The sequence below is a fragment of the Acidihalobacter yilgarnensis genome, assembly GCF_001753245.1.
Taxonomy (GTDB): Bacteria; Pseudomonadota; Gammaproteobacteria; order DSM-5130; family Acidihalobacteraceae; genus Acidihalobacter; species Acidihalobacter yilgarnensis.
In genome coordinates, this window is sequence record NZ_CP017415.1 from 56,078 (window position 1) to 170,201 (window position 114,124).

Annotated in this window: 111 protein-coding genes, 1 tRNA gene and 6 pseudogenes (2 of these 118 cut by a window edge); 66 read left to right on the plus strand and 52 right to left on the minus strand. The window is 62.1% G+C overall.

Translation table 11 applies throughout. The features are described 5' to 3' along the window. The 4 genes from BI364_RS00270 to rph form a co-directional block, all read right to left on the minus strand. A protein-coding gene (locus BI364_RS00270) for a DsrE family protein (protein WP_197495779.1) crosses the window boundary here: on the minus strand, positions 1–75 show its 5' portion. 450 nt of this gene lie to the left of the window's left edge; 75 of the gene's 525 nt are visible here — the first part of the coding sequence; the start codon lies at positions 73–75; the stop codon falls past the left edge of the window. A gap of 340 nt (positions 76–415) precedes the next feature. After that, complete coding sequence (hemW, locus tag BI364_RS00280; RefSeq protein ID WP_070077057.1) at positions 416–1,573, minus strand: radical SAM family heme chaperone HemW; 1,158 nt, start codon at positions 1,571–1,573, stop codon at positions 416–418. An 11-nt stretch (positions 1,574–1,584) separates the two neighbouring features. After that, positions 1,585–2,187, minus strand: a complete 603-nt coding sequence (rdgB, locus tag BI364_RS00285) for an RdgB/HAM1 family non-canonical purine NTP pyrophosphatase (RefSeq protein WP_070079780.1) — start codon at positions 2,185–2,187, stop codon at positions 1,585–1,587. Between the two features lie 20 nt (positions 2,188–2,207). Next, positions 2,208–2,924, minus strand: coding sequence for a ribonuclease PH (gene rph, locus BI364_RS00290; RefSeq protein ID WP_070077058.1), 717 nt, complete (start codon positions 2,922–2,924; stop codon positions 2,208–2,210). Positions 2,925–3,028: 104 nt separating this feature from the next. On the opposite strand from rph, the gene BI364_RS00295 reads away from it, so the two are divergent. From BI364_RS00295 to BI364_RS00315, 5 genes are all read left to right on the plus strand, one after another. Beyond that, positions 3,029–3,895: a YicC/YloC family endoribonuclease gene (locus BI364_RS00295; protein ID WP_233279551.1), complete on the plus strand. Its 867-nt coding sequence runs from the start codon at positions 3,029–3,031 to the stop codon at positions 3,893–3,895. 26 nt (positions 3,896–3,921) lie between these two features. Beyond that, positions 3,922–4,251 carry a putative signal transducing protein gene (locus BI364_RS00300; RefSeq protein ID WP_070077060.1) on the plus strand — a complete coding sequence of 110 codons (330 nt, stop codon included), beginning with the start codon at positions 3,922–3,924 and terminating at the stop codon, positions 4,249–4,251. Positions 4,252–4,334: 83 nt separating this feature from the next. After that, positions 4,335–4,775: an Hsp20/alpha crystallin family protein gene (locus tag BI364_RS00305; protein ID WP_070077061.1), complete on the plus strand. Its 441-nt coding sequence runs from the start codon at positions 4,335–4,337 to the stop codon at positions 4,773–4,775. 81 nt (positions 4,776–4,856) lie between these two features. Beyond that, entirely contained in the window at positions 4,857–5,771 is a 915-nt protein-coding gene (locus BI364_RS00310; RefSeq protein WP_070077062.1) for a DnaJ C-terminal domain-containing protein, read from the plus strand. Between the two features lie 149 nt (positions 5,772–5,920). Next, a complete protein-coding gene (locus tag BI364_RS00315) occupies positions 5,921–7,246 on the plus strand; it encodes a DegQ family serine endoprotease (RefSeq protein ID WP_233279645.1) in 1,326 nt (441 codons plus the stop codon). Positions 7,247–7,267: 21 nt separating this feature from the next. Here BI364_RS00315 and BI364_RS00320 read toward each other — a convergent pair whose 3' ends face one another. Beyond that, positions 7,268–7,711 (minus strand): molybdenum cofactor biosynthesis protein MoaE, encoded by a 444-nt coding sequence (locus tag BI364_RS00320; protein WP_070077064.1) that lies wholly within the window; start codon positions 7,709–7,711, stop codon positions 7,268–7,270. After that, positions 7,712–7,945 carry a molybdopterin converting factor subunit 1 gene (gene moaD / locus BI364_RS00325; RefSeq protein WP_070077065.1) on the minus strand — a complete coding sequence of 78 codons (234 nt, stop codon included), beginning with the start codon at positions 7,943–7,945 and terminating at the stop codon, positions 7,712–7,714. A gap of 48 nt (positions 7,946–7,993) precedes the next feature. Here moaD and moaC point away from each other — a divergent pair, with 48 nt between their 5' ends. Then, positions 7,994–8,488 carry a cyclic pyranopterin monophosphate synthase MoaC gene (moaC, locus tag BI364_RS00330; RefSeq protein ID WP_070077066.1) on the plus strand — a complete coding sequence of 165 codons (495 nt, stop codon included), beginning with the start codon at positions 7,994–7,996 and terminating at the stop codon, positions 8,486–8,488. A gap of 2 nt (positions 8,489–8,490) precedes the next feature. Here moaC and BI364_RS00335 read toward each other — a convergent pair whose 3' ends face one another. After that, positions 8,491–8,967, minus strand: a complete 477-nt coding sequence (locus tag BI364_RS00335) for an arsenate-mycothiol transferase ArsC (RefSeq protein WP_070077067.1) — start codon at positions 8,965–8,967, stop codon at positions 8,491–8,493. A gap of 220 nt (positions 8,968–9,187) precedes the next feature. Between BI364_RS00335 and BI364_RS00340 the strand changes: the two genes are divergently transcribed. The 5 genes from BI364_RS00340 (at position 9,188) to BI364_RS00360 (ending at position 13,199) form a co-directional block, all read left to right on the plus strand. Continuing rightward, positions 9,188–11,065, plus strand: coding sequence for an AsmA family protein (locus BI364_RS00340; protein WP_070077068.1), 1,878 nt, complete (start codon positions 9,188–9,190; stop codon positions 11,063–11,065). 120 nt (positions 11,066–11,185) lie between these two features. Continuing rightward, a complete protein-coding gene (locus tag BI364_RS00345; RefSeq protein ID WP_156782572.1) occupies positions 11,186–11,692 on the plus strand; it encodes an SRPBCC family protein in 507 nt (168 codons plus the stop codon). Positions 11,693–11,696: 4 nt separating this feature from the next. After that, positions 11,697–12,773: an A/G-specific adenine glycosylase gene (mutY, locus tag BI364_RS00350; protein ID WP_070077070.1), complete on the plus strand. Its 1,077-nt coding sequence runs from the start codon at positions 11,697–11,699 to the stop codon at positions 12,771–12,773. Next, positions 12,770–13,039, plus strand: coding sequence for an oxidative damage protection protein (locus BI364_RS00355; protein ID WP_070077071.1), 270 nt, complete (start codon positions 12,770–12,772; stop codon positions 13,037–13,039). Before mutY ends, BI364_RS00355 begins: the two co-directional genes overlap by 4 nt. Before the next feature lie 84 nt (positions 13,040–13,123). Next, positions 13,124–13,199, plus strand: a tRNA-Phe gene (locus BI364_RS00360). Positions 13,200–14,015: 816 nt separating this feature from the next. Here BI364_RS00360 and BI364_RS00365 read toward each other — a convergent pair. The 8 genes from BI364_RS00365 to nhaA form a co-directional block, all read right to left on the minus strand. After that, positions 14,016–14,501, minus strand: a complete 486-nt coding sequence (locus BI364_RS00365; protein ID WP_070077072.1) for a ComEC/Rec2 family competence protein — start codon at positions 14,499–14,501, stop codon at positions 14,016–14,018. Positions 14,502–14,791: 290 nt separating this feature from the next. Beyond that, complete coding sequence (locus tag BI364_RS00370) at positions 14,792–15,805, minus strand: ComEC/Rec2 family competence protein (protein WP_070077073.1); 1,014 nt, start codon at positions 15,803–15,805, stop codon at positions 14,792–14,794. A 3-nt stretch (positions 15,806–15,808) separates the two neighbouring features. Further along, complete coding sequence (locus BI364_RS00375) at positions 15,809–16,522, minus strand: hypothetical protein (RefSeq protein WP_070077074.1); 714 nt, start codon at positions 16,520–16,522, stop codon at positions 15,809–15,811. A gap of 262 nt (positions 16,523–16,784) precedes the next feature. Then, on the minus strand, positions 16,785–18,125 hold the full coding sequence (locus BI364_RS00380; protein WP_070077075.1) for an ISL3 family transposase: 1,341 nt from the start codon (positions 18,123–18,125) through the stop codon (positions 16,785–16,787). Between the two features lie 100 nt (positions 18,126–18,225). Then, entirely contained in the window at positions 18,226–18,615 is a 390-nt protein-coding gene (locus BI364_RS00385; protein WP_070077076.1) for a HepT-like ribonuclease domain-containing protein, read from the minus strand. Continuing rightward, entirely contained in the window at positions 18,612–18,902 is a 291-nt protein-coding gene (locus BI364_RS00390) for a nucleotidyltransferase family protein (protein ID WP_070079781.1), read from the minus strand. The genes BI364_RS00385 and BI364_RS00390 overlap by 4 nt, the downstream gene beginning before the upstream one ends. 251 nt (positions 18,903–19,153) lie before the next feature. Continuing rightward, on the minus strand, positions 19,154–19,735 hold the full coding sequence (locus BI364_RS00395) for a thioredoxin family protein (RefSeq protein ID WP_070077077.1): 582 nt from the start codon (positions 19,733–19,735) through the stop codon (positions 19,154–19,156). A 29-nt stretch (positions 19,736–19,764) separates the two neighbouring features. Next, entirely contained in the window at positions 19,765–21,141 is a 1,377-nt protein-coding gene (gene nhaA / locus BI364_RS00400) for a Na+/H+ antiporter NhaA (RefSeq protein ID WP_070077078.1), read from the minus strand. 137 nt (positions 21,142–21,278) lie between these two features. Between nhaA and BI364_RS00405 the strand changes: the two genes are divergently transcribed. From BI364_RS00405 to soxA, 17 genes and pseudogenes are all read left to right on the plus strand, one after another. After that, positions 21,279–21,719 carry a response regulator gene (locus BI364_RS00405; RefSeq protein WP_083251065.1) on the plus strand — a complete coding sequence of 147 codons (441 nt, stop codon included), beginning with the start codon at positions 21,279–21,281 and terminating at the stop codon, positions 21,717–21,719. Then, the gene (locus BI364_RS00410; RefSeq protein ID WP_197495780.1) at positions 21,698–22,261 is read left to right on the plus strand and encodes a mismatch-specific DNA-glycosylase; all 564 of its coding nucleotides are present in this window, start codon (positions 21,698–21,700) and stop codon (positions 22,259–22,261) included. The genes BI364_RS00405 and BI364_RS00410 overlap by 22 nt, the downstream gene beginning before the upstream one ends. 83 nt (positions 22,262–22,344) lie before the next feature. Beyond that, the gene (locus BI364_RS00415) at positions 22,345–22,842 is read left to right on the plus strand and encodes a GbsR/MarR family transcriptional regulator (protein WP_070077080.1); all 498 of its coding nucleotides are present in this window, start codon (positions 22,345–22,347) and stop codon (positions 22,840–22,842) included. Positions 22,843–22,944: 102 nt separating this feature from the next. Then, complete coding sequence (locus BI364_RS00420) at positions 22,945–23,853, plus strand: efflux RND transporter periplasmic adaptor subunit (RefSeq protein WP_197495781.1); 909 nt, start codon at positions 22,945–22,947, stop codon at positions 23,851–23,853. 36 nt (positions 23,854–23,889) lie between these two features. After that, positions 23,890–24,060: a hypothetical protein gene (locus tag BI364_RS17735; protein WP_156782573.1), complete on the plus strand. Its 171-nt coding sequence runs from the start codon at positions 23,890–23,892 to the stop codon at positions 24,058–24,060. Continuing rightward, a pseudogene (locus BI364_RS00425) lies at positions 24,057–27,124 on the plus strand (efflux RND transporter permease subunit). The gene BI364_RS17735 and the pseudogene BI364_RS00425 overlap by 4 nt, the downstream one beginning before the upstream one ends. A 35-nt stretch (positions 27,125–27,159) precedes the next feature. Beyond that, complete coding sequence (locus BI364_RS00430; protein ID WP_197495782.1) at positions 27,160–27,927, plus strand: MlaA family lipoprotein; 768 nt, start codon at positions 27,160–27,162, stop codon at positions 27,925–27,927. A gap of 51 nt (positions 27,928–27,978) precedes the next feature. Next, entirely contained in the window at positions 27,979–29,340 is a 1,362-nt protein-coding gene (locus BI364_RS00435) for a TolC family outer membrane protein (protein WP_070077082.1), read from the plus strand. 151 nt (positions 29,341–29,491) lie between these two features. After that, entirely contained in the window at positions 29,492–30,679 is a 1,188-nt protein-coding gene (locus tag BI364_RS00440; protein ID WP_070077083.1) for an efflux RND transporter periplasmic adaptor subunit, read from the plus strand. Next, the gene (locus BI364_RS00445; RefSeq protein WP_070077084.1) at positions 30,672–32,219 is read left to right on the plus strand and encodes a DHA2 family efflux MFS transporter permease subunit; all 1,548 of its coding nucleotides are present in this window, start codon (positions 30,672–30,674) and stop codon (positions 32,217–32,219) included. The genes BI364_RS00440 and BI364_RS00445 overlap by 8 nt, the downstream gene beginning before the upstream one ends. Beyond that, positions 32,220–33,455, plus strand: coding sequence for an MFS transporter (locus tag BI364_RS00450; RefSeq protein ID WP_070077085.1), 1,236 nt, complete (start codon positions 32,220–32,222; stop codon positions 33,453–33,455). Positions 33,456–33,502: 47 nt separating this feature from the next. Continuing rightward, on the plus strand, positions 33,503–34,117 hold the full coding sequence (gmk, locus tag BI364_RS00455) for a guanylate kinase (protein ID WP_070077086.1): 615 nt from the start codon (positions 33,503–33,505) through the stop codon (positions 34,115–34,117). A gap of 96 nt (positions 34,118–34,213) precedes the next feature. Beyond that, entirely contained in the window at positions 34,214–34,474 is a 261-nt protein-coding gene (gene rpoZ, locus BI364_RS00460; RefSeq protein ID WP_070077087.1) for a DNA-directed RNA polymerase subunit omega, read from the plus strand. Positions 34,475–34,529: 55 nt separating this feature from the next. Continuing rightward, the gene (gene spoT, locus BI364_RS00465; protein ID WP_070077088.1) at positions 34,530–36,716 is read left to right on the plus strand and encodes a bifunctional GTP diphosphokinase/guanosine-3',5'-bis pyrophosphate 3'-pyrophosphohydrolase; all 2,187 of its coding nucleotides are present in this window, start codon (positions 34,530–34,532) and stop codon (positions 36,714–36,716) included. 69 nt (positions 36,717–36,785) lie between these two features. Next, a complete protein-coding gene (locus BI364_RS00470; protein ID WP_070079783.1) occupies positions 36,786–37,169 on the plus strand; it encodes a RidA family protein in 384 nt (127 codons plus the stop codon). 57 nt (positions 37,170–37,226) lie between these two features. Continuing rightward, positions 37,227–39,308, plus strand: a complete 2,082-nt coding sequence (gene recG, locus BI364_RS00475; protein WP_267887987.1) for an ATP-dependent DNA helicase RecG — start codon at positions 37,227–37,229, stop codon at positions 39,306–39,308. A gap of 105 nt (positions 39,309–39,413) precedes the next feature. Further along, the gene (gene soxA / locus BI364_RS00480; RefSeq protein WP_197495783.1) at positions 39,414–40,277 is read left to right on the plus strand and encodes a sulfur oxidation c-type cytochrome SoxA; all 864 of its coding nucleotides are present in this window, start codon (positions 39,414–39,416) and stop codon (positions 40,275–40,277) included. Positions 40,278–40,784: 507 nt separating this feature from the next. Here soxA and BI364_RS00485 read toward each other — a convergent pair. Further along, positions 40,785–41,231 (minus strand): DsrE family protein, encoded by a 447-nt coding sequence (locus BI364_RS00485; RefSeq protein WP_156782574.1) that lies wholly within the window; start codon positions 41,229–41,231, stop codon positions 40,785–40,787. 160 nt (positions 41,232–41,391) lie between these two features. Between BI364_RS00485 and nfi the strand changes: the two genes are divergently transcribed. Both nfi and BI364_RS00495 read left to right on the plus strand, forming a co-directional pair. Next, complete coding sequence (nfi, locus tag BI364_RS00490; RefSeq protein WP_083251069.1) at positions 41,392–42,099, plus strand: deoxyribonuclease V; 708 nt, start codon at positions 41,392–41,394, stop codon at positions 42,097–42,099. 90 nt (positions 42,100–42,189) lie between these two features. After that, the gene (locus BI364_RS00495; RefSeq protein WP_083251070.1) at positions 42,190–43,209 is read left to right on the plus strand and encodes a CHAD domain-containing protein; all 1,020 of its coding nucleotides are present in this window, start codon (positions 42,190–42,192) and stop codon (positions 43,207–43,209) included. Here the strand turns inward: BI364_RS00495 and BI364_RS00500 are convergent. Both BI364_RS00500 and BI364_RS00505 read right to left on the minus strand, forming a co-directional pair. Continuing rightward, positions 43,170–43,532 carry a Rieske (2Fe-2S) protein gene (locus BI364_RS00500; RefSeq protein ID WP_070077093.1) on the minus strand — a complete coding sequence of 121 codons (363 nt, stop codon included), beginning with the start codon at positions 43,530–43,532 and terminating at the stop codon, positions 43,170–43,172. The two genes, BI364_RS00495 and BI364_RS00500, sit on opposite strands and share 40 nt — an antisense overlap. Then, entirely contained in the window at positions 43,529–44,419 is an 891-nt protein-coding gene (locus tag BI364_RS00505; protein ID WP_070077094.1) for a PfkB family carbohydrate kinase, read from the minus strand. The genes BI364_RS00500 and BI364_RS00505 overlap by 4 nt, the downstream gene beginning before the upstream one ends. A 77-nt stretch (positions 44,420–44,496) precedes the next feature. Here BI364_RS00505 and BI364_RS00510 point away from each other — a divergent pair, with 77 nt between their 5' ends. Continuing rightward, complete coding sequence (locus BI364_RS00510; protein ID WP_083251071.1) at positions 44,497–44,898, plus strand: YybH family protein; 402 nt, start codon at positions 44,497–44,499, stop codon at positions 44,896–44,898. Then, the gene (locus BI364_RS00515; protein WP_070077096.1) at positions 44,895–45,323 is read left to right on the plus strand and encodes a nuclear transport factor 2 family protein; all 429 of its coding nucleotides are present in this window, start codon (positions 44,895–44,897) and stop codon (positions 45,321–45,323) included. The genes BI364_RS00510 and BI364_RS00515 overlap by 4 nt, the downstream gene beginning before the upstream one ends. Here BI364_RS00515 and BI364_RS00520 read toward each other — a convergent pair. The 9 genes from BI364_RS00520 to BI364_RS00560 all read right to left on the minus strand — a co-directional run bounded on the left by BI364_RS00520 (position 45,292) and on the right by BI364_RS00560 (position 57,777). Further along, positions 45,292–47,337, minus strand: coding sequence for a putative bifunctional diguanylate cyclase/phosphodiesterase (locus tag BI364_RS00520; RefSeq protein ID WP_197495784.1), 2,046 nt, complete (start codon positions 47,335–47,337; stop codon positions 45,292–45,294). The genes BI364_RS00515 and BI364_RS00520 overlap by 32 nt on opposite strands. After that, the gene (locus BI364_RS00525; RefSeq protein WP_070077097.1) at positions 47,295–48,056 is read right to left on the minus strand and encodes a CHASE domain-containing protein; all 762 of its coding nucleotides are present in this window, start codon (positions 48,054–48,056) and stop codon (positions 47,295–47,297) included. Before BI364_RS00525 ends, BI364_RS00520 begins: the two co-directional genes overlap by 43 nt. Further along, the gene (locus tag BI364_RS00530; protein ID WP_070077098.1) at positions 48,053–49,045 is read right to left on the minus strand and encodes an ABC transporter substrate-binding protein; all 993 of its coding nucleotides are present in this window, start codon (positions 49,043–49,045) and stop codon (positions 48,053–48,055) included. The genes BI364_RS00525 and BI364_RS00530 overlap by 4 nt, the downstream gene beginning before the upstream one ends. A 135-nt stretch (positions 49,046–49,180) precedes the next feature. Beyond that, entirely contained in the window at positions 49,181–50,458 is a 1,278-nt protein-coding gene (locus BI364_RS00535; protein ID WP_070077099.1) for a mechanosensitive ion channel family protein, read from the minus strand. Then, the gene (locus tag BI364_RS00540; protein ID WP_233279552.1) at positions 50,455–51,729 is read right to left on the minus strand and encodes an AmpG family muropeptide MFS transporter; all 1,275 of its coding nucleotides are present in this window, start codon (positions 51,727–51,729) and stop codon (positions 50,455–50,457) included. Before BI364_RS00540 ends, BI364_RS00535 begins: the two co-directional genes overlap by 4 nt. 74 nt (positions 51,730–51,803) lie before the next feature. Beyond that, complete coding sequence (locus BI364_RS00545; protein ID WP_070077100.1) at positions 51,804–53,354, minus strand: HD domain-containing phosphohydrolase; 1,551 nt, start codon at positions 53,352–53,354, stop codon at positions 51,804–51,806. Between the two features lie 39 nt (positions 53,355–53,393). Next, positions 53,394–54,941, minus strand: a complete 1,548-nt coding sequence (locus BI364_RS00550; protein WP_070077101.1) for a PAS domain-containing sensor histidine kinase — start codon at positions 54,939–54,941, stop codon at positions 53,394–53,396. 169 nt (positions 54,942–55,110) lie between these two features. Continuing rightward, entirely contained in the window at positions 55,111–55,896 is a 786-nt protein-coding gene (locus tag BI364_RS00555) for an exodeoxyribonuclease III (RefSeq protein ID WP_070077102.1), read from the minus strand. A 42-nt stretch (positions 55,897–55,938) separates the two neighbouring features. After that, positions 55,939–57,777 (minus strand): cation:proton antiporter, encoded by a 1,839-nt coding sequence (locus tag BI364_RS00560; RefSeq protein ID WP_070077103.1) that lies wholly within the window; start codon positions 57,775–57,777, stop codon positions 55,939–55,941. A gap of 72 nt (positions 57,778–57,849) precedes the next feature. On the opposite strand from BI364_RS00560, the gene pyrE reads away from it, so the two are divergent. Further along, positions 57,850–58,494, plus strand: a complete 645-nt coding sequence (gene pyrE, locus BI364_RS00565; RefSeq protein WP_070077104.1) for an orotate phosphoribosyltransferase — start codon at positions 57,850–57,852, stop codon at positions 58,492–58,494. A 4-nt stretch (positions 58,495–58,498) separates the two neighbouring features. Beyond that, positions 58,499–59,095, plus strand: coding sequence for a DUF4124 domain-containing protein (locus BI364_RS00570; protein ID WP_070077105.1), 597 nt, complete (start codon positions 58,499–58,501; stop codon positions 59,093–59,095). Here BI364_RS00570 and argB read toward each other — a convergent pair. The 4 genes from argB to coaBC are packed head-to-tail and all read right to left on the minus strand — an operon-like array spanning position 59,092 to position 63,120. Next, positions 59,092–59,976, minus strand: coding sequence for an acetylglutamate kinase (gene argB / locus BI364_RS00575; protein WP_070077106.1), 885 nt, complete (start codon positions 59,974–59,976; stop codon positions 59,092–59,094). The genes BI364_RS00570 and argB overlap by 4 nt on opposite strands. A 36-nt stretch (positions 59,977–60,012) precedes the next feature. Beyond that, positions 60,013–61,392, minus strand: coding sequence for a phosphomannomutase/phosphoglucomutase (locus BI364_RS00580; protein WP_070077107.1), 1,380 nt, complete (start codon positions 61,390–61,392; stop codon positions 60,013–60,015). Positions 61,393–61,426: 34 nt separating this feature from the next. After that, positions 61,427–61,882 (minus strand): dUTP diphosphatase, encoded by a 456-nt coding sequence (gene dut, locus BI364_RS00585; RefSeq protein WP_070079787.1) that lies wholly within the window; start codon positions 61,880–61,882, stop codon positions 61,427–61,429. An 8-nt stretch (positions 61,883–61,890) separates the two neighbouring features. Beyond that, the gene (gene coaBC, locus BI364_RS00590) at positions 61,891–63,120 is read right to left on the minus strand and encodes a bifunctional phosphopantothenoylcysteine decarboxylase/phosphopantothenate--cysteine ligase CoaBC (protein ID WP_070079788.1); all 1,230 of its coding nucleotides are present in this window, start codon (positions 63,118–63,120) and stop codon (positions 61,891–61,893) included. 450 nt (positions 63,121–63,570) lie between these two features. Between coaBC and BI364_RS00595 the strand changes: the two genes are divergently transcribed. Both BI364_RS00595 and radC read left to right on the plus strand, forming a co-directional pair. Further along, positions 63,571–64,062: a cyclic nucleotide-binding domain-containing protein gene (locus tag BI364_RS00595; RefSeq protein WP_197495785.1), complete on the plus strand. Its 492-nt coding sequence runs from the start codon at positions 63,571–63,573 to the stop codon at positions 64,060–64,062. A gap of 129 nt (positions 64,063–64,191) precedes the next feature. Further along, positions 64,192–64,863 (plus strand): RadC family protein, encoded by a 672-nt coding sequence (radC, locus tag BI364_RS00600; protein WP_070077108.1) that lies wholly within the window; start codon positions 64,192–64,194, stop codon positions 64,861–64,863. Between the two features lie 12 nt (positions 64,864–64,875). Here radC and bioF read toward each other — a convergent pair whose 3' ends face one another. Genes bioF through BI364_RS00615 form a run of 3 tightly spaced genes read right to left on the minus strand, consistent with a single transcriptional unit; the run spans position 64,876 to position 67,424 of the window. Continuing rightward, positions 64,876–66,090, minus strand: coding sequence for an 8-amino-7-oxononanoate synthase (gene bioF / locus BI364_RS00605; protein WP_156782575.1), 1,215 nt, complete (start codon positions 66,088–66,090; stop codon positions 64,876–64,878). Next, the gene (gene bioB / locus BI364_RS00610) at positions 66,035–67,024 is read right to left on the minus strand and encodes a biotin synthase BioB (RefSeq protein ID WP_070077110.1); all 990 of its coding nucleotides are present in this window, start codon (positions 67,022–67,024) and stop codon (positions 66,035–66,037) included. The genes bioF and bioB overlap by 56 nt, the downstream gene beginning before the upstream one ends. Position 67,025: 1 nt before the next feature. After that, on the minus strand, positions 67,026–67,424 hold the full coding sequence (locus BI364_RS00615; RefSeq protein ID WP_070079790.1) for a hypothetical protein: 399 nt from the start codon (positions 67,422–67,424) through the stop codon (positions 67,026–67,028). Between the two features lie 78 nt (positions 67,425–67,502). Here BI364_RS00615 and BI364_RS00620 point away from each other — a divergent pair, with 78 nt between their 5' ends. Continuing rightward, a complete protein-coding gene (locus BI364_RS00620; protein ID WP_156782576.1) occupies positions 67,503–68,234 on the plus strand; it encodes a ComF family protein in 732 nt (243 codons plus the stop codon). Here the strand turns inward: BI364_RS00620 and ubiA are convergent. Next, positions 68,216–69,126 (minus strand): annotated as a pseudogene (gene ubiA / locus BI364_RS00625) (4-hydroxybenzoate octaprenyltransferase). The gene BI364_RS00620 and the pseudogene ubiA sit on opposite strands and share 19 nt — an antisense overlap. 105 nt (positions 69,127–69,231) lie before the next feature. Here ubiA and gorA point away from each other — a divergent pair. Then, positions 69,232–70,590, plus strand: a complete 1,359-nt coding sequence (gene gorA, locus BI364_RS00630; protein WP_233279553.1) for a glutathione-disulfide reductase — start codon at positions 69,232–69,234, stop codon at positions 70,588–70,590. 55 nt (positions 70,591–70,645) lie between these two features. On the opposite strand, the gene BI364_RS18965 is transcribed toward gorA, so the two are convergent. Genes BI364_RS18965 through BI364_RS00675 form a run of 9 tightly spaced genes read right to left on the minus strand, consistent with a single transcriptional unit; the run spans position 70,646 to position 79,906 of the window. Further along, on the minus strand, positions 70,646–71,311 hold the full coding sequence (locus tag BI364_RS18965; RefSeq protein ID WP_070079792.1) for an OmpA family protein: 666 nt from the start codon (positions 71,309–71,311) through the stop codon (positions 70,646–70,648). Positions 71,312–71,369: 58 nt separating this feature from the next. Next, the gene (aroE, locus tag BI364_RS00640; protein ID WP_070077112.1) at positions 71,370–72,218 is read right to left on the minus strand and encodes a shikimate dehydrogenase; all 849 of its coding nucleotides are present in this window, start codon (positions 72,216–72,218) and stop codon (positions 71,370–71,372) included. Between the two features lie 22 nt (positions 72,219–72,240). Beyond that, a complete protein-coding gene (gene hemB, locus BI364_RS00645) occupies positions 72,241–73,248 on the minus strand; it encodes a porphobilinogen synthase (RefSeq protein ID WP_070077113.1) in 1,008 nt (335 codons plus the stop codon). Further along, entirely contained in the window at positions 73,245–74,195 is a 951-nt protein-coding gene (gene hemF, locus BI364_RS00650; RefSeq protein WP_070077114.1) for an oxygen-dependent coproporphyrinogen oxidase, read from the minus strand. Before hemF ends, hemB begins: the two co-directional genes overlap by 4 nt. 11 nt (positions 74,196–74,206) lie before the next feature. Then, entirely contained in the window at positions 74,207–74,779 is a 573-nt protein-coding gene (locus tag BI364_RS00655) for an L-threonylcarbamoyladenylate synthase (protein ID WP_070077115.1), read from the minus strand. Positions 74,780–74,782: 3 nt separating this feature from the next. Then, complete coding sequence (locus BI364_RS00660; RefSeq protein WP_070077116.1) at positions 74,783–77,293, minus strand: DNA topoisomerase I; 2,511 nt, start codon at positions 77,291–77,293, stop codon at positions 74,783–74,785. Positions 77,294–77,316: 23 nt separating this feature from the next. Next, positions 77,317–77,793 carry a DUF494 family protein gene (locus BI364_RS00665; protein WP_070077117.1) on the minus strand — a complete coding sequence of 159 codons (477 nt, stop codon included), beginning with the start codon at positions 77,791–77,793 and terminating at the stop codon, positions 77,317–77,319. After that, entirely contained in the window at positions 77,790–78,905 is a 1,116-nt protein-coding gene (gene dprA / locus BI364_RS00670; protein WP_070077118.1) for a DNA-processing protein DprA, read from the minus strand. Before dprA ends, BI364_RS00665 begins: the two co-directional genes overlap by 4 nt. A 5-nt stretch (positions 78,906–78,910) precedes the next feature. Then, complete coding sequence (locus tag BI364_RS00675; protein WP_070079793.1) at positions 78,911–79,906, minus strand: LysM peptidoglycan-binding domain-containing protein; 996 nt, start codon at positions 79,904–79,906, stop codon at positions 78,911–78,913. Positions 79,907–80,233: 327 nt separating this feature from the next. Between BI364_RS00675 and def the strand changes: the two genes are divergently transcribed. From def to BI364_RS00730, 11 genes and pseudogenes are all read left to right on the plus strand, one after another. After that, positions 80,234–80,767, plus strand: a complete 534-nt coding sequence (gene def, locus BI364_RS00680) for a peptide deformylase (RefSeq protein ID WP_070077119.1) — start codon at positions 80,234–80,236, stop codon at positions 80,765–80,767. Between the two features lie 157 nt (positions 80,768–80,924). Continuing rightward, a pseudogene (gene fmt, locus BI364_RS00685) lies at positions 80,925–81,862 on the plus strand (methionyl-tRNA formyltransferase). Further along, positions 81,840–83,171: a 16S rRNA (cytosine(967)-C(5))-methyltransferase RsmB gene (gene rsmB, locus BI364_RS00690; protein ID WP_083251075.1), complete on the plus strand. Its 1,332-nt coding sequence runs from the start codon at positions 81,840–81,842 to the stop codon at positions 83,169–83,171. The pseudogene fmt and the gene rsmB overlap by 23 nt, the downstream one beginning before the upstream one ends. Next, positions 83,168–83,752, plus strand: a complete 585-nt coding sequence (locus BI364_RS00695; RefSeq protein WP_156782577.1) for a DUF4390 domain-containing protein — start codon at positions 83,168–83,170, stop codon at positions 83,750–83,752. The genes rsmB and BI364_RS00695 overlap by 4 nt, the downstream gene beginning before the upstream one ends. Further along, on the plus strand, positions 83,737–85,941 hold the full coding sequence (locus BI364_RS00700; protein WP_070079795.1) for a sensor histidine kinase NtrY-like: 2,205 nt from the start codon (positions 83,737–83,739) through the stop codon (positions 85,939–85,941). The genes BI364_RS00695 and BI364_RS00700 overlap by 16 nt, the downstream gene beginning before the upstream one ends. After that, entirely contained in the window at positions 85,938–87,305 is a 1,368-nt protein-coding gene (locus BI364_RS00705; protein WP_070077121.1) for a sigma-54-dependent transcriptional regulator, read from the plus strand. Before BI364_RS00700 ends, BI364_RS00705 begins: the two co-directional genes overlap by 4 nt. 16 nt (positions 87,306–87,321) lie before the next feature. Beyond that, positions 87,322–88,695 carry a Trk system potassium transporter TrkA gene (gene trkA / locus BI364_RS00710; protein ID WP_070077122.1) on the plus strand — a complete coding sequence of 458 codons (1,374 nt, stop codon included), beginning with the start codon at positions 87,322–87,324 and terminating at the stop codon, positions 88,693–88,695. Positions 88,696–88,743: 48 nt separating this feature from the next. Next, positions 88,744–90,195 (plus strand): TrkH family potassium uptake protein, encoded by a 1,452-nt coding sequence (locus BI364_RS00715; protein ID WP_070077123.1) that lies wholly within the window; start codon positions 88,744–88,746, stop codon positions 90,193–90,195. 6 nt (positions 90,196–90,201) lie between these two features. Beyond that, positions 90,202–91,646: pseudogene (locus tag BI364_RS00720) on the plus strand (TrkH family potassium uptake protein). Between the two features lies 1 nt (position 91,647). Continuing rightward, a complete protein-coding gene (locus tag BI364_RS00725; RefSeq protein ID WP_233279554.1) occupies positions 91,648–92,220 on the plus strand; it encodes a methyltransferase domain-containing protein in 573 nt (190 codons plus the stop codon). 48 nt (positions 92,221–92,268) lie between these two features. Further along, the gene (locus BI364_RS00730; RefSeq protein ID WP_070077125.1) at positions 92,269–92,607 is read left to right on the plus strand and encodes a tetratricopeptide repeat protein; all 339 of its coding nucleotides are present in this window, start codon (positions 92,269–92,271) and stop codon (positions 92,605–92,607) included. Between the two features lie 48 nt (positions 92,608–92,655). On the opposite strand, the gene BI364_RS00735 is transcribed toward BI364_RS00730, so the two are convergent. The 3 genes from BI364_RS00735 to BI364_RS00745 all read right to left on the minus strand — a co-directional run bounded on the left by BI364_RS00735 (position 92,656) and on the right by BI364_RS00745 (position 95,385). Further along, the gene (locus BI364_RS00735; protein ID WP_083251076.1) at positions 92,656–93,630 is read right to left on the minus strand and encodes a molybdate ABC transporter substrate-binding protein; all 975 of its coding nucleotides are present in this window, start codon (positions 93,628–93,630) and stop codon (positions 92,656–92,658) included. A 115-nt stretch (positions 93,631–93,745) separates the two neighbouring features. Further along, positions 93,746–94,624 carry an LpxL/LpxP family acyltransferase gene (locus BI364_RS00740; RefSeq protein ID WP_156782578.1) on the minus strand — a complete coding sequence of 293 codons (879 nt, stop codon included), beginning with the start codon at positions 94,622–94,624 and terminating at the stop codon, positions 93,746–93,748. A 5-nt stretch (positions 94,625–94,629) separates the two neighbouring features. Further along, positions 94,630–95,385 carry a tRNA 2-thiocytidine biosynthesis TtcA family protein gene (locus BI364_RS00745; protein WP_070077127.1) on the minus strand — a complete coding sequence of 252 codons (756 nt, stop codon included), beginning with the start codon at positions 95,383–95,385 and terminating at the stop codon, positions 94,630–94,632. A 128-nt stretch (positions 95,386–95,513) separates the two neighbouring features. On the opposite strand from BI364_RS00745, the gene pip reads away from it, so the two are divergent. Together pip and dtd are read left to right on the plus strand one after the other, a co-directional pair. Then, positions 95,514–96,470, plus strand: coding sequence for a prolyl aminopeptidase (gene pip / locus BI364_RS00750; RefSeq protein WP_070079797.1), 957 nt, complete (start codon positions 95,514–95,516; stop codon positions 96,468–96,470). Then, a complete protein-coding gene (gene dtd, locus BI364_RS00755) occupies positions 96,467–96,916 on the plus strand; it encodes a D-aminoacyl-tRNA deacylase (RefSeq protein ID WP_070077128.1) in 450 nt (149 codons plus the stop codon). The genes pip and dtd overlap by 4 nt, the downstream gene beginning before the upstream one ends. Before the next feature lie 20 nt (positions 96,917–96,936). Here the strand turns inward: dtd and fnr are convergent, their stop codons facing one another. After that, positions 96,937–97,698, minus strand: a complete 762-nt coding sequence (gene fnr, locus BI364_RS00760; RefSeq protein ID WP_070077129.1) for a fumarate/nitrate reduction transcriptional regulator Fnr — start codon at positions 97,696–97,698, stop codon at positions 96,937–96,939. A gap of 153 nt (positions 97,699–97,851) precedes the next feature. Between fnr and hisB the strand changes: the two genes are divergently transcribed. From hisB to gpmI, 10 genes and pseudogenes are all read left to right on the plus strand, one after another. After that, positions 97,852–98,445, plus strand: coding sequence for an imidazoleglycerol-phosphate dehydratase HisB (hisB, locus tag BI364_RS00765; RefSeq protein WP_070079798.1), 594 nt, complete (start codon positions 97,852–97,854; stop codon positions 98,443–98,445). Between the two features lie 34 nt (positions 98,446–98,479). Then, a complete protein-coding gene (gene hisH, locus BI364_RS00770) occupies positions 98,480–99,133 on the plus strand; it encodes an imidazole glycerol phosphate synthase subunit HisH (protein ID WP_070077130.1) in 654 nt (217 codons plus the stop codon). A gap of 48 nt (positions 99,134–99,181) precedes the next feature. Beyond that, positions 99,182–99,925, plus strand: a complete 744-nt coding sequence (gene hisA / locus BI364_RS00775; RefSeq protein WP_070077131.1) for a 1-(5-phosphoribosyl)-5-[(5-phosphoribosylamino)methylideneamino]imidazole-4-carboxamide isomerase — start codon at positions 99,182–99,184, stop codon at positions 99,923–99,925. A 4-nt stretch (positions 99,926–99,929) separates the two neighbouring features. Continuing rightward, positions 99,930–100,703 carry an imidazole glycerol phosphate synthase subunit HisF gene (gene hisF, locus BI364_RS00780; RefSeq protein ID WP_070077132.1) on the plus strand — a complete coding sequence of 258 codons (774 nt, stop codon included), beginning with the start codon at positions 99,930–99,932 and terminating at the stop codon, positions 100,701–100,703. Positions 100,704–100,768: 65 nt separating this feature from the next. Further along, complete coding sequence (hisI, locus tag BI364_RS00785; RefSeq protein ID WP_070077133.1) at positions 100,769–101,173, plus strand: phosphoribosyl-AMP cyclohydrolase; 405 nt, start codon at positions 100,769–100,771, stop codon at positions 101,171–101,173. Continuing rightward, positions 101,170–101,490 (plus strand): phosphoribosyl-ATP diphosphatase, encoded by a 321-nt coding sequence (locus BI364_RS00790; protein WP_070077134.1) that lies wholly within the window; start codon positions 101,170–101,172, stop codon positions 101,488–101,490. The genes hisI and BI364_RS00790 overlap by 4 nt, the downstream gene beginning before the upstream one ends. Before the next feature lie 114 nt (positions 101,491–101,604). Next, on the plus strand, positions 101,605–101,862 hold the full coding sequence (tatA, locus tag BI364_RS00795; protein WP_070077135.1) for a twin-arginine translocase TatA/TatE family subunit: 258 nt from the start codon (positions 101,605–101,607) through the stop codon (positions 101,860–101,862). A 45-nt stretch (positions 101,863–101,907) separates the two neighbouring features. Beyond that, on the plus strand, positions 101,908–102,447 hold the full coding sequence (tatB, locus tag BI364_RS00800; protein WP_070077136.1) for a Sec-independent protein translocase protein TatB: 540 nt from the start codon (positions 101,908–101,910) through the stop codon (positions 102,445–102,447). Continuing rightward, positions 102,428–103,429, plus strand: a complete 1,002-nt coding sequence (gene tatC / locus BI364_RS00805) for a twin-arginine translocase subunit TatC (protein ID WP_070077137.1) — start codon at positions 102,428–102,430, stop codon at positions 103,427–103,429. The genes tatB and tatC overlap by 20 nt, the downstream gene beginning before the upstream one ends. 79 nt (positions 103,430–103,508) lie before the next feature. After that, positions 103,509–105,055: pseudogene (gene gpmI, locus BI364_RS00810) on the plus strand (2,3-bisphosphoglycerate-independent phosphoglycerate mutase). Here gpmI and fdhD read toward each other — a convergent pair. From fdhD to fdhF, 3 genes and pseudogenes are all read right to left on the minus strand, one after another. Further along, positions 105,043–105,914 (minus strand): annotated as a pseudogene (gene fdhD / locus BI364_RS19030) (formate dehydrogenase accessory sulfurtransferase FdhD). The pseudogenes gpmI and fdhD overlap by 13 nt on opposite strands. Further along, a complete protein-coding gene (locus BI364_RS00820; RefSeq protein ID WP_070077138.1) occupies positions 105,911–106,348 on the minus strand; it encodes a DUF1641 domain-containing protein in 438 nt (145 codons plus the stop codon). Before BI364_RS00820 ends, fdhD begins: the two are co-directional and overlap by 4 nt. A 3-nt stretch (positions 106,349–106,351) precedes the next feature. Continuing rightward, positions 106,352–109,312 carry a formate dehydrogenase subunit alpha gene (fdhF, locus tag BI364_RS00825; RefSeq protein WP_070077139.1) on the minus strand — a complete coding sequence of 987 codons (2,961 nt, stop codon included), beginning with the start codon at positions 109,310–109,312 and terminating at the stop codon, positions 106,352–106,354. A 120-nt stretch (positions 109,313–109,432) separates the two neighbouring features. Here fdhF and BI364_RS00830 point away from each other — a divergent pair, with 120 nt between their 5' ends. The 3 genes from BI364_RS00830 to BI364_RS00840 all read left to right on the plus strand — a co-directional run bounded on the left by BI364_RS00830 (position 109,433) and on the right by BI364_RS00840 (position 112,612). Then, positions 109,433–110,329: a LysR family transcriptional regulator gene (locus BI364_RS00830; protein ID WP_070077140.1), complete on the plus strand. Its 897-nt coding sequence runs from the start codon at positions 109,433–109,435 to the stop codon at positions 110,327–110,329. Between the two features lie 80 nt (positions 110,330–110,409). Then, the gene (locus BI364_RS00835) at positions 110,410–111,273 is read left to right on the plus strand and encodes a sensor histidine kinase (protein ID WP_070077141.1); all 864 of its coding nucleotides are present in this window, start codon (positions 110,410–110,412) and stop codon (positions 111,271–111,273) included. Further along, on the plus strand, positions 111,266–112,612 hold the full coding sequence (locus tag BI364_RS00840; RefSeq protein ID WP_070077142.1) for a sigma-54-dependent transcriptional regulator: 1,347 nt from the start codon (positions 111,266–111,268) through the stop codon (positions 112,610–112,612). Before BI364_RS00835 ends, BI364_RS00840 begins: the two co-directional genes overlap by 8 nt. A gap of 8 nt (positions 112,613–112,620) precedes the next feature. On the opposite strand, the gene BI364_RS00845 is transcribed toward BI364_RS00840, so the two are convergent. After that, a complete protein-coding gene (locus BI364_RS00845; RefSeq protein WP_156782580.1) occupies positions 112,621–113,421 on the minus strand; it encodes an EAL and HDOD domain-containing protein in 801 nt (266 codons plus the stop codon). Between the two features lie 194 nt (positions 113,422–113,615). On the opposite strand from BI364_RS00845, the gene BI364_RS00850 reads away from it, so the two are divergent. Together BI364_RS00850 and BI364_RS00855 are read left to right on the plus strand one after the other, a co-directional pair. Next, positions 113,616–113,957: a hypothetical protein gene (locus BI364_RS00850; RefSeq protein WP_070077144.1), complete on the plus strand. Its 342-nt coding sequence runs from the start codon at positions 113,616–113,618 to the stop codon at positions 113,955–113,957. A gap of 120 nt (positions 113,958–114,077) precedes the next feature. Beyond that, positions 114,078–114,124: the beginning of a MurR/RpiR family transcriptional regulator gene (locus BI364_RS00855; RefSeq protein ID WP_070077145.1), read on the plus strand. The gene runs 802 nt beyond the window's last position; 47 of the gene's 849 nt are visible here — the first part of the coding sequence; its start codon is at positions 114,078–114,080; its stop codon lies off the right edge, out of view.

The following is a 114,124-nucleotide window of genomic DNA, read 5'->3' on the forward strand; positions in this document are numbered from 1 at the left end:
CGCCGTGCCCAGCCAGGCACAGGCGAAAAGGCTTAGAAACAGGGCGACAATGCGATGCGGCATGGTCAGCTTCATGGCAATCAACTCCTTCGGTGGTGGTGGCCTTGTGGCCGGGGATTGCGCCACTGCGGGCGCTTGATTCAAGGGTATCTGAGTGGCTGAGCCTCGGTGATGCGGTCGGCAGGCGCCAATCCCTTTGGGCTGCGCGCGATCAGGTATTGGGTGTGCCGGTGCGTGCGCAGGTTCAGCGGCGTGAGGGGTTTCGATGCGGCGGCTGCCGCGAAGCGTCAGTCGCAAGCGCTGGCGTCGCAGGATGGACAGCTCCAATGCGCGGCATCGTACGCAGGCGTTGGGTGAGTCTTCCCTGTTCAATGCAATCGATCCTTGGCGGTGTGCCGTGGTCGGCCACGGCGCTTCAGGGCAGGAACAGGGCCGTCAGATCGTTCAGGAAATTCCAGCCCAGCGGGCTGGGGCGGACCCGTTCGCCGTCACGTTCGATGAGTTTACGCTGGCGCGCGCCGTTCAGGGTGTCCTCGATGTGTGCGCGTGGCAGGTCGGTGCGTGCCTCGAACAGGGAGAGGTCGAACCCTTCGCGCAGACGCAGGGCGTTGAGCATAAATTCGAAGGCCCGCTCGGTGGACGTGATCTCGTTGCTGCCGCCAGTGGCGTCGCCCGCGCGCGCGGTCTTCATATATTGTGCGGGTTGGCGCATCTTCCAGCGACGGTTGATGGCACCGCTGGCCGGGTCGGTGAGTTTGCCGTGCGCCCCGGCCCCGATGCCGAGGTAGTCGCCGAAGGTCCAGTAATTCAGGTTGTGCCGACAGCGCCGGCCGGCGCGGGCGTAGGCGGAGACTTCGTACTGTGCGAACCCACCTTCGGCGAGCTGCGTTTGGGCTGCGGCCTGCATCTCGGCGATCAGATCCTCGTCGGGCAGTGTGGGCGGATCGTGATGAAACAGCGTGTTGGGTTCCAGCGTGAGCTGATAATAGGAAAGATGAGTCGGCGCGAGCGCGAGCGCGGTTTCGATGTCGTGCCGTGCAGCGGCCAGATCTTGGCCGGGTAGTCCAAACATCAGGTCGAGATTGAAGTCCTCGAAGCCGGAGGCTCGCGCGATATCGGCTGCCCGCAAGGCCTCTGCCCCTCCGTGGATGCGCCCTAGGCGGCGCAGGGCAGCGTCGTCGAAGCTTTGCACGCCGATGGACAGACGGTTGATGCCGAGTTGGCGGTAATCGGCAAAGCGTGCCTGCTCGAAGGTCCCAGGGTTGGCCTCCAGGGTGATTTCGATATCTGGACGCAGCGGCAGTCGGGCGCGCAGGCCGTCGAGCAGGTTTTCCAGCGCAGCTGCAGAGAACAGGCTGGGTGTTCCTCCGCCGATGAATACGCTCTCGATGCGCCTACCCCAGACGCGCGGCAGTTCGGATTCGAGATCGGCGATCAGGGCTTCGACATACTCGGCCTCTGGCAGTATTTCGCCGGCGGTATGCGAATTGAAATCGCAATAAGGGCACTTGCGCACGCACCAGGGAAGATGCACGTAAAGCGACAGGGGGATCGGCTCGGCGAAGCCGCTCATGGGATCGATTCTCAGGCGCCGGTCAGGGCGGACAGCAAGGCGCGTACGGCTTGGCCGCGGTGGCTGATCCGGTTTTTTTCGACAGGGTCCAGCTCGGCGGCGCTGCAGCCGGCGGTGGGCACGAAAAACAGCGGGTCGTAGCCGAAGCCGCCCGCACCGGCAGGCGCGGTGAGTATGTGGCCTTCCCAGGCAGCCTGGGCGATCAGCGGGGAGGCGTCGCTGGCATGGCGCAGAAACACCATGGCGCAGCGGAAGCGCGCAGCGCGCGCCGCTGCGGGGTGGTCATGGAGGGCGGCGAGCAGCTTGTGGTTATTGGTCGCATCGTCGGCGGTCGGCCCGGCGTAACGGGCCGAATGGATGCCGGGTGCGCCGCCTAGCACATCGACTTCCAGCCCGGAGTCGTCGGCGATCGCGGGCAGGCCGGTGTGCAGCGCCGCATTGCGTGCCTTGATCAGTGCATTCTCGACGAAACTCAGTCCGGTTTCGTCGGCCTCGGGGACGTCGAAGTCGGCCTGCGCCAGTACGCGCACCCCGCAGCCCGCGAGCAGGGCATCGAGTTCGCGGACCTTGCCGGGATTGCCGGTGGCTAGCACGATGCGCTCGATGCCCTGCAACGGGGATACGGTTGCCACGTTCAGCCTTCCAGGGCCGTGCGCTGCATCGCGATGATTTGCTCGATGCCGCCGCCGGCAAGATCGAGCATCGCGTCGAGTTCGTCGCGGCGGTAAGCGTGACCCTCGGCCGTGCCCTGGACTTCGATGAAGTGGCCGGCGTCGTTCATCACCACGTTCATGTCGGTTTCGGCATTGGAATCTTCGGCGTAATCGAGATCCAGCACCGGTTGGCCGTTGTGGATGCCGACGGAGACCGAGGCAACCATACCATGCAGCGGATCACGCTTGAGCTGCCCGCGCTTGCGCAACACGGCGATGGCGTCGCACAGCGCGACGAAGCCGCCGCTGATCGAGGCGGTGCGGGTGCCGCCGTCGGCCTGGATTACGTCGCAGTCGATGGTGATCTGGCGCTCGCCCAGGGCCTCAAGGTCGACCGCTGCGCGTAGCGAACGGCCGATCAGACGCTGGATTTCGAGTGTGCGGCCACCCTGCTTGCCACGGCTGGCCTCGCGCGGCATGCGCGAACCGGTCGAACGCGGCAGCATGCCGTATTCGGCGGTAACCCAACCTTGCTTCGTGCCCTTGAGCCAGGGCGGTTGACGGTCGTCGATGGTGGCCGTGCAGAGCACGCGGGTGTTGCCGAAGCAGACCAGGACCGATCCCTCCGCATGCATCGTGTAATGGCGGGTGAAGCTGATCGGTCTCAGATCGTTCGGGGCACGGCCGCTTGGTCGCATGCAAGACTCCTTAAGTTGGCAGGGTGGGCATTATAGGGGCTGGGCGCGCGGCGAACCATGCAGACGCGTAGAATGCGCAGCGGTGTCCGTTGGAGGAGAGAAACGTGGTACAGAGCATGACGGCATTTGCCCGCCGCGAGTCGCTGGGCGACTGGGGTACGCTTGCCTGCGAACTGCGCGGGGTGAACCACCGGTATCTGGATATGAGTCTGAGACTGCCCGAGGACTTGCGTGCGGTGGAGGGCCCGCTGCGTGAGCGCTTGCAGGGCAAGCTGGGCCGCGGCAAGGTCGATTGCGGTCTGCGCTACACGCCGCCCGCAGGCGGCGCCACGGCGTTGAACATCGATCACGCCTTGGTGCAGGGCCTGCTTGAGGCCTGCGAGCAGGTCGAGGGGCTGATGGGCGCTTCGACCCAGTTCAATGCCCTTGACGTGCTGCGCTGGCCGGGTGTGGTGCGCGAACCCGCGCGTGACCTCGGCCCGTTGCACGCGGCCGCGCTGCGTCTGGCGGACGAAGCGGTGGAGGAGTTTATTCAGGCGCGGCGTGGCGAGGGCGAACGTATGGCCGCCTTACTGCGCCAGCGCGCCGAGGCGATCGGTGCTTTGGTCGTGCGCGTGCGTGGGCGGCGCAAGGATATGATGGCTGCGTTGCGCGACAAGTACCGCGCGCGGCTCTCGGAGCTGGGCGTGGAGGCCGAACCCGGCCGATTGGAGCAGGAATTGGCCATGGTGGCGCAGCGTCTGGATGTGGATGAGGAGCTGGATCGTCTGGACAGCCACCTGACGGAGCTCGAATCCGTGTTGGCACGCAAGGAGCCGATCGGTCGTCGACTGGACTTCCTGATGCAGGAATTCAACCGCGAGGCCAATACCCTGGGCTCGAAGTCAGCCGACATCGAAACCACGCAGGCAGCGGTGGAGCTCAAGGTGCTGATCGAACAGATGCGCGAACAGGTACAGAACATCGAGTAAATCCGCGAACTGCCGCCGGAGGGGCGATGAAAAAGGTCTATGCGGCACCGGATCTGCTTAGCGCCGGGCATGTGCGTAACCTGCTTGAACAAAGCGGCATCGGGAGCGATTTACGTAACTATTATCTCGGCGGCGGTGTGGGTGATTTGCCAGTGAACGAATGCTGGCCGGAAATCTGGGTGGACGATGGCGATGCCTCGCGTGCCGAACAGCTGATTCGCGAGCTGCAGTCGGCACTCGCAGCGCCCCCTGGCCCGCTCTGGCACTGCGCCCGCTGCGGCGAACCCAACGAAGGTCAGTTCAGCGAGTGCTGGCGCTGCGGTGCGCCTCGCTCGGAGGCGCCGCAGACCCCTTGATAATCTATCCGCACGCCTGCATTTGTATGTCAAGCGGATCGTCGGCGATCCGAGTGAACCCACAGTTTGCAGGAGATCGGACTATGTCTATGGTGCGTTATCAACCCTTTGGGGTGCTCAATCAGCTTTATCGTGAAATGGACCATGCCTTCGGCCTGCCCGGCACGAATGGCACGGGCGACGAAGCGGCGACCAGCGACTGGCTGCCTTCGGTGGACATCAAGGAAGAGGAGAATGCCTTCGTGATCCACGCTGACGTGCCTGGGGTCAATCCGAAGAATATCGACATCCACATGGAGGACGGCGTGCTGACCGTCAAGGGCGAGCGCGAAACGATCAATGAGGAGGCGCGCAAGCAGTATCGTCGCGTCGAGCGGGTACGGGGGCAGTTTTACCGACGCTTCACCCTGCCCGATACCGCGGACCAGGACCAGATCACCGCGCGCATGGACCAGGGCGTGCTTGAGGTGCGGATTCCCAAGCAGGCTCGCGTGTTGCCTCGCAAGATTCAGATCGAGGGCTAGACCCCTCCGGCGAAGCCGGGCGCCATGCCATGAAGGCGGGCGCCCGGCCTTCGCCACTCACAGTCAGGTCAAGACAACACCATGGAATTCAAGGATTATTACAAGATTCTCGGGGTCGCGCGGGATGCCGATCAGGCCGAGATCAAGAAGGCTTATCGGCGCCTAGCCCGTAAATACCACCCGGACGTGAGCAAGGAGCCAGAGGCTGAGACACGCTTCAAGGAGGTCAACGAGGCCAATGAGGTACTCGGCGATGTCGAGAAACGACGCGCCTATGACCGGCTTGGACCCAGTTGGCAGTCCGGTCAGGATTTCCGTCCACCGCCGGGTGGAGGACATACCGGCGGTTTCGGTCAGGGCGGATTTGGTGGCGCCGGCTTTGGCGATGGCGCTAGCGGCTTCAGCGATTTTTTCGAGTCTATGTTCGGGGCCGGGATGCACCAGGGCGCGGGCGCACGGGGCAGTTTCCGCGCGCGCGGCCAGGATCAGGAGGCACGCCTGGATCTGGATCTGGAAACCGTCTATCACGGCGCTCGCCAGACCCTCCAGCTCGCTGGCAGAGCGTTGAACGTAAATATTCCGGCCGGCGTGGCCGAGGGGCAACGTATTCGCCTGTCCGGTCAAGGCCAGCCCGGCCACGGTGGTGGGCCCGCTGGAGATTTGTACCTTGTGGTGCATATACGCCCACATGCTCTGTACCGGCTGGATGGACGCGACGTGATCCTGCCTTTGCCGGTTACGCCGTGGGAAGCGGCCCTCGGCGCGCAAGTCACGGTGCCGACGCTCGCCGGCAAGGTCGAGTTACGCGTGCCCGCCGGTTCCGGTTCCGGGCGCAAGCTGCGTCTCAAGGGGCGTGGACTGCCGGGGCAGCCAGTCGGAGATCAGTATGTCGAGCTGCATATCGAAACCCCGCCGGTCGAGACGGATGCGCATCGGGATTTTTATGAGCGCATGCGTCAGGAGCTACCCTTCGACCCACGCGCACATCTTGCCTAGGGTTTGCCGATAATGCGGGTGATGCCATCGCTCGCGGGCCCGCCAAGCGTTACGATTGAAGCATTCATCGATCAGGAGACTCCGAGCCCATGAAGCGTCCGCTCCGCGTACTGCCCGCATTGCTGTTCGTTGCCCTGTTCACGGGTGGCATGTCCTTGTCGCTCCCGGCCTTCGCCGAACTACCGCCGGTGGTCGACGGGCATCAGGTGCCCTCGCTGGCACCCATGTTGAGCAAGATTCTCCCGGCCGTGGTGAACATCTCGGCGCGCGGCGAGGTGAAGGTACACAATCCGCTGCTCGACAACCCTCAGTTCCGGCGGTATTTCGGGCTACCGGACGTACCTGAGGAGCAGCGGGTCGAGGAACTCGGTTCCGGCGTCATCATCAATGCCGCCAAGGGTTATGTGTTGACCAACAACCACGTGGTCAAGGATGCCCAGAAGATCACCGTTACCTTGCGCGACGGCCGACAGTTCGATGCCCGTCTGATCGGTCGTGACAAGGCGACCGACATCGCCATCCTGCAGATTCCGGCCGGGCACTTGACGCAGCTACCGCTGGGCGATTCCACGCGCCTGCGCGTCGGCGATTATGTCGTCGCCATCGGCAATCCCTTCGGGCTTGGCCAGACGGTGACATCCGGTATTGTCTCTGCACTGGGTCGTAGCGGCCTGGGTATCGAGTCGTACGAAGACTTCATCCAGACCGATGCACCGATCAATCCGGGTAATTCCGGCGGCGCACTGGTGGATCTGCATGGCCATCTGGTGGGTATCAATACCGCAATCCTCGGCCCCGACGGCGCCAATATCGGTATCGGTTTCGCCATTCCCGTGAACATGGCCATCGACGTCATGGACCAGCTGGTCAAATATGGGCGCGTCGAGCGCGGGCGCATCGGTATCGCCGCGCAGAATCTCACGCCGGCACTGGCCAAGGCGTTTGGTGTCAAGCAAACGCAAGGCGCGATTATTGCCCAGGTCCAGCCCGATTCGCCCGCGACCAAGGCCGGGCTGAAGGCCGGTGATATCGTGATCGAGGTCAATGGCCGCAAGGTTCACGATGCCGCACAGATGCGCAATATCTTTGGCCTGCTGCGTATTGGCACCGAGGTCAAGATGCAGGTACTTCGTCACGACCGGCCCATGACGTTCTCGGTGGTCATTGCCAAGCCGACGCAAACTACCGTTGCCGGTGCGCGCATCAATCCGCTGCTTGCTGGCGCGACCCTGGGCGAGGTGCCGGCGGAGCTGGCGCGGCAAGCCAAGCTGCATGGCGTGGCCGTGATGGCGGTTCAGGCCGGCTCCCCGGCGGAACACGGGGGGCTGCTGAAGGGCGACGTGATTCAGTCGGTGAATCAGGTGCCGGTGGGCGATATGTCGACCTTCGTGCGTGAGATCAAGCGTCACCCGAAGTCGCTGTTGTTCAACGTACGGCGCGGTAATGGTGCCTTGTTTATCTCCCTCGGCGGTTGAGCGGACTGCGAACACCCCGGCTTAACCCGGGGTGTTCTGCTCCACCCAGCGTTGGGTGCCGTCGTCGAGGGTTTCCCGCTTCCAGAAGGGCGCGCGGTGCTTGAGCGCCTCCATCAGGTGGCGGCAGGCCTCGAAGGCTGCGGCACGGTGCGCCGACCAGGCTGCGGTGAGTACGATCGGCTCGCCGGGCAGTAGCCGTCCGACACGGTGAATCACCAGGCAGTCGGTCAGCGGCCAGCGCGCTTCCGCCTCGCCGACGATCACGCCGAGTTCGCGCTCCGTCATGCCAGGATAGTGTTCGAGAAACAGCTCGCAGACGTTGTCGCCGACATTGAAGTCGCGCATGGTACCGACGAACGCGGACGTGGCGCCGACGCGTCCGTCATCGAGCCGGTGCTCGGCGGTGTATGCCGCCAGCGACATCCATGGGTCGAAGCCCGTTTTTTCAAGTCGGACGCAGGACATTCAGCCGCCCGTGACCGGTGGGAAGAAGGCGACCTCGTCGCCGTCGGCCACCGGGTGGCTGGAGGCGACATACTCCTGGTTGAGTGCGGCCAGAACGCGCGCATCGGCGTCGGCACCCGGTGCGACCTTGGCCCATACGTCAGCCACGGTCGTGATGCCGGCGAATTCGATACGATCCTCGCCGCGCCCCACGCGTTCGCGCAGGCTGGCGAAATAGCGGACAGTGATGCTCATGCTTCTGCTAGTCTTGTGACGGTATCGTAATTCTAACCCAGGAAGACGATGAACGAATTGACCCACTTCGACCGCAAGGGCCAGGCACATATGGTCGACGTCGGCGGCAAGGCCGAGACGCACCGCGTGGCTGTTGCCGAGGGGCGCATCCTCATGCGCTCTCAGACGCTCGACCTGATCCGCCAAGGCGGGCATAAGAAGGGTGACGTGCTAGGCATTGCTCGCATCGCGGGCATCATGGGTGCCAAGCGCACAGCCGACCTCATACCCTTGTGCCATCCATTGGCCTTGACCCACGTGGAGCTGGATTTTCGCATCGACGGCGAGGAATTCAGCGTGCGCTGCCGTTGTCGCGCCGAGACGCGCGGGCGCACCGGTGTCGAGATGGAGGCACTGACTGCGGTGCAGATCGCCCTGCTTACCATCTATGACATGTGCAAGGCAGTGGACCGGGGCATGAGCATCGACGGCGTACGCCTGATACGTAAGTCCGGTGGCAAGAGCGGCGATTGGGGTGATGACACTCCCAGCGAGCCCGCCTAGCCCTACTGCGGACGGCTGCGCCCGTAAAATAGCCGCATCGACTTGACCAATGCGTCGACGCGCTGTCGTATCTGATCGCGGGTCGTTCGGTAGGCGTCGAGCCCATCGTCCCCATCGTCGTCGCCCTCGATTCTGGGCGCGGCGATGAGCCAGCGTTTCTCGGTCGCGCTTGAGGGCACCGCGGCGTGCAGCGTTTCGTCCGGGTCGCTGATGATGATGATCACATCGGCCCAGAGCAGGCGGTCGCGGGAGATGAGTTTTTCCTGCTGCCGGCGAATATCGAGACCGACCTCTTCCATCACCTGGACAGTCTGCCGGCTCAACGGTTTGCTCTGCATGCCGGCGGAGCAAACCTCGACGAGGCCATTGGCTTCCTGTCGCATGAAGGCCTCGGCCATTTGCGAACGATCACTGTTGTGCGCGTCAATGATCAGGATATGCGGCTGACGGCGGAAATTTGGGGAGCCATCACCGCGCATGTGAACCTCCGTCCGGACCGATCGCAGGTGTCTGCGCCTCGGGGTGCCCGCGCAGGCGGGCGCTGAGAAGTTTTATAGTCATGTCCTCGCGTCATGCTGCAGGGTGCTGCCGATGGAGTTTAACCCCTGGAGAGTAACGCGTCAGTCATACACGTGCGCGGTCCAAGCGACTAAGATGGAACTGATCGTCGTATCGCCACCCTGCCTTGGAGTTCTCCACATGAAATGGATCAAGCGCCTGTTCCTGCTGGCAGTCGTCATCCTGTTGCTGGCCGTGGTCGGTCTCGCCGCGTTCGTGATGACCTTCAATCCCAACGATTACAAGCCTCGCATCGAGCAGTTGGTCAAGGAAAAGACCGGGCGTACGTTGAGTATCGACGGTCAGATGCACTTGACGATCTACCCGCGTCTGGGTCTGCGCCTTGCCAAGGTGAGCCTCAGCAATCCGGCCGGTTTCAATACGCAGGCACCTTTCGCCAGTATCGACCGCCTCGACCTCGACGTTGAGCTGATGCCTTTGCTGAGTCATAAGCTGGTGGTCGACAAGGTGGTGCTGAGTGGATTGGACGTCAACCTGGTTCGCCAAGCCGACGGTCGTACCAATTGGCAGGGACTGGCGGGCGCCGCCTCCGCGTCCGCGCCGGCAGGTGCCGCGAAACCTGCCGAACCCGGAGCCGCCGGCATGGTTGCGGGCGCACCCTTTGCGCTGGCAGTGGCCGGTGTCGACATCCAGCGCGCGCGGATCACCCTGGACGACAAACTGGTTGGCCGACATCTCGTGGTGGCGCCGCTGAATCTGAGCGTGGGTCATCTGGCACCGGGTCGCAGCGCACCTCTGTCGCTGGATTTCCACATCGAGGACAGCAAGCCCGCATTGGGATTGGATGGGCGTCTGAGCGCCAATCTGAGCGCCGATCTTGCGGCGGCCCGCTATCAGTTGAACGACATGAATCTCAAGTTATCCGCCAAGGGCGCTGCGATGCCGAAGGGCGCGCTCGACACGGTGGTCCAGGGTAGCCTGGATGTCGATCTGGCCAAGGATGGGCGGATCGCGCTCAAGCCCCTCAAGGTCACCGTGAACGGTAGCCATTTGACCGGGAATATCGACATTACCGATCTTGCACATCCGCACATCGGCTTTGCCCTGGCGCTGGATCAGCTCGACGTCGATCAATATCTGCCGCCACCACCCACTGCGGCCAAAAGCGGTGTCGGCAGCTCGACCGCAGCCCCTGTGCCCTGGTCGGATAAACCGCTGCAGATTCCGCTTGGCGAGCTGAGACGGGTAAACGCGGACGGTAGCTTGAGCATCGGCCAACTCACCGCGCGCAAGCTCAAGCTAAGCCAGGTCAGGCTCGCACTGAGCGCGCGTAACGGCCTCTTGCGCGTAACCGACATGAGCGCAGGTCTGTACGGTGGCACGTTCAAGGGCGAGGCCAACCTCGATGCGCGCCGGGCGACGCCGACGATAGCGGTAAAGGCCGCGCTGAGTGGGATACGGATCGGCGATTTTCTCAAGGATTATGCGGGCGACAGCTACCTCACCGGCAAGACCGATCTGCAGGCAGATCTGCAGACTCGGGGTGATTCGGAGCGCGCGCTGGTCAATGCCCTGGATGGCAAGCTGTCGCTGGCAGTGCACGACGGTTCGATCCAGCGCTCACGCTTGGCCGATCAGATCCAGTCGGTGCTGATCAAGGTGCGCGAGTTGCGTCAGGGCAGCCCAGTCGGCGCGCCCGGAAGCGAAACCAAGTTCGCCTCACTGACCGCGACGGGGCAGGTCAAGGCCGGCGTGATCGACAATCGTGACATGGCGCTCAATGCGATTCGTTTTGCGGCCAACGGTAGCGGTACGGTTAGCCTGCCCAAACGAGAAATCGACTACGCGCTACGCTTCACACAGGCCAACGGCAAGGGCACGCCGATTCCATTGCTGATACGCGGCCCCCTGCATCATCCGGGCTATGAGATTGATCTCAAATCGATGGCCAAAGACGTACTACGGCAGCGTTTGGATCAGGAAAAGCAGAAGGCCGGTGACCAGCTCAAGCAGCGGCTGGAAAAGGCCGTGCCCGGCTTGAAGGGTCTGTTTAAGTAGGTGGGTCTGGCGGCGCGGAGTTGTGCTGGTATCCTCGCCGCGACGCTGCTCGGCGGCGCGGCGTCAGCTGGCGCGTGCGCCGCCGAAATTCAACGTCTATCAGTACACTATTCGGGGGCGTTGGATTTACAACTGCGGGTATTGATCGATGCCCCGGTCGCCCGTGTGGCCTCAATTCTCAACGACCCCGATGACTTGGCTCATCTGCTGCCCGGTGCGACCTCGGTTCGCATCCTGCCCGGTGCTCCATCGGGTAGCCAACGGCTGAGTGTCCAACTGCAAGGCTGTCTGCTGTTTTTCTGCCCGAGTCTGACCGATGTGATGGATCTACGCCGCGAGCGCAGCGGCTTCGTCGGGGACACCGTGCCAGCCCTCAGTGACTTCAGCGCCGGGCAAATGAGCTGGCGTTATCTGGCCGAGCCGGGGGATCGCACGCTGCTCTATCTGCATGCGCACCTGGTGCCGAGGATATGGGTGCCGCCGCTGATCGGTCCCTATCTGATCGAAACCAAGGTTGAGAATCAAATGAAAACGACCGTCAGACGTCTGGAACGTGCCGCAAAGGGCGGGCCGCTGCGCGTCCCGCACCGGCCGGAGCCGATCAATATTCCCGGCTTCAATTTTTGAATCGATGCGCAAAACATTCAGTCAACGCGTACTCGGATGGTGGCGCCTGCACGGGCGCAAAGACCTGCCCTGGCAGCGCGACCCGACCCCCTATCGCGTGTGGGTCTCCGAGATTATGCTGCAGCAGACCCAGGTGAATACCGTGATCGGTTATTTCGATCGCTTTATGACGCGTTTCCCCACGCTCGAAGACCTCGCCGCCGCACCTCTCGACGAAGTGCTTGAGTTGTGGACCGGGCTTGGTTACTACGCCCGGGCACGTAATCTGCATCGCGCCGCGCAAAACGCCATCGCGCGCCATGCCGGTCTGCCGCAGAGCCTTGAGGCATTGGTCGCCCTGCCGGGCATCGGCCGCTCCACGGCTGGCGCGGTACTGGCGCTGGCCCATGGTGCGCACGCGACCATTCTCGACGGCAACGTCAAGCGTGTCCTCGCGCGTCACGGCGGCGTTGACGGTTGGCCTGGCGAGCCAGCCGTGATGCGCGGATTGTGGTCACTTGCCGAGGCGTTGACCCCATCCCGGCAAGCCGGCCCCTATGCGCAGGCCATGATGGATCTGGGTGCGACGCTTTGCACGCGCAGCCGACCGAATTGCGAGGTTTGCCCCGTCAATGCCGATTGCATTGCCATGCGCGAAGGTAGGCAAGCCGATTGGCCGACGCCCAAACCACGCAAGACACTACCCGAGCGTCAGATCTGGATGCTGCTGCTGCGTGATCATGAGGGTGCCGTGTTCCTGGAGCGACGGCCGCCCAGCGGCATCTGGGGCGGGCTTTGGAGCTTGCCCGAGGTCGCCACGCGCGCCGAAGCCGATGCGCGCGCATACGCCCTCGCCGGCGGCCGACCGGCGTGCTGGCGGGCACTCGATCCCATACGCCACACATTCACCCACTTCCGCTTGAACATCCACCCGCTGACCGGGCGATTGCATGGCCCTGCTGCCTTGGGGGTGAAAGACGCGGCCCAGGTCTGGTATAAACCGGGACAACCGCCACCCGGAGGCATGCCCGCCCCGGTGGTATCCCTGCTGGAGCAGCCCGAGCGGGCCATAGCGATAAACCACGAGGACACAAACATATGACACGCATGGTGCAGTGTGCCTACCTGGGCAAGGAAGGCGAAGGCCTTGACCGCCCCACCTATCCGGGAGAACTCGGCAAACGGGTCTACGAACAGATTTCCAAGGAGGCCTGGCAGCTTTGGCTGCGCCACCAGACCATGCTCATCAACGAATATCGTCTGAGCCCGGTCGACCCCAAGGCACGCAAGTTTCTTGAGGAAGAAATGGACAAATTTCTCTTCGGCGGTGAGGTGAGCAAGCCAGAAGGCTACGTGCCTCCCGCTTGAAGGACTTGACGCCAGGTGCCCGGAGCCGGTTTAATTCGCCCTCGCCGCGCTTCTGGTGCGCGGCACTCCGCGGCACCGCATTCTGGCCAGGTAGCTCAGTTGGTAGAGCAGGGGATTGAAAATCCCCGTGTCGGCAGTTCGATTCTGTCCCTGGCCACCATTAAATCAAGGGCTTATCCGGCAGCTTGAGTGAGATCTCGGCGCGTCACGCGAAAAACGCGTCATTGATGCGCTCCTTCGAATCGCCCGGATGTCCACGCCCTATCGCCAAGAACTCGGCCGCTTAGGTCATCCTCGCTAGCAATCTGGCTCGCGGCGTCTCGTCTCAGATCACGTGAGCAGTTGCATTACGCTGCCCATTTGAGAGACGGACCTAGGGCGACATCTGTTGGCAACGATAGCGACGATCGCATTGACAGAGGTGCGGTGGTGCTTCATCCGGGGGGTGTGCGTTTTGTGATTGCCTTGCTTGCACTGTTCGAGCGTTAGCCGGATCAGCCGCATCTGCGAGACAAAAGTGCAGAACTTAGCGTTCTATGTTGTTGGGCGCCCAAGCAAAGCGTTGGCTTGCCTTTTGTTGTCTGGCTAGCGCTCGTCCTTGAAAGCAGATGCTAGAAGCGCGCTTGGCATTGCGTGCAATGCATCGCACTCAGACGTTAAGTCATTATTCGTTCGTTCGGCAGTTATTCTAAAGGGTATCCGGATTTGGGTGTGCTTTGTTCGCCCCGATTCAGCTACCTGCAGGATCTTGAATAATGTGTTTCTGGTGGCGACCTAGTGGGTTCCGAAGTAATGTCCGCTTTCCGATCAGGTTGATTTCCGCTGTCGACCCTCTCCGGCCGTTCGCCGTGTTAATCATGATCCGTCGGCTCCAGGCTGAAAAGCAGTCAAACTGTTAACGGTCGGGGACATCAACTATGCGCTGGCATCTGCATGCTGTTGTTGCGCGACCATATGTTCATTACCGCACGCCCTGCTACAGGTCCCAAAAGATGTTCCCATCACTTCTCGTGGTCACAACTTTGCGCACTTCTTGGCCAGATGCCGTCGTAAATAATTCACCAGAAGCATGGTTGGCGTATGTAGTCGACATTCGCTGAGTATCGTACTGAATCGGACCATCAGACATCACGACAAGGCGAGGCTTGCAGTAGTTGAAGACTTCGGCACAGTAGCCGCTTTCGCGTCCGTGATGCGATGCAACGAACACATCGACACGGCTGAGTAGTGCGCGGATTTCCGGATTGATGAGTAGTCGCAACCACCCCGGACGCTCAAGGTCACCACCAAGTACGAACGAGACGTTGCCAACGTCGAGGAACGTGAGCAAACTCAGATTGTTTGTGTCGGTGAAGGCGGGGTAGTCATTATGGTAAATCCTGACATTCAGGCCGGCCAGCTCCAGTTGGTGCGGCGCAACGCTCCCGGTGTAGGAGTCGACCATGGCTAGCAGCTCGTTCATAGAAGGGCTGATTGGCGGATCCTTCAAGGAGCGAATCTGTGCAGATGTGAGACTGAAGTTTCGCGTTAGGACCTCAAGATTCAAGTTTCGACGAACAGCAAGTAGGTCACTAATGTGGTCCTCGTCGTAGTTCGTGACGAAAAATCTACGGATGTTCGTGATGCCGCGAGCAGGTAGAAAGAACGATGGTCGGTTCGCTGGACCATGGCCACAGTCGAAGAGGAGAACGCCCCCATCGCTGCCCACAGCGTAGGCGCAGAAGCCATGATCGACGTTTAGAATCTCGAATCTCACGGGATGAGACTCTCAGTTATGGGTCCGACATGCCACCCTTTGAAGAAATTACTGTAGAACGTGTTCGAATTGACACTACGTGCGAAGTGTTCGTGAGTGACATATAGGGTCATCGGGTTGGTGCTTGCATCGACGACCATGCAGTTTGCTTGGTTATTTGTAACAATTGAGAGCCCTCTGCTGCGCCAGGCGCCGTACGCGAGGTGCTCGGATCGGGCGTTGCCGAAGAAGGTCAGAGTTGGCGTGAGCGTATCGAGAAACTCGTACGAACGCCCTGATTTCCGACCGTGATGAGGCGCAACAAGAAGATCGATGTTAGTGACGTCGGCCTTGTGATGAGCGAGGATGTGATCCCAAGTTTCGTCGTGCGAATCTCCGCCGAAGACTATTCGGTGTCCATTGGTTTGATAGAGAACCACGTAGGAGCAGCGATTATAGTCCTCGTCAATTTCGTTGGCCTTAGTTACGTGCTCCTTCGTTGGCGCAAGAATTCGGAGACCGTCTCCCCCACCTCCTCCATCGCTTTCTTGGTTGTAATACTTCCCGCGCGCACCGGAGTAGAGCGTGAGGCGATTGGGCTCGTCATCTGGGTCGTTGTCTCGCAAGCCCTTGTAGAATTTCCAGTCCGCCTCTCGGTATGGCGAACTCTGCCAGCTTGAGGCCAGCATCTCTTTAGTATTGGCAGTATCCCAGAAGTTGGTAGGACTGAACGCATTGAACAGCGATTCAATTCCGTCCATGTGGTCCATATCCGGGTGCGTCTGGATGTACCGAAATATGCTTCTTATACCTCGGTCGCGCAAATAGTTGATAGGGTTCACCGGGTATTGCTTCTGCTGAAAGTTCCCGTTAATGCCACGCGTAGACTTTGCTGTGGCGGCCATGATTGCTTCCACGGCAGGCTCTAGCAGACGTGCATTGCACACATCGATTACGGTCTTATTGCCGGAATTATGCTCAATGATAGAGCAGTCACCATCCTTGACATTTAGGAAGTGAATCGTTGCCACAGTTTATTCCAGTTCCTGCGCAGCCTCGAGAAGGAAACGCGCGTATCGATTTGCTGCAAGCTTTACCGTGCGCTCGGTAACCCAGACAAACCACGCCAGCAGCAGGCCTGCTGCGATTAATCCGCCCACGATAGCGACGGCGGGAACTTTATTGGTTGCGGCCCACCCGCTGTACGCGGACCAAACCGAACCGGCGACTCCAACAACGGCAAGAAGGAGACCGAGAATCTTTAGTCCAAAGAGATTCCTCCGGAAACCATACTCGGTGAGTCCTTTGAACACCAGAGGGAACTTCTTAGCGTCTCGGGTCCTTCTGATGAGATCCTCCGTGCACGACTCGTAGTACATGTCGGCAGCGTACTTGTCCCGTTCCTGCTCCTGGCGCGTTGGGACATGGAGTCCGATCTCGCGGAGCTTATTATGGATTCGACCTCGCGTGACCACGTTCAGCTCGTCGTTCCCATGGCGCAGAAACCGCGTCGTGGGAGGACCGCCCCACTTCAGCCAGAGATCCTTCTCAAGGCGCTTGCCGAAGTCGGCGCCAATTTGACTAAAAAAGTACGAGATAGGCACGAAGACGATCCCGGCTGCCCCGCCAAGTGGCAATTTAAGTCCATCGGGCGCGAGGGCGGCGACCAGCAAAACGGCGGGAACGAGCGTGAGATAGACCGGAAGAACCCTGGCTCTAAAACTGTACGTGTCAAACTTGATATTCATTCAGTCAACCTACAGATTGAATCGCCACCGTTTCTATAGAAACTTTCGAAACGTCCTTGGTTTCCTTCAGAAACGGCAGCTCCACATCAGAAGCAGACGGTCCAATGACGTCGTCTGACGAAGTTTTAGTGCCCGCTCCTGGCCGATCTGAGACAACGATCGAGCAGCTAACCTTACTGCGAAGCGGGCATTCCAGGATAGGCTGACACCTGACACTACCGCCATATTCTAGACGGAGACGGCCACGTGCATGTCGTGGAGATCACCACTCTCCTGCTTCCAGTCGCTCAACCAGCACGTTGATGTCCGCCCCGTAGTTACGTTCCCGATCGTCCTCAACATCCATGCTTTTGCCGAAATAGTAAGCGCGATGCATCATGGCATCCTCCATGCTAGGTGCATGCCGGGGCCTGCGTTTGAAAGTCTGCCGCTTGACCTTGTGGATACCCTCGGAGAATAGAATCTTCGCCCGCAGGGCCTCGAAGCTGTAGCCACGGCCCAGGCGGTTCATCACGCGGATCAGACTGTTCAGGCTCTCCGTGTAGGCGTTGGTGATCGCGTGATCGAAGTAGGCAAAGATGTGTGGGTGCCAGTTGTCGACGGCTCTGATCAAGGGATAAAACGCTTCACGCGCCTCTGGTGTCAGCGTCTCTTTCCAAATGGCATAGGCTTGCTCGGCTTCACCTCTGCTGCCCAGTTCCCAGATGCCGTAGAACGCTTCTTTGGCTTCATAAGCGCTCCCGAGGCGCGGATAGTTGGCCGTCCAGCCCGAGAGCTTGAGGTATTCCTCATCGCTCAGGTCATGGCGGCGTTTGAGCAGCACGAAACGATCATGCATCAAACCCCGGCGTTGCTTCGGTTCAAGTTCTGCGCGCAGGGTCTTACGCACGGTCTCCAGCGCCTCGTTGGCCATGCGCACGACGTGAAACTTGTCGATGACGATGGTGGCCTGCGGCATCAGTGCTTCCACCGCATCCCGGTAGGGTGTCCACATGTCCATGGCCACGTACCGGATCGCTTCGCGCCCCTTTAGCGATTGGAAGTAGCCCATTACGGTTTTCTTGGTGCGATCGCGCAGTACTTCGACGGCGGTATTGTGCTCGATGTTGGAGATGATGCAGCGTGGCTTCTTGATGATGTGGATCTCATCGATGCCCATCCACGTCGGCACCTCGAAGCGAACCTTGCGCTCCAGATCATTGACATGATCGCGGAAGATATTGCGCACCGTCTTCTCGTCGATACCAATATCCTCGGCGAGGCTGGCGAAGGTGCGGCGCAAGCTCTGTTGGCCAATCCAGCGCACCAACCGCCGAGTCATCTCCCGCTTGCCGTCAACGGCGGGCAGCGGTTGCATGAAGGTTTTGCCGCATGAGGTACAGCGCCAGCGTCGGGTATCCACATAGATGCCCACCCGCTTGCCGTGCATGGGTAGATCACGGATCACCTGTTCATTACGACCATGGCCTCGCAGGGCCTCCGAATGGCAGTTTGGGCATGCCTTGGGTGATTGCGTGGGCTCGGCGGCGATGTGGTAGTCGTGAGTGGTTTCCTCAACGTCCAGCACATGGTATTCGGCGAGATTCAGTAGGTTTGCGGGCATGATGCAGCAATCTATCCCTGATTTTCCGGTGCCCGGCCTGCACAGGCTCGCGTCAGATGTTCCAATCGATCAGCCTTGGTCTGTCTGACGTCCTACGCAGTCAGGGTTTCGGGTGATCTGCATGACTGTTCCGTTGAAGGCTTTCTGCGGCCGCTTTGACGTGGCGATAGAGATCTGGCAAATCCGCATGGATTGTCTGCCAGACGATCTCCAGATCCACCTTGAAGTAGCCATGAGCCACGGCATTGCGCATCTGGTAGGCAAACGCCAGTGGGAGTTCCGGATGCTCGGCGGAAAACGCCGGGTAACGGCTCTCGATATTATGGCTGGCCTCGCCGATGATCTCGAAGTTGCGAATCACCGCATCCTGGGTCAGTTCATTAGCCAGAAAGACTACTTCGTTCATGTCCTCGACATAGCGTTCGATGCGCTCGATGGCTTCGAGGATATGGCCCAGATAATCGACCAGGCGCTGCTGGTCATGACTCATATCGGACGGGCTTCCGAGAGCACCGCGGCGCGAAACTTCTCCGGCAAGGCCTTGGGGGTCAGTACATCCACCGGCACGCCCAGGAGCTGAAGCAACTCATAACGAATCGCCCCGATGTCGAACAGGGTCGTTTCAGGCGTCGGATCGACCAGGATGTCGAGGTCGCTGCCCTCCGCATCCTCGCCACGGATCACGGAACCGAAGATGCGGGCATTATGGGCGCGATGGGCTTCTACCACGCGCACAATGTCTTTTCGATGGGTAGCCAGTGCCACGGAAGGCTTCATGAGGTTTTCCTGATTAGGCTCCGGACCCATCGTAGTGAACTGAACAGATCAACGCAACAGCCTAATCCGGTTTTACTATCGGCAGACAATTACCTCCAACATCCGGTCAAAACACACCCAAATCCGGATACCCCGAAAAAATAATTATTCATATGATTGCGCCGGGCGGATTGTAGGGCGGCTCTTCAAGAAATTAATTCTTTGTGGAATACAGTGCGCTGTTGTTCGCGTGACAGATGGTATGCGTGGGTTCATCCGTAGTAATCCGGTTCGTTTCCGGGTTTCCACTTGATGTTGCAGCCGAGGCTGGGCACTTGCTCTTCGGAGGCGGGTTCGCCGGCAAGTAGGGCGTCGCAGGCGGCGCGCAGGTCGTGGCCGGTGGTGGGGACGTCGTTGCCTGGGCGGGCGTCGTCGAACTGGCCGCGGTAGTAGAGCTTGCGTTCGCCGTCGAACAAGAAGAAATCCGGGGTGCAGGCGGCCTGATAGGCCTTGGCCACGGACTGGCGCTCGTCGAAAAGATAGGGGAAGTCGTAGCCGTGCTGTTCGACTTCATCGATCATTTTGTCTGGTGAGTCGTCGGGGTAGCGGGTAGCGTCGTTGGCGTTGATGCCGACTACAGCGATGCCGCGCGCGACGTATTCGCGGGCGAAGACGGCGAAGGCTTCGCGGATGCGGTGGACGTAGGGGCAGTGATTGCTCAGGAAGACGACAAGCAGGCCACGGGCGTCGGCGAAGTCGTCAATGGTAATGTCGCGGCCGGTCTTGGGCTCCGGGAGGTTGAAGCGCGGGGCGGGCGTGCCGAGTTCGAGCATGGTGGAGGGGGTGCGTGCCATGGGTGGGTCCTCAGGGAGACGGTTCGAATTCAGGAGATGGTGCGATCTGGGGGCACGGGTACGGCGAAGCGCAGCCAGAGATAGCCACCGATACCTGCGGCAAGCGAGGCGAGGAGAATGCCCGACTTGGCGAAGGTCAAGGCCTGTGCGTGCCCGGAGAAGGCGAGTTCGGTGATGAAAATGGACATGGTGAAGCCGATTCCGGCGAGCAGGCCGACGCCAACGATGTGGCGAAAATCCGTGCCGGCTGGTAGGCGTCCGATGCCGAGGCGCACGGCAACCCAGGTGAACAGTACGACGCCGGCCAGTTTGCCGAGTACGAGGCCTGCGGCCACACCGAGCAGGATGGATGAACCCAGAGCTTGGTGCAGCTCGCTGAGGCCAAGTGGAATGCCTGCGTTGGCGAGCGCGAACAGCGGCATCACGAGTAATCCGACGGGATGGTGCAGGTTGTGTTCCATGCGTTGCAGCGGTGTGGCGGCGCTTTGCGCGCGCTGTTCGACGGCCTGCAAAATGGAAAATTGGCGCTGGTTGCCGAGAATGTTGCCGTCGCCGCGGTCGTGCGAACGGAAGTGCTTCATCAATTCGTCGATGCCGCGCGAGAAGCTTTGCGGGTCGTATTTGGGGCGTGAAGGGATGGTGAGCGCGAGCAGTACGCCGGCAATGGTGGCGTGGATGCCGGATTGCAGCATGGCCAACCACATCAGTGCACCGACCACGAAATATGGCAACGGGTGACGGATGCCGCCGAGGTTGAAACCGATCAGCAGGAGCAGCAGTCCAGCGGCGACGGCCAATGGCAGCAGGGCTAGGTGTTCGGTATAGAAGACGGCGATGACGATCACTGCGCCGAGGTCGTCGACGATGGCGAGTGCAACCAGGAAGGTAATCAGGCCAGAAGGTATGCGACGGCCCAGGATGACCAGGGCGCTGACCGCGAAGGCGATGTCGGTGGCCATGGGGATGCCCCAGCCGCGCGCGCCGAGCGGATCGTGCACGGTGAGTGCATAGATGGCCGCCGGCACCAGCATGCCGCCGAGCGCGGCGATCGCCGGAATCGCGGCCTGGCGCAGGTCTGATAGCTCGCCGACCAGCAGCTCGCGTTTGATTTCGAGCCCGACGAGGAAGAAGAAAAAGGTCATCAGGCCGTCGTTGATCCAGTGATGCAGGCTCAGCGACAGCTTCCAGTCACCCAGTTGAAAGGCAATTTTGGCGTGCAGCAGGTGTTGATAGGCGGGTCCGAGAGGGGAGTTGGCAACCAGCAGGGCCAGTAGCGCAGCACTCAGCAGCAGGATGCCACCGGTAGTCTGGTGGTGGATGAACTCCTCAAAGGGGGTGAGGACGCGGTCCAGCACGCGCTCCCAAGGCATCAATATGCGGCCTTCTTCGTGACTGCCTTGGCTCATTGGTTCACCTGTCCGGCGTGTGCGATCGGATAATATAGACTATCAGCTTGCTTCCGCCACGTCGGTTTGACAGCGTTAGCGGGGGCGGGTACAAAGCCCGCTGCTTTCAAGCGCGCCGGGCTGGCGCAGAGGTAAGCATGTCCCCAACGTCCATCCGACGCTGGCACGGGCGGGCGGTGGGCGAGTCGCCTGCCTTTCGGCACGTTCTGGTCGTCGACGACAATGATTTTTACGCTGAGCGATTGACGGCGGACCTCGTCGCGCGCGGCGCGACCTGTGAGCGAGCGCATACCGCCGCCGAGGGCATGGCCATGCTCGATGCCGGTGGCGAGCGCTTCGATGCGGTAGTCACCGATATTTCCATGGAAACCGAGTTGGCTGGGCTCAAGGTGTTGCGCCACGCACGCCGCATCGGTTTTCGAGGGCAGGTCGCCAGCGCGACCACCGCGCTGGATGCCCGCTGGGCATTCACCCTCAACCGCTTCTTTCTGGGCGTGGTTTACCGCGCCGACTATCTGATACCTAAACGCCCCATCGTGCGCGACGGCGAGGTGTTGTGGATTCGCGTGGGCGGATAAACCCTCTGTCGACTCTGCCCGATCTGCTCGGTCCTGGCCTGCGGCTGATTTCGGTTGGACTCAATCCCTCCCCCGCATCGGTGGCGTCGCAAGTTTATTTCGCCCACCCGCGTAACCGCTTCTGGCCGATGCTCAACGCCTCCGGGCTGACCAATGAGGCACTTGCACCGAGCGTCGAATCGATGCGGCGGCTCTTCGAGGTGCATCGCATCGGCTTCACCGACCTAGTCAAACGTCCCACACCCGGTGTTGCGCAGCTCAGGGCGGCTGATTATCGGGAGGGCGCTGCCGCGCTGCGCATGCGTCTTCAGGGACTTGCGCCGCGCGCGATCTGGTTTCAGGGGCGGACGCCCTGGACGCAGTACCTACGCCATGCCGAGGGCGCGGCCCCGGCCGCGGGTTGGGGTCTGCAGCCACAGACGCTTGATGGGGTGCCGGTCTGGGTGACGCCCAACCCGAGCCCCGCAAACGCCGCCTTCTCGCTGGACGATCTCATTGCTCGGCTGCGCATGCTCGCGGGCTGGCTCGAGCGTATCGCTTAAGAGCCCGCTCGGTAATGTGAATATTGTGTTCGTTTGTGTTGTTCAGTGTTTACAAAACGAACGAAACATTTAGAATCCCCCGTATGAGCTCATATCCAGAAATTTCCACTACCGAATCCTTCATCGAGCGGGTCGGCCTGTCCATCGAATCCGACGGTCTGCCGCGCATCGCTGGTCGTATGCTCGGCTTCATGGTGCTTAACGGTGGCCCGCTGAGTTTTTCCGAGCTGGCGGAGCAACTGCAGGTGAGCCGCGCCAGCGTTTGTACCAATGCGCGCATTCTCTCGTCGTTGGGCGTGATTGAGCGCGTCAGCCGCCCCGGTGATCGCCAGGATTACTATCAATTGGCGGAGTCGCCCTATGCGCGGTTGATCAGCGGGTATCTCGAGCGTAAGCGTCAGATGTACGTCATCGTTCAGGATGCTCTGCGGGCGCTATCCTCTGATGACGACCCAGCACGTCGCCAGCGGCTTGAAGAAATGGCGAGCTTCTACCGGGTGGCTATCGCCCATCTGCAGCGTTTGGTCGAGGAAATGGGCGCGTCGGATGCGGGCAAGGAGGTGGCGCCGGGCGCGCCATGATGGGTGCATGGAAAAGGCGACGTGTCGATGCGTTCGCCACAGGATCGCGGATAAGGGCTCGGGGCGCCGGTGTGCCGGCGGACTCCACAAGGGAGGATGGTCATGAAGAAGCGCATGCTGTTGATGGTGATAGCGCTCGTACTGGTGTTCGGCGGGGTGTTCGGTTGGGGTGCGGTTCGTCAGCATTTCATCAACCAGTATTTCGCGAACTTCCAGCCACCGCCACAGACGGTGGCGAGCGCCGACGTGCGCGAGGTGTCGTGGCGCCCGGAGGTGTCGGCCGTCGGCGGGCTGGTGGCGGTGCGTCAGGTGGCGGTGGCGACGGACACCGATGGGTTGGTCACCGCAGTCGATTTTGCATCCGGCCAGGCGGTGAAGCATGGCCAGGTGCTGGTGCAGCTCGATGACGCGCTGGACCGGGCAACGCTCAAGGGTAATTTGGCGGCCTTGGAATTGACTCGTCTCAACTTCGAGCGGGAGCGCCGTCTGTTGGCCCAGCATGTGGCCTCGCAAACAGCCTTCGATACCGCTCAGGCCCAGTACCGGCAGGCGCAAGCACAGGTGGAACTGACCCGGACGATGATCGATAGGAAGCAGATACGGGCGCCGTTCGATGGCGTGCTGGGTATTCGCGACGTGGATGTCGGGCGCTATCTGGCGAAGGGCGCATCGGTGGTCAGCCTGCAGTCACTGGACCCGATCTATGCCGACTTCACGTTGCCGCAGCAAGAGTTGCCGAAGCTATCCGTTGGGCAAACGGTGCGCGTTTCGGTGGACGCCTACCCTGAGCGTGTGTTCACCGGCCGGATCAAGGCCATCGATCCGGCGATCAGTGCGCAGTCGCGCAGTGTTCGGGTGAGGGTCGAGGTACCCAACCCCGGCCGATTGCTGCGCCCCGGACTGTTCGTGCAGGCGCGCTTCGAGTTGTCGGGTGAGGCGCGCCAGTTGACGGTGCCGGCCAGCGCGATCGACTACAACCCCTATGGCGATTCGGTGTTTGTGATCCGTTAAAAGGGCAAGGACGACAAGGGTAAGCCGCAGCTCACGGTGACCCGCACCTATGTGCGCACAGGCGAGGTGCGTGACGGTTGGGTGGCCGTGACTACCGGCCTCAAGGCAGGCGAGCAGGTGGTGAGCGCGGGGCAGATGAAGCTGCGCAACGGCAGCCGCGTGTTGATCGACAACAGCGTCGAGCCGATCTTGGGAGCAGCGCCATGAAGCTCACCGACATCTTCATCAAGCGTCCGGTACTGGCGTCGGTGGTCAGTCTGCTGATTTTGGTGGTTGGTCTGCGCGCGTTGTTCGATCTGCCGCTGCGCGAATATCCGCGGATCGAAACCACCGTCATCACCATCACCACGGCCTACCCCGGTGCTAGCGCCGATCTGGTCAAGGGTTTCATCACCACACCCATCCAGCAGGTGGTCGCCAGCGCGGAGGGCATCGACTACGTTAGTTCGAAGAGCACGCCGGGCCTGAGCGTGATCTCGGTGAACATGCGTCTGGGTTACGACCCGAACACGGCGCTGACGGAGATCATGTCCAAGGTGGCGCAGGTCAGCAATCAGCTGCCCGCCGGCAGTCAGCAGCCGGTGATCCAGAAGGGTACGGGGCGCGGCACCGCGCTGATGTATCTGGCCTTCTACAGCACCGAGATGACGCCACAGCAGGTAACCGATTATCTCACCCGCGTGGTTCAACCCAAGCTGCAAGGTATTGAGGGCGTCGCGCAGGCACAGGTCCTTGGGGGTAAGACCTACGCCATGCGCATCTGGCTCGAACCCGACAAGCTGGCGGCCTACGGGCTGACGCCGCAGGATGTGGTGGCGGCCCTGCAGGCCAACAATTACCTGGCTGCGGTGGGCAGTACGCGGGGCGACTTCGTGCAGGTCGACCTTAATGCGAAGACGGATCTGCATACCGCTGCACAATTCCGAGAGCTGGTGGTCAAGCGCGCGGACGGCGCGTTGATCCGCTTGGGTCAGGTGGCGCACGTCGAGCTGGGTGCACAGTCCTACAACTCCAATGTGTCGTTTAACGGGCTGCAGGCAACCTTCATCGGCATCGAGCCGACGCCCTCGGCTAATCCGTTGGATGTGGCGCTGGGTGTGCGCAAGGCGATGCCGGCGATCCAGGCGCAGCTGCCCTCGGCCCTCAAGGCACGAATCGTCTACGACTCGTCGACTTACATCAGCGATGCCATCCACGAGGTGATCAAGACCATCGGCGAAGCGCTGCTCATCGTGGTGGTGGTCATTTTCCTGTTCCTTGGCAGCCTGCGCGCCGTACTGGTGCCGGCGGTCACGATTCCGCTGTCGATGATCGGGGCGGCGGCGATCATGCTGTGGCTGGGTTACTCGCTCAACCTACTTACCCTGTTAGCCATGGTGCTCGCCATCGGCCTGGTGGTGGATGACGCCATCATCGTGGTTGAGAATATCCATCGACATATGGAATCCGGCATGCGCGCGACCGATGCCGCGATCCGTGGCGCGCGCGAGCTGGCCGGGCCGATCATGGCGATGAGCTTTACCCTGATCGCGGTCTTTGCGCCCATCGGGCTGGTTGGCGGACTGACAGGCAGTCTGTTCTCGGAGTTCGCCTTCACGCTCGCCGCGGCGGTCTTCATTTCCGGTATCGTGGCACTGACGTTGTCGCCGGTAATGAGCGCGTATCTGTTCGCCGGTGCGCAGGACAAGCGTGGCTTCGCCGCGCGTCTGGACCGGATGTTCACCTGGTTGCAGGGGGCGTATCAGCGGCGCCTGGGGCGCACGCTCGACTACCGGCCGGTGACCTATCTGATGGCACTGGTCGCGCTGGGCAGTATCGGCTTTCTGTACGCGGGCGCGAAGCACGAGTTGGCGCCGACCGAGGACCAGGGCATCCTGTTCATGAGCGCGAATGGGCCGCAGGATGCGACGCCACAATACATGGACGCCTATGCCCGTCAGTTCTACAAAATCTTCGCGAAATTCCCGGACGCAGATCGCTATTTCGTGGTCAATGGCATGGGGGGGTGAACAACACCATTGCGGGTTTGGCCTTCAAGCCCTGGAGCGAGCGGAGCAGAACCACCATGTCGTACATGCCGCGTCTGCAAGGTGAAGTGGCGAGTGTGGCGGGCCTGCGTACGGTGGTTTTTCCGCAACCGGCGCTGCCTGGTGCTGGACAGGGCTTGCCGGTGCAATTCGTGATCACGACCACGGCCGATTACCGCATGCTGGACCAGGTAGCCAATGCCTTGGAACAAAAGGCGCAGGCATCCGGGCTGTTTGCCTATGTGGACAATGATTTGAAGATCCAGCGCCCGCGTGTGGACGTGGTCGTCGATCGCGCCAAGGCGGCGTCGCTGGGTTTGAGCATGCAGGATATCGGTGGCGCACTGACCAGTTTGTTGGGCGGCAACTACGTGCAGCGCTTCAGCATCGAGGGCCGCAGTTACGAGGTCATCCCGCAGGTTGCCGACCGGCTGCGTGCCGATCCTGGCTTGCTCAAGGGTTACTACGTGCGCAGCGCTGACGGCACGATGGTGCCGTTGTCCGCCGTGGTCAGCCTCAAGGGTGAGGTGGAACCTTCATCGCTGAACCAGTTCCAGCAACTCAATGCGGCCACGATCGGCGCGGTCATGCGCCCAGGGCAACCGATCTCGGCAGGACTCGATTATCTGCGGACGGAGGCCAAGCAACTGATGCCCGCGGACTACGGCGTGAACTATGCGGGCGAGTCGCGCCAGTACGTCGAGGAGGGCAATGCGCTGCTGTACACGTTCTTCTTTTCGATCGTGCTGATCTATCTGGTGTTGGCGGCACTGTTCGAGAGTTTCCGTGACCCGGTGACCATTCTGATCACGGTGCCGATGTCGATCTGCGGTGCGCTTATCTTCATTTACCTGGGGCTGGCCTCAGTGAATATTTATACCCAGATCGGCCTGATCACCCTGATCGGTCTGATCAGCAAGCATGGCATTCTGATCGTGCGTTTCGCCAACGAGCTGCAACAGTCCGAGGGGCTGGACAAACGTGCGGCGGTGGAACGTGCCGCAGCGATCCGGCTGCGCCCGATCCTGATGACCACGGCGGCAATGGTGGTAGGCGTAGTGCCGCTGATGTTGGCCGGCGGGCCTGGCGCGGTCAGCCGCTTTGACCTCGGGCTGGTCATCTTCACGGGGATGCTGATCGGTACCCTGTTCACCCTGTTCGTGGTGCCGGCACTGTATATGCTGCTGGCGCGTTCACATCAGGCGGACGTTGGCACGGCCATGCGCCAAGCGAGCCCCGCATGATTCTTGGTCTATGTAAATTCGGAGGATGTTTGATCGTGCGTGATTCGAAGCGCCTGACCCACTGGGTAGTCATGTTACTGTTACCCGTGTTGGGTGGTTGTGCCACTACACCTCAGGCAGGTGGTCAGAATACGGGCGCGCTGAGTAGCTACAACCATGCGATGTTTAGTTTCAACATGACCGTGGACAAGGCCGTGTTGCGACCCGTGGCCAAGGGCTATGTGGCCGTGACGCCGCGTCCGATACGCCACCGGGTTTCGGATTTCTTCTCGAACCTTGGCGATGTGCCGGTAACCGTGAATGCTCTGTTGCAATTCAAGCTTGGTCAGGCCGCACAGGATCTTACTCGGCTGGTATTCAACACCACCTTCGGGCTGTTCGGGTTGTTCGATGTGGCCAGTGACTGGGGTTTGCCCCAGCACGAAGACGACCTCGGCATGACCTTGGCGCGCTGGGGGGTGCCGCAGGGACCGTACATCATTATTCCCTTCTTCGGCCCCAGCACCCTGCGCAACAGCCTTTCCCCGCTGATCGACGGCGTGTATCTGAACCCGCTCTACTATTACCCCTATCCGACCGTACAGTGGTCGGCCACGGCGCTGAAGGTCACCGAGGAGCGGGCGCAATTGCTGCCGTTGGACTCCAGTCTCGATCAGGCCTACGACCCCTATACCTTCATGCGCGATGCCTATCTGCAACACCGGCATTACGTCCTCGAACAGAACAACCCCAGTCCGGCCAAGAAGAAGCCTGCACTGACGCCGCTGCAACAACAGCTGCTGGAGATGCAGGGTGGCCAGTGAGCGATCATCAGTCCGCGGCCCAACCGCGGCCCACCTCTGAAGGAATTGGCGATGAAGATTGCAAAAATCGTATTCGGTGTCGCGGTACTCGGCACGAGCGCGGGAGCGCAGGCGGCAGATCTCATGCAGGTGTACCAGCAGGCGCGGGCGAACGACGCGCAGTTCGCCGCTGCTCAGCAGGAATACAAGGCCCTGCGCGAGGCGCGTCCACTGGCACGGTCGAGCCTGCTGCCGCAGGTCAACCTGTCGGCTAACGTGGCGCAGAACTATTCCCGCTTCGAGAATTTCAGCATCGCGGGGCAGCGGGTGCCCAATAGTACCTACGACTACGGCAGCAACGGCTATTCACTAAGCCTGAGCCAAACCCTGTTCAACTATAGCGACTGGCTGGCACTCAAGCAGGCGGACCAGACCGTTGCCGCCGCGCAGGCACGCCTCGATGCGGCTAGTCAGGCCTTGATCCTGAATACCGCGCAGGCCTATTTCTCGGTGCTCGCGGCAGAGGACCAGCTACGCTACAGCAGAGCCCAGCTGCGCGCCATCGGTCGACAACTTGAGCAGGCCAAGAAACGCTATGACGTCGGCCTGGTGGCCGTCACCGACGTTCAACAGGCGCAGGCCAGCTACGACCTTGCTCGGGCCGCGGTGATCCAGGCGCAAAGCAAGGTGGACAATGCCCGCGAGGCCCTCGCTGTGCTGACCGGTCAGGAGGGCGAACCTCTCGATCCACTGGCTCGTGAGCTGCCGCTGCTGACCCCCAAGCCGGACAATTTGCACGACTGGGTACAGGCCGCGATGCAGCAGAATCTGAGCGTGGTCGCCGCGCGATATGCGACCGCCGCCGCGCGTCGGGAGGTGGGCGTGCAGCGTGCCGGTCACTATCCGACGGTGAACCTGGTTGCCAGTCGTGCCTACAATGATTCCAACGCCGGACTCGAAGCAGGACGGACTACCAACGACAGTATCGCCCTACAGCTCAATGTGCCGCTGTTTTCGGGCCTGCGCGTCAGCTCGCTTACCGATCAGGCCCAATACAAGTACCTACAGGCCAATGAGCTGCTCAAGGGCCAGCAGCGCGAGGCGGTACGGCAGACCCGCTCGGCGTATCTCAACGTGATGTCCTCGATCAGTCAGGTCGAGGCCTTGCGCCAGGCGGTCGCCTCGAACGAAGCGTCGGTTGCATCAATGGAAGCCGGCTTCAAGGTGGGTACGCGGACTTCGCTGGATGTACTGTCGGCGCTTTCCGATCTGTACAAGGCACAGAGCGAGTATGCCCAAGCCCGTTACAACTATCTGGTGAACACGTTGCTGCTCAAGCAGGCCGCCGGCACGTTGTCGATGGTCGATATCGAACACATCAACGGTTATCTGACGGCACCCTCGGCGGCAGCCGCACAGGCGGGCGCCAGCTAGGCGCCCGGGTTCCGATCCTCCGGAACCTGATGGGGGTGCCGGCACTCTGACAGGAGTGCCTGGCCCTGTCCGACCATGCAGGCGCATGGATTGTTCTCGCCGACCCCGCTGTGGCGGCGGTGCCACGTATGTCATTTCAAGGAGAATCCCGGTGCCGACCCAGGATGATGCTCAACAGACCGATAAACCGCGCGCCGGACGCCGTGCGCGCGCACTGAGCCTTGCGGTAATAGGGTTTGTACTCGCGGGCTTGGTCTGGGGCGCCTATTACCTGTTCGTTGGACGTTATCAGGTGAGCACTGATGACGCATATGTCCATGGCGACCGCGTGATGGTCTCGCCTCAGGTGTCTGGAACCGTGGTGGCGGTCAAGGCCCGTGACACGGATTTCGTCAAGCGCGGTGACGTATTGGTGCGGCTCGACACAGCCAATGCCGATGTTGCACTGGCTCAAGCGGAGGCACAGCTTGCATCTGCCGTGCGTCAGGTGCGGGAGGCCTTTGCCCGAGTGCATGCCTTGCAGGCGACGGTGGCCTTGGACCGTGCCGAGCTGCGACTGGCAACCGACAATGCGCAACGTCAGACGCGTCTGTTACGCAAGGGTATGACTTCGACCGAAACCGCTCAACAGATGCACACGCAGATGGAAGTCGCCGCACACAGGCTTTCGATAGACCAGGCCCAACTCGAGGGCGCGCATGCCGCAGTCGCGGACGCCACGCTCGCCGGTAATCCAGTGGTGCGCCAGGCTGCCGCGATGGTGCGTACGGATTACCTCAACGTGGCGCGCACGCGAATCGTCTCGCCGGTGACCGGTTATATCGCTGACAGCGGGGTCGAGGTCGGCCAGCAGGTCAAGCCGGGCTCGACACTGATGGATGTCGTGCCGCTGTCGGATGTCTGGGTGGACGCCAACTTTAAAGAATCGAATTTGCGCGACGTCCGTATCGGACAGCCCGTGAGTCTGACCTCGAGTTTCTACGGCAGCGGCGTGGTTTATCACGGTCATGTCATTGGTCTGTTGCCTGGTACGGGTTCGGTGTTTGCGTTACTGCCCGCGCAGAACGCGACGGGCAATTGGATCAAGGTGGTACAGCGGGTGCCCGTGAGGATTTCTCTCCCGGCGGACGAGCTCACGCAACACCCGTTGCGCCTCGGGCTTTCCATCAGCGCCACCATCGATATTCGTGATCATTCGGGCACGAGTCTGGCGACGGTGCCGCGCGCGCAGCAGGGCGCGAGCACCGATGTCTACGCGCAGCAGCTTCAGGGCGCGGATGCGTTGATCAAGCGCATCATCGACGCGAACAGCGGCAAGGCCTCCACGGCGCATGGCTGAGGCGCCACTTCAGCCCGTCAAGGGCGCAACGCTGGGTGTGCTGACCATCGCGCTCGCGCTCGCGACCTTCATGAACGTGCTGGATACAACGATCACCAACGTGGCGGTGCCGACGATCTCCGGCGATCTGGGCGTGAGCCCGGACCAGGGTACCTGGGTCATCACCGCCTTCGTGGTGGCAACGGCCATCGCCGTGCCTTTGACCGGCTGGTTGGCGCAGCGTTTCGGCGAAGTGCGGCTGTTCGTGGTTTGTACCGGGCTGTTCACGCTGTTTTCCACACTCTGCGGTTTGGCTGACAGTTTTCCCGTGCTTCTGTTTCTGCGCGTGCTGCAAGGCGCGGTAGCCGGGCCGATGATCCCCTTGTCGCAGAGCTTGCTGATGAACAATTACCCGCCGGACAAGCGCGGGCTAGCACTTGCGATTTGGGGGATGACCACCGTGGTGGCACCCGTGCTGGGCCCGATCTTCGGTGGCTGGCTCACCGACAACTACAGTTGGCCGTGGATTTTCTACATCAATATACCGATCGGTATTTTTTCGATCATGGTGACGTGGTCTTTGCTCAAGAACCGGGAGACGCCACGTCGTCGTCTACCCATCGACGCCATCGGTCTTGCCTTGCTGGTCGTCGGTGTCGGTGCGTTGCAGATCATGCTCGACAAGGGCAATCAGGACGATTGGTTCGGTTCCACCTTCATTCTTACCTTGGGTATCACCGCACTGATTGCGATCGTGTTATTCATTATTTGGGAATGGTACGACCCGCATCCGGTGGTCGATCTGACATTATTCAAGAGCCGTAATTTCAACGTCGCAGCGGTGGCCATCACGCTGGGCTTCGGCGTGTATTTCGGTGGCATCGTGATCTTCCCGCTGTGGCTGCAAACTCAGCTCAACTACACTGCCACCTGGGCCGGTATCGCATCGGCCCCGGTAGGGCTGTTGGCGATCGTATTGTCGCCAATCGTTGGGCGCAATCTGCATCGTGTCGATCTGCGCATCTTCGTGACCATCGCCTTTCTGGTCTTTGCCTTGTGCTCCTTCTGGCTGGGGAGCCTGACCACGCAGGTCGATCTTTGGCAGTTGGTCGACCCGCGTATTTATCTGGGTATCGGCATCGCTACTTTTTTTATCCCGCTGACCGCGATGTCGCTGGCAGGGTTGCCGCAGTCGCGCGTCGCCAGCGCGTCCGGTTTGCTGAATTTCCTGCGTACACTAGGTGCAAGCTTCGGTACCTCGCTGAGTATCACGCTTTGGGACCGGCGCGCGACGCTGCATGATCAGCGTCTGATGGATCATCTCACCAACGCCAATCCGGCCTTGCACCAGGCCCTGGGGCAGCTGCAATCGCACGGGCTTTCGCCAGAAGCTAGTTATGGCGTGATGGAGCGTCTGGTCGAGCAGCAGGCCTTTATGCTCTCGACGAACGATTTTTTCTGGCTGTCCGGTTGGATTTTCGTGATGCTCATGGGGCTGGTTTGGTTCGCCCGCCCACCCTTCGCGCCGGCCCGTGGCGCACCGCCGGTTGCGGCTGAATAGTTGTCTGGCGCGCAAGCACTGAGTACCACCGCGCGTCGCCTAATCGGCGCGCGCGCGCTACGCAGCCTCGGACAAGGGGCGCTGGTGGTGGATTTCGCGCTCTATCTGCATGCCTTGCGCTGGACGCCAGTCGCCATTGGCGCGGTGTTCATGGGGGGCTTGGTGCTCGGAGGCGTGCTGACGCTGCTGCTCGGGCCGTTGTCCGATCGCTGGGGGCGACGACGCTTCCTGCTGGCCTATGAGGTCAGCCAGATGCTGGCCGCCCTGGTTGCCTTGCTCAGCAGTCACCCCGCACTGATTGCCGCTGCCGCCATCATCGGAGGCTTTGGTCGAGGCGCCAACGGTAGCGCGGGTCCGTTTGCGCCCGTGGAGCAATCCTGGCTTGCCGGCGAAATTGCCCCGGATATGCGCGGTAGCGTTTTCAGCCTCAATACGGCCTTGGGATTTTTCGGTATGGCCCTGGGCGCGCTCGGCGCGATGTTGCCGGGTTTGACGGACGACGGCCACCCGCCTGCCGCCGAATACCGGGTATTGTTCCTGATCGTATTGCTGGGTTCGCTCGCCTGTTTCGGTTTGTTGTGGGGTGTAAAGGATAGGTCTCGTATCGCGCCAGAGATCGTCGGCGATGGTGCGTCCCTGGAAAAGAAGGCGCGGCGGGTCCGCGAGAATGGTTTGCTGCTGCGACTGGTTGGCGTGAACGCTATCAATGGTCTCGGCATCGGCTTGATCGGGCCATTGATGGCCTATTGGTTCGAGCTGCGCTTCTCCGTCGGACCTTCAGCGATCGCGCCGATGATGAGTCTTGCCTTCGTGGTGACGGGGCTGGCCTCGTTACTGGCCGGCCGGCTAAGCCGCCGCTTCGGGGTGGTCGACGCGGTGGTCTGGCCGCGCCTGGTGGGTTTGTTGCTGCTGATTCCGATGGCGCTTTCCCCAAGCTTCTATTGGGCCGGTTTTTTCTACGTGCTGCGCTCCGGCCTCAATCGGGGCACCGTAGGTGCCCGTCAGGCACTCGGTGTGAGCCTGGTCGGTGCGGATCGCAGTGGGCTGGCCGCCAGCCTCAATACCGTATCGATGATGCTACCGCTCGCCGTCGGCCCAGTGGTCGCGGGCGCCTTCTTTCAGGCCGGTTGGCTGCTGCCGCCCTTCGTGCTCGCGGCAGGTCTGCAAGGTGTCTATCTATATCTTTACCACCGCCTGTTTCGGGCCCACGACCCAGGGCACCGCGACGCAATATAGGCTAGACTCTGCACGCTCTGGAGCCCTAAGAAACCAGGAGCGTCGCCTTGAGCCTTGGCACCCTGTATATCATTTCCGCCCCCTCCGGCGCCGGGAAGACCAGTTTGGTCAAGGCGCTGGTAGCGCGCGTGGACACGATCAGCATCTCGGTCTCGCATACCACCCGCAAATCTCGTCCCGGCGAGCAGGATGGGCGTGATTATCACTTCATCGACGAGCGCGCCTTCCTGGGCATGATCGAGGATGTCGCCTTTCTGGAACACGCGCGGGTGTTCGATCATTACTACGGCACGGCGCTAGCCAGCGTGCAGGCGCAGCTGGCCGAGGGTCAGGACGTGATCCTCGAAATCGATTGGCAGGGCGCGCAGCAGGTACGCCGTCAACTGCCAGGTTGCCAGTCGATTTTTATTCTTCCACCCTCGCGGACCGAGCTGGAAACCAGGTTGCGCGCGCGTGCGCAGGACAGCGACGAGGTGATCGAGCGGCGGATGCGCGACGCGGTGCGGGAGATTTCGCACTATGGCGAATATGACTACCTCGTCGTCAACGATGACTTCGAGGATGCGCTTGCGGAATTGTCGGTTATCGTCAGCGCCAATCGCCTGCGTTTGCCCGCGCGCGGCCAGCGCTTGCGCTCGCTGATTTCCGATCTGCTGGTTTGAGCGTTCGCCATCCATTAAGATGAGGGCATTGTTATGTCCTATTAAAATGCACCGGCCGGCGCCCCGCCGCCCGGGCAGCCAGATTTGGAGTGAGTCATGGCCAGAATTACCGTAGAAGACTGCCTTGCGAACGTCGATAACCGCTTCCAGCTGGTATTGATCGCGTCCAAGCGTGCCCGTCAGATTTCCCTGGGTGCCGAGCCGCGTGTGTCGCTTGAGAACGACAAACCCACGGTAGTCGCGTTGCGCGAGATTGCCGAAGGTCTGACCACCGTCTCAGTGTTGGACGAAGTCGTCGCCCGCGAACACGGCCTCTCATCGCCGATCAGCGAGCAGGAAGTCCGGGAGGAGATCTAGCCGATCTCCCCAGTGGCTCGCGTCCGGCGCCCTACGCGCCTGCCGATAGCCGATCATGGTTGACCTCGTCACCCCGCCGCAGCCGAATGCCGCGCCTGGTGTAAACCGGGGGGATTCCACGCGCTTTCTGGTCAGCGATCTTTGCAAGATACTGGAGGTCTACCTGCCGCCTGAGCAGGTGCGCGATGTCTATCGCACCTACTTATTTGCGGCCGAGGCCCATATCGGGCAGAACCGGCAGTCCGGCGAGCCTTATATCTTCCATCCGCTGGCCGTAGCGCGCGTTATGGCCGGGATGCGGATGGACCATCACAGCATCATGGCGGCCATCCTTCACGACGTGATGGAGGATACCCCGGTCACCAAGGATCAGCTGCGCGAGACCTTCGGCGAGGAAGTCGCCGAGCTGGTCGATGGCGTGAGCAAACTGACGCATCTCAAGTTCGAATCGCACGCCGAGGCCCAGGCCGAGAACATCCGTAAAATGATGATGGCCATGGTGCGCGATCTGCGCGTCATCCTGGTCAAGCTGGCCGACCGTCTACACAACATGCGGACTCTCTCCGCGTTGCGCCCGGACAAACGTCGACGCATCGCCCGCGAAACCCTCGAAATCTATGCGCCCATCGCTCAGCGCCTGGGTATGAATGCCCTGCGTCGAGAGCTGGAAACCCTTGGCTTCGCAGCGCTTTACCCGATGCGTTACCGCGTTTTGTCGAACTCCGTCGAGCGTGCGCGCGGTAGGCGTAAGGAGTTGATGCAGAACGTCGAGGCCGCTATCGTCAGGCGCCTGGAAGAGACCGGTATCGAGGCGCGGGTCGTGGGGCGGGAGAAGAACCTCTACTCGCTCTACCGCAAGATGCGGGGCAAACGGATGCCTTTTTCCGAGGTGTTCGACGTCTTCGCCATCCGCATCGCAGTGGCCGACATCGATACCTGCTACCGCGCGCTTGGCATCACGCACAATCTCTACAAGCCGGTGGCCGGACACTTCAAGGACTACATCGCCATCCCCAAGGCGAACGGTTACCAGTCGCTGCATACCATTCTGTTCGGCCCGCACGGTATCCCCATCGAGGTACAGATACGCTCCGACGAGATGGACCGGGTAGCGGAAAGCGGCATCGCCGCACATTGGCTTTACAAGGCGGGCGAGGGGGGGAACGCCGGTGCGGGCACACAGGCGCGTGCGCGCGAATGGCTCAAGGGAATCCTTGAGATGCAGCAGCGCGCGGGCAGTTCGCTCGAATTCCTGGAAAACGTCAAGGTCGACCTGTTTCCTGACGAGGTCTACATCTTCACGCCCAAAGGCGCCATCATGGAACTGCCGCGTGGCGCGACGGCCGTTGATTTCGCTTATGCGGTGCACTCCGATGTCGGCAATACCTGCGTCGCCGCCAAGATCGACCGCCACTTGGCGCCGCTGTCCTCACCGCTCGAAAGCGGACAGACCGTGGAAATTATCACCTCGCCGACCGCGCGCCCCAATCCCGCATGGCTCAATTTCGTGGTTACCGCGAAGGCGCGTACGGGTTTGCGCCACCGTCTCAAGAGCCTGCAGGGTGATGAAGCCATCGCGCTGGGGCGGCGGTTGCTGGACAAGGCGCTAAGCGCTGCCGGCCAAACCCTCGAATCGGTCGATACGGGGCGGCTCGCCGATCTGTTGACGACCTGGGGGCTGACGGATCTGAATGCATTGCTCAACGATGTCGGCCTGGGCAACCGTCTGGCGCCACTGGTCACGCGGCGTCTGCTGGGCGAAGGCGAAGAAGGCGATACTCCGCAAACTCATGGCGGTAAACCGCTGGTGATCCGCGGTAGCGAAGGCCTGGTGTTGACCTTCGCCAAGTGCTGCTACCCTTTGCCCGGCGACCCCATCGCCGGCGTGCTCAGTGCGGGCCGAGGGCTGGTGGTACACCGCGAAACTTGCCGCAATGTGCTCGAATTCCGTGCCAAACCCGACCGCTGGATGCCCCTGCAATGGTCGGATGAGCCGAGTGGTGAATTTGCCGCGGCCATTCGTGTGATGGTCTCGAATCAGCGCGGGATGCTGGCACAGATCGCGGCACGTATCGCAGAAACCGATTCGAACATCGAAAACGTCTCCTTCGAAGAGCGAGACAGCATGCTGACCACGATGACTTTCGTGTTGAGCGTGCGCGACCGTCGGCACCTGGCGCGTGTCATGCGCCGTCTGCGTGCCGTACCCGCGGTCAACAAGATCACGCGCGTGCGCGGCTGATGGGATGGGATGACCGACCGGCGGATTCCCGGTAACCTGTGCCGCTCCGACAAACAAGAGCGCAGCGCCATGAAAACCGAAGTCATTTTCACAGACAAAGCCCCCAAGGCCATCGGCACCTATTCACAGGCGATTCGAGCCGGCGATACGGTTTATCTGTCCGGCCAAATTCCGCTCGATCCCGCGACCATGGAACTGGCTGGCGACGATATGGAGACCCAGATCAAGCAGGTCTTCGATAACCTGTCGGCGGTTGCACGTGCCGCCGGTGGCAGCCTGGCCAACGTGGTCAAGCTGAACATTTTTCTGACCGACCTGGCTCACTTCCCCATGGTGAACCAGCAGATGGCCGAATATTTCACCGAACCCTACCCGGCGCGCGCCGCCGTCGGCGTCGCTGCCCTACCGCGCGGGGTGGGCGTGGAAATGGAAGCGGTCATGGTGCTCGGCTGAGCCAGGAGGTCGGGGACTCGGCGCCGCACCCGGCGACGGGACACCGATCTTCACAGCATAATGACCGCCTTGAGCCTGCAATCGCCGGTCGCCGCCATGAAGGGGGTGGGTGAGCGGCTTGCCGAACGCCTCGCGCGGCTTGGTATCGAGCGTGTTGAGGATCTGTTGTTCCATCTGCCGCTGCGCTATCAGGACCGCAGCCGCTTGAGTGCGCTCGGTGGGTTGCGTCCCCAGCAGGAAGTATTGGTACAGGGACGCGTGACGCATGCCGAAATTGTGGTGCGTCGTCGACGTGCGCTGTTGGTCCGCATCGCGGATACCAGCGGCCAAATCACACTGCGTTTTTTCCACTTCGGGTCCACTCAGCGGCAGCACCTGGTACCCGGCCAGTGGGTGCGAGCGTTCGGCGAGGTACGGCCTGGGCTCGCCGGCCTCGAAATGGTCCATCCGGAATATCGGGTGCTGGTTGAAGCCGACGACGAACCCCTGGAGCGAACCCTGACGCCGGTCTATCCGACCACCGAAGGCGTCGGACAAGCGACCTTGCGACGTCTCATCGGGCTGGCACGCGCCTATGGCGGGCTACACGAGTGGTTGTCCGAGTCGCAACTGCCGGAAGCGCTGCGCTACGGTCTGGGTGAGGCCTTGTCACTGCTACACACGCCACCGGTCGATGTCGATACCGTCGCGCTCATGGACGGTCGCCACCCCGCCCAGCGGCGCTTGGCCTTCGAGGAACTGGTGGCACACCAACTCGGTATGGCACGTCTGCGGGCACAGGCGCGCGCGGAGCCGGCACCGCCACTGCCCGTACCCACGGCGGAAGACTTGAGCCGTCGCTTCGTGTCGAACCTGCCCTTTGTGCTGACCGATGCGCAGTGTCGTGTCATCGATGAGATCGCGACGGACCTTGCCTGCCCGCACCCGATGCTGCGGCTGGTACAGGGCGACGTGGGTTCTGGCAAGACGGTGGTTGCGATGGCGGCCTGCCTGCAGGCGGTGGCGGGGGGCTTCCAGGCTGCGCTGATGGCGCCGACCGAACTGCTGGCTGAGCAGCATTATCGCAATGCCGAGGGATGGTTGGCACCTCTGGACGTGCGCGTGGTGTGGTTGTCTGGGCGGCTGCGCGAGGCGCAGCGTAGCGAGGTGTTGGCCGAACTGGAGGATGGACGGGCATCGATGGTGGTGGGCACCCACGCGTTATTTCAGGACACGGTGCGTTTTGCCCGTTTGGGGTTGGTCGTGATCGACGAACAACACCGTTTCGGCGTACACCAGCGACTGGCGTTGCGCGAAAAAGCGATTGCGGGCGGGTTGTACCCGCACCAGCTGGTGATGACCGCGACCCCGATCCCGCGCACGCTGGCGATGACCGCGTATGCGGATTTGGACTATTCGGTAATCGATGAATTACCGCCAGGCCGCAAGCCGGTCGTGACGGTAGCCATTCCGGATACACGTCGTCCCGAGGTGGTCGAGCGTATTCACGCAGCGGTGGAGCGCGGCCAACAGGTCTACTGGGTCTGTACCCTGATCGAAGAATCCGAGGTGCTGCAGTGCGAAACCGCCGAGGCAACCCATGCGCTGCTCACCGAGGCATTGCCAGGCATCGCCGTGGGATTGGTGCATGGCCGGCTGCGTGCCGCAGAAAAGGAGGCAGTGATGCGGGCCTTCAAGGAGGGTGCGCTGGATCTGTTGGTGGCGACCACCGTGATCGAGGTCGGCGTCGACGTGCCGAACGCGTCATTGATGGTTGTCGAGAACGCTGAACGACTGGGTTTGGCACAGTTGCATCAGTTGCGCGGCCGGGTCGGTCGGGGCGCCACGGCTTCGAGCTGCGTCCTGCTTTATCATCCGCCCCTGGGGGAGACTGCACGTCGACGATTGCAGGTGATGCGCAAGACCCAGGACGGTTTTGAGGTGGCCCGCCATGATCTGGAAATTCGTGGCCCTGGTGAGCTGCTGGGCACCCGGCAAACCGGACTTGCGCACCTGCGGGTGGCGGATATGGTGCGGGACGGCGATTTGATTCCAGCCGCACTTGATACCGCGCACGTGCTCGCAGCCGAGGCACCGGCGGCGACCGATGCGCTGATTCGACGTTGGGTGTCCGGTGGGATTCGCTATGCCCAGGTTTGACCAGAGCTTTAACTGCTTGCAGCACACGCGGCAGGGCTGGCTATAATCAACCCATTGGGCGTGCCCAAAGTATCCATAAAATGTTATCGATCTGAAGGAGGCGCAATGAGAACAATGTTCAAGGGAGCAGGAGTTATCGGGGTCATGGGGGTGGTTGCGGCGATGTTGGGCGCGCCGATGGTGGCACAGGCCAGCCCGGAGCAGGACCTCAAGGCATTTCGCCAGTTCTTCGAGCAGCGTTTCCCAGGCGTGCCGCTCAAGGCCTATGCCCAGGGCGAGTGGATACCGGGCATCAATACCGAGGATGCGATCAGCCAGTACAAGAGCATCATGCAATTCCCGCCGCAGGACGAAGGCATTGCGGCCGGCAAGCGCTTGTTCGACAAGCCCTTCGCCAACGGCAAGACCTACGCGAGCTGCTTCCGTAACGGCGGCAAGGATATCCGTCAATACTACCCTTACTTCGACAAACAAACCGCTCAGGTGGTGACGCTGGAAGGCGCGATCAACGAGTGCCGAGTCAAGAACGGCGAGAAGGCGCTGCCTTGGCAGAAGGGTAAGCTGGCCGAGTTATCAGCCTATATGGCGAGCACCTCCGACGGCAAGCTGATGCATGTCAGTGTACCCAATGAACCGGCAGCTCTTGCCGCCTATGCGCGCGGCAAGGATTTCTTCTATGCCAAGCGTGGGCAGCTCAATTTCTCCTGCGCTGCCTGTCACATGGCCCATGCTGGCCAGAAGTTACGCACGCAAACCCTCAGCCCGGCCTTGGGCATGCTCAACGGCTTCCCGGTATATCGCGCCAAGTGGAGCAATCTCGGCACGGTCGATCGTCGCTTCATCGGCTGTAACAAACAGGTCCGAGCCAAGCCCTTCAAGCCCCAGAGCGTCGAATACCGTGATCTGGAGTATTTTATTTCCTATATGAGCAACGGCGTTCCCATTACCGGTCCAGGTTATCGCAACTAAGTTAGGCCATGTATGCCGTCGTTAGACGGGGCTGAATGCCCCGTCTAACGTTCGCGCCACTCCCACTTCTCAACTTCCCCTCGCACGGTTTTGCACGGTGCCAGATCGAGGTATGTGCGGCGCCCGTTGCATCTGCCGATAGTCAGGTTGCTGCGTGTTTCGCTCATTGAGGCAGCATTCTCAATGAGTTGTGCAGCTCTTCATTTGAGATAGGGCAATGTGGGGTTGTGGACGCTATCTGGCGTCGTCGATGCCACAGAGGGAGGTGTCGCCGAGATGACCTGGATGGGCGGGGGTTCTAGGTTCCCGCAAGAAGGGCGCAAGTTGCAGGCATGCGCCTAGAACTGGGTCCGTGCCTGTAGCGCGACCAAGGCTTTGCGAGATCGTACAGTTTTTGTGCTGCTGCTATGTTGGTAGACCTAGATTAGAAGCGGACCGGACCGGGGATGAGGGAGAGGAGAGCCCGGCAGTTTCTGATGGTACCGCCGGGCCACGCCAAATCGATACCTATTCCTTGATTTCGGTCCATCCCTCATTGTGCCGTTTGACGATTTCGGCAATCGCGCCGGGCACGACGGTTACGCCGCTGGCGAGTTGAGCCTTGGTGATGTGCATGGCCTTCATGGTCTGATGGCAGGCGGAAAATTGAACGCCGTACATCGACAGACTCTGAATATCTTTGGCGTAGGGTGAATTCTTCAGCAGAAATTTGATACCAGGCCCCCAGGCGATGACTTCGGCATGGGCATGGTCCATACCGACTACTTTTTCCATGGTGCTCAGATTATTGATGGTGATGGCCCACTCGGCATGATTGTTCTGATTGACCTCGAGCAATACCTTGAATGGACCCGGACCCCAGGGTGGGGTCTTGTGGGTGGCGGCCATGACCGCTGTGCTGCCCATGGCGCATAGACCGAGTACGAGTGAAGCGACTTTAAGGCGATAATTCACGACTGTGCTCCTGGCTGGTGGTGGCTTTGTTGGGCTGGGATGCCCTTGGTTTGTTCGGCCTGTGGCCTAGACGCTCTGTTGGCGCCTTGTGTTCAATCCGCGACGAGCGGCCCCCGCCGGACGGTTTGAGTGCCCGCTGAAAATACGGATTCAACACACTATGACGCAAAAACACGAAATTTTAATCCATCCGTGGATGGTCGATCCGGCGGAGGCGCGTCGTATTCAGGTCCGGCTTTGCACAGCGGTATCGCTGATGGATGATTTCGGCGTGTTGCGGCAAGTGGCGGGTGTCGATGTCGGTTTCGAAGAGGGCGGCGCGATTACGCGGGCTGCGGTGGTGGTGTTGCAATGGCCGTCGCTGGTGCTGGTGGAGCAGATTCTGGCTCGGCGTCCAACGCAGTTTCCCTATGTGCCGGGTCTGCTCTCGTTTCGTGAACTTCCGGCTGTACTGGATGCGTTCGAGCGCCTGTCTCGGTACCCGGATCTGGTGTTCTGCGACGGTCAGGGCGTGGCGCATCCGCGTGGGCTGGGCATCGCCGCGCACCTCGGTGTCTTGACTGGCTTGCCGTGTATCGGCGTGGGCAAGTCGCGTCTCGTCGGTACGCATGCCGAGGTGGCGAACGAGCGTGGTGCTTCCACGCCGCTGTATCTGGGTGATGCGCGGATCGGCTGTGTATTGCGTAGTCGCAAGGGTGTGCGTCCGTTGTTCATTTCGCCTGGGCATCGCGTCTCCCAGGAAACCGCGCCACGCTTGGTCATGCAGGCGCTCACGCGCTTTCGTCTGCCTGAGCCGATCCGGGCTGCGCACCGCCTGGCCTCCGCTCCGGCCATTGCCCGCGCTGCTGCCAGAATGTCGGGGCGTTGAATCCGGCATAGTTGATCTGGCGCAGGAAACACCACCACGGTTGACGCTAAGGTGCGATCAGGGGCGATTTTGATCACATGGCGAGGCGTCATGGCCACGGGAAATACACCGATAGGGATAAGTACGGCGCATTTGCTCAGGCGGCAATTAAAGGCCGCAGATCAGGCTTTGACTCGCCTGGGTTCAGGCGATACCGGCGAGGCTCTGCACGATTTCAGGGTGGCGGTTCGACGGATACGCAGCCGATTGAGATTACATCGGGACGATATCAAGGGTACCCGACACATGCTGCGTGATTTGCACAAGCTGATGCGCGACAGCGACACGACGCGTAACGCCCAGGCCTGGCTGTCGCTGCTGGATGTGTTGGCGGAAGGCAGTACACGGCAGGAATCCGAGGGCGTTGCACAGATTCGCGGGCGCTTGGTGCTACACCTGCGCGAGGCGGCGGATCAGACGCAAGTGGCGATACGGGCACGTTACCCACCGCTGCGCGATGCCTTGTACGAATGGGCTGAGATCGTTGCCCGCCATGCCGGACCGGACGTCGGTATGGCGGCGTTGTTCCAGATGCGGACCGCCGACGTGTGGCGGCGCCTGGAGACGGCCTTGTCGCCGCTCTGGCCCGATATGGAGGATGAGCCATCGCATCATGCGAGATTGTTGGCCAAGCGCCTGCGATACCTGCTCGAATCCGATGAGACGGTCTATACGCGGGCGAGTATTGACGGCGTAATAGAGGCCCTCAAGCCACTGCAATCGCTACTCGGGGAGTGGCGCGACTCGCAATTTTTTGGTGCTTGGCTGACCGATGCGGCAGCGGCGTCGTGCGGGGCCCACGCCCGCGAGATGCTCGTCGCCGCCCTGCGCGAGGATGTGCGCGGTTTTGCAATTTTGCAGGAGCATGAGGGTTTACCTGGTCTGGTCTACCTTGCCACCCGGTTGAGTGCTCATCTGGCGGTTTTACGCGTCGGTCTCAACGCGTGGTTCGCCGGCGAAGGGCATACGCTGTTGCGTCAACGTATGGCTGCTATTCAGAAGGTTCCACATGGTGGGGAGATGGATCCGCTTCAGGCCTCGGCGCAGGAATCGGACGGCGGTTTGAGATAGATGACGCCGCCACGCACGCTCAGCGGTACGGCGGCGAGCCGGTCGCCGAGGCAGGGACCGGATATGCACAGGCCGTCGCGAATGCGGAAGCGGGCACCGTGTGTGGCGCAGATGATATGCCTGTGGTCTCGGTCGAGCACCTCGCCAGGCAGCCAATCCAGCGGGGTGCCCAGATGAGGGCAGTCGTTGAGATAGCCATGCACGGCGCCATGGTGACGTATGATCATGATCGATACCCGTCGACCGTCGTAATCGGTTTCAAGCGTGGCGCTGCCCGGTTCGGGCAACGTGTGTAGGTCGAGCAGCGCCGTCTCGCCGTTCACGCCCGCGCGCCGTCGGCCAGGTGCGAGAAACCTTGTCCTGTGACCTTGCGCCCGGCCAGGGTTACCGCGCGCCGCAGTGCTTCATCGAGCGTCGAACCGGTGGCCAGTGCCTCGATCAGACCCGCATTGAAGGCATCCCCGGCGCCCAATGTATCAACCACTGGCCCAGAGCGGACGGCCGATGCATGGATCGCCTCGGCGGGCGCGCGTCGGTCCGCGGCCAGCGCCCAGGCGCCATCCTCACCCCAGGCGCAGACCAGTGCTGCGCGCGGGGCGAGAGGACGCAGCGCAGTTAGCAGCTCGCTTGCGCACGTGTGTCCGAGCGCAAGCGCGTAGGCGCGGCTGAAGATTAGGACATCAGCCTGCGGGAAAAGCTGATCGAGTCCGGGTCTGGGTTTCTCGATCTCGATGGAGATGGGTTGATCGAGTAGGCGCCCGCGTGCGTGACGCAGCATGTTGTTCGTTTCGGGAACGTTGCGGCCTTCGAAGTGCAACCAGTCGAAGCGTTCGATGGGCAGAGCCTTGAAATGATGACTGCTCAGCTCGGGCAGCTCGCGGTAGTGCACGATGGTGCGAGAGCCATTGATGGCATTGAGCGTGATGTAGGAAGTCGGCGTGGTCCCACTTGCGCATGGGCAGTGTGCGTGGTCGATGCCGTCGGCATCCAGTGTCGCGAGAATATGTTTGCCGCCGGGGTCGTCGGCAAGATGGGCGAGGAGTTCGGTGCGGTGCCCCAGGCCGGCAAGTATGCGGGCAGCGTTGAGGGCGTTGCCGCCGGGGCTGTGTCGGCTCGCGCTGGCGCGCAGTTCCTCGTCTTCGGCGGGGTAGTGATCGACCGTGTTGACGATGTCCAGCGTGGCGATGCCGGTCAGCAGGAACAGGCTCATGCGGGTGACTCTGTCGTTGTTGGGCGGCATAACCTACCATAGTTGCCGCCATACCCCGAGATTGTGGAGGTCCCGCTTTGAACAAGCCCGAGGATGCCGAGCGCGCGTTTTATGAGGCCTTCGTGATACATGACCTGGATGCGATGATGCGGGTGTGGGCGCGCAGCGACGCGATCGTCTGTATCCATCCGGGGATGCCGCGCCTGGAAGGTGTGGAGGCGATCCGTGCGAGCTGGGCCGAATTGTTCGATGTCGCGCAGGCAGTACCGGCAAAGCTCCAGATTCAACTCTTGTCGCGTACCCGGTCAGAGGTCGTGGCGGTACATGCGGTCATGGAGCGCTTCACGGCTGAACGCGAGACGGGCTTGGTGTTCGCGATCAACGCCTTCAGGTTGGATGGGGAGGGTTGGCACCTCGTATCGCATCACGCCTCGCCCGGCTGGACCGAGGCGTCGGTGACACGGGAGGCATTGCATTGAGCGGGTTCGCCACGGCAGAGGCCTGCGAGGCCGCGTATTACGCCGCGCTGCAGGCCGCCGACGCGGAGGCGATGATCGTGGTCTGGGCGGATATGCCGGAGGTGGTGTGTATGCACCCAGGGCCGAATGCGCGGCCACAGATCGGTTTTCGCGCCGTGCTGGAGGGTTGGCTGGGCGTATTCTCACGTGCCTTGGATGTACGCATATTGCCGGTATGCCTCTGGCGGGAGGGCGACGCCAATCTAGCCGTGCATGTGGGCGAGGAGCGCATCGTGCGTGCCGGCGAACTTGCCCCGAGCGGACTGCTGCATTACTGCAATACCTATCGACGTTTCCCCGAGGGTTGGCGCATGGTGGCGCATCTGGCCACTCCACAGGCCGCATCGGTTATACCTATACCGCGGGTGTCCCAGGGTCTGCACTGAGCGCGCGGGCAGGGGGCGCGAAGGGAGAGGGACGCGGGCGCCCGATGTGGTAACCCTGAACGTAGTCGACGCCGATTTCGCGCAGTAATGACAAGGTGGCCTCGTCCTCGACGGATTCGGCGATGATGAGTAGCCCGAAGGCGCGTCCGATCTCGCAGAAGGACTCGACCAGGCTGCGGTCGGTCTGATCCTGCAGCATTCCGCGCACGAATTCACCTTCGATCTTGAGGAAGTCCACGGGCAGGCGCTTAAGGTAGGTGAACGAACTCAGTCCGGCGCCGAAATCATCCAGCGCGAAGCGTACGCCGCGTGCGCGCAGCTGACGGATCAGCGTCTGCGCGCCATGCATATTGGTGATCGCGGCCGTCTCGGTGATTTCGAAGCAGATTTGCCCGGGACTGACGCCATGGCGACGTAATCGATCGAAGATGTAGTTCGCCAGGTGAGGGTCGCCGACGGATTGTCCAGACAGGTTGATCGAGTAGAGGGTGTCATGGAGGTTGCCGGCGCTGCGTGCGACCAGGGCGAGTGCTAGGTCGATGACGCGCCGATCCAGCTCGGCCATGAGCTGATACCGCTCGGCGGCGGGTATGAACAGATCGGGCGAGGCAAGGCTGCCGTCGTCCAAGTGCATGCGCAGCAGGAATTCATGCATCTCGCGCGGGCGCGCAGTGTCATCCAGCGGCAGCATGGGCTGGGTATAGAGCACGAAGCGATCGTCGTGCAGCGCTTCTTGCAGACGTGTTAGCCAGAGCATCTGCCCCGAGCGTTGCGCGATCGCCACATCGCCGGCCTCGTAGACATGGAGGTTGTTGCGTCCCTTGTCCTTGGCGGCGAGGCAGGCGAGGTCGGCCTTGATCAGCAGGTCGCCGGCATCTTGCCGGGCATCCGTGACCATCACCAGGCCGATACTGGCGCCGATGTTGAAGTGCTGCTGCTCCCAGGCGAATTCGAAGGCGCGGGCGGCTTCGATCAGGTGTTCGGCGACCTGCTGAGGCGCCATTTCGGCGTTGGGCAGCAACAAGATACCGAATTCATCCGCGCCCAGGCGTGCGAGCACCGTGCCGGAGGGCAGGGCAGTGCCGAGCAGCCAGGCAAACTGGCGTAGCAATTCGTCTCCCGCGCGATGCCCGGCGGTGTCGTTGACCAGTTTGAAGTGGTTGAGATCGACCTGGCAGAGCGCCCCGTTTGGGCTGCCGGGTTGGCACAGGCTCAGCCATTGGCGCAGATAGGTCTCGAAGCTGCGACGGTTGAACAGGCCGGTCAGGGGGTCTCGGGTGGACTGGTAGTCGAGCGCGGTTTCCAGCTCGCGCTCACGGCTGAGATCGCGTAACACCAAGGCGAGCCCGCCCGGTATGGCGTTACGGCGGGTCAGCGCGGAGAGTCGTATTTCCACGGCGTGATTGCGGCCGTCACGCGCCAACAGAAGTCCCACCATGGCATTGGCCATCTGCGTTGTGGGGCGCTTGGCCTCGGTGGGTAGCGGTTTTTGCGTGCGTTCGTCCAGTAGTGGCGCGATTTCGCTGAGTGGGTGGCCGATGGCTGCTGCCATCGGCCACCCGGTTAGCCGCGAGGCCACTGGGTTCATGAATTGCACGCGCATTTCCGTATCGGTGGTAATCACAGCATCGGTAATCGAGCTCAGGGCGATCTCGGCTTGTTCCCGACTGTGCGCCAGTTCCCCTTCTATCGCCCACTGGGCACGTTGTGCATGGCGGCGCAGTCCGGTGACCCAGCCCAAGGCACCGATCAATATCCAGGGTAGGAGGGCGGCGGGCAGGATCGTGCCGAGTCGGAGATCGGATAGATTCGTGTGGCGGCTCAGGCGGATCAGGAGATGGTGGTGGTCGACCATCAGTTCGCGTTGGATACGGTAGCTGGGTAGCCAGTGCGAGAGGAAGTCACCTGCGTTCGCGGCGGTGTGGAAGGCGATTTGAGTGCCGTTTCCGTGATTGCCCAGGTTGCGGATATTCAAGCCCCATTGCGGGTGACTGGCTTCGATGTCACCGAGCATGCGGGGGAAGTCCACCGAGACCATGAACATCCCGCTGAGCTGGCGTTGACGCTCGCGGGCGTCCGATAGCCGTAATAGGTGGCCATTAGCGCCAGATAGCCGGGGTGGCTGCCATTGAAACGCGGCACGCTGACGACCGCCATTCGGCCGCTTTGGACTGCGTATTTGACGGCCCCCGCGATACGCGGGTTGCTCAACAGGTCTGCGCCGAGATAGGCGGCGTTGTGAGGCGTCAATGGGGCGAGAAAACTGACGACCAAGGTTGAAGCATCGAGCGGAATGTCGCCGCTGGGCTCGCCGAGTGGATGGATACGGAATTGCGGATAGCCGCGCGAATGCATTTGTGCGACGTAGGCTCCGCGTTCGCTCGCGGATAGCCAGCGCAGATAGGCGAAGTTCGAAAAATACGGGTAGCTGCGCAGGAGAGCGCTGCCTACGGAGAGGAGTTGATGTGCATTGTGCAGGGCACTTGCCTGATAGAGGCCGGATAGCGGCGTCAGTACGGCGCGATCGGCGGCGAGGCGCTGTGAGATCAGCTGGACGATACTGGTGGCTTGGGTATCGTAGACGCGACGCGATTCGCTTAGATTGAGCCAGCCGATCGCGGCGGCGAGTAGCAGGCTCAATGTCACTGCGGTGATCAGGCCTGCGCTGATTTCCGCCCAGGAGAACAGGCGGGCGTTTCTCGCTTCCAGTTCGCCTTCGGGAGGTGTGTTCATTGAGGATCTGCCCGCTTGGCTACGCTGGCGATCCAGCTGGGCAGGCGAATGTCAGCAGCCTTGAGAAGCGCGGTATTCTGCCATTCGTCCCAGTCCTGGCTGGGAATGATCGGAATGCTGGACGGCCGACTGCCCTTGAGGATGGCTTCGGCGACGGCTGCCGCCCAGTGCCCTTCTTCTTCCGCGCTGCGGGTAAAGCCGAGCATGGCGTAGGGCATCATCCACGTGTAGGTGGTCAGGGTCAGGCGATGGTTGTCATGCCTGACGGCAACCCGTGCGCGGGTCGGGTCCCAGTCGCGGATGCCGGCAGGAGAACCGAGCAGGATGAAATTGGCCGCGTGCTGCGCCTGTCTCAGGGCCTCGATCCACTGGGTGCCGGTTTCCACCAGCATGGGCACGACGCGAATACCCAGCGGAGCCGCTGTTTGTGTCAGAGCCGTCAGATCGCGCCGTTCGGTGACGGTGTCCGCTGCCAAATAGGCCAGTACGTCGCCATGGCGCACGATGGTTTGCGCTGCTTCCAACAAGGGGTGGAAGGGCGCACGTTCGATCATGCCCGTAGCGTTCGGCCAGGGCAGTCCGTAGGGCGCGACCGATGCGTTGATTCCCGCGAACACTACGGGGATGTTGGTGCCGCGCAGATAGGGCAGGGCGACATAGCGCATGGCGTTGTCGTCGAGGGTGATGACCACGTCAGGACGCCAGCTGCGAATCAGAGAGTCGATTTCGCGCGCCGCTGCAGTGAGCTGTGCGGGTGCGGGGCGGCGCTTGCTGTCCAGCTCGCTGACGCGTATCCGGCAGTGCGATGCAAGTCCGGCGCGCAGCGCGGCCAGCTCGCCGTCGCTCCACGCGTAGCCTGAATGGTAGGAGGAGACGATCAGGCAGCGTGGCGGATTGCTGGCCAGTGCCTGGGCCGCGAAACATAGCAGCAGCGTGCCCAGGCCCAAGGCAAGGCTGGTAAATCGTGCGTGGCCGATCCGGTCGGTCATGGCGTGCCTTGGCGTGTCGTGGTGTCGTTATGGCCAATTCTCTTGCCTATGAGTCTAGCGGCTCGTGGCGGTCTGGGCCGGATGTTAGCAGAGCGCCGCATGACTGCCGATAGCCAAGTCTCTGTCATGACGGAATTAATCCGCATCCTGCTCGCCACGGCGGGTGTCGTGTAGATACACCACGCGCTGCGGGTAGGGAATGGTGATGCCATGCGCCTTGAAGGCGCGCCAGATATCGAGATTGAGCGCCGAGCGGATGTTGTTCACCCCGGCCTCCGGGTCGGCGATCCAGGCTCGTAGCTCCAGGCGCATGCCGTTGTCCTCGAAGGAGAGCAGACGCGCGCCCGGCGGTGGATCGTCAAGTATGCGCGGATGCGTGCGGGCGATCTCCTCCAGCAGGCGCATGGCCAGTTCGGGGTCGTCGTCATAGCTGATCGTGACCGGGCTCTTGAGGCGAACCTTGCGGTCGCTGTAACTCCAGTTGATGACCTGGGAAGTGATGAGGTTCTCGTTGGGTATCAGCGTCTCTACGCCGTCGCGGTCGCGGACGACGATGTAGCGCGCGCGCAGCTCCTGCACCCAGCCGAAGCGGTCGCCGATGCTGATCACGTCGCCGGGGCGGATCGAGCGATCAAACAACAAGATGAAACCGCTGACGAGATTGCTGGCGATGCGTTGCAGCCCGAGTCCGAGGCCAACGCCGAGTGCGCCGCCGAAGACGGTGAAGGCGGTCAGGTCGATGCCCACGAGGTTCAGGCCCAGCAGCAACCCGAAGGTCAGCATCGCGAACTTGATGACCTTGGCGATGCCGACACGCAGGCTGGCGCTCAGCCCACCGGCGGCCATGATCTGGCGCTCGATGGCGCTACCGATCCACCAGGTCAACAGGAAGACGACGCCGATCAGGGCGGTGGCTTTGAACAGCGTCAGCAGGGTGATGGGGTGTTCGCCGGGCGTCAGATGCACGCGCGCCAGCGTATCCCCGAGCGGCCCAAGCCAGCCGAGCAGGTGCAGCGCAACCACTGCCCAGATCGACAGCCCGGCGATCTGTTCCCAGGCGCGTAGGGCAGGGCCTGGTCGCAACCCCTGGCGCAGGAAATACACAAACAGCCGGATGGCGGCCAGCGACAGTAGCAGGGGCGTCATCAGTTCGAGTATTTCGCCGGGCCGGTGTGCCGCCTGCAGCGCGAGGCTACCACTCAGGGTGACGACCAGTGCCGCGAGGGGGAAGGCCAGGCGTTCCGAGCCACGCAGCAGAATGCGTCTCAGGCTACGCTGCGAGGCGTTACCCATGGCCTGCGCGACGCGCTGGGTGGCCAGGCGATGGGCCAGCCAACCCGAGGTCAAGGCCAGGGCGACGACCGCGAGTTGCCAGAGGCGATCCGGGGTGAATGTGGCGGTGATCGCGTTCATTCGCGGTTTGCCTGCGTCGCGTCAGCTGGTGCGTCAGATGCCGGCTGCAGCCAGTCGCGAAAGCGCCGCAGCAGGAGTAGTCCGGGGATGGCCAGCAGGGCGCAGACGATGAAGAAATCGGCCCAACCGAGGCTGGCGGCCATGTAGCCGGTGCTAGCAGCAAGCAGGGTTCGCGGCACGCCCATGAGGCTGGTGAGCAACGCATACTGGGTGGCGGTGAATTCGCGGTTGGTGAGATTGGCCATGAAACCGATGAAGGCTGCGGTGCCCATGCCGCCGGTGAAGTTTTCAAAGGCGATGATCACCGCCAGCCAACCGATCACCGGTCCGGTGTACACCAACCAGGCGAAGCCCGCGGTGGAAAGTGCCTGCAGCAGCCCGAACAGCCACAGCGCACGGTACTGACCGATGCGCAGAATGCCAATACCGCCGGCGAAGCCGCCGAGCACCGTGGCCCAGAAGCCGAAGAGCTTGACCACCGTGCCGATGTCCGCCTTGGAATAGCCAAGCTCCAGATAGAACGGCGTGGTCATGGTGGTGGCGAGGGTATCGCCAAGCTTGTAGAGCAGGACGAACAATAAGATCAGCACTGCGTTGCGCCGCTGCGTGAAGAATTCCACGAAGGGCCCGACCACGGCCACGCGCAGGCTGGGCGGCAGGGGGCGGTGGGTGACCGGTTCGGGGGCGAGCAGCGTGGTGACGAGGCCAGGCAGCATGAGCGCCGCCATGGCGGCGAAGGTCAGCGCGAAGCCGGCGTACTGCGCCATGATCAGGCCACCGCCAGACGCCACCAGCATGCCGACGCGGTAGCCCCAGACATACAGCGAGGCGCCGAGGCCCTGCTCATCGTCGGCGAGGGATTCGCGCCGGTAGGCATCGATGACGGTATCCTGCATGGCCGAAAACAGTGCCACCAGTAGCGCGAACACGGCGACTTCGGTGAGGTTGCGGTGCGGGTCGGTTTGACCCAGCAGGAGGATTGCGAGGGCGAGGAGTAGCTGCAGGGCGAAGAGCCAGCCGCGCCGCCGGCCGAGCAGCGGCGGGGCGTAGCGATCCATCAGCGGCGCCCACAGGAATTTGATCGTGTATGGGATGCCGACAAGGGCGAACAGGCCGATCTCGCCGAGGGACACGCCGGCCTGGGTCAGCCAGGCCTGCAGTAGGGTCAGCGTGAGCAGCAGCGGCAGGCCTGAGGCGAAGCCCATGAGCGCCGCTACGATCATGCGGCCGGTGAAGAATTCGCGCAGGAGATCGACGTAGCTGGGCTTCAATGTCGGCGTCCGGGTAGCATCGCCGACATGATACAGGTCAGCGACGCGACGGGGATGGTGCCCCGATGGGTTTGTTATGCGGTGTCCGGCAAACGCTCGTGAATCGCCAGGAACTCCTGAATGCGGTCCAGCATCAAGTCGGTCAGCCTGGGGTCGAATTCGCTACCGCGTCCGTCGCGCAGGACGTCGAGTACCTGTTCCAGCGGCCAGGCGTCCTTATAGCAACGTCGCGAGAGCAGGGCGTCGAAGACGTCGACGAGTTTGGTGATACGCCCGTAGATCGGGATGTCCTGACCGTCGAGCCCACGCGGGTAACCCTGGCCGTCCCAGCGTTCGTGGTGGCTCAGGGCGATTTCGGCCGCCGCCGCAAGCCAGCGGGAGTCGTGGGTGATCAGCAGTGCATGGCCGGCGTTCGCATGGGTGCGCATCACTACCCACTCTTCGTCCGTGAGCGCGCCCGGTTTGTTGAGCACGGCGTCGGGGATCGCGATCTTGCCGACGTCGTGCAGCGGCGCGGCGGCGCGCAGCAGTTCGCATTCGGTCGTATCAAGGCCCGCCAGCTTGGCCAGGAGCGCTGCGCTTTCGCCGACGCGGCGTACGTGGTTGCCCGTCTCGCCCGAGCGCAGCTCGATGGCCTCGCAGAGTAGCAGCAGAGTCTCGCGCTGCATGCGTTCCATATCGCAGCTCAGGGTCAGCTGGTCGCGCGCCCGGCCGGTGTTCGCCAGCAACAGTTCGATGAATTTTGTGTCGGCGTTAGACAGTGGCGGCATGCCTTCGAGATAGATCACCTGACGCGGCTGGCATCGACTGGGGATGTAGCCGGCGAAGAGCCTGCCCTCGATCTGCGTGCTGCCGTTTTGCAAGGCACGCAATACCAACTGCAAGCCGTTGCTCGGTAACAGACTGGCCGGGTTCTGCCCGGCGCCGTGCAGGTAATGCCCGAGCGCGGCAACGATGTGCAGGTCCGGCTCGCTGATCGATTCCGCTTCGACGATGGCGGCCGATGGCGTTTCCAGCAGCAGGCCGCCATCGAGCACCCCGAGCAGCGAGGCCATTTCGTCGAGTACCGCGTGCAGCAGTTGGTCGATGGATTCGTGCGAGAACAGGCCTCCGCTCGCCTCGGCAACGCGTTCTAGACCGCGGCGGGAGCGTTCCAGCGTGGCCAGCGCGCTGAAGCCGCGTAGGGCGTTGATGACGACCGCGTACAGGCGGTTGACGTCCATTTCCGTCTTTTCGTGGTAATCGTTGATGTCGTAGTCGCGTACCACCTCGCGCTCGGGCGCTTGGCCGGGGTGCCCGGTGACGATCACGATACGCAGCTGGCTGTTGTCCTGCCGCTCGCGAATGGTGCGGACGAGGTCTAGCCCCGCGTGTTCGTTTTCCATCACCACATCGACCAGTGCGAGGGCGGTCTCGGGGTGCTCGGCGAGATCCGTCTCGGCCTCGGCGGCTGAGTAGCAGCTGACGATTTCCAGCGGGCGGTCATGGAAGCGAATGCCTGAAATGGCTAGGCGCACCGCCGAGTGAATATCTTTTTCGTCGTCGACCACCAGCACGCGCCAGGGTCGCCCGCTGACTTGGGGGGCGGCGCTTTCAGGAGCGAGACCTAGATTATTATTGCTCATGGGGCACCTGTTTATGGATAGACCAATGTGTCGTGACGGTTACCGCTGTGCTTCATTAAGGGTTGTTGCTGCTACCGCAAGAGGCTCTTCGTTCCGCAAGTCGGTCAGTGGGCGGCGGATGGTGAAGCAGACGCCGTGACCTGGTCGGCTTTCCAGCTTCAGGGTGCCGCGAAACAGCCCGGTCACGAGGTTGTGCACGATGGACAGGCCTAGCCCGTTGCCACCCTGCCCCCGGCGCGTGGTGAAAAAGGGTTCCAGTGCGTGTATCCGCACGGATTCGGGCATACCGCAGCCGTCGTCGCGATAGACGAGGACGGCCGATTCGGCTTCGCGATGCACCTGTAGTTGGATGTGCCCCGACTGAGTTTCCGTGAAGCCATGGGCCAGGGAATTCTGCACCAGGTTGATCAGGATTTGCGCCCAGGCATCCGGGTGGTCCGTCAGCGTGATGGATTCGGCACAGGTCAGGCTCATTTCGATCGGACGATGCCGCGTGAGAGGGCGGAGTGTGTCGAGTACTTCGTCGAGGTAGGCGCAAAGCTCGATGCGTCGAGGCTCGGCTGCCCGTTGGTCGGCGGCAACCTGCTTGAATTCGCGCACGAGGCGGGCCGAGCGCTTGAGGTTATTGGTGATCAGGTTCGCGGCATCTGCGGCTTCGTTGAAGTAATTTTCGAGTTCGGTGCGTGTCAACGTGCCGGCCGCCCAGGCCTCGCGCGTGCGGCGCGTGGCGTCCTGCAGGTAGCTCGCCGAGGTGTTGGCAATGCCGATGGGGTTGTTGACCTCGTGCGCGACGCCGGCGACCAGTCCGCTTAGCGCGGTCAGCCGTTCGCTGGCCTGGATTTCCATCATGCGTTGCACGGTGACGTCCAAGGCGAGGATCAATACTCCACGGACATGACCGTCGGGCGCCTGGTCGGGTGTGTAGCGGATCTCGAAGCGCCGGGTATCGCCGCCCGGTTCCGGAAGATCGGCCTCGAAGGCTTGTTCCTCGCCGCGCAACGCTTTTTCCAGATAAGGCAGGACAGTCGCGTAACGCGCCTCGCCGATGATTTCGCGGACGTGGTGACCCGGCAGTTGCTCGATGGGTATCGAGGAAAAAATCGAATAGGTGGCGCTGGCCAGGCGATAGCGTTTGTCTGGGGTGACGTAGGCGACCAGGGCGGGCACGCGGTCGATGACCAGACGCAGCATGTCGTGCTGGGTCCGGAGTTGCTGACGGTTTTGGTATTCCGTGGTGAGGTCTTGGATGAGTGCGATGAAACGCCAGCCGTCTGGTTTGTCGGCGCCCATGTCGCCTAGCGCCAGACGTATCGGGAAGACGCTGCCGTCGCGCCGTTTGGCCTCAACCTCGCGGCCGGTCCCGATCAATCGGGCCTCGCCGGTGGTCAGGTAGTGGCTCAGGTAGCCATCGTGTGCGGCGTGATGGGGGGCTGGGGCTAGTTCGCGCACATTGAGCCCTGTCCAGTCGGTCTGATCGTAGCCGAACAGCCGCGAGGCGGCGGGGTTGGCGTACAGGATCTCGCCCAGCATGTCGGCTGCGATGATGGCGTCAGGTATGACCGGTGCAACCAACCGCAGTGTATCCATTCGGGCCTGCACTCCAGAAGGAAGTTGCCGGTGAGCGGTGCTCAACGTGCTTGGTATATTTAGGTTGTAAGCTGCACTTATGGTGCGTCCGATTCAGTGTAGTTCGTACAGGTATAACGTCAAATGAACGTCATACTTGAGTGCCGTGGATGGCGAGGAGGGAGGTAGATCAGGTCAGTGGATTATCGTAGTCGATGGTCAACGGCGCATGATCCGAGAAGCGCTCGTCGCGGTAGATACTCGTGGCGCGGACCTTGCCGGCGAGCGACGGACTGACGACCTGGTAGTCGATGCGCCAGCCGACGTTCTTGGCCCAGGCCTGACCACGGTTCGACCACCAGGTGTACTGCTCTGGCGGTTGTTCAAGCTGACGGAAGACATCGACGTAGCCCAACTCGCCGAACAGGCGGTCCAGCCAGGCGCGTTCCTCGGGCAGGCAGCCGGAGTTCTTCTGGTTGCTGCGCCAGTTCTTGATGTCGGCGGCGGTGTGCACGATGTTCCAGTCGGCGCAGATCACGTACTCGATGCCGTTACTGCGTACGGCATCGAGGTGGGCATAGAGGCAAGCCATCAGGCGATATTTGACCTGCTGTCGCTCGTCGCCGGAAGAACCGGATGGCATGTAGAGGGAGATCACGCTCAGATTTCCGTACCGCGCCTCCAGCCAGCGTCCCTCGGTCTCGAACTCTGGGCACTCGGGGCATCCGAGTGAGGCCTCGATGGCGTCGGGCTTGCGGCGCGAGTAGATCGCCACGCCACTGTAGCCCTTCTTTTCCGCGTCCGAGTAGTAGCAGTCCCAGCCTTCTGGCCAGAACACCGGGTCGGTGAGCTGCTCTGCCTGGGCCTTGGTTTCCTGGATGCACACTACATCTGCGTGCTGCTGCGGCAGCCAGTCGAAGAAGCCCTTGCGGGCGGCGGAACGGATGCCGTTGGCGTTGAAGGTGATGATGCGCATGGGGCGTTAGTGTCGGCGAAAAGGGGGCAGTCTAGCATCGCCTCAAGCGCTTGCGGCATCGTCCGCAGCTGTCTCGCCCTCCACTTCCGGTGGCAGGGTCAGCGCGAGAATCGTCCAGTCGGCGCCGGGTCGGGTTTCGCTGTCGGCGGTGAATACGCGTAGCTCGCCCTTGGGTGTGATCGCGAACAGCGGCAGGGCGCGTCCGCCGTGCTTTTTGAGCCAGTCTTCGTGAGCGAAGTTTTCGGTGAGTGTGGTAGCGCGGATCTCGGCACCCTGGCTCACCAAGCTTTGCAGTTTGCGGTAGGAGGCGTCGTCACCGAAGAGCGGTCGGCCGCGGAATTCCGCAGCTACGGTGTGTTTGTGCCGGCGCTGCTCGTTCTCGGAGCTGGTGGGCAGGGTGTATACACTTTGTTGACCCAGCTCGCGGCGGTAGTACTGCGCGGCGAGTACGTTGAGATCGCCTTGCGGGGATAGCCCGAGCAGGCGGCCGATGCCGATCAGGTCGAGGTGGCGGTCGGCATGCTCGGATACGGGGTTGCCGTAGTAGGTACTCAGCCCGTCCATGCGCGCGGATTTGACGTGTTCCCAGTAGCTGTCGGCGAGGATTACGTGAAATCCGCGTTTTTGCAGGGCTCGCCCGATCGCGCGGGCGACCGGGTTGGCGCCGACGATTAGCAGTCCACGCGGCTCGGGTTCGGCAATGCCGAGGAAGCGCGCGAAGGGGCGCGCGGTCAGACTCTGCAGCACCACGGTGCCGATGATAACGAGGAAGGTCAACGGCACCAGTCGGTTGGCGTCTTGGTAGCCGAGTTCGGACAGCCGCAGTGCGAACAATGCCGAGACCGCCGCGGCGATGATGCCGCGAGGGCCGATCCAGGCCAGCAGGACCCGCTCGCGCCCGGTTAGCGGCGAGCCGAGGGTCGATAGCCACACCTTGAGCGGGCGCGAAACCAATTGCAGTACCACGAGCACACCCAGTGCGCCCCAGCCGATCTGCATCATTTGCCCGAGGTTGAGGCGGGCGGCGAGGATGATGAACAGGCCGGAGATGAAGAACATGCTCAGACTTTCCTTGAAGTCGAGGATGGCCTCGACCGGGATGCGTTTCATGTTGGCGAGCCACATGCCCATCACGGTGACCGCGAGCAGGCCCGATTCCGGCGCCAACATGTCGGCACCGGCGAAGACCGCGAACACGGTCGAGAGCGTGGCGACGTTATGCAGGTATTCGGGGATCAGATAGTGACGCAGCAACAGACCCAGTAGATAGCCTGCAAGGACGCCCAGTGTGCCGCCGACGAACAGGATCAGTGCAAAGGTCTCGATCAGGTGGCCGACGGCATTGGCGCCCTGGCTGGAGATGATGAACTCGTAGATCACCACGGCGAGCAGGGCGCCGATCGGGTCGATGACGATGCCTTCCCAGCGTAAGGCCTTGGACACCGCCGCATTCGGGCGCACGGTGCGCAGCATGGGGATGATTACGGTGGGCCCGGTGACGGTCATCATCGCGCCGAACAGGGCTGCAAGCGGCCAGTCCAGACCGACCAGCCAGTGCGCGGCGACGGCCGTTACGGTGCCGCTGACCAGCAGGCCGAAGCTCACCAGATTGCGCACCACCCGTTCGAGTCCGCGGATTTCGCCTAGGCGCAGGGTCAGGCTGCCTTCGAACAGGATGACCGCGACCGCGAGGGATACCAGCGGGAAGAGCAGGTTGCCGAACAGGCGGTCGGGGTTGAGCCAGCCGGTAATCGGGCCGAGCAGGATGCCGACGACCAGTAGAAAGAGAATTGCCGGCAGTTTGACTCGCCAAGCGATCCACTGGCAGAGGACGCCCAGTACTCCGATGGCGGCGATGGCGAACAGGGCGGATTCGTTCATGGGCGCGGGCAATGGTTGTCAGGAGAGCTGAGGCTACTCTAGCATGTCATTGTGTCCCCATCTGGAAACGAAATGAGCAGCAGCGATCAAAAGCATTTTCTCGACTTCGCCATCGAGCGTGGTGTCCTGCGTTTTGGCGAGTTCACCCTAAAATCAGGGCGACTAAGCCCGTATTTCTTCAATGCCGGCCTGTTCAATACGGGTGATGCGCTTGCCCGGTTAGGGCGTTACTACGCGCAGGCAATTATCGACTCGGGCGTGGGCTTCGACATGCTGTTCGGGCCAGCCTACAAGGGCATTCCATTGGTGGCGACCACCGCAGTGGCCTTGGCCGAGCATCATGGCCTCGACTTGCCCTGGTGTTTCAACCGCAAGGAAGCTAAGGATCATGGCGAAGGTGGCCAGCTGGTCGGCGCTCCCCTGGTAGGGCGGGTGCTGGTGGTCGACGACGTCATTACCGCCGGCACGGCGATTCGAGAGTCGGTAGAGATCATACACGGTGCGGGTGCGACCCTTGCCGGCGTCGCGATTTCGCTCAATCGGGAGGAGCGCGGCAGCGGCACGCGCTCGGCGATTCAGGAGGTGGAGGAGTCGCTGGGCGTTCCCGTGATCAGTATCGCTCGTCTGTCGGACCTGGTGACACATCTGCGGGACGATTCGTCCAGGGGCGACACACTGTCGCGTCTGGAGGCCTACCGCGCGCAGTACGGCGTCTAGCCGCATGAGCGCCTTGCATGCGGTCGATCGCCGCGCCGCTCATGGTCGGCGATGGGTGGTCTTGGCGGTTTTGCTGCTGATTTCGGTCTGGGGCGCCTCATCGATACTGCAGGCCCAAGCGGGCATCTATCGCTGGCGGGATGCCAAGGGCGTGGTCCATTACGATCAGTCACTGCCGGAAGCGGCTGTCTCGCGTGGTTACGAGGTGTTGGGCAGCAACGGAGAGGTGACTCGACGCGTGCCGCCGCCGTTAACGCCGGCGGAACAGGCTGCCGCCAAGCTCAAAGCAGAGGCTGCGGGCCGCGAAGAAGCTCGCGAAGAAGCTCGTGAACGGCACGACCGGATGCTGTTGCAGACCTTCGGCAGCGTAGGCGATATCAAGCACATGCGTGACGAGCGGCTGCGTGCCCTTGGTGTTCAGATACAGCTTGCCCATGACCGGGTCCGTCAGCTGGGCCAGGATGCTGCGGCATCGGAACGCGCTGCGGCGCAAGCGGCGCTAGAGGGTTTGCTGCGCCGGCGCAGTGATATCCGCCAGGAATTCCGGGCCGATATCGAGCGCTTTCGCCAGTTGAAAAAAGACGGTGCGTCAGGCCCCTAGCTACGAATCTGCGTGCCGACACCTTGGTCGGTGAACAGCTCCATCAGTACCGCATGCTCGACGCGGCCATCCACGATGGTGGCCGTTTTCACGCCGGAATTGACCGCGTCAAGGGCGCATTCGACCTTGGGTAGCATGCCGCCATGGATGGTCCCGTCCGCGATCAGCGCGGCGACCTCGCGTGCGCTAACGGCGGTCAGCAGAGTGCCTTCGGTATCGAGCACGCCACGGGTATTGGTCAGCAGAATGAGCTTGTCCGCGCCGAGGATGGCGGCGATCTTGCCGGCGACGAGGTCGGCGTTGATGTTGTAGGCGTCCCCGTCCTCGCCCACGCCGATGGGTGCGATCACGGGGATGAAGTCGCCGCTGTCGAGCATGTGTACCACGGCGGGATCGATGGACGAAACTTCGCCGACCTGACCCAGATCGATGATGTCTTCGTCGGTCAGCGAGTCGAGGGCCGTGCGCTGCAGCTTACGCGCGCGGATCAGGCCGCCGTCCTTGCCGGTGAGGCCGACGGCGCGCCCACCCTGCTGGTTGATCAGGCTGACGATCTCCTTGTTGACCAACCCGCCGAGCACCATCTCGACCACGTCCATGGTCTCGGTGTCGGTGACCCGCATGCCGCCAATGAAGCGCGATTCCTTACCCAGCCGTTCCAGCAGGCGACCGATTTGCGGGCCGCCGCCATGTACCACCACGGGATTGATGCCGACGTGCTTCATCAGCACGATGTCGCGCGCGAAGCTGCGCTTGAGGCGGTCGTCGACCATGGCGTTGCCGCCGTACTTGATGACGATGGTCTTGCCGGCGAAACGCTGGATATAGGGCAAGGCCTCGATGAGGACATCGGCGGCGTGTATGGCGGCGGTCTGGTCCATGGTGTGTTTGGGGTCCGTGTGCGGGTGGTATGCGGTTCAGAATGGCAGCGTGAGTGTCGGCTCGACGGCGAGCATTTGCCGACGGAAGATGCCCTGTATGCGTTCGAGGCCGGCAACGTCTTCCGCCTCAAAGCGGATTACCAGGCTCGGTGTGGTATTGGAGGGGCGTACCAGACCCCAGCCGTCCGGGTAGTCCGCGCGCAGGCCGTCGATGAGGGTCAGCCGCGCATCGCCGAAATCGGCTTGTGCCTTGAGGTGTTGCATGAAGGCGAAGTGCGCGCCTTCTTCCGCGAAGTGTACGTTGAGTTCCGGCGTGTTGATGCTGTCGGGCAGTTCGGCGAATACAGCCGTCGGCGTGCGTGCGTCCTGGCTGAGGATTTCCAGTAGGCGCGCGGCCGTGTACAGGCCGTCGTCGAAGCCGTACCAGCGTTCCTTGAAGAACACGTGACCGCTCATTTCGCCGGCGAGCAGGGCGCCGGTTTCCTGCATCTTGGCCTTGATCAGCGAGTGTCCGGTCTTCCACATCAGCGCCTCGCCGCCGTGCGCACGGATGGCCTCGGCGAGGTGACGCGAGCACTTGATGTCGAAGATGATGGTCGCGCTCGGGTTGCGCGCGAGTACGTCGGCGGCATAGAGGATCATTTGACGGTCGGCCCAGACGACGCGGCCCTCGCCGTCGACCACGCCAAGGCGGTCGCCGTCGCCGTCGAAGGCCAGGCCGAGGTCCAGCCCCTGTGTGCGCACGCAGGCGATCAGGTCGGCCAGATTTTCCGGTTCCGAGGGATTGGGGTGGTGGTTGGGAAAGCGGCCGTCGATTTCGCAGAACAAGGGCGTTACGGTGCAGCCGAGCGCCTCGATGAGGCGCGGCGCGAGTTCGCCGGCCACGCCGTTGCCACAGTCGACGCCGACCTTCAGCGGACGCGCCAGATGCACGTCGGAGGTGATGCGATCGAGGTATCGCTGACCGATGTCGAGGCTGCGCAGCGAACCCTGACCCCGCGCATAGTCGTCTCGCTCGATCCGTTCGCGTAGCGTTTGTATGCCTTCGCTGTGCAGGGTGCGCCCATCGATGACCAGTTTGAGGCCATTGTATTGCGGGGGGTTGTGACTGCCGGTGAGCGCGATACAGGTGCGTGTGCCCAGGTCTTCGGCGGCAAAGTAGACCACGGGGGTTGGCACTGCGCCGACGTCGATCACGTCAATGCCGGTACTGCGCAGACCATCAGCCAGTACGGCGATCAGTGTCGGGCCACTGAGTCGCCCGTCGCGGCCGATCACCACGGCATGCTGCCCTTGGGCCAAGGCTTCGCTGCCAAAGGCACGGCCGATATGGTGCACGGCATCCTCGGTCAAGGTGTCGTCGACTACGCCTCGGATGTCGTAGGCACGGAACAGGCTGGAGGCAATGGCAGTCATGGCGGGCTCATCTCTTGTCTTGGGTGTGATGGAGTCAGTGTCGTCCGGAGTGACCGAAGCCACCCGCGCCGCGCGTGCTGTCGTCGAAGGACTCGACGAGCTCGAAGCTGGCCTGCACGACCGGCACGAAGACCATCTGCGCGATACGTTCGCCGGGCTCGACGGTGAAAGGGACGGTGCCCCGGTTCCAGCACGAAACCATGATCTCGCCCTGGTAGTCCGAGTCGATCAACCCGACCAGATTGCCGAGTACGATGCCGTGTTTATGGCCGAGACCGGAACGCGGCAGCAGGGTTGCGGCTAGCCCGGTGTCGCCGATGTGGATCGCGATGCCGGTCGGAATCAGCACCGTCTGGCCGGGCGTGAGCGTCACCGGTTCATCGAGGCAGGCGCGCAGGTCGAGTCCGGCTGAGCCCGCCGTGGCATAGGCAGGTAGCGGGAAATCGGTGCCGATGCGGGGATTGAGTATTTTAAGCGCGATCTTGTGCATCGTGTACATCAAGCCTTTGTGCTGGGTGAGTGAGCGCCCCGTGCGAGGGCGTAGCGTTTGGCAATGAGCTGGATGAGATGACGTGCCAGCTCGGTTTTGGGTCCTCGTTCGAGCCGACATTGGCCGCCGTCCCAGAGGACGTCCAGGGCGTTGTCCTCGACCTCCAGCCCGAGACCATCGCCGACCCGATTGGCGGCGATCAGATCGAGTTGTTTGGCTACCAGCTTGGCGCGTGCGTGTTCGACCACTGACTCGGTTTCGGCCGCGAAGCCGACGCAGAACGGACGCGGCCGATGCGCGGAGACTTCGGCCAGGATATCCGGCGTACGCGTGAGGCGCAGTTCGAGGGTTTCCGCCCCCTTCTTGAGCTTGTGGACCATGACTTCTGCGGGGCGGTAATCGGCCACGGCGGCCACGCCGATGAATAGGTCGGTCGATGCCAGTCGTGCCAACACGGCCGCGTGCATTTCGGCGGCGGTTTCCACATCGACGCGTTCGACGCCGGCGGGCGTCGGCAATGCCACGGGTCCCGTGATGAGGGTCACGCGGGCGCCTGCGGCGCGGGCAGCTTCGGCTACTGCGAAACCCATGCGTCCCGAGCTGCGATTACTCAGTACCCGTACCGGGTCGATGGGTTCGCGGGTGGGGCCGGCGGTAATCGTGACGCGGCAACCGGCGAGTGGACCGGCTGCAAGGCGTTCACCCAGCTCGCTGGCCAGCTCGGCTGGTTCGCGCATACGTCCCTCGCCGGTTTCGCCGCAGGCTTGCTCGCCTTCGGCAGGACCGAGCAAGGCGATATCTCGGGATTCGAGCAACATCCGATTGGCTTGCGTAACCGGGTTGGCCCACATCACCCGATTCATCGAGGGTGCGAGGAACAGCGGTGCTTCGGTGGCTAGGCATAAGGTGGTCAACAGGTCGTCGGCCCGGCCGTGGGCGAGGCGCGCCATGAAGTCGGCGGTGGCCGGGGCGACCAGTACCGCGTCGGCCCAACGGGCAAGCTCGATATGATCCATGCCGGCTTCGGCCGCTGCATCGAACAGTTCACTGCGCACCGGATGACCCGATAGGGCCTGCAGGCTCAGGGGGGTGACGAAGTGTCCGGCGGCAGGGGTCATCACGACGCGTACCTGCGCGCCAGCCTTGTGCAGCAGGCGGGTGAGTTCGCAGGCCTTGTAGGCGGCGATGCCGCCGGTGACGCCTAGCAGGATTCGGAGATGCGCGAGTGGTGTCGACATGCGTGTTTGGCCGGCCTGATACATGCGCAGTGTAGCATCGCAGGCGTATCAGGCGCCGCCACCGATGGCACCCGGTACAGCGCCGTTTTTTGAAATCTTTGACACGGAGTGGCTACGGTTGCTGTGGTCTTGTCCAGGCATCGAGGCCTCCAGCCTGTACAGCCGCTCGATCAAGCCAATACCTCGGAACCCAGTGGAACGGGGTCGGGATGCGGGATGCAGATGTGCTGAGGTGGGGTGGGCGACTTCGTCGCAGGCATGAGGGAATGAGGCGGTTTTCCCGGTGCACATGGCCGGCGAGCAGGCCCGTGTGCAATATTTCTGTGGCGATCATGAGATCAAGATGGCGAGCAAGCGTGGCGGGCGCCTACACTAATTGTATGGTCAATACGGTCTTTACAGCGGGGTGCCCATCGGTATCCCCAGCCAACGATAAGGAGAATGGTAACCGTGGTCCCCGAAAATATGCATTTGCTCGAATTCATCAAGGACTCGCCACTTTCGCAGGATCTCACCGCTACGGATTGCGAGGTGCTCGAGAACATCATGGGTCTGCGCCACCTGGATGCGGGAGAGGTCGTGATTCGCGAAGGCGAGACCGACCAGACGGTGTATCTGGTCGCCCAGGGACGGGTGAGAGTGGTACAGGAAGCCGCGGTGGGTGAGCCGCTGCTGCTACATGTCCTCGGGCCGGGCGGTTTGTGTGGTGAGATGGGCTTCGTAGACGGCGCGCCACACTCGGCCACGCTGATCGCCGAGCACGACAGTGTGTTGCTGTCGCTGGAACGCGCGTCCTTCGAGTCGCTGATCGAGACCCATCCGCATGTGGTGTATCACGTGATGCGCGCAATCATCCGCCTGGGGCATGCCGTGCTCAAGCGCATGAATCAACATCATCTCGAAATGAACAACTACATCACGCAGACGCGCGGGCGTTACTAAGCACTGTCCGCTGGAGCCTAAGGCTCGGGGAAACCCATGTGCCACTCACCGTATAACCGATGGTGACTATTGCCGGCGCGCTCTAGGTCTAGACTCCTTCCTGAGACCCGAAATGGGCTGGGGGGATGTATGGGCATCAAAGACTGGCCGGCGGGTGAGCGTCCGCGGGAAAAATTGCTGACGCGTGGGGCCGAGGCATTGAGCGACGCTGATCTGTTGGCGATTTTTTTGCGTACTGGGGTGCCGGGTAAGAGCGCGGTCGATCTGGCGCGCGAGCTGCTGACCGAGTTTGGCGGGCTGCGGCCCTTGCTGGCCGCGTCGAGTGAAGCGTTCTGCCGTGGCAAGGGCTTGGGCGAGGCGAAATACGTGCAGTTGCAGGCAGTCCTGGAAATGGGGCGCCGCTATTTGTGGGAGGAACTGGCGCGTGGCGACGCGATTGCCAGCCCTGAGGCGGCGGGGCGATATCTGGCCGCGCGCCTACGTGACCGTCCCAGTGAGGTCTTTGCCTGTGTTTTCCTCGACGGGCGTCATCGCGTCATTGCCTACGAAGAACTTTTTCACGGCACGATCGATGGCGCCAGCGTACATCCGCGCGAGGTTGTGCGGCGGGCTTTGCACCACAACGCGGCCGCATTGATTCTTGCGCACAATCACCCCTCCGGGGTGGCTGAGCCCAGCGCCGCCGACGAGGCCATCACCCAACGTCTGCGCGATGCATTGGGGCTCATCGACGTGCGCATACTGGATCACCTGGTGGTCGGCGAATCGGTGGTGTCGCTGGCCCAGCGAGGGCTGCTTTAAGGTCTGCGCACGTTATTGCGGCGTTCGGATGGTCGCCAGCGCATCCAGCAGGCGGTCGATGTGCGCGGGTTCGTGGGCCGCGCTCAATGTGATACGCAAACGTGCCTGCCCCTCGGCGACGGTCGGCGGGCGTATGGCGGGTACGAGAATGCCTTGTGCCCACAGGGTTTCGGCAGCAGCCAGCGCCCGTGCGCTGTCGCCGATCCGCAGCGGCTGGATCGGTGTGGCCGAGGGCATCAGTTCCAGATCCAGTGCGCTAGCGCCGGCGCGCAGTTGTGCAATTAGTTGCTGTAGCCGCTCGCGCCGCCAGTCTTCGCGCACGACCAATCCCAGTGCCGTGCGTGTGGCCTCGGCGATGGCGGCAGGCATTGCGGTGGTGAACAGATAGGTACGTGCCGCGCCGATCAGATATTCGATGAGATCCTCGTCGCCGGCAACGAAGGCGCCCGCGGTGCCGATCGCCTTGCCCAGCGTGCCCATCAGCACCGGCGCCTCGGTCAACCCGAGCCCGAAGTGGCTCAAGCTGCCGCGCCCGCCCGGACCGAGCACGCCGATACCGTGAGCGTCGTCGACCATCAGCCATGCGCCATGCGCTTGCGCCGCTTCAGCGAGTGCGGGCAGCGGCGCGAGATCGCCGTCCATGCTGAACACGCCGTCCGTGACCAGCAGGCAGTTACCGGCCGCGCGAGCGAGCTGAAGGTCCGCTGCCTCGGCATCGCCGTGCGCGTAGCGCAGGCGTTTGGCCCCGGACAGCGTGCCGGCGTCGATCAACGATGCGTGGTTGAGGCGGTCCTCGATCAAGCTGTCGCCACGGCTGAGCAGTGCGCCGACGGTGCCGAGGTTGGCCATGTAGCCGGTTGAGAACAGCAGCGCGCGCGGGCGCCCGGTGAATTCGGCGAGGGCTTCCTCAAGTGCATGGTGAGCGCGAGTGTGACCGTTGATCAGGTGTGCCGAGCCGCTGCCCGTGCCGTAGATCCGGGTGGCACGGCGCAGGGATTCGGCGATCTCCGGGTGGCTGGCAAGCCCGAGATAATCGTTGCTGCAAAAGGTCAGGATTTCGCGCCCGTCGACCCGTTGCAGTGGGCCGACGGGGCCATCGGTCAGCCGTCTGAAGCGCTGCCGGCCGGCAGCGCGGCGGGCCTCCAGGCGTTGCCGGAGATCGAACACGGGTTCAGGCGCTGCGGGCGGTGTCGGTGCTCTCGGTATCGGGCCGAGCGGTTGCGGCATGGATGCCGAGACGGCGGAACAGTTCGCGGTCTCGGTGCGATTCCGGGTTGTCCGTGGTCAGCAGTTTCTCGCCGTAAAAGATTGAGTTGGCGCCGGCGAAGAAGCACAGGGCCTGCAGTTCATCGCTCATCGCCAAACGCCCGGCGGACAGGCGCACATGGCTGTGGGGCATCGTCAGGCGGGCAACGGCGATCATGCGCACGAACTCGAGCGGATCGAGCGCGGCGGTCCCGTGCAGTGGCGTGCCTTCGACCTGTACGAGGTTGTTGATGGGCACTGATTCTGGGTGTTGCGGCAGGTTGACGAGTTGCTGCAGCAAGCGGGCACGGTCGCGACGCGACTCGCCCATACCTACGATGCCGCCGGTGCAAACATTGATACCCGCTTCGCGCACGTGCGCGAGGGTGCGCAGGCGGTCCTCGTAGACGCGGGTGGTGATGATCCGGCCGTAGAACTCGGGCGAGGTGTCGAGGTTGTGATTGTAGTAGTCGAGCCCGGCGTCCTTGAGACGGCGCGCCTGGCGATCCTCCAGCATGCCGAGGGTCACGCAGGTCTCCAGACCCTCGGCGCGTACGGCCTCGACCATTTCGGCGACGCGCTCCAGGTTGCGGTCGGTAGGGTTGCGCCAGGCCGCGCCCATGCAGAAGCGGGTGGCCCCATTGTCGCGCGCCGCGCGTGCCTCGGCGATCACTTCGTCGAGGGGCAGTAAGCGTTCGCGTTCCAGCTCGGTGTGGTGATGCGCGCTCTGCGGGCAGTAGGCGCAGTCTTCCGGGCAGGCGCCGGTCTTGATCGACAACAGGCTGCTGATCTGCACCGCGTTCGGGTCGAAGTGCGCGCGGTGCGTCTGCTGGGCGGCGAACAGCAGGTCGTTGAAGGGCCGATCAAACAGGGCTTCGATCTCTTCGATCGCCCAGTCGTGGCGTATTGAGGTCATATCATTCTGGCCTGGGTGTGGCGGGGGTGCCTGGGGTGTCCTCCCAGCGTTCCCGGTGGATACGGATAAGGTCGATGATCGACCAGGGGATCATGATAGCGGCAGATACGCCCCAGTAGATCAGAAAATGCGTCAGTTTGGGTGGAAAGTAGGTGCCGGCAACCACCAGAAAACCGGTCAGGGCATAGAAGCGATAAGCGGCAATCTGGGTGTAATAACCCACCCGTGGATTGGGGTGCTGGCGGTTCATGGCGTAGATGAACATGGACGCCCCGAACCAGAAGAAAACGAGCGGAAAGGGCAGCAGAAAGGCGACGATATTGCCATAGTTGAAGAGCGTCGCGGCGTTACGCGCCGAGCGGGCCGTGATCGGTTTGGGCGTGGCGTGAGCCTCGGTCATGTCGGCGGGGACCTGTGGCGGACTGTGCTGATCGGCCAGTCTACCGGGCGCCGGATGCATGTCAACTTGGAGGGAATCATGGCTTCGACGCTGCTCGGACACCTTGGGCGCTGGCTGGAGGCGGTGTATCCGCCGGTGTGCGCCTTGTGCGGCGATGCTGGGATGAGGGGCCTGGATTTGTGTGTGGGATGTCTCGCTGAGTTACCTCGTCTTCGGTTTCCCTGCCCCTGTTGCGGTCGTCCATTGCCCGAGGCGGCCGGCGGCCGGCCCTGTGGCCGTTGTTTGCGCCGGCCGCCGGTCTATGCGGCGGTGTACGCGCCTTATCGCTATGCGGCGCCGGTCGACCGCTTGATTGCGGAATTCAAGTTCCGTGGACGATTGGCCAACGCGCGCCTGCTGGGGGAATTGCTTCGTCGGGCGGCGCTCGAAGATGGACGTGTGCCGCCGCCGTTGTTGATCCCAGTGCCGCTGCACCCGCAACGCCTGCGTACGCGCGGCTACAACCAGGCGGTGGAGCTTGCCCGGCCGCTGGCACGTACCTTCGGCGCCCATCTGGATGTCGATTGCGTACGCCGTTTGCGGGCGACGCTACCGCAGATGTCATTGCCCGCGGCCCGACGTCGGGCCAACGTGCGCGGTGTGTTTGCGATGCGTGCCGGCCGCCGGCTGACGGGGTCGGTGGCGATCATCGACGACGTGATGACCACGGGGGCGACGGTGGAGGAGCTGGCCAGAGTGCTACGCCGCGCAGGCGCCTCGTCGGTGGAGGTGTGGAGCTTCGCGCGGGCTGGTCAGGCGCGCAAGCCGTAGCTGAACGCCACACCCAGAAAAACGATCAGACCGAACCAATTATTGTTCATGAAGGCACGGAAGCAGAATTCCGGCACACGGTAGGCAATGAGCAGTTGCTGGTAGACGAATGTTCCGGCCGCGATCACGAGGGCGACGGTGTAGGGCCAGCCGAGCTGTGCATCGCGACCGATAAGATAGAGCGCGAGCATCATCAGGGTCTGCAGGATACCGATGATCAGACGGTCGGCTTCGCCAAACAGGATGGCCGTGGATTTGAGGCCGATCTTCAGGTCATCCTCGCGGTCGGCCATGGCGTACATGGTGTCGTATATGGTCGACCAGAGCACCGCCGCGATGAAGATGAGCCAGGCGAGCGTCGAGGGTGCCTGCCCGGTCTGCGCGGCCCAAACCATGGGCACAGCCCAGCCGAAGGCCGCGCCGAGGTGGATCTGGGGCAGGTGGTGGAAACGCTTCATGAAAGGGTAGCTCGCCGCCAGCGCAACCCCCCCAGGGATAGCAGCACGGTTAGCTGGTTCATGCTCAGGACCAGCAGAAATGCGAGCAGGGCGAATGCGAGGAAGACGCCGATGGCCTCGATGGGACGTATGCGGCCACTGGCTAGCGGGCGGTTACGAGTACGCGCGACATGGCCGTCGAAGTCGCGGTCGGCGAAGTCGTTGATCGCGCAGCCGGCGGAGCGCATAAGCCAGGTGCCGGCAAGGAACACGACCAGCACCCAGGGGTTGGGCCGGCCGTCGGCGGCGATCCACAGTGCCCACAGCATGGGCCAGACCAGCAGTAGCGCGCCGATGGGACGATTGGCGCGAATCAGCAACGCGTATTGCCACAGGCGTTCGCGCAGAGGATGTCCGGGCCGGAGAGCGGTCAGTAGGCGATTGTAGTCAGTCATGGCGGATGACTTTCGCACCCTCAAACCCCCAAAATCAAGCGCGGCGGCTCATCACGCAGTGGATCGGCGTAAAGTGCGCGCATTCATTCCCGGACGGAGGCAGACATGAGTATGGAGCAGCGGCACTTCGACTTGATCGCGATCGGCGGTGGTAGCGGTGGTTTGTCGGTCACCGAGCGCGCAGCCCGTTACGGCGCGCGTTGCGCGGTCATTGAGTCGCGGCGATTGGGCGGTACTTGCGTCAATGTCGGCTGCGTACCCAAGAAGATCATGTGGTACGGCGCGAGTCTCGCACACGCCCTTGAAGATGCACGCGGCTATGGCTTTACGGTGGGCGAAACCGGTTTCGACTGGGCCGCCCTCAAGGCCAAGCGCGATGCCTATATCAGTGGGATCAACGGTTGGTATCACACCTATTTGGCGGATTCGGACGTGACCCTGATCCAGGGGGAGGCACGCTTGATAGACGCTCGCACGGTTGAGGTCGATGGCGTGCGTTACACCGCCGATCATATCGTGCTGGCCACCGGCGGTGAGCCGATAGTGCCGAAGATTCCGGGGGCCGAGTATTCGATCACTTCCGATGGTTTTTTCGAACTGGAACATCTGCCCGAACAGGTTGCGGTGATCGGCTCGGGTTACATCGCCGTTGAGCTGGCCGGGTTGCTCAACGCGCTGGGTTCCGAGGTGTCGCTATACTTGCGCGGTGAGCATCTGCTGCGACGCTTCGATGGCCTGCTGCGCGAACAACTCACCGAAGGGATGCTGGATGCGGGGATCTCGATCTTCCCGCGAACACGCCTGCAGGCGGTGCGGCGCGCGGCGGATGGTAGCCTGGATTTGATTTGTGAGGGTGGGCGCGAAACCCACGGCTTTGACACGGTGCTCTGGGCCATCGGCCGCCGACCGGCAGTGGATGCGCTGGGGCTGGCGGGGATTGGCGTGATTCAAGATGACAGCGGACATGTGGTGACGGACGCTTACCAGAACACTAACCTCTCCGGCATCTATGCGATCGGCGATATCACTGGACGCGCTGAATTGACGCCGGTAGCCATTGCTGCGGGACGCCGGTTGGCCGACCGGCTATTTGGCGGACAAGCAGAGCGACGGCTCGATTATGAAAACATTCCCACGGTGGTTTTTACCCACCCGCCGATCGGCACCGTCGGGTTGACCGAAGACGAAGCCCGCGAGTTGCATGGCTCGTCCGTGAAAATCTATCAGACCACCTTTACGTCGATGTACTACGCGATGACGGACCATCCGGTGAAGACGGCAATGAAACTGATTACCGTCGGTGCCCAAGAGAAGGTTGTGGGTTGCCACATCATTGGACCGGGTGCAGACGAAATGTTGCAGGGGTTCGCCGTCGCGATTCGCATGGGGGCGACCAAACACGATCTCGACGATACGGTGGCGATTCATCCGACCAGTGCCGAGGAGCTGGTCACGTTACGCTAAATCCAGCTGCTCCCGTCGGCGAGAGAAATGCCGACGGGAGCATTCAGGGTGGGACTTAGCCCTGAGGTGGCTGGGTGATGGGCACGAGGGTGATGGTGACGCGGCGATTCATCGCACGGCCTTGCGCGGTGGCGTTCGACGCGATGGGATTGGCTTCTCCGTAACCCACGGCCTGCAGGCGCGCCGGCAGCACGCCCTGCGCGACGAGATAGTCGGCCACCGATTGTGCGCGTCTGACCGAGAGCTGCTGGTTGTAGGCGGCGGTCCCGGTGCTGTCGGTGTAGCCGGCAACGTCGACGGCGGTCTTCGGATAGTGGGTGAGCACCTTGGTGACCGAGTTGAGTACCGGGTAGAAGTGCGCGGCGATCTGGTACTGGTTGGTGGCGAAGGTGATGTCGCCGGGCATGTTGAGGATGATGTTGTTGCCACTGCGGGTCACGCTAACGCCGGTGCCTTGCAGTTGCTGGCGCAGCTCCGATTGCTGGCGATCCATGTAGTAGCCAACCGAGCCGCCGGCGAGTGCGCCCAAGCTGGCGGCCAGCGCGGTGTTGCGGCCGGGATTGCCGAGATTGTTGCCGAGGATGGCGCCGGCCACAGCGCCGATGCCCGCACCGATGCCTGTGCGGCTCACTTCTTGCTGTCCGGTGTAGGGGTTGGTGGTGCAGCCTGCCAGGCCAAGGGTGAAGATCACGGCCGAAGCGGGAATCAGTCTGCGCAGCATCATGGGTCGTACTCCAGAAGGAATCGGGTCAATATCGAGTGGGCCTGCACCCACTCACTCAAGCATAGGCGCCGCTCAGAAAGTCGCGCAAGTCGGTAATGACTGACGGCGTCCGTGGCCGGATGCCGCGCCAGACGAAGAAGGCCTCGGCAGCTTGTTCGACGAGCATGCCAAGCCCGTCCGCCGCACAGGCTGCGCCGTGCGCCACCGACCAGCGCATGAAGGGTGTGGGCGCGGCGGCATAGACCATGTCGTAGGCGAAGGTTTGCGAGGCGGTGAGGTTCGTCGGCAGGGCGAGGGCCTCGCCCGCCAGACTTGCGGAGGTGGCATTCACGATCAGGTCGAAGGGTGCTTCGTCTGACAGTGTATCGAGGCCGCAACCGGAGATGGGGCCTTGTAACGAGAAGTCGGCGGCGAGCTGTTCGGCACGTACGCGATTACGATTGGCGATGATCAGGGTGGTGGGTCGCTCGGCCAGTAGTGGCCCGATGACGCCGCGGGCCGCGCCACCCGCGCCGAGCAGCAGGATACGCCGGCCAGCCAGTATGAGGCCAAGGTTGCACGTGAGATCGGTGAGTAGGCCGACGCCGTCGGTGTTGTCGCCGAGAATGTCGTTCGTTGCGCCGAAGCTTAGCGTATTCACCGCGCCCGCCGCGCGCGCGCGTGCGCTTAGCTTGCCCGCGAGGCGCCAAGCTTCTTCCTTGAAGGGTACGGTGATATTGAGGCCGCGACCACCAGCTGATCGGAAGCGGGCGACGGCCCCGGAAAACCCCTCCCTAGGCACCAGAATGGCTTCGTACTCGAGTTTCTGACCGGTTTCGGCGGCGAACTGTTGGTGAATTCTGGGCGACAGGCTGTGCGACACCGGATGGCCCATCACGGCATAGCGGTCGATCGGTGTGCTCATGTCGTTTGCGTCATTGCCGGTATCAACGCGCCTCGCGTAGCCAGCGTGCCGCGTCGATGGCGTAGTAGGTGAGGATGCCGTCGGCGCCCGCGCGCTTCATCGACAACAGGGTTTCGAGCACGCAGGCGCGCTCGTCCAGCCAGCCGTTGAGCGCAGCGGCCTTGAGCATCGCGTATTCGCCACTGACGTGATAGACGAAGGTCGGTACGCTGAAGGCTTGTTTGACGCGATGCACGATGTCTAGATAGGGTAGCCCTGGCTTGACCATGACCATGTCGGCGCCTTCGGCGATGTCGAGCGCGGTCTCGCGTAGCGCCTCGTCGCCGTTGCCAGGGTCCATCTGGTAGGTCGACTTGTTGCTCTTGCCGAGGTTGGCGGCCGAGCCGACCGCGTCGCGGAAGGGGCCATAGAAGGCGGAGGCGTACTTGGCCGAGTAGGCGAGAATGCGCGTATGGATGTGGCCCGCGGCTTCCAGCGCATCGCGGATTTTGCCAACCCGCCCGTCCATCATGTCGGACGGAGCGACCACGTCGGCACCGGCCTTGGCGTGCGACAAGGCCTGGCGCACCAGTACGTCGACGGTTTCATCGTTGAGGACGTAGCCGTGTTTGTCGAGCAGGCCGTCCTGCCCATGGCTGGTGAAGGGGTCCAGCGCTACATCGGTGATCACCCCGAGTTCCGGCAGAGCCTGCTTGAGGGCGCGCACGCAGCGTTGTACCAGTCCCTCCGGATTGGAGGCTTCGCTGGCGGTGGCGTCTTTTTGCTCCGGTGGCGTGACCGGGAACAAGGCGAGGGCGGGGATGCCCAGTTCGAAGGCCTCCGCAGCGCGTTCGAGCAGCAGGTCGACGGATAAGCGCTCGACGCCGGGCATGGAGTCTACCGATTCTCGACGATTACGACCCTCAAGCACAAAAACGGGGTATATCAGGTCGTCAGCGGTGAGGGTGTTTTCGCGCATCATGCGGCGCGAGAAGGCGTCCCGGCGCATACGGCGAGGGCGGGTCAGGGGATAACGGATATTGTCGCTCATGTTCGATTCCGGGTGGTGGGGGCCGGCGATGCCTCGGCGAGCCAGTCCCTGGGCTTGAGATAGCGTTCGTATAGACCGGCTTCCGGGCTGCCCGGTTCGGGCGCCCAGGCATAACGCCAACGTACCTCCGGGGGCAGGGACATGAGGATCGATTCGGTCCGTCCGCCGGACTGCAGTCCGAACAAGGTGCCTCGGTCGTAGACAAGGTTGAATTCGACGTAGCGCCCGCGACGGTAGAGCTGGAAGTCGCGTTCACGCTCACCATAGCGCATGTTTTTACGTCGTTGCATGATTGGCAGATAGGCTTGGAGGTAGTGGTCGCCGACGCTGCGCATGAAGGCGAAGTCGCGTGTCGCGTTTCCGCTGTTGAGGTCGTCGTAGAACAGTCCGCCTATCCCGCGTGGCTCCTCGCGGTGGCGCAGGTAAAAATACTCGTCGCACCAGGCCTTGTAGCGCGGATAGATGTCCTCGCCGAAGGGTGCACAAGCTTCTTGGGCGGCACGGTGCCAGTGAACGCAGTCCTCGTCGAAGCCGTAGTAGGGCGTCAGGTCGAAGCCACCGCCGAACCACCAGATCGGTTCTTCACCCTCACGCTCGGCGATGAAACAGCGGACATTGGCGTGCGAGGTGGGGACATACGGGTTGCGCGGGTGGATGACCAGCGAGAGGCCGAGTGCCTGAAAATGGCGGCCGGCCAGTTCAGGGCGGTGCGCGCTGGCTGAAGGCGGCAGCTGGTCGCCGTGGACGTGCGAGAAATTCACACCAGCCTGCTCCAACAGGCCGGCGCCCGTGAGCACGCGGGTACGCCCGCCGCCGCCCGCTGGGCGCGTCCAGGCATCGGTGAGAAAGTGCGACGATCCATCCTCTTGTTCGAGTGCAGCGCAGATGCGGTCTTGCAGCGCGAGCAGGTATTCGCGAATGGCGTCGATGTTGGGGGATGGCGGCATGTAACTGTTCCTCAGGGACGAAGTACCGCGCCGGTCAGTGCGTCGCGGATCTCGCTCGGGCGATCACGCCCACCAAGTGGGCCGTCCAGATAGTAATCGATACGCGGCCCGAAATGGGCGCGCAGGGTGTCCAGATCGCGCGCGGGAGACTCGCCGCTGAGATTCGCGCTGGTGGATACCACGGGTCCGTCAAAGGCGCGACATAAGGCAGCGGCCAGTGGATGGCTGGTCACGCGAACCGCGACGCCGGCATGGTCGCCCCGCAGCAAGGGGGTGACGGCCGCGCCGGGGGGGACGATCCAGGTCACTGGGCCGGGCCAGCTGTCCAGCATGTGGGAGAGGCAGGGGGCGGGCAGTTCGCCGATCCAGCCATCGAGTTGCTCCACACTGGCGGCGATCAGGATCAACCCTTTGGCGGCGGGGCGCTGTTTGAGCGCGAGTAGGCGCTCAATGGCGTCAGTGTTGCTCGGGTCGCAGCCGATGCCGAAGACCGCTTCGGTGGGGTAGGCGATCAGGCCGCCGTGCTCTAGAGCATGTGCGGCCTCTGCCAGTCCCTCACGCTCGGGTGTGAGATGTTTTGCCATGGCTTAACGTTGGCGGGCTGCGGTCCCGGTTTTGGCCTTTTCCGCTGTCGTTGGAGATTTACGCTTAGTCGCCGTTTTGCCGCCATCCTTCTTGGTAGCCGCAGCGGTCTTGGGTGAGGCTTTTTTACGGGTGGCGGTTTTCTTCTTCGGTGAAGTTTTAGGTTTGGCTGCAGCCTTGGGCGTAGCGGCTTTGGTTTTGGCCTTGGCCGCTGTGCGCCGCGATTTTTTCGGTGGGGCGGCGGCGAGCAGACTTTCGCAGGTTGCGATGTCCAACTTTTCCGGCTCCGCGTCCTTGGGCATGCGGGCGTTGCGCTCGCCGTCCGTGATATAGGGGCCGTAACGCCCGCGTAGTACCTCGATGGTGGCGGCACCGTCTCGCTCGAAGCGAAGGATGACGCGTTCCGCCTCTAGGCGCTCTTTCTCGGCGATCAGCTCCAGCGCGCGTTCGAGGGTGACGGTGTAGGGGTCGTCCTCGCCCTTAAGCGAGCAGTACTTCGGGCCATATTTCACGTATGGGCCAAAGCGGCCGATGTTGGCACTGACCGCGAGACCGTCCGGGTTTTCGCCAAGCTGACGAGGCAGGTCAAACAGCTTGAGGGCCTCTTCGAGGGTGACCGTGTCCATTTTTTGACCGGGCTTGAGTCCAGCGAAGCGAGGCTTGTCTTCGTCGTCCCGGCTGCCGATCTGGGCGAAAGGCCCGTAACGGCCCATGCGTACACTGACCGGTTTGCCACTGGTAGGGTCGATGCCGATCTCGCGGGCCTGCAAGGCTTCGTCGCGCGTCACGGTCTGCGCGCGATCCTCGACCAGCGCGTGGAAGTCTTTCCAGAACTCGTGCAGCACGGGTATCCAGTGCTTCTCGCCACGTGAGATTTCGTCGAGTGAGTCTTCCATGCGGGCGGTGAAGTCGTAGTCGACGTACTGGGTAAAGTGCTGAGTCAGGAATCGGTTAACCACGCGACCGACGTCGGTCGGTGTAAATCGACGGCTTTCGAGTTCTACATATTCACGGCCGAGCAGGGTGGAAATGATGGCGGCGTATGTGGATGGGCGCCCGATACCGTGCTCTTCCAAGGCCTTGACCAGACTGGCCTCGCTGTAACGTGGCGGTGGCTCGGTAAAGTGTTGCTCGGTGACAATGTCGTTCAGCGGGAGCGCCTCGCCTTCGGTCATCGGAGGGAGTAGGCGATTGTCGCTTTCTTGCTCCGCGTCATCGAGACCTTCACGGTAGACGGCCATGAAACCGGGATCGCGCAAGGCCGATCCGGTGGCGCGGTACAAATTACCTTCGCCACCCTCAAGATCGGCACTGACAGTATCCAGCGTGGCGTGGATCATCTGGCTGGCGACGGTGCGTTTCCAGATCAATTCGTAGAGCCGGAACTGATCTTGAGAGAGTCGCGATTTCAATTCATCGGGGAGCCGCGCTGCTGATGTGGGTCGCACAGCTTCGTGCGCCTCCTGGGCATTTTTCGACTTGGTGCGGTAGCGATTGGGTGTGGCAGGCACAGCATCCTTGCCGTAGCGTTCGCTTATCAGCGCGCGTATTTCGCCGATGGCCTCATCGGCCAGGTTCACGGAGTCGGTACGCATGTAGGTGATCAGGCCGACAGGACCGGCACCGAGGTCGATACCCTCGTAAAGATTTTGCGCGACCTGCATGGTCCTGCGCGTGGTGAAGCCGAGTTTGCGCGCGGCTTCCTGCTGTAGCGTCGAGGTCGTGAATGGCGGTGCGGGGTTGCGCTTGCGCTGCTTTTTTTCCAGCTTGGCGACGGTCAGTCGACCTTCGGCTGCGGCCAGTAGCGCCGTGCGGGTTTGTGCGGCATTCTCGGCGTCGCCGATGTCGAACTGACTGAGCTTGCGTCCCTGGAGATGCGTCAGTCGCGCGTTGAACGGCGTGTCGGCACAGGCCACCTTGGCATCCGCGGTCCAATATTCCTGGCGAACGAAGCGTTCGATTTCCTCCTCGCGCTCGACGATCATGCGTAGAGCGGGGCTTTGTACGCGTCCGGCAGATAGTCCTCGGCGGATTTTTCGCCAGAGTAATGGAGACAGGTTGAAGCCGACCAGATAGTCCAGCGCGCGTCTTGCCTGTTGGGCGTCGATCAGGTCATTGGACAAGGTGCGAGGGTTGCTGATGGCCTCGTTGACCGCCTGTCGAGTGATCTCATAGAAGGCCACCCGATGCACCGGTTTGTCCTTGAGCTGACCGCGTTCGCGCAGTATCTCGTACAGATGCCAGGAGATCGCTTCACCCTCGCGGTCCGGATCGGTCGCGAGGAACAGGTCGTCGGCCTGTTTGAGCGCCTTGCTGATGGCCTCAACATGCTTGAGGTTGCGAGGGATGATCTCGTATTGCATGGCGAAGTCCCGCTCAGGGTCGACTGCGCCTTCCTTGGGTACCAGATCGCGGACATGACCATACGAGGCCAGGACTTCAAAGTCCTTGCCCAGATATTTCTTGATGGTCTTGGCCTTGGCGGGGGATTCGACGATGACCAGGTGTTTGCCCATAACGTCCTTGCGCGCGTTTATGCTCAGTGCAGGTAGGAGGGCGTTTCTTCGAACACCAAATCCTCGAGTTCGTTATATGCCAGTTCACGGTCTGGCTGGTTGAACAGGACCATGAGAACGATCCACTTGAGCTGTTCTAGGTCGATCTCGTCCTCGTCCAGCGCCATGACTCGATCCAGGACGAGTTCGCGAGTGGAGGGCGTGAGTACCTCGCTCTGCTCGAGAAATAGCAGAAAACCTCGCATCTCGCTGTCGAGACGGGCTTGCTCGGCATCGGTGTACAGCCGTAACGACGGACGCACGGTATGAGCCAGCGGCGCATCTCGCTGCTCGGCTAGACCATCGAGCCACTCGAACGCGCGGTCAATCTCGCTTGCCGGGAAACCGGCATCGATCAGGCGCGATTCGAGCTGTTCACGATCCGCTTCGTGGTCTTCCATATCCTCGTCGACATACTGCTCGAAGAGATACATGAGGACATCCAACACGGATTCTTTCATTCGTTGTCTCGGTCGCCTTGCGGTGTACGGACATAGCGCCCGCCGTCAATGGCGGCCACTCGGCCCTGCAGTTCAAGTATGAGGAGCATGGAGGAAACGGCTTCCGGGGTCAATCCGCAGCGCCCGACTAGGTGGTCCACGCTGACGGGGTCGTAGCCCATGGCATCAAGCAGCTCGACGTGCGGGCCATTGGTGGGTTGTGCCGTGACCGGGTGCCGTGTATTTGGGCGTGGCGCACTCAATTGCAGCCCGAGTTCTTCCAATATGTCGTCGGCGGTTTCGACCAGTTTGGCACCTTCGCGGATCAATTGATGGCAGCCTCGCGCCATGGGATTGTGGATCGATCCGGGGATGGCGAATACTTCGCGCCCTTGCTCGCCTGCCAGGCGGGCGGTTATCAAGGATCCGCTCTGGCGCGCGGCCTCGACCACGAGCACGCCTTGGCTGATACCGCTGATGATGCGGTTTCGTCGCGGGAAAGAGCCTCGGGTCACACGGGTGCCTAGTGGGGCCTCGGAGATGAGAATGCCGGCGTGAGCTATGCGGCGGGCAAGATCGCGGTGCACGGAAGGGTAGACGCGGTCTAGGCCGGTGGCCGCCACCGCTACCGTAACCCCATCGGCGGCCAATGCACCCTCATGGGCGGCGCCATCGATGCCCAGCGCTAACCCGGAGGCGATGCCAAGGCCGGTTGTTGCCAGATGGCGAGCAAATTCGAAGGCCGCTTCGCGTCCGTTGGGACTGGGGTGGCGCGTGCCCACGATGGCGAGTTGTGGGTAGCGCAGCAGTTCGCAGTCGCCGATTGCATAGAGCAGAAGGGGTGGGTCGTGAATCTCGCGCAGCGCCGCTGGGTAACGAGCGTCGATGATGGGGATCAGGTGGTGGTTATGTTCATCCGCCCACGCGAGGTCTTCGTCAACATTGAGCTGGCAGGCGGCATCAAGGGCCTGGCGCCGTTCGGCCGGTAAACCGGCCTGTGCCAGCGTTGCGCTGGAGGCGGCCAGTGCCGCTTCGGGATTGCCGGCAACGGCGAGCAACTGCGCCGCGCCGCGGGCGCCGAGACCCACCGTGCGGTGTAGCCGCAACCAGGCGGTGGGCCCGGTGCCCGTCATTTCGGTCAGGGGTTGTGGACCAGGCTGCCGACCATGATGGGCTTGGTGGCCGACATGACCAGCGCATAGCTGATGCGCTCGAATGTCTTGAAGACCATCACGAGGCCAATGTGCTGATTCGGCAATTCGACCGTTCGCGATTCCTGACGTGTGGCGAAGTGGTCGGTGATGACGCGCCCATGTTGGTCCACCGCAAGCACGTCGCCTCGGGTCAAGCCGTCACGTGTGCCGCTATCGATCACCACGACCTGATATTGCCCCACCATGCTGATCGAGTTGAATAGCGCGATGACCTGCGCGTGTATGCCGGACTTCGGCGCATGCGGCATGAAGGTGTAGTCGTAATGCTTACGCACCATCGGGAGCAGGCGGTCGCCAGCGGCTATCTCCTCGCGGGTGTGCTCAAGCACCCCGGTGGATACCTTGCCACGGTGGGTGATGTGGATGTCACCCAGATAGATAACCTGGTGGCCGATGATTTCGCCGGTCTTCGGGTCCTTGAGTGCCCCGCCTGGGCGGTAGACGCTGTACCAGGACTCCTTGGCGTCCGACGGCAGGCCGCGTACATAGACGTGGTTGCCGGTGTCATAGAGAATGCGTCGGTCGGCCGCGGCGATGATATGAGGCGCCTTGTCGAAGACCTCGACCGGTACGACACGGGGGTGCACCAGGAACGGGGTGATCGTCTGGATCGGTATCGGGTGCTCGGTCTTCGGCAGGGACTGGTACTCGACCGTGGGTTTGAGCACGACGGTCGGGAGTCCGCTGGTGCGCGGCCCGCCGGTAATCATGACTCTGGGTTTGCCGTTGACGTAATAAAGGGTCAGTACGTCACCCGGGTAAATCCAGTGCGGGTTCTTGATGTGCGGGTTGTCGTACCAGATTTCGGGCCAGTTCCAGGGCGAATTCAGGTAGTGTTTGGCAATGTCCCAAAGGGTGTCGCCTTTCTTGACCACATAGCGCGTGGGCGCCGTGGGTTTGATCTGGATTGGCGTAGCCACCGGCGGCTTTTCGGGCGGCAGAGGTTTCGCCGAGGACGCAGGGGGCGTCGGCGAAACGATTGGTGCGGGCGGTTGGTGCGGCGTACTGGCGCAACCCGCCGTGATAAGCGTTAGAATCAGAGCCGATGCCGATGTTTTGGCTGTCAGGCGGAATCGCAGGGCCGGCATTCGGGTCCCCCTTATGGCATTCTGTTTATGTCAGGGCGCGGCGCTTAACGCGTAAGCAATGTGACTTGCCATAGCGTGCGGTCAGCCTATACCGTAAGCTGATCATTACTTTAGCAGAGATTCATGCAAGCCTGCACGAATTAACTTTGGTACCGTTTCATGGCTATTCTCGACATACTCCATTTCCCGGATACGCGCTTGCGGACGAAGGCAAAATCGGTCGCGAAGGTGGATGATGCGATTCGGCAAACGGTAAAGAATATGTTCGAAACAATGTATGCGGCTCCCGGTATCGGTCTCGCCGCTACCCAGGTCAATATCCACCATCGTATCATCGTGATTGATGTGTCATCCGATCAGAACGAGCCTTTGTGCCTGATCAATCCGGAATTGGTCGCGCGGGATGGTGAAGAGGAGATGGAAGAGGGCTGCCTGTCGGTTCCGGGTTATTACGAGACGGTGCGTCGCGCCGAGCGTATCCGCGTATGCGCGCTCAACGAGGCGGGCGAATCCTTTACGCTGGAGGCAGACGGACTGCTCGCTGTGTGCATTCAGCATGAAATCGATCACCTTGATGGCAAGCTGTTTGTTGATTACCTCTCTCCGCTCAAACGTAACCGCATTCGTACCAAACTGGAGAAACAGTCCCGCCAGGAGGCGCAAACTGCCCGCGAGACCTCGCCGGCGATCTGAGCCGCCTTCCCCGCCGGAACCGCGTGCCGCAACCGGCACATATTGCGAGAATCATGACTTACCTGAATTCCTGTTACGGGTCTGGGGCACTGCGGACATGTCGTCTGGAGTACGCCATGCATGCGGTGGCGCATTCTGTCGCTGGGTCCGATAGACGATGAATCCGCTCAAGATCGTCTATGCCGGGACGCCGGCATTTGCCGTGCCTGCATTGCAGGCGCTGGTGTCGGCAGGACATCGAGTGGCAGCCGTCTACACTCAACCGGATCGGCCCTCTGGGCGGGGTCGCCAGTTGCGCCCGAGCGCCGTCAAGGCGGCGGCACAGGCGCTGGGTATACCCGTGCAGCAACCGCTCTCGCTCCGCGATACCGAAGCGCTGAGTACCCTATCCGCCTATGCGCCGGACATCATGGTCGTGGCCGCTTACGGTTTGATCCTGCCCCAGGCGGTTTTGGATCTGCCCCGCTATGGTTGTCTCAATATTCACGCCTCCCTATTGCCGCGCTGGCGTGGGGCGGCGCCGATACAGCGAGCTATCGAAGCAGGTGATGGCGAGACGGGCGTTACAATCATGCAGATGGAGGCCGGTCTGGATACGGGGCCCATGTTGGCGCGATTGGCGACCCCCATCCTACCGGAGGACACCGCAGGCAGCCTTCACGAGCGTTTGGCAGATCTGGGTGCCCAAGCTTTGGTGAAGGTGTTGGCGCCGCTGGTAGCCGGCCGTGTGGAGGCTGAGCCACAAGCCGCCATGCAGGCCTGTTATGCCCGCAAATTGTCCAAGGAAGAGGCACGAATCGACTGGCGTCGCCCCGCCGTGGAACTCGTGCGCAAGGTGCAGGCCTTCAACCCTTGGCCGGTTGCCGAAACCGGCTGGGGTGGGCAGCCGCTCAAGCTGTTTGAGGCGCGCGTCGTTGAATATTCGGGTGACGTGCCACCGGGCACGGTACTGGCCGAATCGCGCGGGGGATCGATGTGGCCGCAGGAGATGGTTTGGTGAGGTTGTTGAGCTTGCAATTACCGGGACGGCGCATTCAGACGGCCGCAGAATTCATCAACGGAAGAAGCCTGATTGGCCAAACGCTCGCCAGTTAGGCCAGTCGATCCCCGCGTACTGGCGGTAGAGGTGGTCGATGCGGTTCGTCGACAAGGGCGCTCGCTGAGTCAGGCCTTGCCTCGTGCCGAGCGGCAATTGGAACCTGGGCCGGCCCGCGCGTTGCTGCGCGAACGGGTTTATGGTCTGCTGCGCTACGCTCCCAGATTGGATGCTTGGTTGGATGCGCTGGTCACGCAACCATTGCGCGCGCGCGATGCACCGGTTGCACGCCTCATCCAACTCGGGCTTTACGAACTCTTCTTTCTGCGTACGCCAGATTATGCCGCGGTCAACGAGGCGGTACGTCTTGCCGGGCTGCTGGGTCGGCCGTGGGCGGCGAGGTTGGTCAATGGCGCGTTGCGTAACGCGCAGCGACGCGAAGCGGAATTGGTCGCGATCGCCGAGCGTGTTGACACGGCGCGCTTCGCTCACCCCGAATGGCTGATCGATCGTGTTCGTGCGGACTGGCCCGAGGATGCCGAGGCGGTGTTTGCGGCCAATAATGCGCGTGCGCCGATGACGCTGCGTGTGAATCTGGCAATGACGGACGTTTCAGCCTATGCCGATCTTTTGCATGGTGCTGGAATTGCCGCGAGCCCAGGTCTTTATGCGCCCGACAGCTTGGTGTTGGCTCAGTCGGTAGATGTCGAAGCGCTACCGGGGTTCCGGGAGGGGTGGGTTTCGGTGCAGGATGAGGCCGCCCAGCTGGCGGCCGGACTAGTGAATGCATTGCCGGGGCAGCGCGTCCTCGACGCGTGCGCCGCACCCGGCGGTAAGACCGCCCACCTCATCGAGCGCGCGGGCGGCAAATTAGATGTGACCGCTGTCGAAATCGATCCGGACCGGCTTGTGCGCGTGAGCGAGACGCTGGAGCGGCTGGGCTTACAAGCGCAGACCCTGGCTGCGGATGCCTGTTTGCCGGAAACATGGTGGGACGGCAAATCCTACGACTGTATCTTGCTGGATGCGCCCTGCTCGGCGACGGGCGTGATTCGCCGCCATCCTGATATCAAGCTGCTGCGCCGAGCCTCGGATATTGAAGCGACCGTGCTGCGTCAGCAGGCTTTGCTCGATGCCCTCTGGCCACTGCTGGCGCGTGGCGGTAGGCTTGTCTACGCCACGTGTTCTATCGTGTTGGATGAAAATACGCATGTCGTGGATCGTTTCATCCAGACACATGCGGATGCGATTGAGTGGCCGATCGATGCCGACTGGGGTAGAGCTATGGCACGGGGCCGGCAGATCCTTCCGGGGGAAGGCGGCATGGATGGCTTTTATTATGCCTGTCTGCACAAGGCAGGGACGTGAGGCTCACGTCCCTTCGTGCCTGCCTGCGTGGCGTAGGCATGACCCTGGGGCTGATGGCTTGCACCCTGATCCTACCCGTGGCGCACGCGGATTCCGCCGACTTTGCGATCACGAGCGCGCGTACCTATCAGGTCTACTCGGTGTACTACCTCGATGCCATCGCCGATATCCCGCTAGATGCCACGCTGCGAAATGCCCTGACCAACGGCGTTAGTGTAGTGATTGCCTACGACGTCCGAGTGGTCCGTAGCCGAGGTTGGTGGTTCGACGATACCGTGGCCACCCTGACCCAGCGTTACCGTTTGCGTTATCACGCCCTATCTCGACGTTACCTGGTGGACAACCTCAATACCGGGATTTCGCGCAGCTTTTCCAGGCTTGGCGAGGCGCAGGCCGACATTGCAAGGCTCCAGCGTCTGCCCTTGCTCGATCAGACCTTGCTGGGTAAGGGCCAGCGCTACGAGGTCGACCTCAAGGTGCGGGTGGATACTGGCGACTATCCGTTGCCCCTGCGCGTACGCGCGTTTCTAGAGGGCGCTTGGCGCCCGTCGAGCGCTTGGTACCGATGCCCCTTGACGTGAGGCGGCTGACCAACCGCGCCTGGCCTGCGGTGCTGCTGATCACTTTGACCTTGCTTTCGGTGCTGGCGATGTCTGGCGCGGTGGAGAATTCCGCAAGATTCAGCCGTCACTACATCTGGTTGCTGGTATTCAACACCGTTGTGATGCTGGCGTTGGCGACGCTGATTGCCGCTAACCTATATTGGGCGGTACGCCAAGCGAGGCACCAAGAGCCTGGGGCACGACTGACACTGCACCTGGTGCTGTTGTTCATTCTGATCGCACTGGTGCCGGTTTCGGTCGTGTATTTTTTCTCAATAAGATTTCTCGATCAGGGGATCGACAGTTGGTTTGACGTGCGCATCGAGCGCGCATTGGGCGATGCCCTCGACCTCGGACGTGGCGCGCTCAATGATCGCATGCATGACCTGCAACGCCAGACACGAAATGCCGCTGTGGGATTGTCCGGCGCTTCAGATTTGAAGCTCCCGGTAGCCTTGGTGAGTTTGCGTGCTCAGTTGCAGGCCAGCGAAGTAGCGGTGTTCGGTGCGGATGACCATATCATCGCGGCGAGTACCGACCCGCCTGGTCGCGTGGTACCCGATCTGCCACCGGCAGATGCCCTGCGACATTATCGGCGGGATCATCGCTATGTGGGGCTGGAGCCCGAGGGGGGGCACCGCCTGCAGATACGCGTCCTGGTAGCGATCCCGGCGCCGCCGGGATCGGTCGAGGCGTTGCAGCCACCACGTATGCTCCAGGCCGTGTTTCAGGTGCCGGGACGTATTAGTGAATTGGCCTCCCAGGTGCAGGATACCTACGATCATTATCAGGAACTGACCTTCCTGCGTACGCCGCTCAAGCAGAGCTTTGTGCTGACCTTGTCCCTGGTCCTGATGCTCTCGGTCCTGGCGGCGGTGTGGGCCGCGCTTTACTCCGCACGCCGCGTAGTACAGCCCATTCGCCGCTTGATCGATGCCATTCGCCGTGTGGCGGGTGGCGACCTTCAGGCCAAATTACCGCTGACGCGGGGCGATGAGTTAGGCCTGGTCGCTCGCTCCTTCAATGAAATGACGGCACGATTGTTGAGCGGTCATGAAGAGACGGAGCGGGGACGCCGCCAGTTGGAGCGTCAGCGGCGGTATTTGCAAACGGTGCTGGAGCATTTGTCATCCGGTGTGCTGACCATCGATCGTAACGGTGTGCTACGCACCGCCAATGCCGCCGCCGACCACATCTTGGAAACCTCGCTGGACCCCTTTCACGGCCGGCGCCTCGCAGATCTCGGTAGCAATACCCACTTGATTTATCGCTTGTATCAGGCCATCGCGGAGCGGCTCATCGAGTCGGCTGATTCCTGGGAGCAGGAAGTTGAGTTGTTCGGCGAGAATGGGCGCAAGATATTGATTTGTCGGGGTGCGCGCCTGCCGGAGCAGCCTGGCGAGGGGAGTATCGGCGGCGGTAGCGTCATCGTGTTCGATGATATCACCGCGTTGATCCGTGCCCAGCGCGATGCGGCATGGGGTGAGGTGGCTCGGCGCTTAGCGCATGAAGTACGCAATCCGCTGACGCCGATACAGCTCTCGGCTGAACGACTGCGGCGTAAATTGCTGCCGCACGTGAATGCCAGCGATGCGCGTATGCTGGAGCGCTCCACCGACACGATCGTGCAGCAGGTGGAAAGCATGAAGCAATTGGTCAATGCCTTCAGTGACTATGCGCGGGCGCCGGTGATGCAGCTCAGCGAGGTCGATTTCAACGCAGCAGTGGCCGAAGTCATTGAGTTATACGGGGCTCATCCAGGGATTTCGCTAGTGTTTTCTCCGGCGGATAGCGTCGGTCTGTTATATGCCGATCCGGGGCGTTTGCGACAATTACTGCACAATTTGATCAAGAATGCGGTGGAAGCGGTCAAGGACAGGGTGCACGGCGAGGTTCATGTGGAAACCAGCGTGACGGAGCGGGCGGATCAGCCCTTCGTGGAGCTGAGGATCAGCGATAACGGGGATGGCATACCCGAGCCACTTCGCGGCCAGATTTTCGAGCCGTACGTTAGCGGCAAGGCGGGCGGCAGTGGCTTGGGTCTTGCGGTGGTCAAGAAGATCGTCGAAGAGCATAACGGGCTGGTCTGGGCCGAACCGCGCGACGGCAATGGAACCTGTCTGGTCGTACGATTGCCGCGCTGGCGCGCGGCGACGGGGGTGGTATGAGCGGCGAACGTATTCTGGTGGTCGACGACGAACCGGACATCCGGCGTTTGTTACAGGAAATTCTCGAGGATGAAGGTTACGCGGTGGTGGTGGCAGCCAATGCTGCGCAGGCGCGTGCATCGATCCGCCGTCAGGTACCTGACTTGGTGTTGCTCGACATCTGGATGCCGGAAGAGGACGGCGTCACGCTTCTTAAGTCTTGGAATGCGGAAAAACATGCGCCCTTCGTGGTCATCATGATGTCCGGCCACGGTACCGTGGAGACCGCTGTGGAGGCTACCCGTCAGGGGGCGCTCGATTACATTGAAAAACCCATTTCGCTGACCCGGTTGCTGATGACTGTACGTCGAGGCCTGGATATGGGGCGTGCTGGTCGCCAGATGCCACCCGCCGGCGCCTCGCGCGAGCGGGCCCCGCAGCTCGTTGGGTCAAGTGCAGCCATGCGGGCACTGAGGGCACGGGTCGAGCTGCTTGCGCCTCGCCATGAGCCAGTACTCGCCGTGGGTGAGCCGGGTGCGGGGAGGACGACGTTGCTGCGCGTCCTACATGGTTCAGGGCCAAGGCCCGGCGGGCCGTTGGCGGACCTGACCGAGCCGGTCTGGGCCGAACGTTTTGAGGCCAGCCTGGAGACGGACGGGCCGAGCGATTTTCTCGATCTCCTGCAGGCCGCCGAGGGTGGGAGCCTTTATCTTGGCGAACTGTCGCGCCTGACGCTGGATCAACAGGAGCGCATGTGTGAGCTGCTCGATCAGCCGGCAGTCCAGGCGCAGGGCGTGCGCTTGTTGGCGAGCCTGTTGGGGCCGGAGGGTCTTGACGATGTTGTGGCGCGTGGTCGGATGCTTGGAGATCTCGCAGCACATTTTCGCGTTGGACAGGTCCGAGTGCCGCCCCTGCGCGAACATGTCGAGGACGTCCCGGAGTTGCTGCAGTATCATACCGACCGCCTGCATCAGGACGAGGGATTGAGTTACCGGCATTTCACCGTTGCCTCGCAGAATTTCCTACGCTATCACCACTGGCCTGGCAATGTGGCAGAGTTGAGGGCTCTGGTACGACTGGTGCTGGCGACGGGGCAGACTACGGAGGTCGAGCCGAGCGAGGCGGAGGATGCCCTGCGGAGCCTGCGCTTGCAGGCGGATCGAGCCCTGAGCGATGTGCCGCCCGGTTACGGCGAGTTGTTCGAATTGTCGCTCAAGGATGCGCGCGAACGTTTTGAGCGCGCTTATCTGGTCCACTGGCTGGCGGAAATGGGCGGTAACATTTCGCGTCTGGCCGAGCACGCGGGCGTCGAGCGCACGCACCTGTACCGCAAGCTGAGGGCGTTGGGCATCGAGCCGCGCAAAGAACGGCGAAAACGCCCATGAGGGATAAGAAGCAATCATGAAAATCATCGTGCTCGGCGCCGGACAGGTCGGCGGTTCGCTGTCGCACCACTTGGCCAAGGAGGCCAACGACATCACGCTGGTCGATACTCGGGCCGACATACTGCATGAGTTGCAGGATCGTCTCGATTTACGCACCGTGGTGGGCCATGGTTCACATCCCGACGTGCTTGAGCAGGCGGGCGCGCGCGACGCCGACATGATCGTGGCGGTGACCAACAGCGACGAGACCAACATGGTCGCCTGCCAGATTGCCTATACCTTGTTCCGTACGCCGACCAAGATCGCACGCGTACGCGCCAACGAGTATCTCGCCTATACCAGCCTGTTCGCGCAGGAGGCACTGCCGATCGATGTGCTGATCAGCCCAGAGGAGCTGGTGACCAATTATGTACAGCGATTGATCGAACACCCCGGCGCGCTACAGGTCCTGGATTTTGCCGACGGTAAGGTATCGCTGGTCGCAGTGCGCGCCTACTACGGTGGCCCACTGGTCGGCAACGAGCTGCGTACGCTGGCTGAGCATATGCCCGGTATTCAGACACGCGTAGCCGCGATTTTCCGCCGTGACAAACCGATTCTGCCGCAGGGCGATACGATCATCGAGGCCGACGACGAGGTTTTTTTCATTGCCGCCAAGAAAAACATCCGTGCCATCACCAGCGAACTGCGCAAGCTGGACAAGTCCTATAAGCGCATCGTGCTCGCCGGCGGCGGCAACATCGGCAAGCGCGTAGCCGAGCGTCTAGAGGCGCGCTATCAGGTGAAGATCATCGAGCATAACGCGGGCCGTGCCCGTTATCTTTCCGAGACCTTGGACAAGGCGATGGTGCTGCGCGGCGATGCCGCCGACGAAGAGCTGCTGCTCGAAGAGAATATCGAGGCCACCGATGTATTCTGCGCCCTGACCAACGACGATGAGGCGAATATCCTGTCCGCGATGCTGGCCAAGCGCTTGGGCGCGCGCAAGGTGATGGCGCTGATTAACCGCCCGGCGTATGTCGATCTGGTCGAGAGCGGCATCATCGACGTGGCCATCTCGCCACAGCAGGTCACGCTGGGCGCATTGCTCGCGCACGTGCGGCGGGGCGATGTGGTGGCCGTTCACTCGCTGCGCCGCGGTGCGGCCGAGGCCATCGAGGCCGTGGCGCATGGGGATCGACGCACCTCGCGGGTGGTGGGGCGTCGTGTCGACGAGATCAAGCTGCCCAGGGGTACGACCATTGGCGCCGTGGTGCGCGGCGACGAGGTGCTGGTGGCCCACGGCGAGACGATCATCGAGGCGGAGGACCATGTCATCCTGTTCCTGGTCGATCGTTCGCGGATCACCGATGTCGAGCGGTTGTTCCAGGTCGACGTGACCTTCCTCTGATCTGCCTGCGGCGATCCTTCGTCGCGTCAAACGGAAACGGGAAGCTGCATGCAACCACGCGTCATTCAACGCATTCTTGGCCTGCTGTTGCTGGTGTTCAGCTTCACGCTGTTGCCGCCGGCCGGTGTGGGATTGATCTACGGCGACGTAGCTATCCGCCCGTTTATCGAGGCCTTCCTGATCACTGCGGCCACGGGGTTCGCGTTGTGGTGGCCGGTACGTCGCGAGCGGCGCGACCTGCGGCTGCGCGACGGATTCCTGGTGGCCGTATCCTTCTGGCTGGTGCTGGGTCTGTTCGGTGCGATACCGCTGGCGCTCGCGTCGGCGCCGCACTTGTCGATTACCGATGCGGTGTTCGAGTCCATGTCTGGCCTGACGACGACCGGCGCAACCGTGATCGTCGGTCTGGACGAGCTACCCAAGTCCATTCTGTTCTACCGTCAGGAGCTACAGTGGCTGGGTGGCATGGGTATCATCGTGCTGGCGGTCGCAGTTCTGCCGATGCTCGGAGTCGGCGGCATGCAGCTCTATCGCGCCGAAACCCCCGGGCCGATCAAGGACGCCAAGCTGACCCCGCGCATCGCCGAAACGGCCAAGGCGTTGTGGTACATCTATCTGGGCTTAACCGTGTCCTGCGCCGTGGCTTACTGGCTTGCCGGCATGGACGTGTTCGATGCCATTGCGCAGAGTTTTTCGACGGTATCGATCGGCGGGTTTTCAACCCATGACGCGAGTCTCGGCTATTTCCGTAGCCCGGAGATCGAGGGCGTTGCCATCGTCTTCATGCTCCTGGCTGGCGCCAATTTCGGTTTGCACTTCGTGGCCCTACGGCGCATGAGCCTGCGCCCCTACTGGCAGGACGCCGAGTTTCGGACCTATTTCGGTATTCTCGCCGCGTTGGCCGCGATCACCATCGGCTATCTGTACATCATGGGTCACTACACGCATTTTGGCACCGATTTTCGGCAGGGCCTGTTTCAGGCAGTCTCCATCGGCACGACGACGGGATTCACCACGGCCGCCTATCACCATTGGCCGGGTTTTCTACCCGCCCTGCTCATATTTGCAAGCTTCATCGGCGGTTGCGCCGGATCGGCAGGCGGCGGAATCAAGGTGGTGCGTTTCCTGCTGCTGTTCAAGCAGGGCGTACGAGAGCTCATGCGCTTGGTGCATCCCAGTGGCCAGTTCGCGGTGAAGATCGGCCGCCGCCCGGTCGATGACCGAGTGATCGATGCGGTCTGGGGTTTCTTCGCGGCCTATGTCGCAACCTTCAGTGTCTTCATGTTGTTGCTGATGGCCACAGGCCTCGATCAGGTCACGGCCTTCTCCGCCGTGGCCGCCTGCATGAACAACCTGGGGCCAGGATTGGGCGCGGTCGGCGACAACTATGCGCAGCTCAACCCATATGCGAAGTGGGTGTTGAGCATGGCCATGTTGTTCGGTCGCCTCGAAATATTCACGCCGCTGGTATTGTTTACACCGGGTTTCTGGCGGCGCTGACGGCCCATGCAAATCGCTGCCGTACAAAGGGTGCTCGGCGCCCTGATCGCCGCCTATAGCGTGACCATGCTGGTGCCGGCAGTGGTCTCCTTGATCTACGAGGACGGGCAGGCCGGCTACTTCCTGGACTCTTTTTTGGTGACCTTCGCGTTGGGGTTTCTCGCTTGGTTGCCGGTGCGCAACTCCAGGCAGGAGCTGCGGCGGCGCGAGGGGTTTCTCATCGTAGCGTTGTACTGGGTGATTTTGTCCGCGGTCAGCACGCTACCGTTTCATTTTAGTCCGCATTTGGATTTTACCGACGCCTTTTTTGAATCTGTTTCGGGTTTCACCACAACGGGCGCGACGGTCATCGTGGGACTCGATCACCTACCAAAATCCATTCTCTACTACCGTGCCCAGCTCAACTGGCTGGGTGGTATGGGCATCATCGTGCTCGCGATCGCGGTACTGCCCATGCTGCGTGTCGGTGGCATGCAGCTGTTTCGTGCCGAAACGCCGGGGCCGATGAAGGACGAAAAACTGACCCCGCGTCTGGAGCATACCGCGCGTGCGCTGTGGGGTATTTACGTGGGCTTGACCGTGGCCTGCATCATCGCCTACTGGGTGGCGGGCATGAGCTTTTTCGATGCGCTGTGCCAGGGCTTCGCAACCATCGCCACTGGCGGATTCTCCACGCATGATGCCAGCTTCGCGTATTGGAATAGTCCCTGGATCGATGGTGTGGCCGATGTCTTCATGTTCCTCTCGGGGATGAATTTCGCGGTGCATTATCTGGCGCTCATGCGCGGTTCGGCCCGTCCTTATGCCGTAGACCCCGAGGTCAAGGCCTACATGGGCTTTGTGGCCATGAGCATACTCGTCGTGACATTGACGCTGTGGTACACGCAGACCTATCCCACGCTCATGACCGATTTGCGCTATGGCGCCTTCCAGGTATTGACCGTGCTTACGTGCTGCGGCTTCACCAGCGCGCCCTTCAATCACTGGCCGCTCTACTTGCCAGTATTGCTGATGCTGATTCCCATCGTCGGCGGCTGTGCCGGCTCGACGGCAGGCGGTATGAAGGTGGTGCGCGTCCTGTTGGTCGTCAAGCAGAGCTTCCGCGAGTTGCATCGACTCAACCACCCGCGTGCCGTAATCCCAGTCAAACTCGGGAAGACAGTGCTCCCGAGCGTGTGATCAGTGCCATCTGGAGCTTTCTCGCCGCCTACGTACTGGTTTATCTCGTGTTGATGCTGGCGCTGATGGGGGCGGGATTGGACTGGGTGACTGCGTTCTCGGCAGTCTCCGCCTGCATCAACAACATGGGGCCTGGGCTGGGTTCTGTATTTGCTAACTTCGCGAATATCAGCGAGCCGGCCAAATGGATCTGCTCATTGGCGATGCTGATCGGCCGCCTTGAGGTCTTTACCCTCTTGGTGCTGCTGACACCGATGTATTGGCGGCATTGAGGTGTCCGCCGAACCTGACTGGGAGGCACGCTATACTGGACGCGATCCGCGTGAGGCGGTCGCGTCCCAAGTGTTGCGCGACCATATGCATCTGTTGCCGAAGCGGGGCTGCGCGCTGGACCTGGCCTGTGGCCTGGGCGCGAATGCATTATTGTTGGCACGGAACGGGCTTGAAACCGTGGCTTGGGACCGCGCGTCGACGCCCATCGCGGCGCTGAGGCGGGTGGCGATCGCCGAGGGTCTGCGGCTAGTGGCCGAGGTACGCGATGTGGTTGCGCAGCCGCCGATACCGGCGGGTTTCGACGTCATCGTGGTCAGCCGATTTCTGGACCGTGGGCTCGCGCCGGCATTGATCGTGGCTCTACGTCCTGGCGGTTTGTTGTTCTACCAGACCTTCGGCCCGGCGCTGGTCGACCCCACGCGTGGCCCGCGCCACCGCGACTTCCGGCTCGCAGAGGGAGAACTGCTACGTCTATTTGCATCCTTGCGGTTGCGGGTTTATCGCGAGGAGGGTGGGGCCGGAGACACCCGTGACGGTCTGCGCGACGAGGTCTACGGCATTTTCCAACGGTAGAGGGCGACACTACTTGTCCGTGAGTACGCGAGGGGATAGTGTTGGGGCATGGACATGATTGAACGCTTTGAGGCGATGCTCGCTGCGGGGCAGGATAATGCGCTGCTGCGCTTTACGTTGGGTGGCGCTTATCTCAAGGCTGGTCGCTCGTCCGAAGCGGTGACGCATTTGCGCGCGGCGGTAACGCAGGATGCGCAGTACTCGGCAGCCTGGAAGTTCCTTGGGCGCGCGCTGGCGGATTGCGGCGAGACGATAGCGGCGGCCGCCGCCTTCGATCATGGCATTGAGGTGGCCGAGGCGCGCGGCGATAAGCAGGCTGCGAAGGAAATGATGGTGTTCAAGCGGCGCTTGACGCGTACCGGTGCGGGTGGGAATACGAAGGTCTGAGGCTTCACCGGCGAGGTGCGTGCCGCACGTCGCCGGTGCGCCAGGTGCTTAAAGCGCCTTGAGTTCAAGCTCTTTGGGCGTGGCACGAATGAACCCATGCTTCTCGTAGATCGCTTGCGCTGCATCGGTGCTCAGATATTCCAGGAAGCGCTTGGCATTCGCTGGATTGCGGCCGGTAGTCAGGTCGCCGATGGCATAAGCGACTTTGTCGGCCATGTTGTCCTTGGGTGGCAGGGCTACGCCCTCGACCGGTCGGCCTTCGGACTGCGCGTAGACGACTTCGGTGGCCCAGACGATACCGGCGTCTGCCTTGCCGTGTTCGATACGGTAGGGCGTCTCGCGATGATGACGTGCGGTGAACCAGGTTTTTTTGGGCACTGCCCAGCAGTGCTTGCAGCTGAAATCGGCGGTGAGCTTCTGGTACAGACCGTTCTGTTTGAGCATGGGCATGACGTAGAACTTGGCGATGCCCTCGGTGATCGGGTTGGGCAGCGAGAGCACGACGTCGTCGCGCGCGAGATCCTCCACGCCCTTGATGTGCTTGGGGTTGCCCTTGGCGACCATGATTTCCAGCTTGTTGTGGGTGTAGATCATGTATTCCTTCATCAGCCCCCTGCTGGCCAGCGTGCGCAGGTGGTTGAGATTGACGCTGGCGTAAAGATCAGGATTCTTGGCAGTCTTCTGCTTGTTGATGCGGCCTTGTCGCAGGATCTGGCTCTTGAGGATCTGGCCGGGTGGTATGGTTTCGACGTAGACCGATTTGATGTCGGGATTGCGTTTCTGGAAGTCCTTGATCAAATCGTCCATCACCATGAACTGGTTGCCGGCCAAGTACATGACGAGGCTGGCCTTGTAGGAATCGCCAATACGCCCGTAGACAACCTTGTCGCCGCCTTCGAAGGTACGGTAGTCGTGGTGAAGCCCGGCGGCGTCTTTCTTGGCGGGCTTGGCGTCGGTGTTAGCCGCCAGTGCTACCGCTGGCAGTAGGGCGATGGCGGAAAGAAACAGCATGTTGCGCAGCATGTAAACCCCCTTCTTGTCGTGTTGTTTTAATGCCGGAGTGATCGACCGGACAGAGAGAGTGTAGACAACGGGGGCGAGTGCGGCGCCGGGGTGGTTGCGAGTGTTGTCCTAGAGTTTAGGCTTGCGTTGTGGTGTCTGGCGGTGGCTGGCGAGCGAAGCGGCGATAGCTCCACAGGTACTGTGTCGGGCAGCGGCGGATCAGCAATTCTACGCAGCGATTGAGTTCGCTGGCGGCGGTTAACGGGTCGTTGTCATAAATCGTCTGCGAGGCCGCGACGCAGTGCACGCGAAAACCGGCTCCTCTGGGCAGGCGTTCGCAGAAGGCCAGGATGACAGGAGCACGTGTGCGCCTGGCCAGTTGGGTCAGTAGGCGCATGGTGTAGGCGGGTTGTCCGAAAAACGGCGCGAAGACACCACCGCTGCCTTTGGGCGTTTGGTCTGGCAGCATGCCGACCACTTCGCCGACATCGAGCGCTTGTCGCAGCGCGCGCAAACCCGTCGGCGTGGTCGGTACGAGACGGGAGCCTGTACGGCTGCGCGAGGCACGGATGAATCCGTCGAGGGCCTTGATCCGCGGTGGCCGATACAGCGCGGTGGTGGGGCGCAGCGTGGCCAGACACAGCCCGGCGAATTCCCAACTGCCCAGATGTGGTGTCGCGATAATGGCCTCGCCATGGGAGCCGGCAGCCTCTAGCAACGCGGCCTGTTCGCCGGGTATCAGCAACGTGCGCAGGGTTTCGGCGCTTTGTCGCCAAAGCCAGGGTGCCTCGGTGAGCGAGCGGGTCGTTTCGATCAGGCTGCGCCGCCCGATGCGGCGATGCCAAGCCGCATCCTGCTCCGGAAAGCAACGCGCGAGATTGTTCAGGGTGTTTCGGCGCAGCTTGGGGGAAACAAGCCAGCTGAGTGTCCCCAGCGCGCCGCCGAGCGCTTGGTTGACGCGCAGGGGCAGTCGGGCGAATACACCCAAGAGGAGGCGAATGAGGACAGTACGCACGCGTCTCAAGCGTCGTCTGGCAGCCCTGCGGACATCAATGGCCTCAGGGTAGAGAGTAGATTGCGGAACAGTCGCGGCTGTTCCGCCTCCTGTCGTGCCAGCAGTTGCTTCATGTGTTCGCGCTGGGTGGGCATGGCGAAGCAGGCTGGACAGTTTTCCGGAATCACGGGTAGCCGAGCAGTTTCTGCAAAGGCGCGAGTCTGGCGTTCGCGGGCATAGACCAGTGGGCGTATGACCCTCAGATCGCCGGCATCGATGCGGTAATGCGCTTTCATTGTGCGCAGCTGGCCGCCGTGAAAAGCGGACATCAGGAAGCTTTCGGCGAGATCGTCCAGGTGTTGGGCCAAGGCGATGACATTGTAGCCTTCGCGGCGTGCGGTGCTGTACATCACGCCGCGCTTCATGCGCGCGCAGAACGAGCAGAACGAGTCGTTGTCCATATGCGCGTCGGCCAGTTCGATGATGCGTTCACGCTCGTAGTGATAGGGCACGCCGAGTGCGGCGAGATACGGGATCATCGGACTTGGATCGAAATCCGGGGATTGCGGGTCTACGGTGATGGCGCCGAGCTCGAAGCGGATGGGCGCGCGCCGCCGGAAGTGCAGAAGCAGCATCAGCAGACTGAGCGAATCCTTGCCACCGGAGAGTCCTAGTAATATGCGATCTCCCTCGCGGATCATGCGGAAATCGGCGATGGCCCGGCCCGCCAGGCGGGCGAGCGTTTTCGGAGGGGGAGCCGGAATCGGTTGTTGTGTGTTCATGCGCGCAAGATAGGGAGGCTGACGCGTGAAGGCAAGCGCGGCAGATGCGAGGTATCCTGATGCCAGCCTGTACGTCCCTCGGCGTACACCTCCCGCGCCGTTGCCCGCGCGTTCTGGATGAGGACCCGATGAATCGCCTACCCCTGTTTCCCAGTATTTTGCCCTACCGGACCCATGCCCTGGCGATGGATGAGCGGCATACCCTGTACGTCGAGGAGTGTGGGCGCCCGGACGGTTTGCCGGTGGTGTTTCTGCACGGAGGCCCTGGTTCCGGCTGCGAGCCCTGGCATCGACGTTTTTTCGATCCGGCGATCTATCGCATCGTGCTCTTCGATCAACGTGGTAGCGGTCGTTCGACCCCGCATGCCGAATTGCGTGACAACACCACGATGCATTTGATTGAAGACATCGAGCGCATCCGCGAATATCTGGAGATCGACCGTTGGGTGGTGTTCGGCGGGTCCTGGGGCGCGACGCTGGGACTGGCATATGCCGAGGCGCATCCCTCGCGCGTGCGAGGTGCAATTCTGCGAGGTATCTTTCTGTGTCGGCAAGAAGATATCGATTGGTTCTATCAGTTCGGGGCCGGGCGTCTTTTTCCAGATTACTGGGAGGACTTCCTTGCGCCGATCCCGCCTGCGGAGCGCGGCAATATGGTCGCCGCGTACCAGCGACGTCTCGTAGGTGATGATGAGGTGGCGCGGATGGCCGCGGCGCGTGCCTGGTCAGTCTGGGAGGGGCGTACGGCGACCTTGTATCAGAGCCCTGCGGTGGAGGAGCACTTTTCCGATCCCTACGTCGCGCTCGCACTCGCGCGGATCGAGAATCACTATTTCGTGCATCACGGTTTTCTGGATTCTGGGCAGCTGCTGAAAGAGGCGGATCGTCTGGCCGACATCCCGGGCGTGATCGTGCATGGTCGTTACGACGTGATCTGCCCACTGGACCAAGCTTGGGCGCTACAGCGTGCCTGGCCGGATGCGCGGCTTGAGGTCGTGCCCGATGCGGGCCATTCCGCGGCAGAGCCGGGGATCATCGATGCACTGGTACGCGCAACGAACGCTTGGGGAGCCGAGTTGGCATGATCGGTCTGTTGCAGCGCGTCAGCCAGGCCAGCGTGCGTGTCGATGGCGCGGTGATCGGAGAAATCGGTTGGGGTTTGCTGGTGCTTGTGGGCGTCGAGCGCGGTGATGGGTTGCCGCAGGCGGATCGCCTGCTGGAGCGGCTACTCGGTTATCGCGTGTTCCCCGATGCCAGCGGCAGAATGAATCTGGGTCTCGGAGCGGTAGGCGGCGGATTGCTGTTGGTGCCGCAGTTTACCTTGGTGGCCGATACCGATAAGGGGCTGCGCCCGAGTTTTGCGCCGGCCGCGGAGCCTGTGTTGGCGCGCACGTGTTTCGATTACCTGCTGGCTTGCGCGCAGGACAGCCATGCGGTTGTGGCGTCCGGCCGCTTCGGTGCGGAGATGTCGGTGGCCCTGGTGAATGAAGGGCCAGTGACTTTTCGAGTTCGAGTGGCGCCTGGGGGGTGAAGTGAGAAGTCCGGTGGTTTCTAACCGTGGCGCGGCTCGCCAGCGGAAGCGGTCGCACTGAGGTTGCACAGCCCGCTCATGCGGCTGCGATCGACGAGGGTGATGGCCTTGCGGTCTACTTCGATGAGGCCTTCCTGCTGGAAGCGGGTGAACAGACGGCTGACGGTTTCCACCGCCAGGCCCAGATAGTTTCCGATGTCGCTGCGCGACATGCTCAGATTGAAGGCCTGGCCGGAATAACCGCGCAGTTCGAAACGTGAAGCCAGGTTGAGCAGGAAGCTGGCGAGCCGTTCCTCGGCGCTGCGGTTGGCGAGCAGGCGCATGAACTGCTCGTCGGAATTGAGTTCGCGGCTCATGATGCGCAGCAATTGTCGTTGCAGGCCGTCGACTTCATGGGCGAGGGTGTGCAGGCGGTCGAACGGTAGTTCGCAGATGCTGGTGGTTTCCATGGCGACCGAGGATTCGGGGTGGATGCCGCTGCCGATGGCATCGAGCCCGAGGATTTCGCCGGGGAGGTGGAAGGCGTTGATCTGCTCCTCGCCACTGTTCGTGGTGGCGTAGCTCTTGATCGAGCCGGAGCGCACGGCATACAGCGCCTGGAATCGATCACCCTGGCGGAACAGGCTCGCACCGCGCTGCAGGGGTTTGCGGCGGTTGACGATCTGGTCGAGACGCTCGATGTCGCCGCGGGAAAGGCCGAGCGGCAGACATAAATCCTGTAGCTGGCATTCGTTGCAGGCGCGGGACAGATTGTGGATGTTGATGTAAGTCGACGTGTCCACGCGGTGCGTCCCCCCAAGGATTGCGAATGCGCGACCTAGCTTAACAAAAAATGGCGGGGCCGCGTATGGGCGTCCCGTTGCGGGCAATCAGTTCTGCTTTGGATGCGATATGGTATGCTTTCAACCCCGATTTATCGCCTTGCCGGCACGATCATGGAACGACGCATAGCAGAGGTTCAGCGCGAGACCCTGGAGACCAGGATCAGCGTCCGCATCGACCTGGACGGTTCGGGTGAAACCCGTCTGGAAACAGGGGTGCCCTTCTTCGATCACATGCTTGACCAGGTTGGCCGACATGGTCTGATCGATCTCGACGTACATGCGCAGGGCGACCTCAATATCGATGCACATCATACGATCGAGGATGTCGGCATTACGCTGGGACAGGCCTTTGCACGCGCGCTCGGCGACAAGCGCGGTATCCGCCGCTACGGACATGCCTATGTTCCCCTGGACGAAGCGCTATCCCGAGTCGTCGTCGACTGTTCAGGCAGACCGGGCCTGACTCATGAGGTCGATTATCGCCGGGCCGCCATCGGTGACTTCGATGTGGATTTGATCCACGAATTTCTTCAAGGTTTCGTCAACCATGCGGCGATCACGCTGCAGGTCGACAACCTGCGCGGTCGCAACGCGCACCACATCGCCGAGACCGTGTTCAAGGCCCTTGGACGAGCCTTGCGCATGGCCGTGGAGCCCGATCCCCGCGCCGCCGGCACACTGCCTTCGACCAAGGGCGCGCTCTAACCCTCATACGCACTCAAGACTGGTCCTCACAGCTATGGCCGTCCTGGCAATTATCGATTACGGCATGGGCAACCTGCGCTCGGTTTCCAATGCATTACTGCGCGTGGCGCCGGCAGGAGACCGCGTGGTTCTCACGTCGTCACCGGAGGTTGTCCGCGCCGCCGATCGGGTGGTCTTCCCCGGCCAAGGCGCGGCGCGCGATTGCATGCGTGAAATCGTGGGACATGGCTTGGTGGACGCGGTGCTCGATGCGGCTGCAAGTCGGCCGTTTCTGGGCATTTGCATGGGTATGCAGGTACTGCTCGCACACAGCGAGGAAAACGGAGGAATCGACTGCCTCGGGGTCTATCCCGGTACGGTGCGTTACTTCGGACGCTCGCCGCGCGATCCGCTGAGCGGCGAACGTTTGAAGGTTCCGCACATGGGCTGGAACCAACTGCAGCAATCCCGCCCGCATCCGTTGTGGTCCGGCATCCTGGATTTGTCGCGGTTTTACTTCGTACACAGCTATTACGTAGCCCCGGCAGAGACTGGGCTGGTGGCTGCTACGGCCAGCTATGGCGTGGACTTTTGTGCTGCGCTGGCACGCGACAATGTCTTCGCCATCCAGTGCCACCCGGAGAAAAGTGCGGAGGCGGGTCTGCAGTTGCTGCACAATTTTGCGCGCTGGAACGGCAAGCCCGCTTAAGCGGGCACCGGGCCGATATATTGCAATGACAATGGGAGGTACGGGTTCATGTTGTTGATACCGGCGATCGATCTCAAGGACGGCCAGTGCGTGCGTCTGCGACAGGGCCGCATGGACGATGCCACGGTTTTTTCCGAGGATCCACTGGCGGTTGCCGAGCGTTGGGTGGCCGCGGGCGCCCGACGCCTGCATCTGGTCGATCTGGATGGAGCCTTTGCCGGTAGTCGGCGCAACGCCGCCATCGTTGAGCAGATCGCCCGGGCCTATCCAGACATCCCGGTACAGGTCGGCGGTGGCGTGCGCGATGCGGACACGGTCCAGGCTTATCTGGACGCAGGTGTGGCCTACGTCATCATCGGTACCAAAGCGGTGAGCGCACCCCACTTCGTCAACGATCTGTGTCTGGAATTCCCGCAGCACATCATCGTCGGACTCGATGCCAAGGACGGTCGTGTGGCGGTGGATGGCTGGTCCAAACTCTCCAATCACGACGTGCTCGATCTGGCCCAGCACTTCGAGCAGGATGGCGTGGCGGCCATTGTCTACACGGACATCAACCGTGACGGCATGCTCAGCGGCGTCAATGTCGAAGCGACTACCCGCCTGGCGCAGTCGGTGCATGTGCCGGTAATCGCCTCCGGTGGCGTCACCAACATGGCCGACATCGAGGCCCTGTGCGCGGTCGAGGATGAAGGCGTCACAGGGGTGATTATCGGACGCGCCCTCTATGAGGGCACACTGGACTTTGCCGAGGCGCAGCGGCGTGCCGACACCCTCAACGGGGCGGGCTGACGCAATGCCATTGGCTAGGCGCATCATCCCTTGCCTCGACGTTGACAACGGGCGCGTGGTCAAGGGCGTGCGCTTCATCGATATCCGCGATGCCGGTGATCCAGTCGAGATCGCCCGGCGCTATGGCGAGCAGGGGGCTGACGAGATTACCTTTCTCGATATCACCGCCAGCAGCGACGAGCGCGAGACCATGGCGCACGTGGTCGAGGCGGTGGCCGCCGAGGTCTTTATCCCGCTGACCGTCGGCGGCGGTATCCGCGCGCTGGAGGACATTCGCCGCATCCTGAATGCCGGGGCAGACAAGGTGGCGATCAATTCGGCTGCGGTGGCGCGGCCAGAGTTTGTGCGTGAAGCCGCTGAGCGCTTCGGCAACCAGTGCATCGTGGTGGCGATCGATGCCAAACGCGTCAGCGTGCCGGGCGAACCGCTCAAGTGGGAGATATTCACCCACGGTGGACGCCGTGCGACCGGCATCGACGCGATTGCGTGGGCTATCCGCATGGCCGAATACGGTGCCGGCGAGCTGCTAGTGACCAGCATGGATCGCGACGGCACTCGCGAGGGCTTTGATCTGGAATTGATGCGGGCGGTTAGCGAGGCGGTGCCGGTGCCACTGATTGCCTCCGGCGGGGTAGGCAATCTCGAGCATCTGGCCGAGGGCATTACCCAGGGCCGTGCCGACGCGGTGTTGGCGGCGAGTATCTTCCACTTTGGAGAACATACGGTAGGGGAGGCCAAGGCGCATCTTGCCGCCGAAGGCATCGAGATTCGGTTGTGAGCGCCAGCCGTCATGCGGACAACGCTAGGCGCCCACGCAATGCCTAAGCGGGTACAATCTCGTTCATGAATACATCAGTCGTGTCGTCGTCTCCGTGGTTGGGCGACATTCAGTGGAATAGCGAGGGCTTGGTGCCCGTCATTGCCCAGGATGCAACCAGCGGGCGGGTGCTGATGTTCGCGTGGATGAATCGAGAGGCGCTGGCGCAGACAGCGGCATCCGGCGAGGCCGTGTACTGGTCACGTTCGCGCCGCCGCCTGTGGCGCAAGGGCGAGTCTTCCGGGCACGTGCAGCGTGTGCGCGAGCTGCGCCTGGACTGCGACGGCGACGTGCTGTTGCTGCAGATCGAACAGCTCGGCGGCATTGCCTGCCATACAGGGCGCGAGAGTTGTTTCTACAGCGTCCTGCGTGAGGGCCAGTGGGTGCCGGTCGATCCGGTGCTCAAGGACCCGGAGGACATCTACGGATGAGCGATCCGATCCTGGACGAGCTTGCGCGCATGCTGGAGGCACGCAAGCAGGCGGAGCCAGATGGTTCCTATGTTGCCGGCCTATACGCCAAGGGGCTTGACGCGATTCTCAAGAAGATCGGCGAGGAAGCCACCGAGACCGTGATGGCAGCCAAGGATGGCGTGCCCGACAAGATCGTGTACGAGGTGGCGGATCTCTGGTTTCACACCCTGGTATTGCTAGCGCATCAGGGCCTCGGCCCGGACCATGTGCTGGCGGAACTGGCGCGCCGGATGGGAACCTCCGGGCTGGTGGAAAAGGCGCGGCGCGGGAACTGAACGTCTGCGCAGCGGTTCATGTTAGTCTGCCGGACCGGCCTCTTTGCCGATCCGGCCGGAAACGGACAAGGGCACCGCGAATGCAACGCGGGCTCAATGAGCGGGAGAACCGATATGTTGATTCCGGGTGGTTATGAGTGGCTGGTGCTGCTGCTGGTGGTAGTGCTGGTGTTCGGGACCAAGAAGCTGCGCAATGTCGGCGGCGATCTGGGCTCCGCAGTGAAGAATTTCAAGAAATCCATGCAGGAAGGCGAGGCAGAGGCTGGCAAGCCAGAAGAGCCGTCGGCGCGCATCAAGCAGGAAGATGAGGCGGGTCGCGTGTTCGATGCCAAGACCGAACAGCATCACGTCAAGGACAAGGACAAGGTCTGATCGCGATCATGTTGCGATGCCGGCCTTGAGCCGCATGGAGGCTTGATGTTCGACTCGGGATTTTCCGAGCTGATGCTCATCATGATCGTGGCCCTGGTTGTCGTGGGGCCCGAGAGGTTGCCTGGGCTGGTTCGCAAGATCGGTTACTGGGTCGGCCGCTTTCGGCGCTATGCGACCACCGTGCGCGCCGAGATCGAGCGTGAGCTCAATGCCGACGAGCTTCGTAATATGCTCACCCGTCAGGAAGACGAGATACGCGAGCTGCGCGACATGCTCCAGGATACCCGCGAGCAGATGCTTGGGGAGGTTGACGATATCGCCGGCGAGGTCCGCAAGGTCGGTGAATCGCCCGCCGACCCTGCGGCAGTGAAACGTGATGAGATGCCTGGGCCAGCGCCAGTACACACCTTGGCGGAAGAATCTGAATTCGTCAGCGCCGCGTCGCGGCATGATGACAATGACGCCCCTGCCACCCCGGTGGATGACGTCGAAGGGCATCACGAGCACGTACAGCCAGCTCAGGATCGCGTAAGCATAGAGACCTCGCCCGTAGACAAGACGACGCATGGCCGAAAATCCGAATAAGGAAACGCCGGAATCGCCACAGGACCCGGCGGCGGGAAGCGAGGCGCCGGAGGCGAGCGAAGGCAGCGGGCTGTCCAGCCTGATGTCGCACCTGATCGAGTTGCGCACGCGACTATTGCGCTCGATCGTCGCGGTACTGGCCCTGTTTATCGGGCTGAGTCCCTTCTCGGATCAGATCTACAGCTGGCTGGCGGTGCCCCTGGTGGCGCAGTTGCCCAAGGGCAGCAGCATGATCGCGATCGACGTGGCCGCCCCCTTCATTGTGCCCTTCAAGCTGACCCTGCTGGTTGCGGTGGTGATCGCAATACCCTTCCTGCTGTATCAGATATGGGCCTTCGTGGCGCCAGGACTCTATCGTCACGAAAAGCGCATGGCCATACCGCTGCTGGTGTCCAGCACATTGCTGTTCTACACGGGCATGGCCTTCGCCTACTTCATTGTCTTCCCGATGATGTTTCACTTCTTCGCCAAGGCCACGCCGACCGACGTGAAGATGATGACCGACATCGGCGCCTATCTCGGTTTCGTATCGAATATGTTCCTGGCATTCGGCGCGGCCTTTGAGGTGCCGGTCGCGATTGTCTTGCTGACCGTCATGGGTTTCGTCACGCCGGACAAGCTGGCGGGGGCGCGGCCCTACATCATCGTGGCCGCGTTCGTGATCGGCATGTTGCTGACTCCCCCGGACGTGATGTCGCAGGTCTCGCTCGCCATTCCGCTGCTGCTGCTGTTCGAGATCGGCCTGCTGGTCTCGCGGATGGTGGTGCGCCGCAAGGCCGCGCGGGAGACGGCCGAAGCCGACGAATACGAGGCGGAGTCAGGCGAAACCACCGTCTACCCGGCACCCATGAGCGATGAGGCGATGACGCGCGCACTGGATGAGGCCGAGGCCGACGAGCGTGCGCAGCAAGCCGCCAACGAAAAGAATACGGACGACAAGGGACCGACCGACGCCAGTCCTGACGACGAACGCAAGCCTTGAGGCATCCGCCCCGGCGGGGACGCGGCCGGCCGATACTGATAAAATCGCCGGCCCCAACCGCCATTTTCTAGAGACGATCATGACGCAAACGCGCACAGTGCCGCGCCGAAGGGCGCTCCTGGTGATTCTCGACGGCTTCGGCCTCAATCCGGCGAAGGAGAACAACGCCGTCTGCGAGGCGCATACGCCCCGTCTGGATGCCTATTTTTCGCATTACCCGCATGCTGCCCTAGAGGCTTCTGGCCGAGCGGTAGGTCTACCCGACGGGCAGATGGGTAACTCCGAGGTCGGGCACTTGGCATTGGGCTCGGGCATGATCGTGCGTCAGGATCTGGTGCGTATTGACGACGCTATCGTCAACGGCCAATTCCGGGACAACCCGGCGCTGAAACAAGCTGTGGAGGCGGCGCGGCAGGCCGGGCGTCCCTTGCATTTGCTCGGCCTGGTGTCCGACGGCGGCGTGCACAGCCATCTGCGCCACCTCGATGCCCTGATTGAGATGTGTGCGGAAGCCGACGTGGTGCCGGTGGTACACATGATCACCGATGGCCGCGATACTCCGCCCAAGTCATCGCTGGCTTTTTTGCCCGCGCTGACACGCAAACTCGAGTCGGCTAAGGGGCGCATCGCCACGGTTGTCGGGCGCTACTATGCGATGGACCGCGATCATCGCTGGGATCGTACCGAGCTGGCCTGGCGCGCGCTGGTGCAAGGCGAGGGTACGGCCTGCGACGACGCCAGGACGGCGATCGAGTCAGCGCACGCCGAGGGACAGACGGATGAATTCATCCAGCCACGCATCATTGCCGGCGGTGAACGACTGCGTGCGGGCGACCAGGTGGTGTTCTTCAATTTCCGCAATGATCGTCCTCGCCAGTTGGCGGTAGCGATTGGCCTGGACGACTTCGATGGCTTCACGCGCGGTGACTTCCATCCGGTTGTGGTGACTTCTCTGACCGAATACGATCCTCGCTACGGCTTTCCTGTGGCCTTTGCCCCGGAGCGCCCGACGACCTGTTTGGCCAAGGTGCTAAGTGAGGGGGGTATCGCCAGTTCCATTGCGCCGAAACCGAGAAATATGCGCACGTCACCTTCTTTTTCAACGGTGGCGGCGAAGCGCCTTTTCCGGGGGAGGATCGCGTGGTGGTGCCTTCGCCGAAGGTCGCGACCTACGATCTGCAGCCTGAAATGAGCGCGGCCGTGGTTGCCGACGAGGTCATCAAGGCGCTGGAAGGCGGACAATACGATTTCATCGTAGTCAATTTCGCCAATGGCGACATGGTGGGGCATACCGCCGTGCGAGAGGCGGTGATCCTCGCGGTTGAGACGCTCGATCGCGAGGTGGGACGCGTGCTAGACGCAGCGGTGGCGCAGGATTATTCGGTGATGTTGACCGCAGATCATGGCAATTGCGACGAGATGGTCGACCCGGTCACGGGTGAGCCGCATACGCAGCACACGACATATCCCGTGCCGCTGTTGCTCATCGACAACCACCCGTGGCGGCTGGCCACGGGTGGCGGACTGAGTGGCGTCGCGCCGACCTTGTTACAGCTGATGGGCCTGCCGCAACCCGATGAGATGACGGGCCGCAGCCTGTTGTTGGACGGCGCTCAACCTGCCTGAACGATCGTCCCGGCCGGGCGTAACGCCGCTCGGCCGTGTTCGACCAGCCGCTCGGGGCCAGCGTAGACGTTGAAGCGCGGCGGGCGCAAAAAACCGATCAAGGTCATCCCCGATGCGTTCGCCAGTTCGACCGCGAGGCTGCTCGGCGCAGAAACCGCGGCGAGGATCGGGATGCGTGCACGGATGCACTTCTTGACGATTTCGTAGCTGGTGCGCCCGCTGACCATCAGCATGTGGCGTGAGAGTGGCAGCCGGTTTTCCAGATACGCCCAACCGACGACCTTGTCGACGGCGTTATGACGTCCCACGTCCTCCTCCAGTCGCAGCAGCCGGCCTTGTAGATCGAACAGTGCCGCCGCATGCAGTCCCCCGAGCTTGCGAACAGCGTTTGTGCCTTGTGCAGGCGTTCGGGCAGCTCGAGGATGCGTTGTACTGGAACGGGGGGTATGACATCTAACGGGTGTGACGCGAGCAGGGCATCGAGCTCGAAATGGCTGTCCCCGCAGATACCGCAGGCACTGGTGATCGGGGTCAGTCGTGGTGCTGCGGCAGGTTGCGGTGCAGTCCCGCGACGCAGGTGAATCTGAATGCGATTGGGGTGCGGCTGACGAATGCGTAGCAGTTTGTCCGCAGTGTCCAAAATGCCCATGTCGTGTAGGAGCCCGACGGCGAGGAGTGCGTCGGCGCCGGGTGTACGCATGGTGACGAGCCGGTTGAAGGGTTCCTCGCCGTAACGGATTTCCAACGGGGACTCCTCGGCCAAGGCATCGAAATCCGGGAACAGTGCCCCGTTCCCGGTATGACGCCAGACCGCGGCGCGCTCGTTGGCATCGTCCGGCAGGCTAAAGATCGAATTCATGTACCGAGTTCGCGGTTGAAGGCCTTGAGGAAGGCGGCGATACCGGTTACAGCCTCCCACAGCTCGCGGTCGCGCAGTAGCTTGAACACGGCTGAAATTCCTGCCTGTTGGGGCTGATCATCCAGCGCTGTTTGTTCGAGCGCGGCCAGTCCACCGTCGAGCGCGCCGATCAGTCGCTCGATACGTGCCATGTCGAGTTCGCCAAGTAGGGCAATGAGCCGGGTGAAGTTGAGCATGAGGCGCCGGCTGCCTTCGCGATCAAGCAGCTCCGCGATCTGCGTGGTCAGCTCCGGTCCCGCGCCCAGCGCATTGTTGACGAGGCGCAACATATCCTTTTCATGGAGGAGTCTGACCAGCTGATCCAGCGCGGCACGCGCGTCGGCGTCCTGATCCTGCTGGCGCGGCGGTGGTGTGTACGCAAGTGGCGTTGCCATGGCTTAGAGGCCTCCGTTGTCGGGCAGCTTGTGCGGGGGGCGTTGGTAATCGGCTCGCCGCCACTTCTCGCGTAGCTCGGGCCCGCTTCTGGGCGTGGGTTTGCCGTAGCGGGAGTTGTTTGAGGGTAATGGACTGGGGCCCTGAGTTTCGAGCACTTCCAGCGTGATCGACAACTCCTTGTAGGCCGGCGTGTGCGTATCGCGGTCGGTGTGGCTGCCAGTGAGGATGTTGATGGGTTCCGCCACCGAGTTCATCGGCATGTACAGCTCATCGCCCTGCACACGGTCGGTGACCAAGGCGCGTGCCTCGATGCTGCCACGACGTGAGGTCAGGCGGACCAAGCTACCATCGCTGACGCCGCGCTTGCTCGCGAGTTCGGGCGATAGCTCGACGAAGGTGTTCGGTACCTTGTCGTGGATGCCCTGTGAGCGGTTGGTCATATTGCCTTCGTGAAAATGCTCCAGCAGCCGGCCATTGTTGAGGTGTAGGTCATAGCGCTGATCCGGCATCTCTGTGGGTTCGATCCAGTCGAGAGGATGTAGACGCGCGCGGCCGTCCGGGAATGGGAAGCGGTCGGTGAACAGAATAGGCGTGTCGGTGCCATCCTGGGCTACCGGCCATTGCAGTGACTTGAAGCCCTCCAGGCGGCTGTAGTCGACGCCTGCGAACAAGGGGGTCAGGCTCGCAGCTTCGGCCATGATTTCACTGGGATGTGTGTAGCCCCAAGGGCGTCCCAATCGGTCGGCAAGATCGGTGAGAATGCGCCAGTCCGGGCGGGAATCCTTGAGCGGGGGCATGACCTCGTAGAGGCGCTGAATCCGGCGCTCGGTATTGGTGAAGGTGCCCTCTTTTTCGACGCTGGGAGAGGCCGGCAGGACCACGTCGGCAAATTGCGCGGTGCGTGAGAGGAAGATGTCCTGCACCACGAAGAAGTCGAGTTTCTCGAAGGCCGACTGTACATACAAGGCATTGGAATCGACCAAGGCCATGTCTTCGCCGATGACGTACATCGACTTGAGCGTACCGGCATGGACCGCGTCGACCATTTCGTGATTGTCGAGGCCGGTTTTCTCGGGCAGCTTGACGCCCCAGCCTTGGCCGAAGCGCGCGCGCGCGGTTTCGTCGTCGACCGGCGAATAGCCGGGCAGAAAGGCGGTTAGCGCACCGAAGTCGCTGGCACCCTGCACGTTATTATGTCCGCGCAACGGGTAGGCGCCGGTGCCGGGGCGGCCGTAGTTGCCGGTGATCAGTAGCAGGTTGGAGATGGCGGTACTGGTGTCCGAGCCGCCGCAGTGCTGGGTAACGCCCATGGCCCACAGTGCGCACACGCCGCTGCTGTGCGCGATGCGTTCGGCCAGATCGCGCAGGGTGTCGGCGGGGATGCTGGAGATGGCTTCGGCGTATTCCAAAGTGAAGGGTTCGAGTGAGGCGCGCAGCTCGTCCAGGCCGTTGACGCGCTCGGCGAGAAAGCCCTTGTCCTCCAGACCGTGATCGAGAATATAGCGGCTCAGCGCAGACAGCCAGACGAGATCGGTGCTGGGCCGCGGACGGATGAATATGTCGGCACGCTCGGCCATCTCGTGCTTGCGCAGATCGGCGACGACGAGTTGTTGGCCGTGCAGCTTGTGTGCGCGCTTGACGCGCGTGGCGAGCACGGGATGGCTCTCGGCGGTGTTGGAGCCGACGATCAGTACGAGATCGGCCTGCTCGATGGAGGCGATACCACCCGAATCGCCACCGTAGGCGACGGTGCGGAACAGGCCCATGGTGGCTGGGTTCTGACAGTAACGCGAGCAGTTGTCGATGTTGTTGGTGCCGATCACGCCGCGCGCCAGTTTCTGCATCAGATAGGCCTCCTCATTGGTGCACTTGGAGGAGGCGATGAAGCCGAGTGCGTCCGGGCCGTGGGCGTCTTTGATCTCGCCGAAACGGCGTGCGATCAGGCCGAGTGCCTCGTCCCAGCTGGCCTCGCGGAAGCGACCGTTTTCGCGGATCAGCGGTGAGGTCAGACGGTCCTCGTGGTTGACGAAGTCCCAGCCGAACTTGCCCTTGACACAGGTAGAGACGCCATTGGCGGGGCCTTCGAGCGGCTCGACCTTGAGAATGTCGCGGCCGCGGGTCCACATCTCGAAGCTACAGCCGACGCCGCAATAGGTGCACACCGTCTTGGTACGGCGCACGTCCTGCTTGCGCATGGTGGCGTCGAGTTCGGATATCGCGATGATGGGAATGAAGCCGATGGCGGGCTCGACGGCCTTGACGGCATTGATCATCGGTTGCCGGGCCTTTTCGGGGACTGCAGTGAATACGCCAGCCTGACCGAGCATGCTTTTTTCCATCAGGGCGTTGCAGGGGCAGACGGTGATGCAGTGGCCACAGGAGACGCAGCTCGACTCGTTGATCGGGCTGCCGCCATCCCAGACCACGCGAGGGCGTTCGAGGCTCCAGTCAATGCTCAGCGTTTCGTTGACCTGCAAGTTCTGGCAGGCCTCGACGCAGCGGCCGCAGAGGATGCACTGATCGGGGTCGTAGCGGTAGAACGGATTGCTGGCGTCGATCTCGTAGGGCTTGGTCGTGAAGGGATAGGACTGATGGCTGACGTCCATATCACGGACGGTATTGTGGACGGTACAATTGCCGTTGTTGTTGTCGCAGAGGGTGCAATAGAGATCGTGATTCTTGAGGACGCGACTGAGGCCTTCCTCGCGGGCTTCGACGGCCTCGTCGGAATCGAGGTGGATGTCCATGCCCTGTGCGAGCGTGGTCGCGCAGGCCCGTCGTGGACTGCCGTCAACCGTGATCCAGCAGGTGTCGCAGCTCTGGATCGGTCCGAGCGCGGGGTGGTAGCAGATGTGCGGGACAGCGAGGCCGTTGTGTTCGAGAAACGGTATCAGTGCTTCATCGGCTTCGCCGAGGAGCGTCTCGCCATTGACCGTGACCCGGCATTTTGACCCTTGATCCATGATGCGATCTCCTGGGCTAGTGTGGACGCACAGACTATGACAACATCTATTATCAGGCAAATTTCTTTTGTATATTTTATCTATTTAAATTTCCGATAATTTGGCGCCTAAGGTCATCTCATGGTCAATCCGCAACATCTGCTTACCTTTACCGTTGTCGCGCGCCTGCGCAGTATCAGCCGTGCGGCCGACGCCCTGTATTTGAGCCAGCCCGCGGTCTCCGGACAGCTCCGGCAGTTGCAGAATCTGGTGGGCGAACCGCTTTATACCCGGCGCGGCTACGGTATCGAGCTGACCGCCGCCGGGCAGGGGTTGCAACGATATGCCGAAACCCTGCGGCGCGCGCATGCGCAGGCCGACGACTATATCCGCCAGTTGCAGGGCGTCGAGGCCGGGAGCATCCATATCGGTTCGACCAGTACGCTCGCCAGCTATTACCTGCCGGAATGTGTCGTGCGGTTTCAGCAGGATTACCCCGGTGTTTCGGTGTATATCGATACCGACAGCTCACTGGCGCTGATGCATCGACTGGAAGAGTTCGACATCGGGATGGTCGAGGGGCCATTGCCCGATGTGCCAATGTCCGGGCAATACGAACTGCTGCCTTGGGTGGCTGACGAGGTCGTTTTAGTATTGCGTGCCGAACATCCACTTGCACAGCGTTACCCTGAGGTTGTGCCGATGAGCGCGTTGGCCGACTACCCGATCATCTGGCGCGAACCGACTTCGGGTGCGCGTCAGACCTTCGAGCGGGCGCTGGCCGAGGCAGGTATGCATCTGCCGGTGAAGATCGTGGTGACCGGCGTGGACGCGATCAAGGAGGCGGTGCGTGCGGGTCTGGGCATCGGGTTCGCCTCGTTCCGTGCGCTCGCGCATGCCGGGCCTGAGCTCGTTTATCGACACCTTGAACATGCCCGTGGCATCTGCTGGAACCTCTATATCGCGGCTCCAGTCGGGCGCTTGCGCTCGCGCGCGACGCAATCCTTCCTGGACGCGCTTGCGCGGGTCGAGGATTGAGGGCGCGACCCGCGCGTGCTTAACGACCCAGTTAATGCCTGTATAATGGAATTTTGTCTGTCGGCCGGGGTCAGCACTGAATGGACGCACCGCGCACGGAGAACGATTTGCTCTTGGAGGCCCTGCAACGCTTGGGTGCCTATCATTTTCAGACACGCCTGGACGCCGGGGATTTCCCTACGATGGGGCCTCTGGCCGATGCCTTCAATACCATGGCCGACTCGATCGAGGCCTTCGTAAGCAACGATGTGACGCGCCGCGTCACCTGGTCCGAGCGTGACCGTCTGACCTGCATGAGCCAGCTGACGGCCGGCATCGCGCACGAGATACGCAATCCTCTTGAGGCGATCGTCAATTCAATCGCCCTGCTGGTACGTAATAATCTGAGTCCCCGCGAGAAGCAGGAGCTTTCGGGGATCGTTTCCGACGAATGCACCCGGTTGCAGCGCATTTTCAGGCATTTCATACAGTTTTCGCGTTTTCCGATCGCGCGTATGGAGGCGACCGATATCGGCGAGGCAATACATAAGCTGTACACGCTCCTGAGCACGAATAACCCAGAGTCGGTGGATTTCGTATTGGAATCCGGCGCCGAGGGGGTGATGGTGTTGTGCGACGCCGATCTGATCCACCAGGCTCTGATGAATCTGATGCTCAACGCAATCGAGGCGATGCCAGAGGGTGGGCGGCTCGCGGTGCGCGTGACGTCGGACGAACGTCACGTCACGGTGTGTGTGACGGATAGTGGAGAAGGTATTCCCGCGGAGCGCCTTGAGCAGATCATGGAACCCTTCTACACCAGCCGGCCTACCGGGGTCGGCCTGGGGCTGGCCATCACCCAGCACATCCTGGCCCAGCATGGCAGTCGGCTGGAGATGAGCAGCGATCCGGGACAGGGTGCAAAAGCCTCGTTCACGCTGCCCAGGGCCAGAAGCCGTGGCTAATATCCTGGTCGTTGATGACGAACCGAATATTCGTCGTACGCTGCGCATGCTGCTTGAGAAGGAGGGTCACAACGTCGCCGATGCGAGCTCCAGCGCGCAGGCTCTGGCGATCGTGGCCGAGCAGCATATTGATCTGGTTATGCTCGATCTGCGTCTGGGCACGGAGGATGGTTTGGATGTCCTGTCCCGAATCCGCGCGCGTGGCGAGCATCCCGAAATCGTGATCGTCACTGCACATGCAGAAGTGGATGAGGCCGTGCGGGCGATGAAGCTCGGAGCTTACGATTATCTCGTCAAGCCTCTGGCGCCTGATGAACTCTTGATTCGGGTCGGCAAAATTCTCGAAAAGCGCGCGCAAAGCCAGGAGTTGATGCAGCTACGCGAGGAGGCCGCCCGCCGCCACGAGCCCTACGTCGCTTCGCAGAGCGAGTCGATGAGAGAGATCATGCGGCGGGTGCAACGCATCGCGCGTCAGGATATGCCGGTGTTGATTACCGGCGAAACCGGTGCAGGCAAGGAGGTGATTGCGCGTTTGGTCCATCGTTTGAGCACGCGCGCCGCCAAACGGTTCGTGGCGGTCAATTCCTGCGCGCTGACCGAAAATTTGCTGGATTCGGAGTTGTTTGGACATGTGCGTGGGGCCTTCACCGGTGCGAACACGAGTCAGCCCGGCCTCTTTCAGGAAGCCGATGGCGGCACGCTGTTTCTCGATGAAATCGGCGACATCACGCAAAGCCTGCAGGCCAAGCTGCTGCGCGTCCTGCAGGAGGGCGAAATCAGGCCCGTAGGCAGTAGCAAGATCGCCAAGGTCAATGTCCGCGTGATCGCGGCCACGAATCGAGATCTCTGGACCCTGAGCGAGACGGGTGAATATCGTAAGGATCTCTTGTTCCGCTTGGGCGTCATCGAGATCAAGATTCCGCCGTTACGCCAACGCCGGGACGACATCTATGCGCTGACCGATTTCTTCCTGGCCCGTCAGAACGAGAAAATCGATGCGGGTAAGCCCTTCGAGATCACGCCGCGCGCGCGCCGCAAACTTTATATGTATGACTGGCCGGGCAACGTGCGTGAGTTGACCAGCGTGTTGGAGCGTAGTTTCGCATTGGCCGATGGTCATGTGATCGATGCCGAGGACATCATCATCAATCAGAATACCGCTGCCGATAGTGGCGGCGAGCCGCCGCACGGGATGAGTCTGCATGAGATTGAAGTGGCGCACATCCGGCGGGTGATGGAGCTGTGTCAGAGCAATCAGGTGAAGGCCTCGAAGTTGCTGGGTATCAGCCGCTCAACGCTGCAGCGCAAGCTCAAATATCTCAATGGATCGGACGACTGACTGGGGGCTTAGGCTATTCGGGGCGGTGCGACGTTTGCCGTGAGCTGGAGTACCGAACTTGCCCAGTCGAGCGCGTCAAGGCGTGCGCGCGTGAGCAGCGCCGCGGGAATGCCGCCCCGGGCAATTTCACGCCAGCGGCTCAGTTCATAGGCCATCACCACCCCGAGATAGCGTCCCAGCACCCCTTCATGTCCGAGGATGGCCTGCTTGATCTCACTGGACAGCGGTAGCGGCGAGATGACCTGTGGCAACGGACGGTCGAGCAGGATATCGAGAGCGGACAGCAGGCCCACGATGAAGCCGTCGCCGGACTCGATACTATTGGTGGCTTCGCCAAGTAGCTCGCACATGCGTGCCCGCGCCAGGGCGATGACGAATACCGCCGCGGGCTTGTCGCTGAGTTGTGTCAGCGCAAGCAATGTGCACCAGGTGGCGAGGCGCTGCCTGCCCAGCAGGAGGATAGTGTCCTTGAGGGCGGTGACCGGGCGGGGCAGATTGAAGAATGCGGAATTGATCAGGCGTAGCAGTTTATAGCTGAGGATCGGGTCTGCGGCGATCGCGCGCTCGATCTCACGGGTTTCGGTAAGCGGGTCGTGGATGATCGCGAACAGCCTGAGCAGTGCGATCTTGTTGGGCGGTAGGCTGGCGCCATGCTTGATCACGCGCGGCCGGCTGAGGAAATAACCCTGGAAGTAATCGAATCCAAGATCTCGGAAGCACTCGAACTCGGCCAGGGTCTCGATGCGCAAGGCGAGCAGTTGCAGCCCGAAGCGCTTGAGCGCGGCCATGTCTGCCGGCAAACGATCCAATGCAATATTGCGAATATCGAGTTTGATGATATGGGCAAGATCGTATAACTCGGCCAGCGCGGCGTCGTAATGGCCATCATCCAGGGCCAGTGTGTAGCCAATGGTAACGAGGCGGCGTAGTTGCGGGAGTTTATCGAGGGTGGCGAGTTCGGGGGGATGTCGAAGATGATCCGCTTCGCGGGTAGCGGCAGCTCGTGGGCGATGTCGAGCAGCTGGGGACTCAGGTTGATACCGACTCGACGGGTACCGGCGAGCTGGTCGATACCGAATTCCTGAAAGGCATTGATTACAACATGCGCGGTGGCCACGTCGGCCGCCGTAGGCCCGCTGCCACGGAACAGGAGCTCGTAGGCGTCCACGCCCAGCTGTGTGTTGTAGATGGGCTGTCGCCCGATGAGTACCTCAAGCGACATTATTTGGATTGTGCCTGGCTGATGGCGTGCATTCGGTGGTCGGTCCGTAGCGCGGTTTCAGAATGTGAGTATGGTGGGTTCTGGCCCGACCACCAATACCGTGTTTTACGGCTTGAGGAATAGGGTGAGTCTATCAGTGAGTCATCGTTACGATGAAATGTTATTAACATACCATTTGACATCATTATGATTTGTTATGATCATAATGCCTTTCGATGATCGTGATCATGCGGAGTGAGGCGAATGGACTGGATCGGTGCGGTCGTTGGACACGATGCCAGCTTCACCAA

Coding starts and splice junctions, on each gene's coding strand:
- hemW (WP_070077057.1), bottom strand. CDS start 1,573: ATGAGCGGCTTCGCCGAGCCGATCCCCCTGTCGCTTTACGTGCATCTT.
- rph (WP_070077058.1), bottom strand. CDS start 2,924: ATGCGACCAAGCGGCCGTGCCCCGAACGATCTGAGACCGATCAGCTTC.
- BI364_RS00300 (WP_070077060.1), top strand. CDS start 3,922: ATGAAAAAGGTCTATGCGGCACCGGATCTGCTTAGCGCCGGGCATGTG.
- BI364_RS00305 (WP_070077061.1), top strand. CDS start 4,335: ATGTCTATGGTGCGTTATCAACCCTTTGGGGTGCTCAATCAGCTTTAT.
- BI364_RS00310 (WP_070077062.1), top strand. CDS start 4,857: ATGGAATTCAAGGATTATTACAAGATTCTCGGGGTCGCGCGGGATGCC.
- BI364_RS00315 (WP_233279645.1), top strand. CDS start 5,921: ATGTCCTTGTCGCTCCCGGCCTTCGCCGAACTACCGCCGGTGGTCGAC.
- BI364_RS00320 (WP_070077064.1), bottom strand. CDS start 7,711: ATGTCCTGCGTCCGACTTGAAAAAACGGGCTTCGACCCATGGATGTCG.
- moaD (WP_070077065.1), bottom strand. CDS start 7,945: ATGAGCATCACTGTCCGCTATTTCGCCAGCCTGCGCGAACGCGTGGGG.
- moaC (WP_070077066.1), top strand. CDS start 7,994: ATGAACGAATTGACCCACTTCGACCGCAAGGGCCAGGCACATATGGTC.
- BI364_RS00335 (WP_070077067.1), bottom strand. CDS start 8,967: ATGCGCGGTGATGGCTCCCCAAATTTCCGCCGTCAGCCGCATATCCTG.
- BI364_RS00340 (WP_070077068.1), top strand. CDS start 9,188: ATGAAATGGATCAAGCGCCTGTTCCTGCTGGCAGTCGTCATCCTGTTG.
- mutY (WP_070077070.1), top strand. CDS start 11,697: ATGCGCAAAACATTCAGTCAACGCGTACTCGGATGGTGGCGCCTGCAC.
- BI364_RS00355 (WP_070077071.1), top strand. CDS start 12,770: ATGACACGCATGGTGCAGTGTGCCTACCTGGGCAAGGAAGGCGAAGGC.
- BI364_RS00365 (WP_070077072.1), bottom strand. CDS start 14,501: ATGAACGAGCTGCTAGCCATGGTCGACTCCTACACCGGGAGCGTTGCG.
- BI364_RS00375 (WP_070077074.1), bottom strand. CDS start 16,522: ATGAATATCAAGTTTGACACGTACAGTTTTAGAGCCAGGGTTCTTCCG.
- BI364_RS00380 (WP_070077075.1), bottom strand. CDS start 18,125: ATGCCCGCAAACCTACTGAATCTCGCCGAATACCATGTGCTGGACGTT.
- BI364_RS00385 (WP_070077076.1), bottom strand. CDS start 18,615: ATGAGTCATGACCAGCAGCGCCTGGTCGATTATCTGGGCCATATCCTC.
- BI364_RS00390 (WP_070079781.1), bottom strand. CDS start 18,902: ATGAAGCCTTCCGTGGCACTGGCTACCCATCGAAAAGACATTGTGCGC.
- BI364_RS00395 (WP_070077077.1), bottom strand. CDS start 19,735: ATGGCACGCACCCCCTCCACCATGCTCGAACTCGGCACGCCCGCCCCG.
- nhaA (WP_070077078.1), bottom strand. CDS start 21,141: ATGAGCCAAGGCAGTCACGAAGAAGGCCGCATATTGATGCCTTGGGAG.
- BI364_RS00405 (WP_083251065.1), top strand. CDS start 21,279: ATGTCCCCAACGTCCATCCGACGCTGGCACGGGCGGGCGGTGGGCGAG.
- BI364_RS00415 (WP_070077080.1), top strand. CDS start 22,345: ATGAGCTCATATCCAGAAATTTCCACTACCGAATCCTTCATCGAGCGG.
- BI364_RS00420 (WP_197495781.1), top strand. CDS start 22,945: ATGAAGAAGCGCATGCTGTTGATGGTGATAGCGCTCGTACTGGTGTTC.
- BI364_RS00435 (WP_070077082.1), top strand. CDS start 27,979: ATGAAGATTGCAAAAATCGTATTCGGTGTCGCGGTACTCGGCACGAGC.
- BI364_RS00445 (WP_070077084.1), top strand. CDS start 30,672: ATGGCTGAGGCGCCACTTCAGCCCGTCAAGGGCGCAACGCTGGGTGTG.
- rpoZ (WP_070077087.1), top strand. CDS start 34,214: ATGGCCAGAATTACCGTAGAAGACTGCCTTGCGAACGTCGATAACCGC.
- spoT (WP_070077088.1), top strand. CDS start 34,530: ATGGTTGACCTCGTCACCCCGCCGCAGCCGAATGCCGCGCCTGGTGTA.
- BI364_RS00470 (WP_070079783.1), top strand. CDS start 36,786: ATGAAAACCGAAGTCATTTTCACAGACAAAGCCCCCAAGGCCATCGGC.
- soxA (WP_197495783.1), top strand. CDS start 39,414: ATGAGAACAATGTTCAAGGGAGCAGGAGTTATCGGGGTCATGGGGGTG.
- nfi (WP_083251069.1), top strand. CDS start 41,392: ATGACGCAAAAACACGAAATTTTAATCCATCCGTGGATGGTCGATCCG.
- BI364_RS00495 (WP_083251070.1), top strand. CDS start 42,190: ATGGCCACGGGAAATACACCGATAGGGATAAGTACGGCGCATTTGCTC.
- BI364_RS00505 (WP_070077094.1), bottom strand. CDS start 44,419: ATGAGCCTGTTCCTGCTGACCGGCATCGCCACGCTGGACATCGTCAAC.
- BI364_RS00520 (WP_197495784.1), bottom strand. CDS start 47,337: ATGCTCGGTGACATCGAAGCCAGTCACCCGCAATGGGGCTTGAATATC.
- BI364_RS00525 (WP_070077097.1), bottom strand. CDS start 48,056: ATGAACACACCTCCCGAAGGCGAACTGGAAGCGAGAAACGCCCGCCTG.
- BI364_RS00530 (WP_070077098.1), bottom strand. CDS start 49,045: ATGACCGACCGGATCGGCCACGCACGATTTACCAGCCTTGCCTTGGGC.
- BI364_RS00535 (WP_070077099.1), bottom strand. CDS start 50,458: ATGAACGCGATCACCGCCACATTCACCCCGGATCGCCTCTGGCAACTC.
- BI364_RS00545 (WP_070077100.1), bottom strand. CDS start 53,354: ATGAGCAATAATAATCTAGGTCTCGCTCCTGAAAGCGCCGCCCCCCAA.
- BI364_RS00550 (WP_070077101.1), bottom strand. CDS start 54,941: ATGGATACACTGCGGTTGGTTGCACCGGTCATACCTGACGCCATCATC.
- BI364_RS00555 (WP_070077102.1), bottom strand. CDS start 55,896: ATGCGCATCATCACCTTCAACGCCAACGGCATCCGTTCCGCCGCCCGC.
- BI364_RS00560 (WP_070077103.1), bottom strand. CDS start 57,777: ATGAACGAATCCGCCCTGTTCGCCATCGCCGCCATCGGAGTACTGGGC.
- pyrE (WP_070077104.1), top strand. CDS start 57,850: ATGAGCAGCAGCGATCAAAAGCATTTTCTCGACTTCGCCATCGAGCGT.
- BI364_RS00570 (WP_070077105.1), top strand. CDS start 58,499: ATGAGCGCCTTGCATGCGGTCGATCGCCGCGCCGCTCATGGTCGGCGA.
- argB (WP_070077106.1), bottom strand. CDS start 59,976: ATGGACCAGACCGCCGCCATACACGCCGCCGATGTCCTCATCGAGGCC.
- BI364_RS00580 (WP_070077107.1), bottom strand. CDS start 61,392: ATGACTGCCATTGCCTCCAGCCTGTTCCGTGCCTACGACATCCGAGGC.
- dut (WP_070079787.1), bottom strand. CDS start 61,882: ATGCACAAGATCGCGCTTAAAATACTCAATCCCCGCATCGGCACCGAT.
- coaBC (WP_070079788.1), bottom strand. CDS start 63,120: ATGTCGACACCACTCGCGCATCTCCGAATCCTGCTAGGCGTCACCGGC.
- radC (WP_070077108.1), top strand. CDS start 64,192: ATGGGCATCAAAGACTGGCCGGCGGGTGAGCGTCCGCGGGAAAAATTG.
- bioF (WP_156782575.1), bottom strand. CDS start 66,090: ATGCCGCAACCGCTCGGCCCGATACCGAGAGCACCGACACCGCCCGCA.
- bioB (WP_070077110.1), bottom strand. CDS start 67,024: ATGACCTCAATACGCCACGACTGGGCGATCGAAGAGATCGAAGCCCTG.
- BI364_RS00615 (WP_070079790.1), bottom strand. CDS start 67,424: ATGACCGAGGCTCACGCCACGCCCAAACCGATCACGGCCCGCTCGGCG.
- BI364_RS00620 (WP_156782576.1), top strand. CDS start 67,503: ATGGCTTCGACGCTGCTCGGACACCTTGGGCGCTGGCTGGAGGCGGTG.
- gorA (WP_233279553.1), top strand. CDS start 69,232: ATGAGTATGGAGCAGCGGCACTTCGACTTGATCGCGATCGGCGGTGGT.
- BI364_RS18965 (WP_070079792.1), bottom strand. CDS start 71,311: ATGCTGCGCAGACTGATTCCCGCTTCGGCCGTGATCTTCACCCTTGGC.
- aroE (WP_070077112.1), bottom strand. CDS start 72,218: ATGAGCACACCGATCGACCGCTATGCCGTGATGGGCCATCCGGTGTCG.
- hemB (WP_070077113.1), bottom strand. CDS start 73,248: ATGAGCGACAATATCCGTTATCCCCTGACCCGCCCTCGCCGTATGCGC.
- hemF (WP_070077114.1), bottom strand. CDS start 74,195: ATGCCGCCATCCCCCAACATCGACGCCATTCGCGAATACCTGCTCGCG.
- BI364_RS00655 (WP_070077115.1), bottom strand. CDS start 74,779: ATGGCAAAACATCTCACACCCGAGCGTGAGGGACTGGCAGAGGCCGCA.
- BI364_RS00660 (WP_070077116.1), bottom strand. CDS start 77,293: ATGGGCAAACACCTGGTCATCGTCGAATCCCCCGCCAAGGCCAAGACC.
- BI364_RS00665 (WP_070077117.1), bottom strand. CDS start 77,793: ATGAAAGAATCCGTGTTGGATGTCCTCATGTATCTCTTCGAGCAGTAT.
- dprA (WP_070077118.1), bottom strand. CDS start 78,905: ATGACGGGCACCGGGCCCACCGCCTGGTTGCGGCTACACCGCACGGTG.
- def (WP_070077119.1), top strand. CDS start 80,234: ATGGCTATTCTCGACATACTCCATTTCCCGGATACGCGCTTGCGGACG.
- BI364_RS00700 (WP_070079795.1), top strand. CDS start 83,737: ATGCCCCTTGACGTGAGGCGGCTGACCAACCGCGCCTGGCCTGCGGTG.
- BI364_RS00705 (WP_070077121.1), top strand. CDS start 85,938: ATGAGCGGCGAACGTATTCTGGTGGTCGACGACGAACCGGACATCCGG.
- trkA (WP_070077122.1), top strand. CDS start 87,322: ATGAAAATCATCGTGCTCGGCGCCGGACAGGTCGGCGGTTCGCTGTCG.
- BI364_RS00715 (WP_070077123.1), top strand. CDS start 88,744: ATGCAACCACGCGTCATTCAACGCATTCTTGGCCTGCTGTTGCTGGTG.
- BI364_RS00730 (WP_070077125.1), top strand. CDS start 92,269: ATGGACATGATTGAACGCTTTGAGGCGATGCTCGCTGCGGGGCAGGAT.
- BI364_RS00735 (WP_083251076.1), bottom strand. CDS start 93,630: ATGCTGCGCAACATGCTGTTTCTTTCCGCCATCGCCCTACTGCCAGCG.
- BI364_RS00745 (WP_070077127.1), bottom strand. CDS start 95,385: ATGAACACACAACAACCGATTCCGGCTCCCCCTCCGAAAACGCTCGCC.
- pip (WP_070079797.1), top strand. CDS start 95,514: ATGAATCGCCTACCCCTGTTTCCCAGTATTTTGCCCTACCGGACCCAT.
- dtd (WP_070077128.1), top strand. CDS start 96,467: ATGATCGGTCTGTTGCAGCGCGTCAGCCAGGCCAGCGTGCGTGTCGAT.
- hisB (WP_070079798.1), top strand. CDS start 97,852: ATGGAACGACGCATAGCAGAGGTTCAGCGCGAGACCCTGGAGACCAGG.
- hisH (WP_070077130.1), top strand. CDS start 98,480: ATGGCCGTCCTGGCAATTATCGATTACGGCATGGGCAACCTGCGCTCG.
- hisA (WP_070077131.1), top strand. CDS start 99,182: ATGTTGTTGATACCGGCGATCGATCTCAAGGACGGCCAGTGCGTGCGT.
- hisF (WP_070077132.1), top strand. CDS start 99,930: ATGCCATTGGCTAGGCGCATCATCCCTTGCCTCGACGTTGACAACGGG.
- hisI (WP_070077133.1), top strand. CDS start 100,769: ATGAATACATCAGTCGTGTCGTCGTCTCCGTGGTTGGGCGACATTCAG.
- BI364_RS00790 (WP_070077134.1), top strand. CDS start 101,170: ATGAGCGATCCGATCCTGGACGAGCTTGCGCGCATGCTGGAGGCACGC.
- tatA (WP_070077135.1), top strand. CDS start 101,605: ATGTTGATTCCGGGTGGTTATGAGTGGCTGGTGCTGCTGCTGGTGGTA.
- tatB (WP_070077136.1), top strand. CDS start 101,908: ATGTTCGACTCGGGATTTTCCGAGCTGATGCTCATCATGATCGTGGCC.
- tatC (WP_070077137.1), top strand. CDS start 102,428: ATGGCCGAAAATCCGAATAAGGAAACGCCGGAATCGCCACAGGACCCG.
- BI364_RS00820 (WP_070077138.1), bottom strand. CDS start 106,348: ATGGCAACGCCACTTGCGTACACACCACCGCCGCGCCAGCAGGATCAG.
- fdhF (WP_070077139.1), bottom strand. CDS start 109,312: ATGGATCAAGGGTCAAAATGCCGGGTCACGGTCAATGGCGAGACGCTC.
- BI364_RS00830 (WP_070077140.1), top strand. CDS start 109,433: ATGGTCAATCCGCAACATCTGCTTACCTTTACCGTTGTCGCGCGCCTG.
- BI364_RS00835 (WP_070077141.1), top strand. CDS start 110,410: ATGGACGCACCGCGCACGGAGAACGATTTGCTCTTGGAGGCCCTGCAA.